Consider the following 115,343-nt stretch of genomic DNA (forward strand, 5'->3'; position numbering starts at 1 on the left):
TTCGCCTCAGCGGCCGGGGTGGCGTGGGCCTCGGTGACCGGGCCGGCGAAGACGCCACCGGCGAAAGCCAGACCAGCAATACCCAGAACGCTCTTACGCAGAATGGTCGTGTTCATCAGAGTGGCTCCATTCGGGGGTTGGCACCCAGACCCGACGGGGGTCGAGCGGGCGCAAGCACCACGACGGCGCTCAAAGATCAAAGGGGAAAGTCTCGTCCCGGCTGGCTTCGCGAGCGGGGGCTCACGGCGCCGGGTCCAGGTGTAACGACCGGCGGCCCACCATCATTCCGGCGGCCCGCATCCCGGGGCCGGCCACGCGTTCGGGCCAGGCCAGCGGGGTGCTGCTGCGATCGTCCAGGTGATGTAACGACCCGGGGCCCGTCGTCATTCCGGGGCCGGGCACCCCGGGCGGCCCACTTGATCGGGCCAGGCCAGCGGGGTGCTGCTGCGATCGTCCAGGTGATGTAACGACACCGGCCCGGCCACCATTCCACCGCCAGGGTGCCCCCGGTCACGGGACGACCCGCCACTCGCCGGCCCAGACCCGGACATCGGACGGCACCCCAGCCGGCACCAGAATCGGACAGTCCATGCATGAGCGCCTGGCCAGCCAGCTGGGCGCGCCCGCACCGAATCGAACAATCCGCGCATAGGCCCTTGGAGTGGTGCAGGCGCCAGTCGTCCCCTCCCGGCCTTCGCCGGGCGCCACGATGAGTGCCGCGTTTTCGGCTGCACCGTTTGCGGTGTGTCGCGGTGACGCGGGCGCGGGAACCCGCGACACGCCGCAAACCGCGCGTCGGATTCCCGCGGGCGCGGGAACTCGCGACACGCCGCAGACCGCGCGTTGGAGTCCGAACCGCGGGCACCGCTCCAGACCGGGCGCGACGGGCGGGCCTTGGCGAGCCGCGGGAACGCCGTCCAGGGCAAGGGGCCGTCGGCTGGGGTCAGGCGTCGGGGCGCCAGGAGGAGGCGCGGTAGACGGTGCCCCGGTGACCGCTCACCTCGCCGACCTGCACCGGCCCGGCTGACGGCGCCGGGTCGAACGGGTCGGGGGACGAAACGGCGGAGCTGCGGGCCTGGCGGGCACGGCGTACGCGGGTGACGACGAACCAGACCGCGGCGGCCACGCAGGCGGCGATGACCAGCTTCTGGAACGAACCGACGTACGACTCGACCACGTGCCAGTTCTCGCCTAGCAGGTAGCCGGCCAGCACGAAGGTGGTGTTCCAGATCAGACTGCCCAAGGTCGTGTACAGCAGGAAGGTGCGGACCGGCATCCGTTCCACCCCGGCCGGCACGGAGATGAGGCTGCGGAAGATGGGGATCATCCGCCCGAAGAACACCGCCTTGACCCCGTGCTTGAGGAACCACGCCTCGGTCCGGTCGACGTCGCTGAGCTTGACCAGCGGCAGCCGGGCCGCGATGGCGCGCATCCGGTCACGGCCCAGGGCGGCGCCGATCAGGTACAGCACCCACGCGCCGACCACCGAGCCGAGCGTGGTCCACAGGATCGCCCCGACGAGGCTGATCTTTCCCTGCGCGGCGGCAAAGCCGGCCAGCGGAAGGATGACCTCGCTCGGGATCGGCGGGAAGAGGTTCTCCAGCGCCACGGCCAGCCCGGCGCCCGGGCCGCCGAGCCGCTCCACCAGTCCGGTGACATAGCCGACCGGCCCTTCCGCGGACGGTTCGGAGGTGGACACGACCGCGCGGGGGTTGAGCGCCAGAGAGCCAGGGATCATGGACCAAAGTTACGAGCCGACGCGCGCATCGACCACGTCCGGCACCCGCGCCGAGCCGATCCAGCAAGGGAGCCCACCCGTGCGTACGCCACTCACCCTCGCGGTGGCCCAGCCCCACTGCGTCCCGTACGACGTCGCCGCCAACGTGGCGGCGCACGCCGCGCTGGTCCGCGCCGCCGACGCCCGGGTGGTGCTCTTCCCCGAGCTCTCCCTGACCGGGTACGAGCTGGACGCTCCCCCGCTCGACCCGGCCGACCCCCGGCTGGCGCCGCTGGTCGCGGCGTGCCTGGCGACGGGCACGCTGGCGTTGGCCGGGGCACCGGTCGCCGACGACGCCGGCGCGGCGTACATCGGTGTGCTGGCCGTGGACGGGGGCGGCGCGCGGGTGGCGTACCGGAAGATGTTTCTGGGTGGGGCGGAGGCCGCGCGGTTCGTGGCGGGCCGGGAGCCGGCGGTGGTCGAGGTGGACGGCTGGCGGCTGGGCCTGGCCGTCTGCAAGGACACCGGGGTGGTGGAGCACGCGGCGCGGACCGTGGCGCTCGGCGTCGACGCGTACCTGGCCGGGGTGCTGGAGGCGCCCGCGGACGCGGCGGTGCCGGACGCGCGGGCCCGGCGGGTCGCCGCCGAGCACGGCGTGTGGGTGGCGACCGCCAGCTTCGCCGGGCCGTCCGGCCGGCACTACCCGCGCAGCGCCGGCGGCTCCGGGGTGTGGCGGCCCGACGGCACGCCGGTGGTCCGCGCCGGCGCCGCGCCCGGCGAGGTCGCCCGCGCCACCCTCCACTGACCACGGTCGGCCGTCGACCCCGCGCCTGCGGCCGGCCGGACCGGTGTGGCCGCGCGGGCGGGCCACGCGGAACGGGGGCCGCCGGTTACCGTGGGCCGGTGCCCGCCGCCACGCCGCTCGCCTCCGGCCGGGACGCCGACGTGTACGCCCTCGGCGCGGACCGGGTGATCCGCCGCAATCGCGACGGTGGCGACGTCCGCGCCGAGGCGGAGCTGATGGCGTACCTGCGCGGGCAGGGCTACCCGGTGCCTGAGGTGTTCCGGGCCGACGGACCCGACCTGGAGATGTCCCGGCTGGCCGGGCCGACGCTGGCCGAGGCGCTCGTCACCGGCGTCGCCGACATCCGCTCCGGCGCCCGGATCCTGGCCACCCTGCACCACCGGCTGCACGCCCTGCGCGCGCGGCGCTCCCCCGATCCGGCCGCCCGGGTCCTGCACCTGGATCTGCATCCGCAGAACGTCATCGTCACCGCTGACGGGCCGGTGGTCATCGACTGGGGCAGCGCCCGCGAGGGCCCACCGGAGCTGGATCTGGCGATGACCGCGCTGATCATCGCGGAGGTGGTCACCGACCCGGCCTCGCCGTTCGCCGCGCCTGCCGGCGAGCTGCTGACGGCGTTCCTGGCGGAGACCGGGCCGGTCCGGCTGCTGGACCCGGCGATCAACCTGCGCGTGCGTACGGGGCCGCTCGACCCGGGGCGGGTCGCGCAGGCCGCGGCCCGGGTGCGGACGGCCCCCGGGTGACCGGCGGGCTCCGGCAGCTCTGGCGCTACCCGGTGAAGTCGATGCTCGGTGAGCCGCTGACCGCCGCGACGGTCGACGAGCGGGGCGTGGCCGGGGACCGCCGGCTCGCCCTCGTGGACCGGACCACCGGGCGGGTGGCCAGCGCCAAGCAGCCACGGCTGTGGCGGGGCCTGCTCACCGTCCGCGCGGCCGGCGGCACCCCCGATCCGGTACGCCTCACCCTCCCCGACGGCACGCTGCTGAGCACGGCGGACGACCGGGCGGCCGACGTCCTCTCCGGGCTGCTCGGCCGGGCGGTACGGCTGACCGCGGCGGTGCCGGACGACGCCGTGCTGGAACGGGCCGACCCGGACGCGGTGCTGTCGGCCGGGGTGACGGCGGTGACGCCGACGACGCAGAGCCGGCTCGGTGGGGCGGCCCCGCCGGGCAGCCTGGTCGACTTCGCGCCGGTGCACCTGGTCGCCACGGCGACCCTGGCCGCGCTCGGGCCGGTCGACCTGGTGCGGTACCGGCCGAACCTGGTTGTCGACGCCGGCCCGGCCTTCGTGGAGAACGGCTGGGTGGGTCGGGAGTTGCGCGTCGGAACCGAGCTGGTGCTGGGGGTGGTGGCGCCCACCCCGCGCTGCGCGGTGCCCACCCTGGCGCACGGACCGCTGCCGCCCGACCCGGACGGGTTGCGCGCTGCCGCCCGACTCAACCGGGTGGTGCCGCTGCCGGGGCTCGGGCCGCAGCCGTGCGTCGGTGCGTACGCGGTGGTGGTGCGGGCGGGTCGGGTCGAGGTCGGCGACCCGGTCGAGGTGGTCTGAGCCGGGTCAGTCGTTGCTCCGCGAGCGCGGCCAGCCGGCCAGCAGGTCGCGCAGCTCGGACGCGGTGTCGTCGTCGATGCGGTCCTGCTCGACCGCCTCGGCGAGCCGGCCGGCCAGCTCGCGCAGCCGCTTGAGCCGGTCCTTGGGCTTGCCCTCCTCCAGTTCACCGAGCTTGTCGCGCAGCTCGTCGGCGGTCTCCGGGTCGATGTCGCCGGCGGCCTCCGCCCGGTCGAGCAGGGCCGCGAACTCGTCGGCGAGCTGCCCCGCCGTGCGTGGCGCGGGCCGTTCGTCCCGCGACGGTGGGGCGGTGGACGGCTCGGCCGACGGGGTCGGCTCGACGGTGGGCTCGTCCTCCACCGCGGTGATCGGCGCGGCCGGGGTGCGGTGGTCGGGCCCGTCGTCGAGGACGAGCACGCCGACCAGGCCGAGCAGCAGCGCGACGCCGGCCGCGACCAGCACGCCCAGCGCCCGGTTCGGGCGGCGCGGCGGAGCGGCGACCGGAGGCGCGGGACGGCCGGCGGGCGGCCGCGGCGCCGCGGCGGACCGGTCGACGAGGGTGGGCTGCGGGGGCGTCGGCACCGTCGGCAGCAGCGCGGTGGGCGGCTCGGCCGGTCGGCCGGCGCCGAGCCGGGCGGCGAGCTGCGCGGCGGTGGGCCGGCGGGCCGGGTCGACGGACAGGCAGGCCATGGTGAGCTCGGCGATGTCGGCGGGCAGCCCGGGGATCCGCAGCGGCGGCACCGGGGTGTGCCGCGCGTGCACCTCCAGGGCGTCCTCCCAGGTCTGCACCGGTAGCGGAGCCCGGCCGGTGAGGGTGCGGTAGAGCAGCGCGCCGAGGGCGTACACGTCGCTGGCCGGGTCCGGCGGGCCGGGCGTGAGCCGTTCCGGCGCGAAGTAGGCGGGGGTGCCCATCATCAGCTCGCCGGTCTGACCGGCGAGCGGGTGCCGGGGCCCGGCAAGGGCGGCGATGCCGAAGTCGAGGACCTTGGCGCCGGTCTCGGTGAGCATGACGTTGGCCGGCTTGACGTCGCGGTGCACCACGCCGATCCGGTGCGCGGCGGCGAGCGCGGCCGCCACCTGACCGGCCACGCGGACCGCGTCCGGCCAGGCCAGCGGGCCGGCGGTGAGCCGGTCGGCGAGGCTGCGCCCCTCGACCAGCTCCATCACCAGGTACGGCACGACCACGCCGCCGGGCAGGGTCGCCTCGCCGTAGTCGTAGACCTGGGTGACGTGCGGGTGGGTGAGCCGGGCGGCGGCCCGCGCCTCCCGCTGGATGGTGGCCCGCAGCTGCGGGTCGGCGGCGAGCTGCGCGGCGAGGGCCTTGACCGCGACGGGGCGGTGCAGCACCTCGTCGTCGGCGCGCCATACCTCGGACATTCCGCCGAGGCCGATGGGCGCGCGCAGGACGTACCGATCGTGCAGGCGCGTGGCGGGCGTGAGCGACGACATGATGCTCCAGTCTGCCCGGCCCGCCCGGCCGGACACCAACCGTGGTGCCCGGTTGGGCGTCGTCTGGCCGGAAAAGCACCCTACCGGGTGCTTACCGGGTGGCCTCGGCCACCCCGGCGGTCAAGGGCGGCAGGTCGGGGCGGGCGCGGGCGCCGGCTCCGTGAGGTCGGCGAGCCGGCGCAGCGCGTGCGCGGCGGCGAGCCGGACGGGCGCGAGGCGGTGGCGGCGGGCCCGCTCGGGGCGTACCGGCGCGTCGGGGCGGGCCGAGTTGACGTGGCGGGTGACCGCGTCGATGGCGAGGGTGAAGCCGGTCGGCTGTTCCATGGTCAACTCCTCGGTACGGGGCGGGTGGAGGTGCGGACGACCAGCTCGGTCGGGAGCAGGATCTGCCCGGCGGCGTCGTCGGCCGGTGGGTCGAGCAGCAGTTCGGCGGCGATCCGGCCCTTTTCCTCGGCCGGTTGCCGGACGGTGGTGAGGCCGGCCGCGGCCGCTTCGGCGACGTCGTCGAAGCCGGTGACCGAGACCGTGGCGGCCCGCTCCCCGAGGGCGTCCAGGGCGCCGAGCGCGAGCACGTCGGAGGCGGCCAGCACGGCCGTCGGCGGATCGTCGCCGGCGAAGCGGCCGGCCACCGCCTCGGCCCCGGCGGCGCGGCTGTTGCCGGTGGCGTTGAGCAGTGTGATGTCGGGCCAGTCGACGCCGACCGCGGCCAGGGCGTCGGCGAAACCGGCCAGGCGACCCCGGGTGGTCGGATGCGGTGCGGCGTCGGCACCGGCGAGCCGCAGCGGCCCCGGTGGCGCCTCGGGCAGCACGGTGTCGGCGAGCAGCGCCACCCGGCGGTGCCCCAGGCCGACGAGGTGGTCGGCGACGGACCGGGCGGCGGCCCGCTCGTCGATGCCGACGTACCGGTCGGCGGGGGGCGCGGTGGTGACGAAGGGCAGCCCGCGACCGCGGATCACGTCCAGGGCCCAGTGCTCGTCGGCGGCGCAGTAGACGCAGAATCCGTCGACCGCCGCGTTCTCCACGGCCGCCCTGGCCTGCGTCGACCCGGTGGGCAGCGGCACGAGCAGCAGGCTGGTGCCGTGCCGTTCGGCTGCGGCGGCGACACCGGCCAGGAACCGGACGGCGAACGGATCGGTGAAGGCGTACGACAGCTGCGAGGTGAACAGGACGCCGATCGCGCCGGCGAAGCCCCGCCGCAGCGAGCGGGCCGTCGGGTTCGGGCCCGGGTAGCCGAGCTGCCGGGCGGTGTCGAGGATCCGGGTGCGCAGCGCCGCCGAGAGCTGGTCGGGGCGGCAGTACGCGTTGGAGACGGTGCTGCGTGACACACCGACCGCCGTGGCCACGTCCTGGAGTGTCGGTCGCACCCGGGCCCCCTTCTGGATCGATTCAGTCTGGATCGATTCAGAGACTAGCCGGACCGACTCGGAACGGTCAAGGAGAACGGACACGACACGACGAACGGCGCCGGCCGCAGCCGACGCCGTTCCTCGGGAAACCGGGCTCAGGGCTTGCGGGCGATCCCGCCGTACATGCTGACCTCCGCCACCGAGGGGCGCGGCTGCGGCTCGGCCTCGGCCCGCCACTCGGCCACCGAGCAGAGGCCGGGCTCGACCAGCTCCAGCCCCTTGAAGAAGCCGGTGAACTCGTCGAGGGTGCGTAGGTTGATCAGGCCGTGCGGACCGCCGCCCCGGGCCGCCGCCCTGGCCTCCGCGGCGACGGCCGGGGGGAGGTATTCGTGGGTGGCGTGCGACGCGGCGAGGTAGCTGCCGGGCGGCAGTGCCTCCAGCAGGCGGCGCACCACCGCGTACGGGTCGTCGGCGTCCGGGACGAAGTGCAGGATCGCCACCAGCATCAACCCCACCGGCTGGGACAGGTCGATGGTGCGCAGCAGGTCCGGGTGGCGCAGGATCTTCTCCGGGTCGCGCAGGTCGGCGTCGATGTAGGCGGTGGCGCCCTCGGGCGAGCTGGTCAGCAGCGCCCGGGCGTGGGCCAGCACGATCGGGTCGTTGTCGACGTAGACCACCCGGGACTCCGGCGCGAGCCGCTGGGCGACCTCGTGGGTGTTGTCGGCGGTCGGAATGCCGGTGCCGATGTCGAGGAACTGCCGGATCCCGGCCTCGCGGGTGAGGTGGCGCACCGCCCGCTGGAGGAAGCGCCGGTTCTCCAGGGCGCTGGTGCGGATGGTCGGGAAGCGGGCCGAGATGGCGTCACCGGATTCCCGGTCGGCCTGGAAGTTGTCCTTGCCGCCGAGCCAGTAGTTGTAGCGCCGGGCGGGGTGCGCCACCGAGGTGTCGATCCGGTCGCTCGGGTGGGCGGAGTCCGTGGTGGTACCCGGGGCCTCGGTGGTCACGTGTCGCCTCCATGACTCTGCGCCATCGCGCGCGATGGCCTCCGTCCACTGTCGCCGGTCGGGATCATGGTAGAGGCAGCCGCGGACACCGCGTCGCCCCGGGCGACGGTCACGCCGGGTAGAGCTCGTCGCGGAGCCGGGCCAGGATCTCCGGCGTCCGCTCGGGCGGCGCCGCCTCGACGCAGAGCCGCTCCATGGCCACCGCGTAGTAGTCGAGATCGTCGCGCTTGTCGAGGTAGATGGCGCTGGTGAGCTGCTCGATGTAGACGATGTCGGGCAGGTCGTCGTCGCCGAACCGCAGGATGGTGAACGCCCCGCCAGCGGCGGCGTGCCCGCCCGCGGCGAACGGGATGACCTGCAGCCGCACGTGCGGCGACCGGGTGGCCTCGATCAGGGCGTCCAGTTGGCCGCGCATCACCGCCGGCCCGCCGATCGGGCGGCGCAGGGCGGCCTCGTCGACCACCGCCCACACCTGTGGCGGGGCGGCGCGGCGCAGCAGCTCCTGTCGGCGCAGCCGCAGCTCCACCCGCCGGTCGACCTCCTCGGCCGGGGCGTTCCGGTGGCCGAGCAGGACGACGGCGCGGGCGTACGCGGCGGTCTGCAACAGGCCGGGGACGAACTGCACCTCGTAGGTGCGGATCAGCGAGGCGGCGGCCTCCAGGCCGAGGTACGCCTGGAACCAGCTCGGCAGCACGTCGCCGTACCGGTGCCACCAGCCCGGGCTGTTGGCGTCGCGGGCGAGCTTGAGCAGCGCGTCCCGCTCGTCGGCGGCGCTGACCCCGTAGAGGGTGAGCAGGTCGGCGACGTCGCGTTCCTTGAAGCCGACCCGGCCCAGCTCCATCCGACTGATCTTGGATTCGGAGGCCCGGATCTCCCAGCCGGCGCCCTCGCGGGTGACGCCGCTGGCCTCGCGCAGGCGTCGTAGCTGGGCGCCGAGCAGCATGCGCAGCACGGTGGGCCCGGTTGCCGGACCCCCTTCCGCGGTCGCCATCGCCACGTCGCCCTCCACCTGCTCGCCTTGCGCCGGCCGGGCGCCCCACCCCCGACCGACGTGTAAGCATGCCATGGACGGTGGGTGATCGAACTCCTCCGCGCGGCCGAGATGGTCCCGCCGGCGGGACCGACTATCGATCGATCAGGTTGTCGAAGTCCCCGTCACGGGCGCCGAGGACGAACGCCGTGATCTCGTCCACTGTGTAGATCAGCGCGGGACCCTCGGGATGGCGGGAGTTGCGGACCGCGATGCCCGTCCGGCCGGGGAGTTCGGCCAGCTCGACGCAGTTGCCGCTGGGGTTGCTCCGCCGACTCTTCTGCCACCGCAGCTCGGGGAGCTGGGTGACGGGTACGCCGTTCTCGGGCTGCTGCATGAGGGGTCTTTCTGTGCGGTGATGAGCCGTCCGATGTCGCAAGTGGAGGGTGTCGCGGCGGGGAGGACGGCGACGCCGGATCATGCCGTGCTGCACGTGCATCTGCTATTGCATCCGCATTGGACAGCGAGCATGATAACCCACGTGTGCGGTACCCGACCGTTCACTTTCGGTTACCCCCAACCCGGGCAGCCCCTGGGAGAACGACGGCTGGGCACCGCACGCCGGCCGGCGTCCCGGGCCGTCCGCCGACGCCGCGAGGGAGGTCTCGTGCCGGATCCGCTGAGCGTCGCGTCCGGCATCTCCGCGGCGGGTGCGCTCGTCTCGGTGTGGCAGCTGCGCCGCCGGGCGCTGCGGGCGGAGGCGGAGATCGAATATTTGCAGGCCGAGCTGGCCGCCGAGCGGCACGCCGCCAGCCACGACCCGCTGACCGGTCTGCCCAACCGGCGCGCCTTCTACCGGATCGCCGCCGCGCTGCTCACCGACGCCGGCGGGCGGCCGCTGATCGCCGTGGTGCTCGACCTCAACGACTTCAAGCAGGTCAACGACCGCTACGGGCACGCCGCCGGGGACCAGGTGCTGGTCAGCGTCGCGCAGCGGCTCACCGCCTTCGCCGGGGACAACCTGGTCGCCCGGCTCGGCGGGGACGAGTTCGCCGGCCTGCTGAGCAGCCCGTCGGTCGACCGCCGCTGGATCGACCACGCCACCCGCCGGCTCTGCGAGGCGATGGCCGCGCCGATCCCGGTGGGCGGGCGCAGCGTACGGGTCACCGCCTCGGTCGGCCTGGCGCCGGTCAGCGGCCCGACCCAGCTCGCCGAGGCGCTCTGCGCCGCCGACGCCGCGATGTACCGGGCGAAGGGCGTGACGGCCCGCCGGTCCCCCCGACAGCTCCTGGACGGCCCGCGCCTGGCCGAATGCTGAGCACCCGGCCGACGTCGTCGGGGCCGCTCAGACCAGCGTGACGAGGTACTCCTCCAGCGCCCGGTACGACTGCCGCGCGCCCTCCTCCATGCCCGAGCCCACCATCGCGTCCCGCTCGGCGGCGGTGTCGAAGCGGGTGGTGCCGGAGACCATCGTGCGGCCGTCCTGCTCGGTGAAGACGAGCGTCTCCACGGCCACGTGACCGGGCGCGCCCTCGAACTCGAAGGTCTGCACGATCCGCTCGGGGGCCGCGATCTCGAGGAACTCGCCGCGGAAGGCGTAGGAGTTGCCGTCCGGGGCGTGCTCGACGAACCGGTACCGGCCGCCCACCCGGAAGTCGATCTCGACGTCGAGGGGGTTGCCCCGACCCCACCACCGCGCCAGGTGCGCGGGGTCGGTGTGCGCCGCCCAGACCATGTCGCGGGGCGCGTCGAGGACCCGGGTGAGCACCACCTCGCGGTCGGTGGGCAGCGCGACGGTCAGGTCACCGGTCGGGTTCATGGTTGTTCTCCTTCAGCTCTCGCAGGTAACCGTCCAACGTGTCGTACCGGTCGTCCCAGAGCCGGCGGTACTGGTCGACCCACTCGGCGAGGAGCCGCAACGCCGCCGGCTCGATCCGGCACCGCCGCCACTGCGCCTCGCGGGTGCGCACGATCAGCCCCGCCGCCTCCAGCACGTTCAGGTGCTTGGAAATCGCCTGCATCGAGATCGGGAACGGCGCGGCCACCTCGTTGACCGTCGCCTCGCCGGCGGCCAGGCGGGCCAGGATGGCCCGGCGGGTCGGATCCGCGAGGGCGGCGAACACGGCGCCGACCTGATCTGGTGAGGTCACTGTAATCAACCACCTGGGTTATAAACCGATAGGTTGAATGTACTCGTCGGGGGTGCCCTGTCAAGGACGAACACGCAAAATCGGCTCGGCCGAGCGGCCTCGTCAGCGCCAGCCGTAGCCGGCGCGCAGGGCCTGGCCGATCCGGTCGAAGCGGCCCCGGTCCAGCACCGCGCCCTCGCGCCGGATGCTGTCCTCGCGCATGGTCAGCACCCGGTCGAGGCGGACCCAGCTCGGGCGCCGGTCACGGTCCCACTCCCCCGGGCCGAGCGCCAGCCAGTGCCGCTGGCCGTCACGCTCGCCCTGGCTGGAGAGCATCAGCCCGAACAGCGTGCGGCTGTGCCGGCCGACCACCAGCACCGGGCGGTCCTTGCCCTGCCGGGGGTCGTCCTCGTACGCCACCCAGGTCCAGACGATCTCACCCGGGTCGGCCCGGCCGTCCAGCTCCGGGGCGTACGTCAGCTCCCGGCGCTGCAGGACGCCGACCTGGCGGCGACGGGCCACCTGGGCCGGAATCCGGCCGGCGGTACCGGCCGGCGCGGCCGCACCTCCGGTCGCCCGATTGAGCCGGGCGACGACGTTCCTCAACAGACCTGCCACGGGCGGCAGCCTAACCCCACCGCCGCCCGGGCGCGCGGCCCGCCGGCGGGGTAATCCGCTCGACCGGTCAGGGGGCGGGTGGCGAGGATCGGAGCGTGCAGGTTCCCCAGCGGCAGATCCGGGCCCGCTTCACCGACACGACGCTGACCGTCTACCAGGCGTACCCGCCGGAGATCGCGGCGGCGGCGCTGTCCGCCGGCCGGTTCTGCCCGCCGTTCCGGCGCGGCCGGATGACCTGGATCAAGCCCTCGTTCCGGTGGATGATGTACCGCTGCGGCTGGGCCACCAAGCCGGGCCAGGAACGGGTGCTGGCGGTCGAGCTGACCCGCGCCGGCTTCGAGTGGGCGCTCGGCCGGGCCTGCCCCAGCACTCCCGACCCGGCCCGGCACGCCGACCGGGCCGCCTGGGCCCGCGAGCTGAAGCGCAGCGACGTGCGGGTGCAGTGGGATCCGGAGCGGTCGCTGCGGCTGGCCCCGCTGTCGTACCGGTCGCTCCAGCTCGGGCTCGCCCGCGCCGCCGCCGACCGGTACGTCGACGAGTGGGTGGTCGGGCTGACCGACGTCACCGCGACGGCACGGGAGATCCGGGCGCTGCTCGACGCCGGCGACGACCGGGCCGCGGCGGCGCTGCTGCCCGACGAGCGCCCCTATCCGCTGCCGGCCGGACCGGCCGCCACGATCGGCGCGACGCCGAGCTGAACAGCCGGGCGAGGCGCGACCGCGGCGGCGGCAGCTCGGTGCGGCGCCGGCCCGGGAGGGTCAGCGCGGACGGCGGGCCAGCACCAGGGTGGTCCGCAGGTCCAGCGTCACCGTGCCGCCGAATCCGTCCACCGCCGCACCGACCGCCGCCAGCACCCGCTCCCGCAGCTCCGGCGGGCGGCGCAGCTGCGGCGAGAAGGTGCGGACCAGGCGCTGGTAGGCGGCCGTGGTCAGCGGCACCGGACGGCGGAACCGCTCGGTGCGGACCTCGACGAAGAGCCCACTGGCGGCGATCTCCGCGCCGAACCAGCCGTCCGGGCGGTCGTGCTGCCGGTCCGGGTCCACCGACTCGAACGCCGCCCGCAGCGCCGCCGCCCGGGCCGGGTCGACGTAGTCGTAGCGGTGGGCGAAGAGGGCCAGGGTGCCGCCCGGGGTGAGCGCGTCGTGCGCCCGCCGGCACCGGGTCGCCGGGTCCAGCCAGTGCCAGGCCATCGCGCAGGCCAGCAGGGGCACCCCGCCGGGCGGCGGCGGCCACTCCTCGAAGGGGGCCACCACGACCTCGACCCCCGGGTGGCGGGCCGCCAGCACCGCGGCCATCCGTCGGTCCGGCTCGACGCAGGTCACCGGCGCGCCCAGCCGGGCCAGCAGCCCGGTGGCCAGGCCGGTACCCGCGCCGACCTCGACCAGCCGGGGCGGCACCCGCCCGTGGTAGGCGAGGATGGCCTCGGCGAGCGCGGGCGGGTAGCCCGGCCGCGCGTCGTCGTAGTCGCCCGCGACCTCGCCGAAGACCTCCGCCACGACCGCCATCCTGCCACCGGTCGACGCGCCCGAAGGAGAGACATGATCGAACTGCCGGGAGACCTGCCGGTCGTCGAACGCACCGCCGTCCGGCTGGTGGTGCGCGACGCGCAGGACCGGGTCCTGCTCTTCCACACCCGCGACCCGGACCATCCCCGCCTCGGCACCTGGTGGGAGCTGCCGGGCGGCGGGATGGATCCCGGCGAGACGTACGCCGAGACCGCGGTGCGGGAGCTGCGGGAGGAGACCGGCTTCGTGGTCACCGCCGCCCGGCTCGGCCCGCCGGCCTGGCGGCGGCGGGCCAGCTTCATCCACCGGCAGCGCCGGCACCTGCAGGACGAGGTGGTGATGACGGTACGGCTCGACGCCGCCGGGCCGGACGTCGACGGCGCCGAGCGGCTGGACTACGAGGTGGAGGACTACTTCGGGTTCCGCTGGTGGACGGTCGACGAGGTGGTCGGCAGCACGGAACGCTTCTACCCGGGGCGGCTGCCCGCGCTGCTTCCCCGGTTCCTCGCCGGCGAGGAGATCGACGAGCCGTTCGAGCTGTGGTCCTGAGCGGGGGTGCCGACCGGGCCGGGGATGGGCACAGTAGGGGCATGACGACGACCCTGCACACCCCGCTGGCCCGCTACGCCGCCCGGCTGCACGCCGGCGCCGGCGACCGGCACCACGTCGCCTCACCGCTCGGCGCCTGGCTGCTGCTGGCGCTGGCCGCGCCGGCCGCGACCGGCGCCGACCGGGACGAGCTGGAGGACGTCCTGGGCGTGAGCGCGCCCGCCGCGGCGGAGCTGGCCGGGGCCCTGGTGGACCGGCCCCACCCGCTGGTGCCGTCCGCCACCGCCGTCTGGCAGCAGGCCGGCCACGACACCGCGCGGCTGGCCGAGTGGCGGGCCACGCTGCCGCGTACCACCGCGACCGGGCCACTGCCCGACCAGCCGGGGCTGGACGCCTGGGCCCGCGAGCACACCCTGGGGCTGATCGACCGGTTCCCGCTGACCCGGTCGCCGGACGTGCTGCTGGCGCTGGCCAGCGCCCTGGCCACCCGGATCTCCTGGGCCGACCCGTTCGACCTCGCCCCGGCCGGGCAGCTCGGCCGCGCCAGCGCCTGGGCGGGGCGGCTCGACCGGGTGCTCCGCACTCCCGCGCGCGGCCACCGGGCCTGGATCGCCGCGACCGGACCGGCCGGCGACGTCGCCGTGCACGCCGCGCCCGCCGTCGAGCGCGACGGCGCGGGCCTGGTGGTGGTGTCGGTCGCCGCCGACCCCTCGGCCCCCGCGGCCGACGTGCTCGCCGCCGCGTACGAGGTGGCCGCCACGGCGGTCGACGAGGCGACGCCGGCCGGCCGCCGGTCGCTGTTCGCGCTGCCGCTCGGCGACGGTCCGGCGTGGACGGTACGGGAGAAGCGGGTGCACACCCGCGCCCCGGACGGCCGGGAGGAGCGGCACACGGCAGTGCTGCCCTGCTGGTCGGCGCGGGACGAGCACGACCTGACCGCCCCGGCGCTGGGCTTCCCCGCGGTGGTCCGCACGCTGGGCGGGCTGCTCGGCGAGCCCACCCCACGGCTCGAGGCGCGCCAGGCGGCGATGGCCCGCTACGGCCGGTACGGCTTCGAGGCGGCCGCCGTGACCGCCGCCTTCGCGCTGGCCAGCCTCGCCCCGGAGGGCGTCGCCCGCACCGCGGAGCTGCGCTTCGGCCACCCGTACGCGGTCGTCGCGGTGGCCACCGACCGCGATGGCGGGCCGTGGCACGGGGTGCCGGTCTTCTCCGCCTGGGTGGCCGAGCCGGAGGAGCCGGCGGCGACGGACCTGGCGGACCCGCCCGAGGAGTTCTGACCCGGCCGGGACGGGCACGCCCGGCGTGGAGCCCTCCTCGGTGGAGGGCCCCACGCCGGGTCACGCCGCGACCGGCTCCCGTTCCTGCGCCGCCGCCCGCTCCGCGAGCCGCCGCTGCCGCTCCTGCGCACCGATCAGGTCGTCGGGCAGCGAGTCGGGCACCTCGACGTCGAAGCGGCGCAGCATCCGGATGGCGAACCCGCCCAGGGTGATCAGGACCAGGGCCAGCCCGAAGCAGACGTACGCGAATCCGATGCCCCGGCCCGGCCCCGTGCCGATCACCGCGCCCACCGATCCGGCCAGCGACCCGCCCGGGGCGAGCATCGGCTCGAAGAGGCTGGTCGCCGCCGGGGCGAGCAGCGCGAACCCGATCGGCAGGGTCGACCAGGCGATGGTCTGGTTGAGGCTGAACACCCGGCCGTGGAAGCGCTGCGGCACCTTGACCTGCACGATGGTCGCGTAGATGGACTGCGCGGTGGTCATCGCCATGGCCAGCCAGAAGGCGCCGACGCAGACCATCGTCACGGAGGCGTCCAGGCCGACCAGCACGCAGCCGACGGCGGTGCCGAGGTTGCCGACCAGCACGCCGACCATCCGCCGGCGCCGGGGCCCGCCCCACAGCGACATCAGCACGCCGCCGGCCACCGCGCCGCAGGCCTCCGCCAGGGCCACCTGCGCGACCTGGGTGGCGGTGCCGAAGGAGAGCACCAGCGGGGTGGTGAGCACCAGCGCCGGGGCGAGGAAGATGTTGCCCAGGGCGAAGTAGCCGAGCATCAGCCGGAAGCCCCGGTGCTGCCAGGAGTAGCGCAGCCCGTTGGCGATCGCCACCAGCAGCCGCTCCCGGGGTCGCCAGCCGAGCAGGTCGGGGAAGCGCACCACGGCCAGGGTCAGCACCGCCACCAGGTAGCTCGCCACGTCGATGAGCAGGATGCCCTTGAGTTCGATGGCGGCGAGCAGGCCGGCGGCGAAGACGGGCATCAGCAGCATCGCGAAGCCGCTGGAGAGCTGGGTGATGCCCATCGCGTGCCCGAGGTAGCGCTTCGGCACCAGCTGCGGCACCGCCGACTGGAACGCGATCCGCTGGAACGAGCCGGCGACCTGGCTCAACGCGACCAGGGCGTAGATGTGCCAGAGGACCAGGTTGTCGGTCCAGAGCAGCGCGGCGAGCACCAACTGGATCGACCCGGCGGTGCAGCTGGCGACCATCATGATCCGGCGGCGGCTGACCCGGTCGGTGACCGCGCCGGCCACCGGCAGCATCAGCACGCCGCAGATCAGCGCCAGCGCCCAGAGCATTCCCAGGTCGGCCACCGACCCGGTGCGGGTGAACAGCCAGATCGGCAGCGCGAACGCGGTCAGCGCGGAGCCGGTGGTGGAGACCAGCTGCCCGGCGGTGACCGCGACGAACCGGGCCATGCTGGGCTTCACCACGGCCGGCTCCGGCCCGTCGGACCCGCCCACCCGCTGGTGGGCGGCGACCACCCAGCCGGCGTCGGCTCCCCTGGCCTGCGGGGTCAGCGTGGAGACGTCCCCGGCGGTGACCGCCGGGTGGACCCGGGTGAGGATCTCCGCCAGCTCCTCGGCGCGGTACTTGAGGAAGAAGTGCCCGGCCTGGTCGAGCACCACCAGGCCGAGGGTGTCGCTGAGGAACTGCCACTCGGCGTACCGCTCGGCGTGGTAGTCGGTCACCGGGTCCTCCGAGCCGACCACCGAGATGATCGGCGCGCGCAGCTTCGTCGCGCCCCGGTCGAGCAGGCCGGTGAAGTACTCCTCGGAGGCCCGCGAGTCGGCCCGCATGTTGCTGATGATCCGGTCGGCCTGTTCCGGGTCCAGCTCGTCGGTGTCCACCCCCATCGACTTGAGCCAGCTGGCGTAGTGCCGGTTGCTGCGCAGCTGTTCGAGCCGGTTGCGCAGGGCGGCGAAGGCGCCCCGGGGGCGGGCGAACGGGAACATCGCGCCGATGTAGACCGCTTCCAGGTCCCGGCCGGCGGCCTCCACCTTGCGGGCCACCTCGGCGACGATCGCGCTGCCCACGCCGCAGTGGCCGTAGAGGGCGATCGGTCCCTCGACGCGTTCCAGGATCTCCTCGGCGACCCGGCTGGTCAGCTCGTCGAACGGCAGGCCGTCCTCGCTGAGCCCGACGTCGTGGCCGGGGATGGCCAGCGACCACAGGGCGTGGCCGGCGGGCAGCGCGTCGGCGAGGGGCTGGTAGACGATGGCGCTGCCGCCGCCGTACGGGACGCAGACGTAGCTGAGCACCCGCTGCGCCGCCGGGATCGGCCTGGTCAGCTCGTAGAGCAGCCGGCGGGGACCGTCCCCGCCGCCGTCGCCGCCGGAGATGAACCGGGCCAGGTCGCGGATCGTCCGCTGCTGGAACAGGTCCATCACCCCGACGGCGCGCCCGCCGTGCTCCGCCTTGCGGATCTTCGCCACCACCTGGGTGGCCAGCATGGAGTGCCCGCCCAGGTCGAAGAAGTCGTCGTCGATGCCGAGCGTGGCCACGCCCAGCACCTCCGACCAGATGCCGGCGAGCAGCCGCTCGGTGTCGTCGCGCGGCTCCACCAGGGCGACCGACGCCTCGCGGGTGAGCACCGGCGCGGGCAGCGCCCGGCGGTCCAGCTTGCCGTTGGGCGTCAGCGGCAGGCCGTCCAGGGTGACGAACGCGGCCGGCACCATGTACTCGGGCAGGGTCTCCTTCAGCGCCGCCTTCAGCGCGGCGTGCTCGGCCGCGCCGACCAGGTAGGCGGTGAGCCGCTTGTCGCCGGGGGTGTCCTCGCGGACGATCACCGCCGCCTCGGTCACCGCCGGCTGCTCGCGCAGCGCGCTCTCGATCTCGCCCAGCTCGATCCGCAGGCCGCGCAGCTTCACCTGGTGGTCGATCCGGCCCAGGAACTCGATCACCCCGCCGGCCGGGGCGGTCACCCAGCGGGCCAGGTCGCCGGTGCGGTAGAGCCGAGCGCCCGGCTCACCGGCGAACGGGTCCGGCACGAACCGCTCGGCGGTGAGCGCGGGCCGGCGGTGGTAGCCGCGGGCCAGGCCCACCCCGCCGATGTGCAGCTCGCCGGCCACCCCGACCGGGCAGGGGTTGCCGTTCGGATCCAGCACGTGCAGTCGCAGGTTGGCGATCGGAGCGCCGATCGGGACGGTGGTCAGGCCCGGCAGCAGCGCCGGGTCGCAGTGCCAGGCGCTGACGTCGATGGCCGCCTCGGTCGGGCCGTACAGGTTGTGCAGCTCGCACCCGGGCAGCCGGACGGTGAAGTCGACCGCCGTGGCCGGCGGCAGCTCCTCACCCGAGCAGATCACCCGGCGCAGCGCCGTCGCCGCCTCGACACCCTCCTCGGCGAGGAAGACGGTCAGCATCGACGGGACGAAGTGCGCGGTGGTGACCCGCTCGGCGACCAGCAGGTCGCGCAGGTAGCCGGCGTCCTTGTGCCCGCCGGGCTTCGCCAGCACCAGCCGGGCGCCCTCGCGCAGCGGCCAGAAGAACTCCCAGACCGAGACGTCGAAGCTGGCCGGGGTCTTCTGCAGCACCGCGTCGTCGGGGCCGATCCGGTAGGTCCGCTGCATCCAGTCCAGCCGGTTGACGATGCCCCGGTGGGTGTTCGGCACGCCCTTGGGCCGGCCGGTCGAGCCGGAGGTGTAGATGACGTACGCCAGGTGCTCCGGGCCCGCCGCCGGCGTCGGGTCGTCGGCGGGCTGGTCGGCCCAGGTCCCGGGGTCGTTCAGAACCAGCACGGTGGCGTCGGTGGTCGGCAGCGCGTCGCGCAGGTGCTCCTGCACCAGCACCACCGGCGCGGCGGCGTCGTCGACCATGAAGGCCAGCCGGTCCGCCGGGTACTCCGGGTCCAGCGGCAGGTACGCGCCGCCGGCCTTGAGCACCCCGAGCAGGCCGGTGACCAGCTCCACCGACCGCTCCGCGCAGACGCCGACCAGGGTCTCCGGGCCGACGCCGGCGGCGCGCAGCCGGTGCGCGACCCGGTTGGCCGCGGCGTTCAGCTCGGCGTACGTGGTCGACCGGCCCTCGATGGTGACCGCGACGGCGTCCGGGGTGCGGGCGGCGCGCTCCTCGATCGGCCCGTGCAGCGTCTGGGTGGCCGGGAAGTCGGCAGCGGTGTCGTTCCAGCTCGCCAGCAGGGCCCGCTCGGCGGGCGGGAGCAGGTCCAGGGCGGCGACCGGGGTGTCCGGGGCGGCGACGATCGCGGCCAGCAGGGTGGTCCACCGTCGCGCCATCCGCTCGACGGTGTCGCGGGTGAACAGGTCGGTGTTGAAGACCAGCTTGCCCCAGATGCCGTCGGGCACCTCGACGGCGTGCAGCTCGAAGTCGAACCGGGTGGCCCGCAGCTCCATCGGGGTCCAGCGGAAGCTCACCTCATCGGCGTCCGAGACGCCGGAGAAGCGGCCCATCTCGTAGTTCTGCAGGACGAACATGGCCTGGAACACCGGCGACCGGCTGACGTCGCGGGACAGCCCCAGCTCGTGCACCACCTTCGCGAACGGCACCTCGGCGTGCTCGAAGCCGTCCAGCACGGCCCGCCGGGTGCGCTCCAGCAGCTCGGTGAAGGTCGGGTCGCCGGCCAGCTCGGCGCGCATCGGCAGCATGTTGATGAACATGCCGACGACGTCCTCCAGCTCCGGGGCGGACCGGCCGGCGACCGAGGCGCCGACGGCGAAGTCGTCCTGCCCGGCGTGCCGGGACAGCAGCACCTGGTACGCCGCGAGCAGGGTCATGAACAGGGTCCCGCCCGACGCGCGGGTGAGCGCGGCGAGCCCGTCGGTGACCGCCCGGTCGACCTGGAACTCGACGAAGTCGCCCCGGTAGGTCTGGGTAGCCGGGCGGGGCCGGTCCAGCGGCAGTTCCAGCGGGGTGATCCCGGCCAGCCGCCCCTTCCACCAGTCCAGGTGCCCCCGGGCCTGCGGCCCGGCCAGCTCCCGGGCCTCCCAGTGGGCGAAGTCGCCGTACTGCACCGGCAGGGCGGGCAGCTCGCCGCCCCGGTAGTGGGTGATCAGGTCCCGCAGCAGCACGTCCACCGACCAGCCGTCGCCGACGATGTGGTGCTGGCCGAGGAAGAGCACGTGGTCGTCGGCGACGTTCATCCGGTCCGGAGTGCCGTCTTGCGGCGCGGAGGCCGGATTATCGTCGTCAGCGAGCCGGATCAGCAGGGCGCGCAGCAGCGGCCCGGCCGCCAGGTCGAACGGCTCGGCCGCGGCGGCGTCCACCAGCGCCTGCGCGGCCCGCTCGTCGGGGGCGTCCACGATGGTCAGCGGCACCTCGACGGAGTCGGCGACGACGACCGTGGGGCGGCCGTCGGCGTCGGCCGGGAAACGGGTACGCAGCGACTCGTGCCGGGCGGTCAGCCCGGCCAGGGCGGCGCGCAGCGCCGTGACGTCCAGCGGGCCGCGCACCCGCAGCGGCACCGCGATGTGGTACGCCGCCTCGCCCGGCGCGAGCTGGTCCATGAACCAGACCCGCTCCTGGGCGTACGACAGCGGCACCTCGACGCCCTCCGGGCGGGGCGTGATCCGGGCGGTGGGCGAGGCCTGCCGCCGGCGCAACCGCTGGGCGATCAGCGCCGCCCGGGCGGCCTCCCGGGCGGGATCCTTCAGGTCCGTCATGTCGGGTTGTCCTTCTCCGCCGCCAGCAACGCGGCGACCTCAGTCTCGGAGAGGTCGTCCAGGTCGGCGGCGATCCGCTGCTCGATCTGGGCGGCCAGGTCGGCGACGACGGGGCTGCTGAACAGCGCCCGCATCGGCAGGTCGACGTCCACCTCGGCGCGGATCCGGGCCATCGCCCGCATGCCGCGCAGCGAGTTGCCGCCGAGGACGAAGAAGTCGTCCAGCGCGCCGACCTTCTCCACCTGGAGGATCTCGGCGTACACCTCGGCCACCAGGGTCTCGGCGTCGGTACGCGGCGGGACGTAGCCGTCGGGCGCCACGGTGGCCGGCGGCGCGGGCAGCGCGGCCCGGTCCAGCTTGCCGTTCGGGGTCAGCGGCAGCGCGTCGAGCCGGACGAACGCGGCCGGCACCAGGTGGGCCGGCAGCTCGCGGGCCAGCTCGGCGGCGAGGGCGGCCTCGTCGGCGGTGCCGACCAGGTAGCCGACCAGGGCCGGCTCCCCCGAGTCGGTGCGCACCGCCACCGCGGCCTCGCGGACCTGCGGGTGGGCCAGCATCGCCGACTCGATCTCGCCCAGCTCGATCCGCATGCCGCGCACCTTGACCTGGTCGTCGCGGCGGCCCAGGTAGTCCAGGGTGCCGTCGGTGCGCCAGCGGGCCAGGTCGCCGGTGCGGTACATCCGCCGGCCGGGCGGGCCGTACGGGCAGGGCAGGAAGCGCTCGGCGGTGCGGCCGGGCCGGCGCAGGTAGCCCCGGGCCACCTGGTCCCCGGCGACGTACAGCTCGCCGACCACGCCGGGTGGCACCGGCTGGAGCGCGGCGTCGAGCAGGTAGACCCGCGCGCCGGCGGTGGGCCGACCGATCGGCACCGGTCCGGCATCCAGCGGCCGGCCGGGCGCGACGCGGGCGGCGACGCAGCCGACGGTCGCCTCGGTCGGGCCGTACTCGTTGACGACCGCCACGTCCGGGTGCGCGGCCCGCCAGCCCGCCAACTGCTCGCCGGTGAGCGCCTCGCCGCCGATCACCAGGTCGGTCGTCGGCGACAGCGCGGCGTCGAGCAGCGGCAGGTGGCTCGGGGTGACCTTGAGGAAGCTCGGCCGGCCGCCGACCCGGGCCTGCGGCGAGTCGATCCCGGCCAGCCGGACGGTGCCGCCGGCGGTGAGCGGGCCGAGCAGGCCGGTCACGGTGAGGTCGAACGAGACCGGCGAGGGCAGCAGCGCGGTGCCGGCCAGCCCCGGGTAGGCGTCCCGGGCCCAGGCCAGGTACGCGGCCACGGCCCGGTGCTCCACCACCACGCCCTTCGGGCGGCCGGTGGAGCCGGAGGTGTAGAGCACGTACGCCGGATGCTCGGGGCGCAGCGGGGCGACCCGGTCGGCGTCGGTCAGGTCGCCGTCGGCCTGGTCGGCGCCGACCTCCCCGTCGAGCACCAGCGCGGCGGCGGGCACCAGCACGGCGGTCTCCGGCAGGGCCAGCACCAGCGTCGGCTCCGCGTCGGCGAGCAGGTACGCGATCCGGCCGGCCGGGTAGCCGGTGTCCACCGGGACGTACGCGGCGCCGGACTTGAGCACGGCGAGGACGGCGACCAGCAGCTCGGGCGAGCGGGGCAGGGCGAGCGCCACCCGGGTCTCCGGGGCGGCGCCCCGGGCCACCAGCACCCGGGCGAGCCGGTTGGCGGCGGCGTTCAGCTCGGCGTAGGTGAGCGAGACGCCCTCGCAGACCAGGGCGACCGCGTCCGGGGTGGCGGCGGCCTGCCGCTGGACCCGCTCGATGACCGAGCGGAACGCCGGGGCGGCGTCCTCGCCGTTCCAGGCCCGCAGGACGAGGTCCCGCTCGGCGTCGTCGAGCAGCGGCAGCGCGGAGACCGGCTGCCCCGGGTCGTCGACGGCGGCGGTGAGCAGCCGCACGTACCGCGCGACCACCGCCTCGGCGGTGCCCCGGTCGAACAGGTCGGTGCGGTAGACCAGGCGACTCTCGCCGGTGGTGACGTCGAAGGCGAGGTCGTCCTTGGTGGTGCCCAGCTCCACCGGGTCCAGCCCGGAGTCGGGGATGAAGTTCAGCGCGGTCTGGAAGATCGGCTGCACGGCCGGGTCGCGCTGCGGGGCGACCGCCTCGACGATCCGCTGGAACGGGGTCTGGCCGTGCTCCATCGCGTCCACCAGGCCGGCCCGGACCCGGCCGAGCAGCTCGGTGAAGCTGGGGTCGCCGCCGACGTCGCAGCGCAGCGCCACCGGGTTGACGAACATGCCGATCAGCGGGGTCAGCTCGGCGGTGTCCCGGCCGGCGGTGGAGACGCCGACCACCACGTCGGTGTCGCCGGAGATCCGCGACAGCAGGGCGGCGAACCCGGCCAGCAGCACCATGTACGGGGTGGCCGCCGACCCGGCGGCGAGCCGGCCGACCCGGTCGAGCAGCCCGTCGGGCAGGGCGAAGCGCACCTCGTCGCCGACGAAGCCGAGCTGGGCCGGGCGGGGGCGGTCCAGCGGCAGGCCGGTGACCGGCGGCGCCCCGGCGAGCTGGCCGGTCCAGAAGGCGAGCTGGCGGTCCAGCTCCGCGCCGGTGAGCTGGTCGCGCTGCCAGACCGCGAAGTCGGCGTACTGGATGGGCAGCTCGGGCACGGCGGCGGGCGCGCCGGTCAGCGCGGCCTCGCTGAACGCGGCCAGTTCGGCCACCAGCAGCACCGCCGAGTGGCTGTCGAAGACGGCGTGGTGCACCACGAAGAGCAGCGTCCAGGCGTCGTCGAGGCGGACCAGCCGGGCCCGCCACAGCGGCGGGGCGTCGAGCGGGATCGGGGTGCGGGCCAGCTCGGTACGCAGGGCGGCGTAGCGGGCGGCCCGCTCGGCCTCAGGCAGGTCGCGCAGGTCGTCGGTGGGCAGCCGGACCGGCTCGTGCTCGCGCACCACCTGCACCAGGGCGCCGTCGTCCATCCGCAGGTGGGTGCGGAGCGCCTCGTGCCGGGCGACGACCCGGCCGACGACCTCGCCGGCGGTGTCGGCGTCGATGCCGGCCGGGAAGCGCCACGGGGTGGAGACGTTGTAGACCGGCGAGGCGGTGTCCAACTGGTTGGCCATCCACACCCGCTCCTGGGCGAAGGAGGCCGGGAAGGTCCACTCCCGCGTCATGACGGCACCTCCCGTACGGAGCGGGGACGCATGTCGGTCCAGACGGTGTCGACGTGGGACAGGCACTCCTCGCGGGTGCCGGCGAAGCCGGCGTCGTGCCACCCGGCGGGCAGCTCCCGGTCGGCCGGCCAGATCGAGTACTGCTCCTCGTCGTTGCGGACGACCAGGAATCGGGAGTCGGCCATCAGTGCTCTCCAGCGCTCTCGGGGGTGTGCGGTTCGGCCATCGCCACGGCGATCCGGCGGGCCCCGGTGAAGGGCTCCCGGCCGTGCGCGGCGGTCATGTTGTCGACCACCAGCACGTCGTCGCGCCGGTAGTCGAAGCGGACGCTGGCGGCCCGGTACGCGGCCCGCAGGTGGTCCATGACGTCGGCGGGGATCTCGCCGCCGTCGCCGTAGTAGGTGTTCGCCGGCAGCCCGTCGGCGCCGAACATGTCCAGCAGCCCCGCCTGGTAGTCCTTCGGGAGGGTGCTCACGTGGAAGAAGGTGGCGTGGTTGAACCAGCGCGGGGTGTCCGAGCCGGGCCGGTGGTGCACCACGTCGCGTACCGCCCGGGTGCGCAGCCCGTCCGCGCCGACCCACTCCAGCCGGATCCGGTTCGCCGCCGCGTACGCCTCGACCTCGGCCCGGTCGTCGGTGCCGAACACGTCCTGCCAGCGGGTGCCGAAGTCGGCGTGGAAGTTGCGCACCAGCATCCAGCGCCGCCGGACGAACTCCTCGCGGACCGCCGGGTCGATCTCGGCGTACACCCGGCGGACGTCGGCGAGCGGGGTGGCGCCGAGGGTGTCCGGCGGGCTGATGCAGTAGAAGAACAACGTCAACGGCCAGCGCGCCTGGTACGAGTTCTCGTTGTGCAGGAAGATCTCCTCGTCCGGTGGGTAGTCGGTCGAGGTGTAGACCCGGCCCTTGATGGCGTGCCGGGGTGAGGACCGCTCGGTGTAGGTCAGCGGCTCGCCGGAGAACGCGCGGACCACCCGGTCGAAGCCGTCCACCCCGCCGACGTCGAAGCCGCGGAACAGCAGCCCGCCGTGGGCGGCGAGCGTGGCGCGCAGCTCCGTCCGCCGCTTGTCGATGAGCTCGGTCAGTGGTGTGCCGTCGTTCTCGACGACCACCGGCAGCGTGGCGATCGTGTCGCTCATTGCTCTGTCACTCCTGTTTCTCGACGCTCAGTCGCGGGGCAGCCGCGGGATGGCGGGAATGGTGGCCGGGGCGGGCTCGTCGGCGGGCGCGGCGCTGGCGCGCAGCTCCTCGATCCGGGCGGCCAGGCCGGCGACGGTGGGGGTCTCGAAGAGGCTGCGCATCGGCAGCCGTACCCCCGTCGCCTTGCGCATCGCGGCGATGAGCTGGACCGCGACCAGGGAGTTGCCGCCGAGGGCGAAGAAGTCGTCGTCCACGCCCACCTCGGCCACCCCCAGCCCGTCCTTCCAGACCTGGGCGATGGTGATCTCCAGCTCGGTACCCGGCGCGGGGGAGGCGGCGCCGCCGCCGGCCGGGGCGGCGAGGGCCGGCTCGTCGGCGGTCTCCAGACCTTCCGTGGTGACCCGGGAGGCGCGGTCGCGGATGTCGTCGACGGTCCGGGTGGCGATCACCACCTGCCGGCCGAGCCCGGCGGTGAGGCTGCGGCGGAACGCCTCGGCCCCGTCGACCGGCCGGATGTCCTCGGTCGGCACACCCGGCTCCGGGGCGGGCGGCTGCGCCGGTGCGCCCACCGTGGTCAGCCCGCCGGTCACCGCGCCCTGGTCGACCCGGCGCAGCACGAAGTCGCTGATCGCGACCAGTTCCCGGCCGTCGGCGTCCCGCAGGGACAGGTCGGCGGTGACGACCTCGTCGGTGGCGCTGTCGCGGTGCCGCAGGTGGCTGTGGAACTGCGCCGGCAGGGCGCCGCGCACCACGATCCGCCCGTACGACAGCGGCAGGTAGGTGCCGCTGCCCTGGCCCCGACCGAACGCGGTGGCCACGTCCAGCAGCGCCGGGTGCAGCCCCCAGGAGGGCAGGTCGCCGACCGCCGCGGCGGGCGCGGTGATCCGGGCCAGCTCCTCCCCCTCGCCCAGGTGGTGCTCGGCCAGCGCGGCCCACCGCGGCCCGAAGGTCAGCATGCTGGTGCGCCCCCGGCCGAACGAGGCGTCGTCGTCCACCCGCCGGCCGGTCACCGCCGGCACCCGCGCCGGCGGGGCCGGCTCGTCGGTCCAGCCGGCCGCGCCGCGGACGTGGGTGCGCAGCTGCCCGGCGGCGAGGCTGCGTACCGCGAAGTCCACGCCGTCCTCGGCGGGGGTCAGCTCGACCCGGTACTGCGCGACCGTGCCGTCGGGCACCGAGAACGGCTCCAGGAAGACCACGTCGCGCAGCTCCACCGCCGCGTCCCCGGCCGGGGCGGGCAGCCCGGCGGCCACCGCCGCCCGTACCGACTCCAGGTGGGCGGTGCCGGGCACCACCGGCACGCCGCCGATGCGGTGCTCGTCCAGCAGCCAGTGCGTGTCGGCGGAGACCAGGCCGTGCAGCACCACGCCGTCCGGGCCGGTCACCGCCGTGGTGAGCACCGGGTGGTCCACCGGATGCGTGACGGTGTCCCGCCCGGCGGCCCGGAAGCCGGCCGGCGCGTCGGTCTCCACGGCCATGCCCACCTCGGCCCAGCCGCCCCAGTTCTGCGACAGCACCGGCGCCCGGAAGCCCGCGCCGGCCCGGGCGTACGCGTCGAGGAAGCTGTTCGCCGCGCAGTAGTCGACCTGGCCGAAGCCGCCGACCACCGCGGTGATCGAGGAGCAGAGCACCACGAAGTCCAGCGGCAGGTCGCCGAAGACCTCGGCGAGGGCGAGCGTGCCGGCGAGCTTCGGCGCGAGCACCCGCTCCGCCTCGGCCCGCTCCTTGACCTCGGCCATGCCGCCGCCGGGCAGGCCGGCGGCGTGCACGATGCCGTCGATCCCACCGAACTCCGCCTCGGCGGCCGCCCGGACCCGGCGCAGGTCGGCCGGGTCGGTGACGTCGGCGGCGAGCACCAGCACCGACGCGCCGGCCGCCTCCATCCGGCGGATCGCCGCGATCGCCCGGCCCGCCCGGTCCGCGCCGCCGTGCACGGCCAGGTGGTCGTCCCACCGCTCGCGCGGCGGCAGGCCGGAACGGGCCAGCAGCACCAGCTTCGCCCGGGCCCGCCGGGCGAAGTCCTCGGCCAGCGTGACGCCGATGCCGCCCAGACCGCCGGTGATCACGTACCGGCCGCCGTCGCGCAGCGCGCCCGGCTCGCCCTCGGCGTCGACGGTGACCTGCTCGTAGCCGGTCACCCAGCGGCGCGGCCCGCGCAGCGCCAGCTCCGGGCGGGTCGGGTCGACCGGCCGGCGCAGCTCGGCGACGAGCGCGTCCACGTCGGACGAGGCCGGGTCGGCGTCCAGCAGCCGGACGGCCAGCCCCGGCAGCTCGGCCGGGAGCACCCGGGCCAGCCCGGCCAGGGTGGCGTGCTCGGGGCGGACCAGGTCGGCGCCGGTCACGTCCCCGATGCCGGCGGTGACCAGGTCGAGGGTGCGGGCGCTCTCGTCGGCGGTCAGCCCGGCCCCGGCGAGCGCCTGCACCAGGTGCAGCGCGCTGAAGAAGCCCCGGTCCTGGGCGGCCCAGGCGGCGGCGACGTCGGTGCCGGCCGGGTCGCCGTCGAGGGCGAAGGCGTGCACCAGCCGCTCCGGCGGGTCGGCGGCGAGCGCCGCCACCAGGGCCTCGTGATCCTCGCGGGCGCCGGGCCGCAGCCGGTACCCGCCGTCGACCGCCGCGAAGCGTTCGCCGGCGCGTACCACGGTGGGCGTGGCGCCCGCGGCTCGCAGCGCCGCGACCAGCGCATCGCCGCGCGGACCGTCGGCCAGCACCAGGCAGCGACCCAGCGGCGCGGTCCGCGGCTCGGCGGCGGCCTGCCGCCAGACCGGCACGGCGAACCACTCCGGCAGCGGGCGCGGCCCGCGCTGCGCCGGCGCGGGCGCCTGGTCCACCGGGTCCGGGTCCACCCAGTAGCGGCGGCGTTCGAATGGGTACGTGGGCAGCGGCACCCGGCGGGCGGCCGGATCGGCGTCGAGCCGCACCTCGACGCCGGCGCACCAGAGCGCGCCGGCGCTGGTGAGCAGGGTGGCCAGGTCGCCGGTGCGCTCGCCGGGGCCGGGCAGGCTGCCCAGCGGGGTCAGCGCCCGCTGCGCCGGGCCGGCCTTGGCGACCTGCATCCGGGCCAGGTTGGCCAGCTGCCGGCCGGGGCCGCACTCCAGCAACGCCCAGGTGCCCTCGGCGAGCAGCGCGGCCACGCAGTCGCCGAAGCGCACCGGCCGGCGCAGGTGTGCGGCCCAGTACGCCGGGTCGGTGGCCTGCTCGGCGGTGATCCAGGTGCCGGTGACGTTGGAGAGGAACGGGATCGCCGGTGGGCGCAGCGGCACCCCCGCCATAAGGGCGGTGAACTCGGCCAGGATCGGTTCCATCATCGGCGAGTGGAAGGCGTGGGAGGTGCGCAGCGCCTTGCTCTTGCCCTTGATCGTCTCGGCGAACGCGGCGACCTTGTCGCTCTCGCCGGCCACCACGCAGGTGCCCGGGCCGTTGACGGTGGCGATGGCCAGCCCCTCGGGCAGGCGCTGCGCGACCACCGACTCGTCCAGCGCCACGGCGAGCATCGAGCCGCCCGGCAGGGACTGCATCAGCCGTCCCCGCGCGGCGACCACCCGCAGCGCGTCCGGCAGGCTCAGCACCCCGGCGACGGTGGCGGCGACGTACTCGCCGATCGAGTGACCGATCATCGCGGCGGGCCGCACCCCGGCCCGCAGCCAGAGGGTGGCGAGGGCGTACTCGACGACGAAGAGGGCCGGCTGGGTGTAGCGGGTCTCGGTGAGCTTCTCCCCCGCCTCCGGGTCGCGGCCGAGGATCAGGTCGCGGACGTCCAGCCCCAGCTCGGGGCGGAGCAGCTCGGCGCACTCGTCCACGGTGGCGGCGAAGGCCGGCTCCTCGGCGTAGAGCTGCGCGCCCATCCCGGCGTACTGGGAGCCCTGCCCGGAGAAGAGCAGGCCCACGCGCGGCGCGGGGCCGTCGACGACGCCGGACTGGCGGCGGCGCGGGGTGCGCAGCGCGGTAACCGCGTCCGGCAGGTCGGCGGCGACCACGGCGACCCGGTGCGGGTACTCCTGCCGGCCCACCCGCAGGGTGTGCGCCACGTCCGCGAGCAGCTGCGGCCCGCCGTCGGTGGCGCCCGCCAGGTGCTCGGCGAGGCGCTGCACGGCGGTGTCCAGGGCGGTGGCGGTCTTCGCCGACACGTGCAGCAGCTGCGCCGGGCGGACCTCCCGGTCGGCCCGGTACGCCGCCGGCGCCTCCTGGAGCACCACGTGGGCGTTCGTGCCGCCGATGCCGAAGGAGCTGACCCCGGCCCGGCGCGGCCCGCCGTCGGTGTCCCACTTGGTCAGCGTGTTCGCCACGTAGAACGGGGTGTCGGCGAAGTCGATCGCCGGGTTCGGCCGCTCGAAGTTGATGCTCGGCGGGATCAGGCCGTGCTCCATCGCGAGCACCGTCTTGATCACACTGACGATGCCGGAGGGCTGGCTGAGGTGGCCGATGTTGGACTTCACCGAGCCGATGCCGCACCAGCCCCGGTCGTCGGTGTCCCGGGTGTAGACGGCGGAGAGGGCGGCGACCTCGATCGGGTCGCCCATCGCGGTGCCGGTGCCGTGCGCCTCGACGTAGCTGATGCTGCGCGGGTCGATCCCGGCCATCCCGACGGCCTGGGCGACCGCCGCCATCTGCCCGTCGATGCTGGGCGCGGTGAAGCCGACCTTGCCGGCGCCGTCGTTGTTGATGGCGTTGCCGAGCACCACGGCCCGGATCGCGTCGCCGTCGGCGATCGCGTCGGAGAGGCGCTTGAGCAGGGTGACGCCGACGCCGCTGCCCCAGACCGTGCCGTTGGCGGCGGCGTCGAACGGCCGGCACCGCCCGTCCGGCGAGGTGAAGCCCTCCATGCCCAGGTAGCCGACGTGCGGCAGCTCGACGTTGACCCCGCCGGCGAGCGCCATGTCGCACTCGCCGTTGCGCAGCGCCTCGCAGGCCAGGTGGAACGCGACCAGCGAGGTGGAGCAGGCGGTGTGCACGGTCAGGCTCGGCCCGCGCAGGTCCAGCCGGTACGACACGTTGGTGGCCACGTAGTTGGGCGAGTTGCCGGTGGCGATGGAGACCACCCCGTGCGGGCCGCCGCCGACGCGCTTGTTGCGCAGGACGTACCGGTGCAGGTAGGTGTTGCCGCCGGTACCCGCGTACACGCCGACCGCGCCGTCGTAGCGGGCCGGGTCGTAGCCGGCGTCCTGCAACGCGGTGTGGCAGCTCTCCAGGAACAGCCGGTGCTGCGGGTCGGTGATCTCCGCCTCCCGGGCGGTCATCCCGAACAGCCCGGCGTCGAACTCGTCGTACCCGTCGACCAGCGGCGCCCGGTTGACCCACCCCGGGTCGTCGACCTCCTCCACGGTGGCGCCCCGCGCCAGCTGCTCCTCCCGGCTCAGCTCGGTGACCGACTCGACGCCGTCGACCAGGTTGCGCCAGAACTGGCGGACGTCGGCCGCGCCGGGCAGCCGGGCGGCGAGCCCGACGATCGCGATCGGCTCGATGCCGTCGTCGGCGGGGAGGTCGGGTGCCATCGGGTTGTCCATCTGCGTGTCCTTCATTGCGCGGTGCCGCCGGGGCGGCGGGGTGGGTTGCGGCGGGTGCGGCTGCGGCGGGCGGCGGCCCGCAGCGCGGCGCGGGCGAGTTCCGGCCGGTCGGCGGCGCCGTCGAGGCTGGCGGCGAGCGCCCGGACGGTGGGGTGGCGGAACAGGTCGAGCATGGTGATCGAGCGGCCGGTGGCGGCGGTGAGCCGGGCGTGCACCGCGGCCAGGGCGAGGGAGTGCCCGCCGATGTCGAAGAAGTTGTCGGTGACCCCGACCCGGTCGGTGTCGAGCACCTCCCGCCAGATGCCGGCGATCAGCTCCTCGGTGTCGGTCAACCCGCCCGGACCGGCCGGCATCGAAATGCGCGGCGCCTCGGCGGCCGCCACGGTCATCGCGCCGAGCTGGGGCGTGCGCACGGTGGGCCGGGGCAGCGCGGCGGCCACCGCGTCGGCCGGCGCGTGCGGGTCGGCGGCGAGCGCGCCGACCAACTCGGCCAGGTCGGCCAGGAGCGCGTCGATCCGGTCCGCGTCGAACAGATCCGGGTTGTGGACCACCTCGACGCCGAAGCGGCCGTCGGACTCCACCACGTAGACGGTGATGTCGAAGGGCGAGCCGGGCTTGGGCACCGGGACCGGCACGGCGGTCAGCCCGGTCAGCGCCAGCCGGGGCGGGGCGAAGTTGAGCACGTTGAACAGCACCTGCACCAGCGGGGCGCGGGAGGTGTCCCGGCCGACGCCGAGGGCCTCGACGAGGCGTTCCAACGGCGCGCCCGGGTGGGCGGTGACCTCGTGCAGCTCGGCGGCGCACCGGTCGACCAGCTCGGCGAAGGTGGCCCCGCCGGTGCGCAGCCGCACCGGCACGGTGTCGATGAAGAAGCCCACCACGTCGTCGAAGGCGGCCAGCCGGCGGTCGGCGACGATCGCCCCGACCACGTGGTCGTCGCCGCCGGTGAGCCGGCGCAGCAGCTCACCGAAGCCGGCGAGCAGCACCGCGGCGACCGTGGTGCCGCGCCGGGCGGCCAGGGCACGGACCGCGCGGTCGGCGGGCTCCGGGAGGCGCACCGCGGCCTCGGCGCCGGCGTAGGTCTGCACCGCCGGGCGGGGCCGGTCGCGGGGCAGCTCCAGCACGGTGGGCACGCCGCGCAGGTGCTCGGCCCACCAGGCCAGGTCCGCCGCGCCCCGGCGGGCGTCGCGCCCGGCCCGCCACACCGCGTAGTCGGCGTACGTGGCGGCCGGCGGCGGCAACGTCGGGGTGGCCCCGGTGACGGCCCGGGCGTACGCGGCGGCGAGGTCATCGTAGAGGACCGCCTCGGACCAGCCGTCGAAGACCGCGTGGTGCATGGTCATCGCCAGCACGTGCGCGTCGGCGCCGAGCCGGTAGACGGTCACCTGCCAGGGCGGCCCGGTGGCCAGGTCGAAGGCGTGCGCCGCGCCGGCAGCGAGCATCCCGGCCAGCTCGGCCTCGGCGTCGGCGCTGCCGGTCAGGTCGACCACCGGCACGGCCACGTCGGTGGGTTCCGCGCAGACCGCGTACGGCACCCCGGCGGCCTGCGGGATCCGCCAGCGCAGCACGTCGTGCCGCTCGGCGACGGCCCGCAGCGCCGCGCCGAGCGCGGCGGTGTCCAGCGGGCCGCGCAGCCGGTGCGCGACGGCGATGTTGTACGGGGCGCTGGAGGGGGCGAGCTGGTCGACGAACCAGAGCCGGCGCTGCGGTGGGGACAGGGTGGGCGGGTTGCCGGTGGTCAGCGGCTCGGTGTCGGCCGGGGCGGCGGCGCGCAGCCGGGCGACCAGGCCGCCGAGGGTGCGTCCGGCGAGCACGTCGGAGATCTCGATGTGCCGGCCCAGCTCGGCGCGGAGCGCGGCGACCAGCCGCATCGCGGCGATGGAGTTGCCTCCGGCGGCGAGGAAGTCGGTGTCCGGGCCGGGGGTCCCGCCGAGCAGCCGGGTCCAGATCCGGGTCACCGTCGCCGTCACCGGGTCGGCCGCACCGGCCGGCTCCCCGGCGGTGGGTCCGGCGGTCAGCGCGGCCACGGCCAGGGCGCGCAACGCCGGCCGGTCCAGCTTGCCGGTGACCGGGCTGACCGGCAGGTCGTCGCGGCGCAGCAGCCGGGCCGGCAGCATCGCCGCGGTCAGCCGCGCCCGGGCGTAGGCCCGGATCGTCTCGTCTCCGGGCGCGCCGGCCGGGGTGAGGACCGCGACCAGCTCGGTACCGGCCGGCCCGGGCACCGCCTCGACCGCGACCCGGTCGACGCCGGGGGCGCCGGCCAGCACCGCCTCGACCTCGCCCAGCTCGATGCGCTGGCCCCGGATCTTCACCTGCCGGTCGGTGCGTCCGAGGTAGACGATCCGCCCGTCGGCCGCCTGGCGGACCAGGTCGCCGGTGCGGTACAGCCGCTCGCCGGGCAGCCCGGAGAACGGGTCGGGGACGAACCGGTCGGCGGTCAGCCCCGGCCGGTCGAGGTAGCCGTCGGCCAGTCCGGGGCCACCGATCAGCAGCTCGCCGCTCTCCCCCGGCGGCACCGCCCGCAGCGCGGCGTCGACGACGTACGCCCGGTGGTTGGGCAGTGGCGAGCCGATCGGCACCGGGTCGCTCTCGGCGCCGCTCAGCTCGCCGGTGACCGCGAGCACGGTGGTCTCGGTGGGGCCGTACCCGTTGAGGAAGCGCCGCCCCGGCGCCCAGCGGGCGGCCAGCTCGGCGGGGACGGCCTCGCCGCCGCAGAGCACGGTACGCCAGCCCGGCACGTCGGCCGGGTCCAGCATGGACAGCACGGTCGGGGTGATGAAGCCCCAGTTCACCTCGTGCGCGGCGATGAACCGGGCGAGCCGGGCCGGGTCGGCCCGGTCGTCGGCGCCGAGCAGTTGCACCGCGCCGCCGAGCAGCAGCGGCAGGAAGAGGTCCATGGTGGCCGCGTCGAATCCGAGCGAGGCGATGCCGAGGCTGCGCACCCCGGCGTCGGCGCCGCTGATCGTGGCGCACCCGGTGACGAACTCGACCACGTTGCGGTGGGTGGTCAGCACCCCCTTGGGGCGGCCGGTGGAGCCGGAGGTGAACAGCACGTACGCCGGGTCGCCGGGCCGGGCCGGGCAGGGCGCCAGCGGGGCCGGGGCGGCCGACTCGACCACCTCGACGCCCGGCAGGTCGGCCAGCTCGGCCGCCGCGTCGCCCACCAGCAGCGACACCCCGGCGTCGGCGACGATTTCGCGCTGCCGCTCGCGGGGGCCGTCCGGCTCCAGCGGCACGTAGCAGCCGCCGGCGAGGAGCACCCCGAGCACGTCCACGACCAGCCGGGGCCGGCGCCGCCCGCAGACCCCGACCCGGGTCTGCCGGCCCACGCCGTGGGCCCGCAGCGCGGCGGCCACCCCGGCCGCCCGGCCGACCAGCTCCCGATAGGTGAGCCGGTCGTCCCACTGGCGGACCGCGACCGCGTCGGGACAGCGCGCGGCCCGGGCGGCGATCAGGTCGGCCAGCGTCCCGTCCGGCCAGGGCAGCTGCGGCCCGGCGACGGCGCTGATGGACAGGATGTCGGTCACCCGTGCTCTCCCCGGTAGGTGGCTGGATCGGTGATCTGCAGGCGCAGCTCGCTGACGTGTCCGCGCCCGGCGGCGTCGGGCACCCAGGCGTCCGCCGGCGTGGGCAGCAGCTCGGTGACCACCACCGCCACGTCCGGGCCGGTCTTCGCGGCGGCGTCGGCCATGGCGCACAGCGACTGGGCGTACAGCGGGCCGGTCAGGTCGACGTAGCAGGGCTTGACCTCGGTGCCGACCTTGACGAAGACGCGCTCCGGCAGGCCGAGGGCCGCCCGGAAACGGCGCGCCGCGAGGTAGCGCGCGGTCTCGTCGCCGTGCCCGGCCAGCCCGCTGCCGGCCACGGTGGTCCGCCAGGTGCGCCGGGCCACCACCAGCCGGTCGATGGTGATCCTGGGCGTGTGCGGGGCCGGGTCCAGCAGCTTGAAGGCGTCCAACAGCAGCGAGCCGAGCAGGTGGGCGAAGATCTCCATCACCGGCCAGCGGGACCCGTCCGGGAATACCGCGATCAGCCCGTCGCCGTCGCGGACCACGGTGACGGCGGTGGCCGGGACCAGCCGGTCGACATCGCCGCCGCGCGCGGTGTCGATGCCGAGCTGGCGGTCCGCCGGGCCGGTGAGGGCGTATGTGGTGCGGGTGGTCAGCCGGGGCCAACTCTCCGGGTAGAGCACCCGGATCCGGGCCGGTCCGAGGTCGGCGTCGAGCGCCGCCCGCAGCGCCGCCGGGTCGGGGTGGAACGGGGTGAGCACCGCGCTGTCGTAGGCGACGGTGGCCGGGTGCAGCTCGCCGAGGACGAGCAGGAACTCACCCCGGTCGATCGCCTCGGCGGAGACGGCGCTGACCTGCAGGTCGGGGTTGTGGATCCGGGCGGACGGCCAGCCGGGCCGTTCGGCGGCGAAGAGCGCGCGGACCGGGCCGGCCAGGTCCTCGGCGCGCAGCCGCAGCTCGACGGTGCCGGCCGGCAGGTGCCGCAGCCCGAACAGCTGAGCCCACCGCTCGGTGAAGTCCACCCCGGCGCGGGCGACGGGTCCGTCCGGGGCGATCAGCATCCCCTGGGCCAGCGACCAGATGTCGGCCAGCCGGACCGGACCGTCGGCGGCGAGCTCGTCGTGCAGGTCGGCGAGGATCGCCTCGCAGCCGGCACCGATCTCGGCGGTGAGCCAGCGGGCCGCCTGGAGGATGACGGCGAGCGGGGCGGCCAGCGCGTCCAGCACCGTGGCGCCGACGGTGACGTCGAGGTCGCGGGCGGTCTCCTCGTAGCAGACGGTGCGCCCGGCGTACATCTGGCCGCTCTGCCGGGTGGCGGGGCGGCCGGTGACCGCGGTGAACCGGGTGTTGAGCGCGGCCAGCGCGGCGCCCAGCCGGTCCGGGTCGCCGGCGGCGGCCGCGACCGCGTCCCGGGCGGCGCGGAGCCGGTCGAAGTCGGCGGCCACCGCCGCCCGCACGGCCTCCTCGCCGATCGCCGCGATCCGCTCGCCGAGCACCCGTTCCGCGTCCGGGCTGTTCGGCAGGTTGGCGTCCCAGGTCAGCTGGCCGCGTTCGACGAACCGGTCCAGCAGCAGGTACGCGTCGTCGACGGTGCGGACGTCGCCGTCGGCGCGGGCCCGCTCGGCCAGCTCGACGGCGGCGGTGCGCCCGTCGCAGGACGCCAGCAGCCGGGCCTCCACCGCCGACAGCGGGATCGGCGGGTGCAGCGGCCAGCGCAGTTGCCGGCCCTGGACGGTCAGGTGCGGTTGCAGCGCCGGGGCCCACCAGCGGCGTACCGCCAGGTCGTCGGCGAGCCGGTCGGCGTACGCGATCAGCGCCCAGGCCTCGAACCCGACGTGCCGGCGGGTGACCAGTCCGGGTCCGGGCGCCAGCCGGGTACGCGGGTCGTCCGGGTCGAAGGTGCCCCAGCAGACCGGGCCGAAGAAGCCGATCGTCTCGGCCTTGCCGCAGTAGCGCTGCCAGTAGCGCAGCAGGCTCAGCTCACGCTTGCGGCGGCGCACGTTGCGGACCGCCGGGTCGGTGCGCAACAGGCCGTCCAGCGCGATCAGCATGTCCGGGTTCTGCCAGGTGACCGCCTCGCGCAGCAGCGGGTCGGCGGCCAGTTCGCCGGCCACCGCCGAGGAGTCGGCGAACGCCTCGCGCAGCGCCTTGTCGACGATCTCCGGGGCGACCTCCCCGGCGAGCAGCCCGTCCGCGGCGGCGGCCGCGTCGGGCGCCGCGAACCGGTCCAACCCGTCGGCGGGGAAACCGGCGCTGCGCAGGACCACGTCCCGCCACACCGACCAGCCGGTGTCGCCCAGCGGCAGCAGATGGCTCATCGACGGTCCTCGCTCTCGGGGGCGTCCACGATCTGCAGCCGCAGCTCGCTGAAGCACCGGCGGCCGGTGCCGTCCGGCACCCACGCCTGGTCGGGGGTGGGCAGCATCTCGCTGACCAGCAGGGAAACCTCGTCGCCACCGTCGATGCGGGCGGCCCGGACCATGGCGCAGAACATGGTCACGAAGGCGGGGCTGCTCAGGTCCACGAAGCAGGGCTTGACCTCGGTCCCGAGCTTGACGTAGACCTGCTCCGGCAGGCCCAGCCGCCGTCGCCAGGCCCGTGCCGCGAGGTAGCGGTCGCGCTCTCCGGTCACCGCGGCGAGCCCGCTCTCCCCGACCGTGGTCCGCCAGGTCTGCCGGGCCACCACCATCTTGTCCAGGGTGATCCGGGGGGTGTAGGGCGCGGCCGCGACCAGCTTGAACCCGTCGACGGCATGCGCGCTGAGCAGCTCGGCGAAGACCTCGGTGAGCGGCCATCGCTGGCCGTCGCGGGCGGTGGCGACCAGCCGGCCGTTCTCGTCGGTCACCGTGAGGTCCACCGTGGGCAGCACCCGGGCCGGGTCCGCGCCCGGGGCCGGCTGGAACGCCAGGTGCCGGTCGGTCGGACCGGTCAGCGACTCGGCGGTACGGCTGGTCCGCCGGGGCCACTCGCTCGGGAAGAGCAGCCGGATCCGCCGCTCGCCCAGGTCCTCGGCGAGCGCCGCGCGCAGCCGCTCCACGTCCGGGTGCGACGGGGTGAACACCGCGCAGTCGAACGACGACCAGGCCGCGTGCAGCTCGCCGAGGACGACGGTGAATTCGCCCCGGCGCAGCGCATCGGCGTCGGAGGCGCAGATCTGCAGGTCGGGGCTGTGTATGACCCCGTTGGACCAGGACGGCCGGGGCCCGGGGAAGACCTGGTCGATTCGCCCGGCGAGGTCGGCGGCCCGCAGTCGGACCTCGTCGGTGCCGGCGGGCAGTGTGTCCAGCGCGAACAGGCCGGCCCAGCGCGCCGCGAACTCGGCGGCCACGGTGTCGACCGGGCGCTCGCCCCCGCCCCAGAACAGGCCCTGGACCAGGAACCAGAGGTCGGACAGGGCGACCGGGTTGTCCCCCGCCTCGGCGCGCAGTTCCTCGTACAGCCCCCGGAACACCGCCCCGTACGCCTCGGTCAGGGCGTTGACCATCCAGCGGGCGGCGCGCAGCAGCACGTCGAGCGGGGCGGCGAGGTCGGCCAGCAGCGGCGCGCCGAAGACGACGTCGAGGTCGCGGCTGGTGTCCTCGTAGCAGATGGTCCGCCCGGCGTACATCTGGCCCTCCCGTCGCCGGGACGCGGCCCCGGTCAGCGCGGTGAAGGTGGCGTCGAGGTCGTCGAGTGCGACCCGGAGCCGGTCCGGGTCGCCGGCCGCGGCGGCGACCTCGTCGCGGGCCGCGCGCAGCCGGTCCCAGCCGGTCCGCGCGGCGGCCCGAGCCGGCTCGTCGCCGATCCCATCGATGCGGGCGGTGAGCACCTGCTCGGCGTCCGGGCTGACCGGCAGGGCGGCGTCCCAGGTGATCAGCTCCCGGGCCACCAGCCGGTCCAGCAGTGCGTAGCCGTCCTCCGGTCGGCGCAGCCCGAGCGCCGGGTCGGCCACCAGGTGGCACGCCGGCCGGCGGCCGTCGACGGCGGCGAGCACCGCCGCCTCCACCGGGGACAGCGGCACCGGCGGCCGGCCGGGGCGCAGCACGCTGCGTCCGCGCACGCTCAGGTGCGGGCAGAGCATCGGCGGCCACCAGCGGCGCACCGCCAGGTCCGTGCCGATCCGGTCGGCGTACGCGGACAGCGCCCAGGACTCGAACCAGACCCAGCGGCTTCGGGTCAGCCCCGGCCCCTGGCTGATCCGGGCCACCTCCGGCTGCTCCGGGTCGAGGGTGACCCAGCAGCTCGGCCCGAAGAAGCCGACCGTCTCGTTCTTGCCCGCGTACCGCTGCCAGTACTTGAGCAGGGCCCGCTCGCGGTCGCGGCGACGCACGTTGCGGGCCGCGTCGCCGCCGCCGCGGGCCAGGCCGTCCAGGGCGACGAGCGCGCCGCGGTTCTGCCAGGTGACCGCCTCGCGCAGCAGCGGCTGGCCGGCCAGCTCGCTGATCCGGTGCGCCGCCGCCCGGACGGCCTCGTCGAACTCCTTGTCGAACCGGTCGGCGCCGGCCCCGGTGGCCAGCAGGTCGTCGGCGGCCGCGGCGGCGTGCGGCGCGGCGAGCAGGGTCAGCCCGTCGGCGGGGAAGCCGGTGCTGCGCAGCACCGCGTCCCGCCACACCGACCAGCCGGTCTCCCCCAGGGGCACCCGGTGCGCGGGGGACGAGCCGGTCGACCCGCCAGGGTCGGACGCGACCACGTCGGACCCGGCGCCGCCGGAGCCGGCATCGGCAGACGCGGCGGGGGCGGCGCGGGGGCGGACGGCCTCGGCCAGGTCGGCGCGGATCGCGGCGAGCAGCTCGGGCAGCCGGTCGGTGAGGAAGAAGTGCCCGCCGTCGATCTCGTGCAGGGTGAACCCGGCGGCGGTGTGCGCGGCCCAGGCGGCGCTCTGTTCCCGGCTGACCGCCCGGTCGTGCCGGCCGCTGAACGCGACGAGCGGCACCGGCAGCGGCTCGCCGGGGACGTACCGGTAGCTGTCCACCCGGCCGAAGTCGGCACGCAGCAGCGGCAGCAGCAGTTGCACCAGCTCGGGATGTTCCAGCAGCTCGGCGGGGAGCCCGCCGCCGGCGCCGAGGCGGCGCAGCAGCTCGTCGTCGTCCACCCGGGACAGCCCGTCGAAGAGGCTCGGGGCGGTGACGTGCGGCGCCCGCGCGCCACCCACGTAGAGCCGCAGCGGCAGCGGGCGGCCGGTGCGGCGCAGCTCGCGGACCACCTCGAAGCCGACCCGGCCGCCCATCGAGTGGCCGTAGATCGCGTACGGGCGGTCGGCCCGACCGGCGATGGCGTCGGCGACCTCGCCGACGTTGAACCGGGGGTCCTCGCTGATCCGGTTCTCCCGTCCGGGCAGCTGCACCGCCAGCACCTCGACGTCCGGGCCGATCCCCTCCGGCCAGCGCCGGAAGGCGCTCGCGCCGGCCCCGGCGTAGGGCAGGCAGAACAGTTGCACCGGCGCCTGGGGTCGGCTTCCGGGCGAGACGAACCAGTTCACCGCGCGCCTTTCTGAGGAGGGTCGATCCAGTACCGCCGGCGCTGGAACGGGTAGCCGGGCAGCCCGGTGCGGCGGACGCCCCCGCCGGGGTGCAGCGCGGCCCAGTCGACGTCGCCACCGGCGACCCAGTCGGCGGCGAGGTCCCGCAGCCGGCCGGCCGGGCCGGCGATCCGGGTGTCGGCGTCGAGCAGCTCGTCCAGCGCGGCGATCGCGCCGGCCGGGTCGGTGGCGACCACCGCCGCCCGGCAGTCGAAGGCCCGCCGGCCCAGCGCCAGGGTGGCGGCCACCGCGGGCAGCGCCGGCGCCGCGCCGGCCAGGTGGGCCCGCAGCCGGGTGAGCGCCGCACGCAACGCCCCGGGGGTACGCGCCGAGACCGGCAGCAGGTACGCGGCACCCTCGGGCGCCTCGACCGGCTCGACCGGCGGGGGCTGCTCGACCACCACGTGCGCGTTGGTGCCGCCGAGGCCGAACGAGCTGACCCCGGCGACCCGGCGCGGGCCCGGCGGCCAGTCGCGCGCCTTGGTCGGCACGTAGAACGGGCCGCCGGCCAGGTCGATCTCCGGGTGCGGCCGGGTGAAGTGCAGGTTCGGCGGGATCACCCCGTGCTGCACGGCGAGCACGGTCTTGATCAGCCCGGCCACGCCGGCGCCGGCGTCGAGGTGGCCGATGTTGGTCTTGACCGAGCCGAGCGCGCAGGACTCGGCGGGCGCGGCGCCGCCGTACACCTCGTGCAGCGCGGCGACCTCGATGGCGTCGCCGAGCGGCGTACCGCTGCCGTGGGCCTCGATGAAGCGGACCTCGCCGGGCGCGACGTCGGCCGCGGCGAGCGCGTTCGCGACGGCGGCGGCCTGCCCGGCGGGGCCGGGGACGGCGAAGCCGGCCCGGTCGGGCCCGTCGTTGGTGACCGCCCAGCCGGGCAGCACCGCGTAGATCCGGTCGCCGTCGGCCTGGGCGTCGGCGAGGCGGCGCAGCGCGACGACCCCGACCCCGGAGCCGAAGCCGGCCCCGTCGGCGGCCTCGTCGAAGGCGCGGCAGCGGCCGTCGGGTGAGGCGAGGCCGCCGGGGGTGTGCCGGTAGCGGGGCCAGGTGACGTTGACGCCGCCGGCGAGGGCGAGGTCGCACTGGTAGTCGGCGAGGCTCTGCGCGGCCAGGCAGACCGCGACCAGCGAGCTGGAGCAGGCGCTCTGCACGGCGACCGCCGGCCCGGTCAGCCCCAGCCGGTACGCGACCTGGCCGGGCAGGTGGTCGGTGAACTGCCGGCCGATCAGCCGGGCCTCCCAGTCGTCCGGGTCCACGTCGCCCACGACGGCCGGGTTGTCCAGCAGGTGGAACAGGAAGTACCGGTTGGCGGAGGTGGCCGAGTAGACCCCGACCAGCCCGGGGAAGCGGGTCGGGTCGTGCCCGGCGTCCTCAAGCGCCTCCCACGCGGTCTCCAGGAAGAGCCGGTGCTGCGGGTCGGTGCGGGCGGCCTCCTGCTCGCCCATGGCGAAGAACTCGGCGTCGAAGTCGGCGACGCCGTCGAGCCGGCCGGCGGCCCGCACGTGCCGGGGGTCGGCTCGTAGGCCGGGCCCGATGCCCAGGGCGGCCAGCTCGGCGTCGCTGTGATCGTGGATCGAGTCGACCCCGGCGCAGAGGTTCCACCAGAAGGTGGCCAGGTCGGGCGCGCCCGGGAACCGCCCGGCGAGCCCGACCACGGCGATCTCGTCGCCGGTGTACTCGCGGGCGGCGACGGTCGGTGCGGCCGGGGCGGGCAGGCTGGGCGCGGGGGCCGGTGCGCCGGGCCGGTCGTCGATGGCCGCCGCGTCGAGCAGCCGGGCCTGCGCCGCCACGGTGGGGTGCGCGAAGAGCCGCACCATCGGCAGCGCCACCCCGAACCGCTCGGCGAGGCGCTGCTGCACCTGGCCGAGGAGCAGGGACTGGCCGCCCGCGTCGAAGAAGCTCTCCTGCCGGCCGACGGCGTCGCGGCCGAGCACCGCGCACCAGATGTCGTGCACCGCCCGCTCGGTCTCGGTGGTCGGCCCGTGCCCGGCCGGGACGTCCCGGGGCGGGTCGGGCAGCGCCCGCTCGTCGACCTTGCCGGTGACGGTGAGCGGGAAGGCGTCGAGCGCGACCACCGCGCGGGGCAGGGCGTACTCGGGCAGCCGCCGGGCGAGGGCGGCGCGCAGGGCCGCCGGGTCGAGGGGCCCGCCGGCGGGCGTCGCGTACGCCAGCAGCTCGCCGTCGCGGGCGATGGCCCGGACGGCGGCGACGCCGGGCTGGGCGGCGAGGACCGCCTCGATCTCGGTCAGCTCGACCCGGAACCCGCGCACCTTCACCTGCCGGTCGAGCCGGCCGAGGCAGACCAGCTCGCCGCCGGGCAGCCGCGCCCCGAGGTCCCCGGTGCGGTACGCCCGGGTGACGCCGTCTTCTCCGAGGCTGAACCGGTCGCTGTCCTGCCCCAGGTAGCCCGGGGCGAGGTACCGGCTGCGCACCACGATCTCGCCGGTGTCCCGGTCCAGCGACAGCTCGTACCCGGGCAACGGGGTGCCGATCGGCAGCGGTCCGGTGGCGGTCGGGTCGGCCTCGGCGAACGGCAGCGTGTGCCGGGCGGCGAAGGTCATCTCGGTGGCGCCGTAGCCGTTGACCAGGACGCAGTCCGACGCGAACCGGTCCCGGCCGCGCGCGGCGTCGGCGTGGGTGGCCTGCTCGCCGCCGAGCAGCACCACCCGCACCGAGTCGAGCCGGCGCGCGCCGAGGGTGTCGAGCAGGAACCGGTAGACGGTCGGGGTGGAGTGGTAGACGGTCACCCGGCGTCGGACCAGCTGGTCGGCGGCGTGGGCCAGGCCGTGCCGGCGCAGGTCCACCGGGACGACGGCGGCGCCGGTGAGCAGGGCCGGGTACAGGTCGGGGATGGCGGCGTCGAAGCTGAACGAGGCGAGCAGGCTGAGCCGGTCGTCCGGGCCGAGGGCGAGGTCGCGGATCTGGTTGTCCACGACGTGCGTCAGGTTGCGGTGGGTCTGCGCGACGGCCTTGGGCGTGCCGGTGGAGCCCGAGGTGAACAGCACGTACGCCGGCGCGTCCGGGTGCACCGGCACGGGACGCAGCGGGGCGCGCCCGACCCCGTCGAGGACGATCACGGGGGTGCCGGGCCGGTCGGCGCACAGCCGCTCGGCCAGTTCCCGGTGCGCGGCGGCGCAGGCGACGGCGCGCACCTCGGCGGCGGCGAGCAGGTGCCGCAGCCGCGCGTCGGGGAACCCCGGGTCCACCGGCACGTACGCGCAGCCGGCGGCGAGGGCGCCGAGGACGGCAGCGACGGTGGGCGCGCCGTGCCCGGTGAGCAGGGCGACCCGGTCGCCGGCGCGCAGGCCCGCGGCGACGAGCGCGGCGGCGTGGCCACCGGCACTGCCGGCCAGCTCGGCGTAGTCGACCTCGTGGGTCTCGCCCAGGATCGCCGGCCGGTCGGGATGGGCGGCAGCGACGTCCACGAAACGCTGGATGATCATTGGTTGTGCCATCTCAGGGAGCTGACTCGACTCCACTGTGGACAGGCACGCAGGTATCGACAATTGTGATCATGATCCCCCCCAGGACTTCACAATGGAGCCAGAATAGGGCTCGATGACTCCTGGAACAGGCCATTGATCGGAGTCAGCCCGAAGGGGCCACGACGCCTCGGTGATCGGGCGTGGAAATTCGGCCGATCATCCACCTAGCGCGAAGAGGAGTTTCAGCTTAAGGGAATTTCAGCGAGCAAATTTCCGGCGAAAGGGGCCGCAGGCCGGGAATCTTCCGCCCGGTCGGCTCCCGTTATGGCAGCTCAGGCGGGGTGCGCAGTGGCGGCGACGTCACTCATCGTACGGCCGCGGTGGCGCTGGATCGACGTCCCTGGTGAAACTTTTCGGCAACTGCGCCACCAGGTCCTGGAACTCGCCGACCGTGACCGCCTCGCGCAGGGTGGCGAAGACCGCCCGGACCCCGACCTGGGCGGTGGCCGGCTCGACGCCGGCCCGATCGGCCACCCGGCGCAGGAACTCGACCGGTCCGAAGGTCTCCGCCGCGCCCGGCGTGGTCTCCGGCGGCGGCCCGGCCAGGTATGCGCTGAGCTCGTCGGGGAGCTGGGCGCTCAGGTCGTCGACCTCGCCGGCCTGGACCCGCTCGGCCACCGTCACCAGCACGGCACGGGCGATCGCGGCGGCCCGCTCCGGCGGCAACTCTGCCCGCCGGGCGACCGCGTCGACGAAGAGGGGAAAGCGCACCGGTCCTCCTCCCGTTCCGCCGATCGGCTGTACCTCCGACCCGGAGTCCCCGGGTCGTCCGTCGGAAATCCGACCCTCGGCGGCCGTCCCGCCGGGTCGGGAATCCGACCGCGGTTACCCGTCCCGGCCGGCCGCAAACGGCCGCCTCACCCGACCGGTTCCGGCGCGGCTCGCGCCCCCCGGGACGAGCGGGAAACCGCCCGCCTCGGGCGCGAACTCGTGGCGCGGCACCCGCAAGGTCGCTCAGGCCAGCAGGGCCCGCCGGCGCAGGTCGTCGAAGATGATCCGGTCGACCGGGGAGACCCGGTCCCGGTCGGCGTACCCGAGCCAGGCGACCTCCTCGATCTCGTGGTCCGGCCGGGGGTCGCCGTGGTGTTCGGCGGTGTAGCAGGTCATCCGCACCAGCGTGCCCGCCGGGTGGCCGTGCGCCTGGGCGGTGAACGTGCCGACGTGCACGGCCGTCTCCGGGTCGATCACCACACCCAGTTCCTCGGCGATCTCGCGGGTGAGCGTCTCCCGGTCGGTCTCGCCGGGCTCGCGCTTGCCGCCGGGCAGGTACCAGACATCCTTTCCCCGGGAGCGGGTGCTGAGGATCCGGCCATGCGCGATCCGGATCCAGGCGATCTTGTCGATGGGTTCCACGGGCGGTCCTCCGGTGCGACGGGAACCCACTGTAGACGGCGTCCCCCGGCATGTCGGGTTTGGCGGCGGAGGCCGGCGGGGCAATCGGAGCGCACGGGGTGCTCCCGGAAGGAGGGGCGCGAGTGGGCTGGTGGCGCGACCGGTGGCGGCGGCGGAAGCCGCCGGAGAACGTGGCGGAACTCCTGACCAGCACGGGACTGTTCCGGGTCGCCGGCGAACAGGTGGAGCTCGGCGACCGGGAGACCGTCCGGCGGTGGTTGCGCGAGCTCGATCCCGACCTGGGGCAGCAGGTCTTCGTGCACCGCCCCTGGGGGACGGTCGCCGCGGTCAGCGACCACCGCGATCCGGTGGCCGTGGTGATGTCGGACGCCGAGGGACGCTCCTGGGCCGCCTACGTCCCCGGCGCGGGCCACCGCGAACACCTCACGCCCGAGCAGGTCGAGTCGGTGATGCTGGCGGCGCTGACCTCGGACGGGCCCCCGGCCGGCCCGGACTGGCGGCGACTGGACTGACGACCGGCTCGCGCCGGGAGGCCGACCGGACGGGCCGGTTCGGATGCCGCTCACCCCTCGGCGAGGGTGTCGAGCAGCAGCGACGCCGTCCAGCTGAACGCCGCCGAGCCGAGCCCCGCCGCGGTGTCCGGGTGGAAGTACTCGTGACAGCCGCCGGTGGCGACCAGCGCCAGCATCGACTCGCGCAGCCCGGCGGCCAGGTCCGGTCGGTGGTGCGCCCGCAGCCCGCGCCAGAGCAGCCAGTTGGTGTTCATCCAACTGGGGCCTCGCCAGTAGCGCAGCGGCTCGAAGTCCGCCGCGGTGCGGTCGTGGGTGGGCAGCGGACGCGGCATGCGCGGGGCCAGGCCGAACCGCGCCGAGCACGCCTCGGTCAGCACCGCCCGCACCTGGCGCCCCGGCAGGTCGGGCAGGATCAGCGGCATCAGCCCCAGCACGGTACGGGCCGGGACCAGCCGGTCGGTGCGCAGGTCGCGTGGGTGGAAGGTGCCGGTGGCCGGGTCGTAGAGCCGGCGGACCACGGCCTCGGTGATCCGGGCCGCGCGGTCGCGGTGCGGGCCGGGATCGGCCCCGACCACGGCGGCGATCCGAGCCAGGGCGTGCTCCGCCGCGCCCAGCGCCGCGTTGAACAGCGGGCACTCCACCAGGAACGGATGCCACCCGGCCAGCGCCTGGTCGGTGTAGCGACGGTCGCGGTAGGAGGCGACGATCGCGACGTACCGCGCGTAGTCCAGGTCCGTGGGGCGGTGCGCGGCGTCGGCGTGCGCGGTGTCGTGCCGACGGTACGCCCGCATGACGGCGGCGTCGGCCGGCACCGCCGCCATCGGCGCGTCCCAGGCCGGGCTGTTGTCCAGGCCGGACTCCCAGGGGTGCACGATGGCCGCCAGCCCGGCCCCGCCGACGTCCCGCCGGCCGGTGAGGTAACGCTGCTGGGCGACCAGCCTCGGGTACAGCCGGCGCAGCGCCTGGGCCGACGCCTCGGACGGGGCGCGGCGGTGCACCAGCCAGGCCGCCTGGGCGTGCACCGGCGGCTGGACGATGCCGGAGGTGGCGGCGGCCGGAGCGCCCTCGGCGGCGGCGGAGCCCCAGAACTCCGGCCCGGGGAAGTACGAGCCGACCCGCAGCGCCGGGTTGAAGACGATGTGCGGCACCCGCCCGTCGGCCCACTGGGCGGCGAACAGCGTGCGCAGCTCCCGCCAGGCCCGGTCGGGGCGGACGTGGGCCAGCCCGATCGCGATGAACGCCGAGTCCCAGCTCCACTGGTGCGGGTAGAGGGTGCGCGAGGGCACCGTGTGGTCGTGCTCCCAGTTGGCGTCGAGGGTGGCGATGGCCAGCCGGCGCAGGTCGGCGAGGTGCCCGGCGGGCGCCGGCCGGGCCGGCGCGCCGGCCCTCGGGGCGGGGCCGCCGTCCGGGTCGTCGGCGGGGGGCGCGCCGAGGCCGGACGGGCCGGCGGCGCCGGTGCTCACGCCGCCGCCTGCCGGGGCTGGGCGTGCCGGAGCACGGTCGCCGCCTGTTGCAGTGCCCGGACCGGGTCGCCGCGCAGCCGGCACTCCAACGCCAGCCAGCCCGGGTAGCCGATGTCGCGCAGCGTGCGCAGCAGCGCCGGCCAGTCCAGGTGCCCGGCGCCGGGCTGGAACCGGTTGGAGTCGCTGACCTGCACGTGCCCCAGGTACGGCGCGGCGGCGCGCAGGGCGGCGTGCACGTCGTCCTCCTCGATGTTCATGTGGAAGGTGTCGGCGACCACCCGCACCGAGGGCAGGCCGACGGCGGCGCAGAGCGCGACCGCCTCGTCCAGCCGGTTGACCATGTGGTCCTCGTACCGGTTGAGCGGTTCGAGGAAGAGGGTGACGCCCTCGGCGCGGGCGTGCTCGCCGAGGTCGCCCAGGGCGTCGACGAGCACCTGCCGGTCGCCGCCGGGCGGGCGGGGCGGTTCGAACGGGGGCAGCCGGCGGGAGAACATCCCCCAGGCGGCGGGGGTCATCGCGCCGATCCCGCCGAGTTCGGCGATCACGGTGAGCTGGGAGCGCAGGTTGGCGACCGCGTCGCGGGAGCGCGCCGGGTCGAAGTCGCCGATGAAGTGGTCCATCTCCACGCAGACGGTGGGCATGACCACCCCCTCGGCGCGGGCCCGGCGCAGCTCCGGCAGCCGGCGGGCGAGGGCGAGGTCGCCCCGGCCGCGCAGCTCGATGCCCTGGTAGCCGAGGGCGGTGGCGAGAGCGAACTTCTGGGGCAGGTTGGTGCCCGGGAGCAGTTGCTCCTGGCAGGCGAGCGGGATGGACATCAGAACTCCAGCACGACTTGTAGGACGTCACCGGCACCGCGGTCGAGCAACGCGAGCGCGTCGGCCACCGCGCGGGCGTCCACGACGTGGCTCACCAGCGGCAGCGGGTCGACGCTGCCCTCGGCCACCAGGTCCATGAAGGTGTGGGCGATGCGGGTACCGGACCACCGGCCGGCCAGGCCGGGCGCCGGGGCGGGCCCGGAGACCTGGGCCGCCACCAGCTGGATCCGGTTGTGGTGGAACTCCTCGCCGAGGCCCAGCCCGTCGGCCTGGCCCTGGTAGAAGCCGCCGGCCACCACGCGGCCGGCGTGGGTGGTGGCGCGGATCGCCTCGTGCAGCGCCGGGTACGCCCCGGACAGCTCCAGGCAGACGTCCGCGCCCCGGCCGGCGGTGGCCTCGCGCAGCACCGCGGCGGCGGAGTCGACACCGGCGTCGACGGTGCGCCGGGCCCCGAGGCGGGCGGCCCGTTCCAGCCGGGCGGGCACCCGGTCGACGGCGACCACCCGGGCCCCGGAAAGGCTGGCCAGCCGGGTGGCGAGCAGCCCGATGACGCCCTGCCCGAAGATCCCGACCCAGTCGCCGAGGTGCAGGTCCCCGGCGAGGACGGCCGTCAGCGCGATGGCGCCGGGGCGGGCGAAGACGGCGGCGAGCGGGTTGAGCCCGGGGGCGAGCGGGTTGACCGCGCCGGCCGGCAGGACGGCCTCGGCCCGGTGCCCCCAGATGCCCCAGACGAGCTGGCCCGGATGTCGGTCGGCCACGTCGTCGGCGACCTCGACGATCTCGCCGACCTCCTCGTAGCCGAAGCCGACCAGCGGGTACGGCACGGGGGTCTGCCGGGGGATGAACATCCGGCTGGCGTCGTCCCAGTCCTTGCTGAGCCGGGGATTGCTCCCCCGGAACAGGGTGAGCTCGGTGCCGGCGGAGATGCCCGAATAGCAGGTGCGGACCCGGACCTGGCCCGGGCCGAGCGGATCGGTGGGGCAGGGCTCGAGGCTCACGCGCCGCGGCCCGGCCAGCGAGACAACCCAGTTGCCCATGGTGCCACTCCCGGGACGTACCGGGCTCAATCTTAACAAAAAATCGCTATATGTCTTGTGATTGATCAATCCAGCACGTTGAATCCCTCATGTACCCTTCGAGAGGAGTGCCACAGATGTCATCCCCTCCGATGCGGATGCTGGCCGCCACCCTGATCCTCGCAGTAACCGGGGCGAGCCTGCTGGCCTGCAGCGACGACGAGTCTAAAAGCGACAGTTCCGAAATAACCGTCTGGAGCCTCGAGGACGTGGCCGACCGGGTCACCGCCACCAAGGCGATCATCGCCGACTACACCGCCAAGACCGGCGTGAAGGTCAATCTGGTCACCGTCAACGAGGACCAGTTCCCCTCTCTCATCGCCTCCAGCGCCGCCGCCGGGGAGCTGCCCGACGTCGTCGGGTCGGTGTCGCTCGCCGGCATCCGCACCCTCGCCGGCAACGAGCTGCTGCATCCCGACGCCAACAAGGAGATCGTCGACAAGCTGGGGCGGGACACCTTCTCGCCACGGGCCCTGGAACTGACCTCCGACGACGGGAAGCAGCTCTCGGTACCCAGCGACGGGTGGGGGCAGTTGCTGGTCTACCGCAAGGACCTCTTCGACGCCGCCGGCCTGCCCGCCCCCGACACGTACGAGAAGATCACCGCCGCGGCGGCGAAGCTGAACACCGGCGGGGTCGCCGGCATCACGGCGGCCACCGCCCCGGGCGACGTCTTCACCCAGCAGACCTTCGAGCACCTGGCCCTGGCCAACAACTGTCAGCTCACCGACGACTCCGGCGCGGTCAAGCTGGACTCCCCCGAATGCGTCGAGGCGTTCCGCTTCTACGGCGACCTGATGCGCAACCACTCCGTGAAGGGCGCGCAGGACGTGGACACCACCCGGGCCACCTACTTCGCCGGCAAGGCCGCCATGCTGATCTGGTCGCCGTTCATCCTCGATGAGCTGGCCGGGCTGCGCAACGACGCCAAGCCGACCTGTCCCCAGTGCGCGAAGGATCCGAGCTGGCTGGCGAAGAACAGCGGCTTCGTCACCGCCATCAAGGGACCGAACGGCGCGGAGCCGGCCCAGTACGGCGAGATCAGCTCCTGGGCGGTGCTGAACGAGGCCGCCGCCGACCCGGCGAAGTCCTTCGTGGAGTACCTGCTCTCCGACGGCTACCCGCGCTGGTTCGGCATGTCCCCGGAGGGGCGCTTCCCGGTCCGCAAGGGCACCGCCGACGACAAGGAGAAATTCCTCACCGCCTGGAACACCAGCCAGGCCGGGGTGGACGCGAAGAAGCCACTCTCCGAGGTGTACGGCGCCGAGGTGCTGACCGGCCTGCGCACGAGCCCGGACACCTTCCAGCGCTGGGGCCTGACCCAGGGCCAGGGCAAGCTGGTCGGCGCGATCCTGGGCGAACTGCCCGTACCCAAGGCCCTCGCGGACGTCGTCGGCGGCAAGAGCGACGCCGGCGCGGCGGCCGCCCGGGCGAAGAAGGACGTGGAGGCGATCAAGGCGGGCGTCAATTGACGACGGCTCCGCCGGAGGCCGGCCGCTCCCCCACCCGGGAGCGGCCCGGCCCCGGCCGCCGACGCCCGCTCACGCTGCGTCGCCGGGAGTCGCGCGCCGGGCTCGCACTGGTTGCGCCGACCCTGCTCGTCGTGGTCGCGGTGATCGGCATCCCGATCGTCTGGACGGTGGTGCTGGCCTTCCAGCGGGTACGCCTGGCCACCCTGCGCAAGACCGGGCTCTTCGGTGAGCTGACGCTGAGCAACTTCGACCGGGTGCTGAATACGCCGGGCTTCGCCGACACGCTGTGGACCACGGTGCTTTACAGCCTCGGCGGCACCGCCGGGTCGATCGCGCTCGGCCTGGTCGCCGCGCTGGTGGTCCGCCGGCCGTTCCGGGGCCGGACGCTGGTCCGGGCCTCGATGCTGCTGCCGTACGTGGCGCCGGTGGTCGCGGTGGCCTTCGTCTGGCAGGTGATGCTCGACCCCCAGCTCGGCATCGTCAACGACTGGGGGCAGCGCTTCCTCGGCTGGGACGCCCCGATCCCCTTCCTGTCCCAGGACTCGACCGCCCTCGCCACGGTGATCGCGTTCGAGGCGTGGCGCTACTTCCCGTTCGCGTTCCTGTTCCTGCTGGCCCGGCTCCAGGCCGTCCCCGGCGAGCTGGAGGAGGCCGCCCGGGTGGACGGCGCCACCCCGACCCAGCGGTTCCGGCACATCCTGCTGCCCCAGCTGATGCCGGTGATCGCCCTGCTGGGCGTGCTGCGGTTCATCATGACGTTCAACAAGTTCGACGACGTCTACCTGCTCACCGGCGGCTCCGCCGGCACCGAGGTGGTCAGCGTCCGGGTCTACCAGTTCCTCACCGCGCGGACCGACATCGGAGCGGCGGCGGCGCAGGCCGTCGTGCTGGCCGTGGTGCTGATCGTCTTCGTCGCGATCTACCTGCGCTTCTTCGCCGGACGCAGGGAGGCGTGATGGACCGCGACCGGATCGAGACCGTCTCGCTGCGCTGGCTGCGCCGGCTGGTGGTCACCGCGTTCCTGCTGGTCACCCTGCTGCCGTTCTGGTACATGCTGGTGCTCTCGGTACGCCCCATCGAACGGCTGCTGCTCGACCCCGGCTCGCTGTGGGTGCCGCTGGGCGAGCTCACCGTGGCGACGTACACCGAGGTGTTGAAGGCCGCCGAGGACGGCGGCCAGGGTTTCCTCACCTTCATCCGCAACAGCGGCCTGGTCGCCCTGGCCGCGACGCTGCTGACGCTGCTGGTGGCGATCCCCGGCGCGTACGCCGTCTCCCGGTTGCGGTTCTTCGGCCGTCGGCAGGTCAATGTCCTGTTCCTGGCCGTCTACCTGTTCCCGTCGATCGTCATCGCCATCCCGCTCTTCGTGGTCTTCACCCGGGCCGGGCTGCGCGGGTCCCTGTTCGGCCTGGTGCTGGTCTACATCTCGCAGACCCTGCCGGTCTCGGTCTACATGTTGAAGAACTACTTCGAGACCATCCCGATCAGCCTGGAGGAGTCCGCGGCGATCGACGGGGCCGGCCGACTCGGCATCATCCGCCGGATCAGCCTGCCCCTGGCCGCCCCGTCGATCATGGCGGTCGCGCTCTACGACTTCATGATCGCCTGGAACGAGTTCCTCTTCGCGCTGCTCTTCCTGGTCGACAAGCCCGACCGGTGGACGGTGTCGCTGGGGCTCTCCCTGCTCGCCGACGGCGTCGAGGTGCCCAAGACCGTGCTGATGGCCGGGTCGGTGATCCTCACCCTGCCCATCGTGATCCTCTTCTTCGCCAGTGAGCGGCTGCTCACCGAGGGTCTCACCGCCGGCGCGGAGAAGGGCTGACCACCCGCCCACGGACGGTGACCGACCTCCGGTCACCGTCCGTGGACGCCGCGATCACGCCTCGAAACACCTGCCAGATCATCGTGCCGAACGGCCACGTCGTCCGTAGCATCGTTCGAAAACCCGCCCCGGCGGGTACGGGGGAGGCCGGTGGAACGCCCTGCGCGTGCCGCCGGTAGGTGCGCGAGCGCCGCATCCGTATCCGCGACAGGCAAAGGGGCCGGCGATGGGTCGAGCACGGCAGGAAGCTCCAACGGGCACCCAGGGTGAGGACTACACCCGTCGGCTGCAACGCCTGGGTGGCGCGCGCTGGAAGCAGCTGCTCGACGTGCAGGCGCCGTACCGGTGGAACCTGCGGCGGCTCGGCCTGGGCCGTACCCTCGACGTGGGCTGCGGGCTCGGCCGCAACCTCGCGAACCTCGGCGACGGCGCCGTCGGGGTCGACCACAACGCCACGTCGATCGCGCACGCCCGGGCCGCCGGGCACGAGGCGTACACGGTCGAGGAGTTCTTCCGCTCCGAGCACGCCCGCCCGGACGCCTTCGACTCGCTGCTCGCCGCCCACCTGCTGGAGCACCTCCCCGCCGGCCAGGCGCTGGAGGTGGTCTCCTCGTACCTGCCGTTCGTCCGCTCCGGCGGCACCGCCGTCTTCATCACCCCGCAGGAGCGCGGGTATGCCAGCGACGCCAGCCACGTCCGGTTCGTCGGGTTCGCCGAGGCGGCCGAGGCCGCGCGCGACCTCGGCATGACCGTGGTGCGGCAGTACTCGTTCCCCTTCCCCCGGGCGCTCGGCAAGCTCTTCACCTACAACGAGTTCGTCACCGTCGCCCGGCTGCCCTGACCGCCGGGCCGCCCCGCCGGGCGCCGGTTACCGTGGCGGCATGACCAACCCGACCCGCTGGGCGACCGAGACCGGTCCCGGGCACTCGCAGTGGTACATCGACCGGTTCCGCAAGCTCGCCGCCGAGGGCGCCGACCTCGCCGGCGAGGCGCGCCTGGTGGACGCCATGGTCGCGCCCGGCTCGCGGATCCTGGACGCCGGCTGCGGCACCGGCCGGGTCGGCGCCGCGCTGGCCGCCCGCGGTCACCGGGTGGTCGGGGTGGACGCCGACCCGGCGCTGGTCGAGGCCGCCCGGGCCGACCATCCCGGCCCGCGCTGGCTGGTCGGCGACCTCGCCGCACTGGACCTGGCCGCGGCCGGCGAGCCGGAGCCCTTCGACGCGGCCGTGGTGGCGGGCAACGTGATGGCGTTCGTCGCTCCGGGCACCGAACGGGACGTGCTGGCCCGGATCGCCGCGCACCTGCGCCCCGACGGCGTGGTGCTGGTCGGCTTCGGCACCGACCGGGGCTACCGGCTGGCGGACTTCGACGGCGACGCGGTCGCCGCCGGGCTGCGCCCCGAGCACCGCTTCGCCACCTGGGACCTGCGTCCGTGGCGCGACGACGCCGACTTCGCGGTCAGCGTGCTCCGCCGCCCCGCGCCCTGACCGCCCGCCGTCCTGCGCCGCCCGCCGTCCTGCGCCCTGACCGCCCGCCGTCCCGCCCCCTGACCCACTCGCGGCGGGCGCCCCGGGCCCGACCATCGCCAGGCCCGGTTCAGGCGGGGGCGGCCACCGCCCGCGCGGCGGCGGGGTCGAGCGGGCTGCCGGCGGGCACCAGGCTGACCAGGCCGGCCGGCAGCCGGACCGGCCGCACGTCGCGGTAGCCGAGCATGCCCAGCACCTCGGTGCCGGCCAGCACGTACCGCCGGCCCAGGTCGGTGACGACGGAGACCGCGCCGCCGGTCGCTCCGGGCGCGGCGACGGACTCCACCACCGCGCCCCGGCCGGGCTCGACCACCACGTGGTCGGCGAGCACCCCACCCCGCCCGGTGGCGGCGCCGGTGCGGGCCACGGCGGTCAGGTCGGGCAGGGTGGCGCCGACGCGGACGTCGCGGACCTCGCCGTCGTCGCCGACCCGCGCGCAGAGCGCGCCACCGTCCACGCCGGCCAGCCGGGGCGGCGACGCGGGTGGGGCCGTGGGGCCGCTGGGCACCAGATCCGGCAGCTTGGGCAGGGCGGCGAACCGGCCGAGGGTGATCGGCTTCGGGTCGCCCTGACCGGTGCGGGCCATCAGCAGGGCCGCCTGCAACTCGGTGATACCGGCGAGGCCGTCGGATTCGGCGACCGCGTACTGCCGGCCGCCGCCGGAATTGCGGACCAGGTAGACGTCACCGACCGCGGCGCCGGCGACCCGGGCGGCGGGCCGGCCCAGCTCGGGCAGGGCCGGCGGGGCCAGGTCGGCGCCCGCGGGCAGCGTGTTGAGCAGGGCGGGCGCCACCGGCACCGCCCGCTCCCGGGTGGCGGCCAGGGCCGCCAGCACCCGGCTGGTGTCGCGCAGCAGGAAGCGTCGCTCCCGCCAGACGAGATGCAGCGTGCCGTCCGGATGCCGGACCAGCACCCCCTCCTCGCCGGTCGGCCGCCCGCCGGTGGCCTCCCGACCGATGAGCAGCGCCGAGCGGGGCGTCGGACGCTCGGTCTCGGCCGGCACGACCGAGCAGACCGTCCACGCGGCGGTCGAGAGCCGCCCGGGGGCGGGCAGCGAGTCCGGCGCGTCGGCGATGCCCAGCGGCAGGCCCCGGGGCACCCCCTCGATGGACCGGCGGGAGACCAGCACCGTGCTGGACCGCTCGGCGCCGATGATCAGCAGCGCGGAGGCGTAGTTGAGCACCGGGTGCAGCTTGCCGTCCCGGTAGACGAACCGGGCGCCGGACTCCTTCTCGACGATCACCGCGCCCGGGTCGCGCCACTTGCTGCCACCGCCGGCGAAGAGGCCGTAGAGGGCGAAGCCGCCGAGCCCGATCGCGGCCACCAGCACGCTCGCCAGACCGGCGCCGGCGAGCCGCCGGAACGGCGACCGCGCCGGGTCGGTCTCCCGCATCACCAGCGCGGCGACCGCCCGCTGCACGGTGAACTGGTACGAGTGGAGCTGGTCCTGCCGCGACGGCATGGCGTCCCTTCCGGCGAGTCGTCGGCGGACAGGATATGCGCTGCGTCGATGTCCCGGCGACCCTGCGTCGTCACGGCTCCAGGGGCGCCGTGCCGGCCAGCCCGCATGTCGCACCCCCGCTTGCCGCGTCGCGTATAACCGGACGGTGGACAGCAGTGAATGGGACGCGCGGTACGCCGCCTCGACGGAGCTGGTGTGGACCGCCGAGCCGAACCGTTTCGTGGTGGAGGCGACCGCCGACCTGCCCCCGGGTGGGGCGCTCGACCTCGCCGCCGGGGAGGGGCGCAACGCGGTCTGGCTGGCCGGGCGGGGCTGGCGGGTGACCGCGGTCGACTTCTCACCGGTGGCGGTGACGCGCGGCCGGGAGCTGGCCGCGCGCCGGGGCGTACCGGTGGACTGGCGGGTCGCGGACGTCACCGCCGACGCGCCCGAGCCCGGCCGGTACGACCTGGTGCTGGTCGCCTACCTGCATCTGCCCCCGGCCGCGCTGGCGACGGTGCTGGCCGGGGCGCGGGACGCGCTGCGGCCCGGCGGCACGGTGGTGGTGGTCGGGCACGACCGGGCCAACCTGGAGGGCGGGGTGGGCGGCCCGCGCGAGCCGACGATCCTGCTCACCCCGGAGGAGGTGACCGCCGGTCTCGACGGGCTGCGGGTACGGCGCGCGGAGACGGCCCGCCGCCCGGTGACCGTCGACGGCGACACCGTGGACGCGCTCGACACGGTGGTGGTGGCGACCCGGGCGGCGTGACCGCCGGGGTGGGGGTCACCGCAGAGCGCGCCGGCCGGTCAGGGTCGCGGGATGGGCCGGACCCGACCGGTAGCATCCCGCACGGACGGTGGCGGCGAGGAGGCCGGGTGGGCGCGCGATTCGAGGAACTGGCCTGGCGGGAGACCCCGATCGGCGAGATCAGCCTGCGTCGGCGCCGTGACCCGGCGCTCGACGTCGACGTGTACGAGGTGAAGCTCGACGACGAGTTCCTGATGTCCAGCCTCTTCCCGGTGGCGGAGATCGAGCTGGCCCGGTTGGGCCTGGCCCCGCTGACCGGGGACGCCCTGGACGTGGTGGTCGGCGGCCTCGGCCTCGGGTACACCGCGCGGACCGCGTTGGAGGACCCCCGGGTGCGCTCGCTGGTGGTGGTCGAGGCGATCGAGGACGTCATCGACTGGCACCGCCGGCAGCTGTTCCCCTTCGCCGCCGGGCTGGCGGCCGACCCGCGTACCCGGTTCGTGCGGGCCGACTTCTTCGCCGCCGTCGCCGGCGGCACCGGCCTCGACCCGGCGGATCCGGACCGCCGGTTCCACGCCGTGCTGCTGGACGTGGACCACTCGCCGCGGCACGTCCTGCACCCCAGCCACGCCCCCTTCTACCGGGCGGACGGGCTGCGCCGGCTGGCCGACCTGCTGCACCCGGACGGGGTGTTCGCCCTCTGGTCGGACGACCCGCCGGACGAGGAGTTCGGCCGGGTGCTGGCCGAGGTGTTCCCGACCTCGCAGGCCCACGTCGTCCGCTTCGCCAATCCGTTGACCGGCGGCGAGAGCGCCAACACCGTCTACGTCGCCCGACGCTGACCGACGTTTCCGCACCCGTCCGGCATGTCCGGCCGCCCAGGGGGAAGGCGCGCGGACAGTCGATCAGGGAGGCGAACATGCGGACCGTGCTCTGGATCGTCGGCATCGTCGGCGGCGCGCTCGTCCTGCTGGGGCTGCTCCTCGAGGCGGTCCGCTGGCTGGTCGTCATCGGGGCGATCGCACTGGTGGTGGTGATCGTGCTGGCCTTCGTGCGGGGCCGGCAACTGATGCGACAGCACTCCCCCGGTCGCCGATAGGCGAACGCCCGGGCCGGCCGCGGGCGCGGGCGGGAACGCGAACGGGTTGTCAGGTATCGGACAGATTGCAACCCGACCTGGTCGTCGAGGGTTCTCCCGTCACACCGTCCGGAGCACCCGGACCGACCACGGGGAGATACCGATGGCCCACCTCGCTCGACGCAGGATGCTGGCGGCCACCGCCGGGCTGCTGTCCGCCGCGCTCGGCGTCGCCACCGCACCGGCGACCGCCGCGCCGCGGACGGCCAGCGCCAGCGCCAGCGCCTGCAAGCTGTCCACCCTGCCGTACCCCGCCGACGTCTACCGCGCCGACGCGCAGGCCATCGACCGGACCGGCCGGTTCATCGCCGGCACCGCCCTGCGGAGGGGTGAGGACAGCAACCAGCTCCTGCTGCTGCTCTGGAAGCGCGGGCGGCTCACCACGATCGAGTCGCCGCTCGCCGACGCCGTGGCGGACGTCAACACCGCCGGCACGGTGGTCGGCAACGGCTGGGCCGATGGCAGGACCCGGCCGTGGATCCTGCGCGACGGCGCTCTCGAACTCCTCCCGTCGCCGCCCGGCGGCGCGGAGCCGACGGCAATCAACGGGACGGGAGACATCGTCGGTGTGGGGGTGGACCCGGACACCTTCGACCCCTTCCCGCTGCGCTGGCCGGCCGCCCGGCCCGGCACGTTCGAGGTGCTCGACCTTCCGGCCAACGCCGTGCCGCAGGGCATCACCGAGGACGGCACCATCGTCGGCACCGCCGGCGACTTCGCGGCGTGGACCGGCTGGGTGCGATACCCGGACGGACGCGTCCGGACCCTCACCGTGCCGGGGGCCCGCACCACCATCGTCTACGCGGCGCAGGGCCACTGGGCGATCGGTCGGGCCAACCTCGGGGACGGCAACCAGGTGAAGGTGCGCTGGGACCTGCGCGACGGCTCCTGGTCGCGACTCGCCGACGAGCTGCCGTTGGTGACCGACGTCAACAAGCGCGGGACGGTGGTCGGCGGCGACCGGATCGCCCGCGGCGGCGGCTCCCGCCTGCTGCCCGGGGGCGGAGCAGGGGTCGGCGTCGGCGCGCGGGCCATCTCGGACACCGGCACGGTGGTCGGCTTCCGCAACGACGGCCGGGTGACGCCGGTGCGCTGGACCGGCTGCTGACCGACCGGCGGGCGCCGGTCGGACCGTCGGCGGCGCGGGTGTCCCGCCCGCGCCGTCGGCGGCGGCCCGACCGGGACCCGCAACCGAGCCGAGCGCCGAGGAACCATACCTACGGGGGCGTAGGTTACTGGTAGGTAGGTTAGGCTGAACACGGATGCGCCCCGTCGTGATCGACCGGGCGGACCGTCGTGCCCAGCGAGGGGAGACCCGATGGACCTGACCACCGAGCGGCCCTGGCTGCGCAGCTACGCCCCGGACGTGCCGGCGACCATCGCCCCGTCGGAGGAGTCCCTGGTCGACCTGCTGCGCGCGGCGGCCGGCCGGTTCGGTTCCCGGGTCGCGCTGGACTTCTTCGGGTCCACCACCACCTACGCCGAACTCGACGCGCAGGTGGCCCGGGCGGCGGAGGCGCTGCGCCGGCTCGGCGTCGGCGCGGGCGACCGGGTGGCCCTGGTGCTGCCGAACTGTCCGCAGCACGTCATCGCCTTCTACGCCGCGCTGCGCCTCGGCGCGGTGGTGGTCGAGCACAACCCGCTCTACACGCCGCAGGAGCTGGCCCACCAGCTCGCCGACCACGGCGCCCGGGTCGCCGTGGTCTGGGACAAGTCGGCGCCGCAGGTGCGGGGCGCGGGCGCGGTGGAGACGGTGGTCGCGGTGGACCTCACCCGCGCGCTGCCCAGGGCGAAGCGCTGGGCACTGCGACTGCCGCTGGCAAAGGCGCGGGCCGCCCGCGCGGCGATGACCGCTGCGGCGCCGGGCACGCTGAGCTGGGACGCGCTGCTGGCCGCCGCGCCGCCGCTGGCCGCCGAGCACCCCGCGCCCGGCCCGGACGACACCGCGCTGCTGCAGTACACCGGCGGCACCACCGGCATCCCGAAGGGCGCCGTGCTGACCCACCGCAACCTGCACGTCAACGCGGCGCAGGGCCGTGCCTGGGTGCCGGGGCTGCGCGACGGCGAGGAGACGGTGTACGCCGTCCTGCCGCTGTTCCACGCGTACGGGCTGACGCTCTGCCTGACCTTCTCGGTGAGCATCGGCGCCACCCTGGTGCTGCTGCCCCGCTTCGACGTCGACCAGGTGCTCGACGCGGTCCGCCGCCGCCCGCCGACGTTCCTGCCCGCCGTCCCGCCGATCTACGAGAAGCTGGCCACCGCCGCCCGCGAGCGGGGCGTCGACCTCACCTCCGTCCGGTACGCCATCTCCGGCGCGATGGCCCTGCCGCCGTCCACGGTCCAGCTCTGGGAGTCGGTCACCGGCGGGCTGCTGGTCGAGGGGTACGGCATGACCGAGACCTCCCCGGTGGCGCTGGGCAACCCGGTCTCACCCGCCCGCCGGCCGGGCACCGTCGGGGTGCCGTTCCCGTCCACCGAGGTCCGCATCGTCGACCCCGAGGACCCGTCGGTCGACCGGGGCCCCGGCGAGGCAGGGGAGCTGCTGATCCGGGGCCCGCAGGTGTTCTCCGGCTACTGGAACCGCCCGGAGGAGACCGCGGCGGTGCTGCTGCCGGGCGGCTGGCTGCGTACCGGGGACGTGGTGGTGATGGACCCGGACGGCTTCGTCACCGTGGTCGACCGGATCAAGGAACTGATCATCACCGGCGGCTTCAACGTCTACCCGTCCGAAGTGGAGGACGCGCTGCGCCGGGTGCCCGGGGTGGCCGACGCCGCCGCGGTGGGGCTGCCCGGCGAGCACGGCGGCGAGGAGGTCGTCGCAGCGGTGGTGCTGCACGAGGACTGGACGGCCGATCCGGAGAGCCTGCGCACGTCCTGCCGGCAGCACCTGACGGCGTACAAGGTGCCGCGCCGGGTGGTTGTCGTCGAGGAGCTGCCCCGTTCGCAGATCGGCAAGATCCTGCGCCGCGAGGTTCGCGAGCGGCTGCTCGCGCAGGACTGAGCCGGGCCAGGGACGCGCCGTCAGCGGACGGGCGGCCCCAGGCGCAGGATGCGGCGGGCCCGTCGCCGGTCCAGCCAGTGTGGCGCCGGCGGGTCGGTCGGGTCCGTGCCGGTGAGCAGTTCGACCACGAGCCGCGTCCAGAAGCCGGCGGCGCTGAGAAGGTTGCGGGCCCGGCCCGGTTCCGGCGCGCCCGGGGGCAGCACCGCCTGCGCCCAGCGCCAGGCGGTCCAGGCGACCTCGTCGTCGGGATGGTGCCGGCGCTCCCGGCTCAGCCGGCGGACCTCGGCCCGCACCGGCCCCGGCAGTCGCCACCACCGTCGTAACGTCTCCAGCCGGGCGTCGCGGTCCACCGGCCCCGACGGGGTCGCCTCGGGAGGGTCCATCGGGGCCACGGACAGCTGCCGCTCAGAACCACTCGTCGCGCATGTCCAGAGTGGTCCGGTCGAGGCCGTCCAGCAGGTCGAACCGGGCGGTGGTGCGGGGCAGCTCGAAGCGGAAGAAGTACCGCGCCGCCTGCCGCTTGCCGGCGTAGAAGGCGGCGTCCGCGTCGCCGCCGCCGGCCGCCGTACCGCCGGCCGCCGCGCCGGTCGCGGTGTCGACGGCGAGCAGCTGCTCCAGCCACATCCAGGCGACCACCACGTGCCCGACGGCCTCCAGGTAGAGGCTGGCGTTGGCCAGGGCGAGCGCGGGGTCACCGGTGGCCCACAGCCGGCGGGTGGTGCCGGCGATCCGGTCGACTGCGGCGCCGAGCTGGGCGGCCAGCTCGGCGGCCTCCCCGTCGGCCTTCCAGGCCCGGCTCACCGTCGCGGAGATCGTCTCCAGCAGCAGGGACAGCCCCGCTCCGCCGTCCATGGTCGCTTTGCGCCCGAGCAGGTCCAGCGCCTGGATGCCGTGCGTACCCTCGTGGATCGGGTTGAGCCGGTTGTCCCGCCAGTGCTGCTCGACGTCGTAGTCGCGGGTGTAGCCGTAGCCGCCGTGCACCTGGATGGCCAGGTCGTTGGCGGTCAGGCACCACTGCGACGGCCAGCTCTTGGCGATCGGGGTGAGCATGTCCAGCAGCAGGTGCGCCCGGGCCCGGTCGGCCGGGTCGGGGGCGGTCTTCTCCTCGTCCAGCAGCCGCCCGCAGTAGAGCACCAGCGCGAGGGCGCCCTCCACGTAGCTCTTCTGGGCCAGCAGCATCCGGCGCACGTCGGGGTGCGCGACGATCGGCACCTGCGGCACCGTCGGATCCTTGTCGGCGAGCGGCCGGCCCTGCGGGCGCTGGCGGGCGTACGCCAGGGACTTCAGGTAGCCGGTGTAGCCGAGCGCGGTCGCGCCGGCCCCGACGCCGATGCGCGCCTCGTTCATCATGTGGAACATCTGGGCCAGGCCCTGGTGGGGCTCCCCCACCAGGTAGCCGACCGCCCCGGGGCGACCGTCCGGCCGGTGCACGCCCTCGCCGAAGTTGAGCAGGGTGTTGGTGGTCCCCCGGTACCCCATCTTGTGGTTGAGGCCGACCAGCACCACGTCGTTGCGGGCGCCGAGCGTGCCGTCGGGGCCGACCAGCACCTTCGGCACGATGAACAGCGAGATGCCCTTCACCCCGGCCGGGCCGCCGGGGATCCGGGCGAGCACCAGGTGGACGATGTTCTCGGCGAGTTCGTGGTCTCCCCCGGAGATCCACATCTTGGTGCCGAAGAGCCGGTGGCTGCCGTCGTCCTGTGGTTCGGCCCGGGTGGTGATGTCGGCCAGCGAGCTGCCGGCCTGCGGCTCCGACAGGCACATGGTGCCGAAGAAGCGGCCCTCGACCATCGGCCGGACGAAGGTGTCGACCTGGGCGGCGCTGCCGTGGGCGAGCAGCAGGTTGGCGTTGCCCAGGGTCAGGAACGGGTACGCCGCGGTGCTCACGTTCGCGGCCTGGAGGAAGCCGAACGCGGCGGCGGAGACGACGTGCGGCAGCTGCAGCCCGCCGACGCTCTCGTCCATGCTCGCGCCGAGCAGTCCGGTGCCGGCGAAGACCTCCAGCGCGGCCTTGACCTGGGGGATCATGCGCACCCGCCCACCGTCGACGACGGGTTCGCTGGTGTCCGCGGCCCGGTTGTGCGGGGCGAAGTGCTCGGCGGCCACCCGTTCGGCCAGGTCGAGCACGTCGTCGAAGGTCTCCCGGGAGTGCTCCGCGTAGCGGGGGCGCTCGGTCAGCCTGGGCGCGTCCAGCCACTCGTAGAGCAGGAAGCGCAGGTCACGACGGGACAGCAGGGTGGACGACACGGATCTCCTTCCGTCGTACGCCTCAACCGAGCCGCAGCCCGGCGATGGCGTCACGCAGGTCATCCTGGCTGATCGGGCCGGCCGGCGCACCTTCCGTGGCCTCGCGCATCGCTTTGGCGAGTTGCACCCGGCGCAGCACCTCGCGGAGGTCCGCGCCGGTGAGTCCCGCGGTGAGCGCGGCCAGCCCGCGCGGGTCGACGTCGTCGGCGAACATCCGGAAGCCGGGGCGCTCGTGCCGGTCGATCAGCTCGCGGACCATCTTGGCGATGATCTCGGCGCGGCCGCTCTCGTCGGGCGCCGGGATGGCCAGCTTGACGTCGAAGCGCCCGGAGCGGGTCAGCGAGGCGTCGACCCGGTGCGGGAAGTTCGTGGTGGCCACCACGATGACGTCCGGGTTCTCCTCGATGAGGGTGTTCATCTCCTGCTTGAAGATGCCGGCGACCGCGTTGACGGCCTGGCTGGCGGCGTCCCCGCCCGCGCCGGCGTAGCTGATGATGCTGTCGAACTCGTCGAAGAGCATCACCGTGGGCTGCCGGTAGCCGCGCGCCTCGCGGAAGATCTGCTTGATGTTGCGCTCGGAGCCGCCGAGGTACTTGTCGAGGATCTCCGGGGTGCGGATCTCCCGAAAGTCCGCGCCGATTTCGTTGGCCAGCGCGCGGGCCAGCATGGTCTTGCCGGTGCCGGGCGGGCCGTACAGCAGGATGCCCTGCGGGCGGCGCGCGCCCCAGCGGGCCATCACCTGAGGGTGCCGGAACGACACGGCGATCTCCCGGAACCGGGCCACCACCTCGTCGAGGCCGCCGACCTGGTCGAGGGTCACCGCCGCGCTGCCCGGCGGCGTCCCGGCCGGCTCCCCCCGGACCCCGAGGGTGTACGCCCGGCCGCGCAGCACCGCCGGTTCGGGGGTGTCGCCGGCCAGTTCGCGGACGGCCTGGAGGACCAGGGCGACCATCGCCGTCAGGTGCGCCGGGGTGACGTCGGCGCTGGGCGTCGCGCCGCGCACGGTGACCAGCCGCCCGCCGGGCTCGGTGTGGTGGCTGATCTCGGGGCGCAGCCCCAGCTCGCGGGCGCGGTCGAGCACGGCCGCCCCGGCGGCGTCGGGTGGCGGCGCGGCGGGCGCGGGCGGGCGGAACCCGAGCCGGCGGGACGCCCCGGCGGCCACCCGGCCGGCGGCGGCGGCCACCCGGTCGGCGCGGGGATCGCCGGCGGCCAGCTTCTGGGCCAGCAGCATCCCCGCCGGGCCGGCCAGGCCGAGCGCGAGCAGACCCACCGCCGTGGCCGGCACGCCGGCCCGTACCGAGGCGTCGAACCGGTGCTCCCCCGCCTCGACGCGCACGGTGAACCGCACCCGGCGCACCGGGTCGGGAAAGGTGGCGTCGGCCAGCAGCGCGACGGGACCGGCGGCGGCCGCCGCGAGCAGGGCGGCCGGGTCGACGAGGGTCACCCGGGCGCCGAGCAGCGTCACGGTCTCGGTGTCCGGCCGGAGTGCGTACCCGTGTCCCGTCATGCGTCCACGTCCCTCGCCGCTGGGGTCCCCCGCCGGCAAGTCTGACACCCGGTCACCTCGGCTGCCACCAGGCGGACGTCGTGGGCAGGGGTGCGGCACCGCGTACCGCACCCCTGCGGCGGCCCGGGCCCGAGCCCGGCCGCCCGCGTCCCGTGGCGATTCCGACGGACCCCCGATGGCGCATGGCTGCGCGCTCCCGTCGAACCTGCCAGGACGCCCCTGGCATTGGGCGGTGCCACGATCACACCAAAGTGTCCACTCCCCGTGCCAGGGGTGGTAATGCTATACATACTCGCGGTAGCGGCGTCAACAGTCGGTGCCACCGTCCCGGCCGGTGTCATCGCGCGTGTGCGGAGGAGTCCCCTTGCCCCAGGTCACCGAGCCGCACGACGACTCCTTCGCCGCCCGCCTGGACTGGCTCTTCCGGACGGTGACCGACCCGCAGGGCCGGCCGTACAGCGTTCGGCACGTGGCCCAGGAGCTGACCCGGCGCGGCTGCCGGATTTCGCACACCCACCTGAGCAACCTGCGGCAGGGGCGCGCGCCGGATCCGCGGCAGTCGGTGGTGGACGCCATCGCCGCCTTCTTCGGCCAGCCGTCGCGCTTCTTCGCCCCCGGTCCGGACGACGTGGACGGTGGGCGCGACCTCGCGCACGCCCTGGCCAACCCGCACATCAAGCAGGTGGCCATGCGGCTGGCCGACGCCCGGCTCTCCCCCGAGGGCCACGCCGCCGTGGTGGCCATGATCGAGCAGGTGGAACGCCTGGAGGCTGCGGCCCGCGCCCGCCGCTCAGGCGAGCGCCCGGCGGAGGCGAGGTGAGGACGGAGCGGGCCACCGGCGGTGGCTGGATCCGGCTGCCGGCACTGCGGGACGGGTCCGCCCAGCACCCGGCGCGGGCCCGATGATCCGGCGACGACGCGCGGCGGGCGAGGACCAGCTCCGGCAGTTGCGCCGCCAGTCCGAGCAGGCCCTGGACGCGCTCGGACTGACCGGCGGCTTCACCTTCGGCGAGCTGCACGAGCGGGTGGAACGGCGCCGCGGCCGGCCGGTGCACCTCATTCCGCGCGAGCTGCCCGCGCTGGCGCCGCACGGGCTCTGGGTGGCCGGCGAGCACGCCGACTACATCTTCTACGCCGCCAACGCCAGCCCGGTGCGCCAGCGCCTGATCATCGGGCACGAGTACGGCCATGCCCTCTTCGACGACGCCTCCCCGGCGTCCGAGCTGGACCGGGCCGCCGCCGCGCCGGCGCCGCTGGCCCGCAGTTCGTACGACGTGCCGCAGGAGCGGCGGGCGGAGATCTTCGGCAGCCTCGCCGTGCAGCGCGCGGAGAGCTGGTCGGAGATGCCGGTCACCGCCCCGGCCGACATCGCCCTCGCCGACCGGCTCGCCGCCGCCCTCGAAGGACGCCGCCACCCGTGATCAGCCTCGTCCGTGACCTGATGATCGGCGTGACGCTGATCTGCTGGGTGATGAGCCTCTACAAGCTGCGCGACGTGGCCCGCAACCCGGGCTACCGGCCGCTGCGGGCGCTCTGCCTGGCCCTGGTCGGCATCACGGTGTCGCTGACCATCCAGCCGTTCATGCCGGCCCTGGACCGGGCGCTCGGCGTGCTCGACCTGGCCCGGCTGCTGTCCAACTGCCTCACCCTGGTCTCGGCCACCGCCGCGCAGGCCTTCCTGCTGCACATGACCGGGGACGACGAGCGCACCCGCCGTCGGGTCCGCCGCCGTACCGTCGCGCTGCTGGTCAGCATCGCCGCGATCGGGGTGCTCTTCGCGCTGACCCCGGCGCGGACGGCCCTGGACGACCCGCGGGTGGCCAGCGGCCGGTACTACGGCGACCCGTTCGACGCCCCCTTCCTCTACGTCTACCTGGCCTACCTGGGTTGGTCGATGACCCAGGTGGTGGCCCTGGCCCACCGGTACGCGCGGCAGGCCGGCCGGCCGCTGCTCCGCCTCGGCCTGCGACTGATCGTGGCGGGCGCGGCCTGGGGCCTGGTCTACGTGCTGGGCAAGCTGACCGCGGTGGCCGCCGGCGCGCTCTGGCCCGGCTCCGCGCTCGTCTCCGACGCGGTGGTGGTGTTCAGCTTCACCGTCTCCATCCTGCTCATCCTGATCGGCTCGACGCTGCCGTCCTGGGGGCCGCTGGTCGGTCTCGACCGGCTCGGCGCGCGGCTGGGGGCCGTCGTCGACCATCACCGGCTGCGTCCGCTCCAGGCGGCGGTGCACCGGGTGCTGCCGGAGATCGCGCTGCTGCCCGAGCCGCGCGGACCTGCCGGGCTGCTGGCGGTGCTGCGCGACCCGTACCTGCGCCGGGTCCGCGCCACCGTGGAGATCCTCGACGGGTACGCCACCCTGCGGCCCTGGATGTCGGCCGCGCTGCTGCGCGCCGCCGAGGCGGCCGGCCGCCGGGCCGGCTGGAGCGGTGCGCGGCTCGCCGCCGCCACCGAGGCGACCGTGCTGGCCGCCGCGCTGGAGGCGCGGGCCGCCGGGGCGCCGCCGGCCGCCGACCACGAGGAGCTGCCCGACCTGCCCGCCGGGGGTGCCGACGGCGGGGAGGCCGCGGAGCAGGTCGCCTGGCTCGTCCGGGTGGCGAGGGCCTACCGTTCCCCGAAGGTCGCCCGGTTACGGGCCGGGCTGGGCCCGGCGACCGGCACCGACGACAGCGAGAGGAAACAGCGTGTCCAGTGAGACCAGGGTCGTCGCGCCCGCCGGCCCCAACGTCGCGCGGATCGTCACCGAGGTGTTCGCCCCGGCCGTGTGGGCGGCGGCGATGCCGGTGGTCGTGGCGCTGCACTCCACCGCGCCGGCCTGGCTGACCGGCCTCGGCTGGGCGCTGCTGGCGATGCTGTTCAGCGCGGTGGTGCCGTACGGGATCATCTGGCTCGGGGTTCGGCGCGGCCGGCTCACCGACCACCACATCGGGGTACGCGAGCAGCGGCGCGCGCCGCTGGTCGGCGGCCTGCTGTCGGTGCTGGCGGGCATCGCGGCGCTGGTGCTGCTCGGGGCGCCCCGGGCGCTGGTGGCGATGGTGGTGGTGATGTTCGCGGTGCTGCTCGTGGTCACCGCGGTCAACCAGGTCTGGAAGCTCAGCGCGCACGCGGCCGTCGCCGCCGGGGCGGTCGGGGTGCTGGTGGTCGTCTTCGGGCCGGCGCTGCTGGTGGCGTTCGGCCTGGTGGCCCTGATCGGCTGGTCCCGGGTGCGGCTGGGTGACCACACCGCCGCTCAGGTGCTCGCCGGCGGCGTGGCCGGCGTGCTGGTCGGGGTGCCGACGTACCTGCTGCTCGGCTAGGCCACCGGTCCCGCCACCGAGATGATCGAGGTGGACGAGGTCAGCTGTTGACGAACTCGTAGACCTCCGCCGGCGCCGGGCCGATCTTTCCGTCGAACGGCGCGCCGAGGTCCGGCTTGAAGCCGTGCCCCGAGTAGCTGATCTCGGACGGCTGCTCCGGTCGGCCCCCGGCGGCCGGCAGGGTGAAACGCAGGCCCAGCAGCCGCCGTTGGGAGTCCACCGTCGCCTCGAACGGCACCGTCCCGGTCTGCTCGGGAGTGAGCGACCGGAGGTGCTCGTCGTCGATGAGGCGGCTGGCGCCCGGTTCGGTCGCCCGGGTCAGGTCCAACGTGCCCCGATAGCCACGCTCGCCGTTGCGCTCGGCGGTGCCGACCCCGGCGAGCAGGTCCTCGGCGTGGGCCGGGTCGCCGAACCGCACCAGCGCGGCCCGCCGTGCCGGATTCACCTTCGTCATGTCCAGCCGGGTCCACCGGTCCTCGGTCAGCGGGTTGCTGCGGACCAGGTGCTGGCCGTCCCGGTGCAGCACCTCGAAGGTCACCCGGGCCTTGGCGACCTCGCCGCCGACCACCCTGATCCGCAGCCAGCCGTCGCGCCCGTCGACCGCGCCGGCGCCGATGGTGGTGGGCGTGCGGAACTGGAAGCTGTAGGGGCCCCGGTCCAACGCCTGCGCCGCCTGGCGCAGCTCGTCGGGCGCGGACGGCCCGGACGGGGTCGCGGCGTCGCCGGTCGCGAGGTCCCGTGCCACGCCGCAGCCGGTCAGGGTGAGCAGGAGGGCGAGCACGCTCGCCGAGGCGCGGACGGTCACCGGACACCTCCCCCGAGGGCGGACCGCCGCCGGCCGTCCGGCGGCGGTCCACAGCGGATACCCAGCTGGCGGCGCCCGCAATCCATCCCGTCGGGTCCGCGCCCGGGTCAGCCCGCCTCGCCGAGCGGCCCGTCGACCAGCTCGCGGGGCAGTCCGTGGGTGTCGTGCAGCCACGCGTAGTCGGTGTCGGTCAGCGGCCCCCGGGACCGGCACCGCTCGACCACCGGCCGCCCCCGCCGCAGCAGGGCGCGGAAGCGCCGTTCCTCGTCGACCAGCACCTGGCGCAGCGGCCCGACGTCGCCGCGCTGGCGGAACCGGCGCAGGGTGTCCACGTACGGCTGATCGGGCAGCTCGGCGAGGGTCCGGGACTCATCGTCGCGCCACAGCGTGGTCAGCGCCCGCCGGACCAGCCGGCGCAGCACGTAGCCCCGGCCGGTGTTGGCGGGCCGGACGCCGTCGCCGAGCACCACGACCGCGGAGCGCAGGTGGTCGCAGGCGATCCGGTGCGCCGTCTCGTCCAGCGGCCACCGGTCGCGGACCGCCTCGACCCAGGGGGTCAGGCCGGCGCACTCGAAGACCGACCGGCCGCCGCGCAGCACCATCTCCAGCCGCTCCAGGCCCATCCCGGTGTCGATGTTGGGCTGTGGCAGCGGCTCCAGCCGGCCGTCGTCGTGCCGGTGGTAGCGCATCCGTACGTGGTTCCAGACCTCCATCCACCGGTCGTCGCCGCCCGGGGTGCCGGTGGGCGGGCCGTCGCCGGTCCAGACGAAGATCTCCGAGTCCGGCCCGCACGGCCCGGTGGGGCCGTTGGACCACCAGTTCTCCGCGCGGGTCAGCTCCACCGGCACGCCGAGCTCGGTCCACGTCGCCAGCGCGGTCTCGTCGGGGCCGACCTGGTCGTCGCCGCCGAAGACGGTGGCGTGCAGCCGGCCCGGGTCGACGCCGAAGCCGTCGGTGAGCAGCTCGTAGCCCCAGCGCAGGCTCGGCCCGATGCCGTAGTCGCCGAGCGACCAGGTGCCGAGCATGTCGAAGACGGTCAGGTGGGTCGGGTCGCCCACCTCGTCCAGGTCGGTGGTGCGCAGGCAGCGCTGCACGTTGACCAGGCGCCGGCCGGACGGGTGGGGACGGCCCGCGAGGTAGGGCGTCAGCGGGTGCATCCCGGAGGTGGTGAAGAGAACCGGATCGCCCGGCGGTGGGATCAGCGGGCTCTCCGGCGCGGACCGGTGGCCCCGCCGGTGGAAGTGGTCGACGAAGGTGCGGACGATCTGCTCGGGTGTCATGGCGCGGGCCTTCCGGTGAGGGTGCGACCGGTACGGCCCGCCGCGCGGACGCGGGGGTGCAGACGCGCGAACGCCGGCGGACCGTTTCCGGTCGCCGGCGTGTCAGGTGATCAGGCGGCGGCAACCGGCGAGCGGGAAGCTCGCGCGGCCGCGGCGGTGGTGCGCCTGATCTGCATGGCCCGACCGTACCGCGACGACGGCGCCGCCGGCCACCGCGATTCCGGGTGGTTCGGCGGCGCCGTCGCGGGTGCTCAGGCCCCCGAAGGGGCGAGGGTACGCGTCGACAGGTCGTCGGCCGGCTTCGGCGCGGCCGGGGTCCGGTTGGGCAGCGACAGCCGGATGACCTTCCACCAGGCCGAGGCGACCTGCTTGGGTAGCGGGCCGGTGGTGTACTTCAGCCCGTACCGGTCGAAGAGCGCCCGGACCTGCGGGGCGATCTCCTGGTAGCGCTTGCTCGGCAGGTCGGGGAAGAGGTGGTGCTCGATCTGGAACGACAGGTTGCCGGTCATGATGTGCATCAGCCGGCTGCCGCTGATGTTGGCCGAACCGAGCATCTGCCGCAGGTACCACTCGCCGCGCGTCTCGCCCTCGATGCTGGTCTTCTCGAAGGTCTCCACGCCGTTCGGGAAGTGCCCGCACATGATCACCGAGTGGCTCCACAGGTTGCGGATCAGGTTCGCGGTGAAGGTGGCGGCCAGGGTGCTGAGGAAGGACGGGCCGGACAGCAGCGGGTGCACGATGTAGTCCTTGAGCACCTGACGGCGGATCTTGCGGCCGACGGCACGGGCCCGGGCCCGGAACTCCGGGGCCTTGCGCCGGTCCTTCTGCAGGTTGCGGCCGAGCTCCAGGTCGTACGCGGCGATGCCGTACTCGAAGAAGCAGGCGTTGACGAAGTTCCACAGCGGCTGGCCGAGGTGCATCGGGTGCCACTTCTGGTCCTCGTCGACGCGCATGATCCCGTACCCGAGGTCGTTGTCCTTGCCGAGCACGTTGGTGTACGTGTGGTGCAGCTGGTTGTGCGAGTGCTTCCACTGGTCGGCCGGGGAGACGTGGTCCCACTCCCAGGTGGTGGAGTGGATCTTCGGATCGCGCATGAAGTCGTACTGGCCGTGCAGGATGTTGTGGCCGATCTCCATGTTCTCCAGTATCTTGGCCACCGCCAGGCCGGCGGTGCCGACCACCCACGCCGGCGGGAAGAGCGAGAAGAGCAGCACCGCGCGGCTGCTGATCTCCAGCGTCCGCTGGGTCTTGATGACCTTGCGGATGTACCGGGCGTCGGACTCGCCGCGCTCGGCGATCACCCGGTCCCGGATGGCGTCGAGCTCCTTGCCCAGGATCTCGATGTCCTCGGCACTGAGGTGGGCGATCGGGTTGTCCGGCTTCTTCTGGATCGCGGTCACGTCCGGCCTCCTGTCTACAGATCGATGTCGCAGGTACCGGCCGCCGCCGACACGCAGGTCTGGATGAGTACGCCGTCGCCGGGGACGGCCGTGGTGATGTCCCCGGTGCGCAGGTCGCGGACCGCCCCCTGGCGCAGCGGGAGGACGCAGCCGTAGCAGATGCCCATCCGGCAGCCCGACGGCATCAGCGCACCGGCGGCCTCCCCGGCATCCAGGATGGGGGTCGCGCCGTCGGCCCGCACGCTGAGACCGGCCCGGGTGAAGGTGACGGTGCCGCCCTCCCCCGGTGAGATCACGGTCGGCCGGAACCGCTCGGTGTGCAGCCGCTGCGCCCCGCCGGCCGCCCGCCAGTGCTCCTCCACCGCGTCGAGCATCCCGACCGGGCCGCAGGCCCAGGTCTCGCGCTCCATGCAGTCGGGGACCAGCCCGGCCAGTTCCTCGACGCCGAGCAGCCCGTCGGTGTCGGTGTGCCGCTCGACCAGCCGGATCGCGCCCTGCGCGGCGAGCGCCCGCAGCTCGGCGCCGAAGACCACGTCGGCCGGGGTGGGCGCGGAGTGCGCGACCACGACGTCCGACCGGCCGAGCGCGCCGGCGCGCAGCATGCCCATGACCGGGGTGACGCCGCTGCCGGCGGTGAGGAAGAGGACCCGGGCCGGCGCGGGGTCGGGCAGGACGAAGTCCCCCTGCGCCTGGTCGAGCTGGACGATGGCGCCCGGGCGGATGCGCCGGACCAGGTGGTTGCTGACCTTCCCGTCGGGGATCGCCTTCACGGTGACGCAGATCCGGCCGTCGGGACGCCCGGGAGCCGAGGTGACCGAGTACGCCCGCCACTGCCGTACCCCGTCGACGTCCACGCCGAGGCGCACGTACTGCCCGGCGGTGTGGCCGCGCCAGGCGCGGCCGGGCTGGATGGTCAGGGTGGCGGCGTCACGGGTCTCGGCGTCGATTGCGACCACGCGACCGCGCAGCGCGGCCCCGGCGCGCAGCGGCGCGACCAGGTCGAGATAGTCCTCGGGGAGCAGCGGGGTGGTGACCGTCTCGGCGAGCCGGAGGAGCCGGTCCCGGACGGAGAGTCTCGTCGGGGGACGCGGGACGGTGGTGGTCATATGTCCAGGGTCGTCGCCCGTTCGCATAACATCTTGGCCAGCTAAGGTGAATTGACCACGGGTTCTTGTTCGGGGAGAACAACATGACCGATCCTTCCGGGGCCACCAGCCGCCGGGCGGCGCACCTGGAGCTGGACGAGCGGGTGGCCGACCGGCTGCGCGGCCAGCTCCCCGCGGTGGCCGAGCGGACGGTCACCGCGATCACCGCCGAGGTCCCCGGCTACTCGGGCACCCTCACCGGGCAGATGCGCGAGAAGATCGAGAACGCGGTCCGCATCGCGCTGGGCACGTTCCTCCAGCTCATCGAGCGGGCCGACGCCGCCGACCCGAGCACCCCGCTGAGCCGGGCGCTGGAAGCGGCGTACGCGCTGGGCAGCGGCGAGGCCCGGTCGGGGCGGAGCATGGACGCGCTGCTGGCCGCGTACCGGGTGGGGGCCCGGGTGGCCTGGCGGGAGGTCTCCGCCACCACCGTACGCGACGGCCTCTCCGCCGAGCGGGTGGCCGAGTTCGCCGAGCTGATGTTCGCCTACATCGACGAGCTCTCCGCCGCCAGCGTGGCCGGGCACACCGATGAGCTGGCAAGCGCCGGCCGGGTGCACCGGCGCTACCTGGAACGGCTGGTCCAGCAGCTGCTCGCCGGCGAGCCCGAGGAGGTGCTGCGCCGCAGCGCCGAGCGGGCGGAGTGGCCGCCCCCGCAGACTCTCACCGTCGCCGTGCTGCCCCGCAGCAACCTGCGCGGGGTGCTCGCGATGCTCAGCCCGCACACCCTGGAGAGCGGCGAGGACCTGCCCGGGGTGGAGCTGGCCGAGGAGTCCGCCGTGCTGCTCGTTCCCGACGTGCACGGCGGGCGCCGGCGGCGGCTCACCGGCGCGGTGCAGGGGCACCGGGCGGTGGTGGGGCCGGCCCGGCCGTGGACCCGGGTCGCCGAGTCGTACCAGCGGGTGCTGCGGGCGCTGGCGCTCGGGTTGGACCGGCCGGCGGACGGCGCGCCACTGGACACCGAGCAGCACCTGGCCCGGCTGGTGCTCAGCACCGACCCGGAAGCTATGGCGGACCTGCGCGCGCAGGTGCTGCAACCGCTGTCGGCGCTGCCCCCGGCCACCGCCCGGCGGCTGGCCGAGACGCTGCGCTCCTGGCTGCTGCACCAGGGCCGGCGCGACGACGTCGCGGGGGACCTCTTCGTCCACCCGCAGACCGTGCGCTACCGGATGGGTCAGCTGCGCGAGCTGTACGGCGAGCGCCTCAACGACCCGGCGACGGTGCTGGAGCTGACCCTGGCGCTGGCCTTCCTGCCGGCGGAGTGAGCCGGCCGGCCGGCCCGGGTGGTTGCGCCCGCCCGGTCTCCGGCAGCTCGCAGCGGCATCGGGTGGCGTCCCCCACGGGCGCCTTTCCGCGCACGGCCGGCAGCCATGCCGAGCTTGTCATCGGTTCGGCGACGCTGCGTCGCCCAGCGTTCACAAAGTTGATCTGGATATCGGCCGCCTTCTCTGTCCATATGTACGGCAGGCGATCCCGCCCACCCTCATTGGACGGAGCACCATGACCCGTACCCTGCGCGCGACGGCCACCATCCTCGCCGCCGCCCTGGCCGCCACCCTCGGCCTCGCCCACCCCGCCTGGGCCGCCAGCTACTCCGCCTCGCTGACCACCGCGGTCGCCGGCCTTCCGGTCGCCACCGAAGTCCGCACCGGCTACAACCGCGACCTCTTCCCCCACTGGGTCGACGCCGACGGCGACGGCTGCCACGCCCGCAACGAGGTGCTGATCGCCGAGGCCGTCTCCGCGCCGACGGTCGGCGGGAGCTGCACGCTGTCCGGCGGGCGCTGGTACTCCTACTACGACAACGCGTACTGGACCCTCACCGGCGACCTCGACATCGACCACATGGTGCCGCTCGCCGAGGCCTGGGACTCCGGCGCGCGCAGCTGGACCACCAGCCGGCGCCAGGCGTACGCCAACGACCTGGGCGACAGCCGCCCGCTGGCCGCCGTCACCGACAACGTCAACCAGGCCAAGGGCGACCAGGACCCGGCCACCTGGCTGCCCCCGTACGCCTCGGCCCGCTGCCGCTACGTCAAGGAGTGGGTCGCCACCAAGATCCGCTGGCGGCTCACCGTGGACAGCGCCGAGAAGAGCGCCCTGACCAGCTGGGCGAACAACTGCCCCGCCACCACCGTCTCGGTCACCTACGCCTGGTGACGCCCCGGCCGGCCCGCCGCCCGGCGGGCCGGCCCGCGGTTCCACCCCGTACCGTCCCGGCATGGACAGCACCGCCACCGCCATCCGCCAATACCGGGACCGCGACCACGACGCGGTCTACGACATCTGCGTCCGCACGGCCGACGCCGGCGGCGACGCCCGCGGCCGGTACGCCAGCGACGACCTGATGCCCGACCTCTTCGCCGGGCCGTACCTGCACCTGGAGCCGGAGTTGGCGTTCGTGCTCACGCACTCCGACGTCGTCGTCGGCTACGTGATCGGCACGGCGGACACGCCCGCCTTCGTGCGGGCCTACCGGCGGGAGTGGATACCCCGGTTGGCCGACCGGTACCCGGTGCCGACCCGCCCGCCGGCCACCTTGGACGACGAGATGATCGCGCTGCACCACCGGCCGGAGCGGATGCTGCTGCCGGAACTCGCCGGCTACCCCGCCCACCTGCACATCGACCTGCTGCCCGAGCACCAGGGCCGGGGTCACGGCCGGCGGCTCGTCGAGACGTTCCTGCGCGCCGCCGCCCGCGCCGGAGCGCCCGGGCTGCACGTCGGCATGGTCACCGCCAACGTGCGGGCGCGCGGCTTCTACGACCGGCTGGGCTTCCACGCGATCCCGGTGCCCGAGCCCGGCCCGGTCACCTACCTCGGCCGGACGACGCGGGTGCCGGCGCCCGTCGAGACCGCCCGGTAGCGGCGGATCCACTCCCGGTTGAGCTGGTCGGCCTGCCGCCGGTGCCGGGGTACGACGGCGGCCCCGGCGGGCAGCGCGAGCCCGAGGAAGTCGAGGACGGCGTGGGTGACGCCGACCAGGTCCGCGTCGAGGTCCTCGTAGGACACGACGTACGGCCGGACGCCGGACGCGGCGAACCACGCCCGCCACGCCGCGTCGTGCCGGCCGATCACCTCGACCAGCCGGCCGATGGCGTCCGCGTCGAAGGTCGGCGCACCGCCACCGTCGCGGCCGCTGATCTCGCCGTCGCCGCCCAGGTACCAGGTGCCGGTCTGTTCGGCGCGCAGCCAGGACACCGCCTGCGCGACGACGTCGTCGCGCCGCAGGTACACGAAACGGGTACGCCCGAAGGCGCGTTCCAGCAGCGCCAGGTCCGCGCCGGCGAGGTCCGGGTACACCGTGGCCAGCCGGTCGACCAGCTCGTCCAGCGTCCCCCACATCAGCTTCGCCCCGAAGACGCCGTTGTCGGTACGCCCGGCCGCCAGCGCCGCCGCCAGGTACGCCCGGTAGTCGACGTTCCCGTCGGGGCGGCGGGTGATCCCCCAGCGCTCGACCCACAGCGGCTCGTCCGGCACCCGGAAGTACGCCTGCGGGCGGCCGGCGACCCCGGTGGAGGCGAGCAGCCCGAGCAGCAGCGAACTGCCGGTGCGGGGAGTGGCGCAGACCAGGTAGGAGTCGACGGGTTCGCGGCCGCGGCGGTTGGTCACGCCGCCGAGGGTAGGCCGGCCGGGTGGGCGCGCTTCAACCACTTTTCCCGGGCGCCGGCCGACCATTCGGCGCACTGGCGCGGGTCCTGTCACGCCAGGTCGGCCAGCATCGCCTCGACCGCCCGCCGGCCCAGGGCGGCCATCACCGGGTTCGTCTCCCGGTAGTAGGTCAGCGCACTGACGAACGGCAGCGCCCAGCCACGTCCCCGGGCCCACGTCCCGTCGTCGAAGCCGGCCGCCGTGCGGAACACCTCCCGGGTCTCGGCGCTGAACAGCACCCAGGCCGGCAGCGCGTCGCACGCCGGGTCGCCGGCGCCGGCCGCGCCGAAGTCGATGACACCGCTCAGGCGCCCGCCCTCGACCAGCAGGTTGCCGGAAAGCAGGTCCCCGTGCGTCCAGACCGGCGGCCCGTCCCACTCGGGCACGGCGAGCGCCTGCTCCCAGGCGGCGAGCACCGCGTCGGTGTCGACGAGGCCACGGGCCGCCGCCGTCCACTGCCGGACGTAGGCATCCCGGGTCCGCAGCGGCCCGCTCCGGTAACCCGGCCGGGCGCCGGTGGCGTCGACCCGGCGCAGGGCCGAGACGAACCCGCCCAGTTCCGCGGCCAGGCCGGCCAGGCCGCCGTCGGCCTCGGTCGCGGTCGCGCCGTCGATCCAGCGGTTGACCGCCCACGGCCAGGGATACCCGTCGCCCGGCTTGCCCAGGGCCACCGGCTTCGGCACCCGCACCGGCACGTGCGGGGCGAGGCGCGGCAACCAGTCGTACTCGAACTCGACCTGCTCCACCGCGTCCGCGATGCGGGGCAGGCGCACGGCCAGGTCGTCGCCGAGCCGGTAGATCGCGTTGTTGGTGCCGGCCGAGGGCACCGCCTCGACGGGCCGGTCCGCCCAGCGCGGGAACTGCGCGGCGAGCAGGCGACAGACCGCCCCGCGTCCGTCGGCACCTCGTCGTCGTGCATCCGGCCACCGGACATGTCGCCCCCGTCAGGTCAAGATCCGCCGGCGCAGCCTAGTCCGACGATCGGCGAATCGACCGCCAGTTTCCGGCCGGGGCCGCGTACCTGATCGGCGTCGGGGCCGGCCATTGCGCGACTGGGACGAGCACCGAGGCGTTCTTTCGCACCCGCGGCGGGTGCCAGCCCTGACGCCGCGGGCGACTAGCTCCGACCTCAGCGGGTACGCGCAGCCCATGGGTAGCCACAAGGAGAACAAACACGACCCCGGCGGCGAATCGGCACGAGGGCGGCGGCACCCGGGCAGCGGCGCTCCCGGCCGACAGGGCTCGGAGGTCGAACGCTCGCCCAAGCGCCGCCACGAACGGACCGCGACCGGTCCGTCCGGCAGCGAACGCGACCACGACCGGTCCAAGGTCGCGCACGAGGGGCGCGTGCACCGGCAGGGTACGGGCTGATCCGGCGCCCGACGGGCGGGTCGGTGGCCGGGTCCCGGCCGCCGGCCCGCTGTCGTGTACGGCCCCGCCTGCGCCCACCTGTATGAGGCTGGGTCGTTCAGGCCGCTTCCCGGTCGTCGGCGCCGGTCCGTCCGGCGGCGGCCGGCAGCAGGTGACGCACCTCGGGTGGGCCGTCGGCGAGTTCCCGGGCCCGCTCCTCCGCCGCCTGGTCGGCACCCGTCAATCGGCCGCCGTGCTGGCGCAGATGCTCGTCCCAGGACGGCACCAGGTAGACCTCGACGAATCGGTCCGAGGCCTCGCCCTCCCGGAACAATCCCCACCGCATCGCCCCGGTACGCTGCCGCGACCCCCGGACCAGCTCCATCGCGTCCAGGAACTGCCGTCCACGTTCGGGCCGGACGGTGTAGGTCACCAGCACCAGCACCGGACCCACCCGGGGATCCGGCTCGTGGGCCAACTCCAGCCGGGGCCAGTAGGTGGCCGGGTCCCCGTCGACGCCCCGCAGCTCCGGCAGCGGCCAGATCTGACTGGTCACCGAGCCGAGCAGCATCAGCGCGCCCGCCGCGACGAAGGCGGTCGACAGGCCCGCCATGTCCGACACCAGGCCCCAGACGAACGCCCCCACCGCCTGGCCGCCGGCGAAGACGACCTGGTACACGGCCAGACCCCGGGCGCGCACCCAGCCGGGCAGGAACAGTTGCATCTCGGCGTTGACGTTGACCAGTACCGTCACCCAGGCCAGCCCGGCCGGCAGCAGGGCGAGGAGCACCACCGGGACGACCCGCACCGAGCCGACCACCAGCAGGGTCCCGGCGAACAGCACGCCGGCCACCAGCAGGAACTGGTTGGCCGACATCCGGGTACGGATCCACGGCAGCAGCAGCCCGCCCAGGACAGCGCCCACCCCCAGGACGGCCAGGAGCAGGCCGTACCCGCTGGAGTCCAGGCCCAGCCGCCGGGTGGCGACCAGCGGCAGCAGCGCCCAGAGGGCGCTGCCCGGCACCAGGAAGACCAGCGCGCGCCGCAGCAGCCGGCGGACGATCGGCGAGTGCCGCACGTACCGGCCGCCGGCGCGCAGCGCGGCCGTGAACCGCTCGGGCACCTCGACGGCGCGCGTGTTGCCGGGCCGCCATCGGGTCAGGGCCAGCGCGAAGATCAGAAACGCCACCGCGTTGACGGCGAAGACCGGCGCGACACCGGTCCGCGCGATCAGCACTCCGGCCACGGCCGGTCCAACGGCCCGGGCCACGTTCACGCTGATGGAGCCGAGCGCGGAGGCCGCCCGGAGCTGCTCCCGCGGCACCAGCTCCGGGATCACCGCCGTCCAGGCCGGCAGGGTGAGCGCCTGTCCCACCCCGAACGCGAAGGTGAGGGTGAGCAGCAGCGCCGGCGGCATCCGGCCGGTCGCGGTGAGCAGGGTGAGCGCCACGGCCACGACGACCAGGAAGAGTTGCACCCAGATCAGCAGGTGCCGGCGGTCGAAGGCGTCGGCCAGCGCGCCGGCCGGCAGGGCCAGCAGCAGCACCGGCAGCAGGCTGGCGGTCTGCACCAGGGCGACCAGCGTCGCGGCGTTCGGCTCGTCGATGAGCAGCCACTGGGCGCCGACGCTCTGCATCCAGGTGCCGACGTTAGCGGCGAGCAGGGCCAGCCACAGATTGCGGTAGACGGCCGTCCGCAACGGCGCCCACGCCGAGACCGGACGCTCGGCGGGGTCGCCTCCCGTCGTCACCACCGCCCGTCCGCGCGCAGCACGCGCTCACCGGGAACGTAGCGGCCGCCGGGATCCAACAGCAGCCGTACGGCCTGCGTGGCGACCTGCTCGGGCAGCGCGTGGACCTCGTCCCGCACGTCGCCGAGGACGGTCACCTGACGGTCGGCGGCCAGCAGGCGGGCCACCGACAGGCCCAGCCCACTGGTGCCAGCGGCCACCACGAACGTCCCGGCGCCCATGTCCCTCCCGCCGTCGTCGCACCCCCGCGCCACGTAACGGCTCGGGCTTCCCCCATTTGCGGGTTCCACACCGCCGGGAAAGTGCGGGCGGCGGACCGGCGATACCGCCGGACGACGGCCCGGCCGGCGGCTTTTTCCGCGACGGCCGGCCCGCCCCCTGGTGAACCCGGCGGCGTCAGTCGGGCTCGGGCGCGCCGGTCTCCCGTAGCTGTCCCCCGGCGAGCCGCAGCCAGCGGTTCACCCCGATCTCGGCGAGGAACCGCTGGTCGTGGCTGACCACCACGAAGGCACCCTGGTACGCGCCGAGCGCGCTCTCCAACTGGGCGACGCTGACCAGGTCAAGGTTGTTGGTCGGCTCGTCGAGCAGCAGCAGCTGGGGTGCCGGCTCGGCGCACAGCACGCAGACCAGGGTGGCGCGCAGCCGCTCCCCGCCGGAGAGCACCCCGACCGGCAGGTGGATGCGGGAGCCCCGGAACAGGAAGCGGGCGAGCAGGTTCATCCGCTCCGCCTCCGGCGTCCCGGGCGCGAACGCGGCCAGGTTCTCTGCCACCGTGCGATCGAGGTCCAGCAGGTCCAGCCGCTGCGACAGGTACGCGATCCGCCCGTCGGCCCGCCGCACCCGGCCGCCGTCGGACTCCAGGTCACCGTGGACCAGGCGCAGCAGGGTGGACTTGCCGGCGCCGTTGGGCCCGGTCAGCGCGATCCGCTCGGGGCCCCGGATCACCAGGTCGGCACCGTCGGCGGCGAAGAGCGCCCGGTCGCCGTAGCGGACCTGCATCCGCTCGCCGTGGAAGACGGTGCGCCCGGCGGGAACGTTGGTGCCGGGCAGGTCCAGCACGATCCGCTGCTCGTCGCGCAGGGCGCGGCCGGCCTCGTCGAGCCGGGCCCGCGCCTGGCTGACCCGGGCCGCGTGGGTCTCGCCGGCCCGGCCGGCCGACTCCTGGGCGCCGCGCTTCATCGTCCCGGCGAAGATCCTCGGCAGGCCGGCGCTCTTGAGGTTGCGGCTGGCGTTGCTGGCCCGCCGCTCGGCCCGCTCGCGGGCCTGCTGCATCTCCCGCTTCTCCCGCTTGACCTCCTGCTCGGCGTTGCGGACGTTGCGCTCGGCGACCTCCTGCTCGGCCCGGACGGCCTCCTGGTAGGCGGTGAAGTTGCCGCCGTAGGAGCGGACCTCACCCCGGTCGAGTTCGAGGATGCGGTCCATCCGGTCGAGCAGCGCGCGGTCGTGGCTGACCAGCAGCAGGCAGCCGGGCCAGTCGTCGAGCAGGTGGTAGAGCATGCGCCGGGCGTCGAGGTCGAGGTTGTTGGTGGGTTCGTCGAGCAGCAGGACGTCGGGCCGCTTCAGCAGCTGCGCGGCGAGGCCGAGCGAGACCACCTGCCCGCCGCTGAGGGTGTCCAGGCGGCGGCTGAGCGCGACGCCGGCGAGCCCCAACCGGTCCAGCTGGGCCTGGGTGCGCTCCTCGACGTCCCAGTCGTTGCCGATCGTGGTGAAGTGCTCCTCGCTGGCGTCGCCGGCCTCGATGGCGTGCAGCGCCCGCAGCACGGGGGCGACCCCCAGCACCTCGGAGACGGTCAGGTCGCCGGCCAGCGGCAGGCTCTGCGGGAGGTAGCCGAGCACTCCCTCGACGGTCACCGACCCGCCGGTGGGCCGGCACTGTCCGGCGATCAGCTTGAGCAGGGTGCTCTTGCCGGCGCCGTTGGGGGCGACCAGACCCGTACGACCACCGCCGACGGTGAACGACAGGTCCTCGAAGACGGGGGTGTCGTCGGGCCAGGAGAAGGAGAGGTTGGAGCAGACGATGTACGCGTCGGACATGCGAGGGACCTCAACGGTGACGCGGGCGTGCCGGAGCCGCCCGGGCGGGCAACAGGGATGGTTGACGAGGGCACGGCCTGCCGGCGGCGGGGCGCTTGCCGCGCGCCTGCCGGTGGCCGAACACGTCCGGTCTCACCCGGAGATGTCGTCGTCACCCGCCATGTCTGGTCTCCCTGATCCGATCACCGGCCGCCCACACTACCAGCAGCGGGCCCGGCGCTGCGCTGGTCGTGACGTTACGTCGACGGCGGCGCGGTCACTGGAACCGGACGTCCTGCAACTCGATCGAGACGATCACCGTGTTCTTGTCGGGGCGGCCCTCGGCGTCGAGCAGGTAGACCAGGCGGCGGGTCGGGACGAGGATTCCGTCGTACCGCCGGGGGTCGAAGCTGTAGTTGGCGGCGACGGGCGCACCCGGGCCGAAGACGTCCGGCACGTAGTCGTGCCGCCGGATGTGCCCCTCCGCGTCGACGTAGTAGGTCTGCTCCCTGCTGTGCGTCGCCACCTCGTCCGGGAACACCACCCGCAGGGCCCGCCATACCTCGCCGTCCTCGTGGTGGGGCGCCAGCTCCTCCAGCTGGAATCCGGGGCCCGCCAGCAGGAACGGCTCCGTCAGGTAGTTCCACATCGCGTACCCGTTGAAGTACGCCAGGTGCAGGCGGTCCCAGCCGGTGGCGATCTCGTGGCCCACGAAGGAGTCCCTCGGGCGGGACCGTTCCTCGGCCACCTCCCCCGCCGCGGTCTCGATCACGACGCGGTCCGGGGTGACGACGCTGCTCAGGTCGGGCCGGCCGAACGGGGTGGTGCGGGCGACCTGGCGGTGCAGCTCGGCCTGCGTCACCACGTCGTCCAGCACGCCCTCCTGGCCCTTGAGGCCCCACAGCGCGCCGCCGCCGAGCACCCGCGCGCTGACCGAGCTCAGCTCGTTCCACCGGTCCATCCCGCCGTGCGCAGCGATGGCCTGCTCCAACAGTTCGTTCACGGCGTTGCTCTTCTCGTAGGCCGGCGCCAGCGCCGGGAACGGCAGGGACATCGGGACGAGCTGCGGGAGCGCCGACAGCGCCGAGCCCGGCGCACAGCAGGGGTGCTCGCCGCTCGCGTCACGCCGACGGCGACGCGCCCGCTCCCGCCGGCCCCGGCGTGGGCGACCCCGGCGTACCAACCATCCACGGTAGTGCCGGTGAGCGGCGGCAATGCCCGGTTCACCGGACCCCCGCGGCACCGGTGGGCACGGGACGAAGCCCTGGTTGACGTCCCGCTGCGCGGGTACTCCTGCGCGCCAGCCGGCGCCGGTGCGGCTCGTCCGTCCGGCAGCCGTCCCGCACTGCTGGCCGCGCCGCCGGGGGTCGCAGGCCGATGACCGACACCGCACCGCCGTCCGGAGAGCAGCACGCGCCGGACGATGTCGTCGAACTGCGGGTGCACGGGGTCTCGGGCGCCCGTGCCGATCAGGTGCTCGACCGGCCGCACGCCCACCAGGTGGCCGGCGACCGCAGCGGTGGCTTCTTCCGGCCGAGGCCGGGCTACCCGGACAGCACCGGACCGGGCGGCGTGGTGCTGGAGGCGTACCGGTGGAGCGACCTGCCCTCCGGCACCGCCGCCCGGACACTGTCCCTGGTCTTCCTGCTCCCGTTCATGCTGAGCAACGTGGCGATCTGGATGCGGCCGGCCCGGCGGGGGCCCGGCTCGGGCGTCAAGGTGCTGTGCCGGCTCGTCGCGCTCAACCTCACCGTGCTGTACGCCCTGTCCGCCGCCGGCGTCGCCCTGGACCTGATCGCCTGGAAGTGCATGGGCTCGTCCCGCTGCCTGATGGGCCGCGCCTGGCTGTCCTGGCTCGGCGGGCACCCGGTCGGGCTGCGGCTGGCGGTGCTGGCCGTGGTGCCGATCGCCGCGGTCGGGCTGGTCTGGCTGCTGGGCGCCCGGCCCGGCCGCTCCTACGAGGGCTTCCGGGTGCCGACCGGCGACCCCGAGGGCGACCGGCTCAGCGCCGTCGGCCAGTGGGACGCCATGCCGATGGTGGGCCGGCTGCGGGCGATCCACATCGCCGTCGCGTTCGCGGTGCTCGACCTGACCCTGCTCGCCGCGCGCGGCGCCGGCCACCCCTCGGTCGTGACGGTCGCCCTGGCCGTCCTCGCCGTGCTGGTGCTGGCGGCCGGCGCGGCGCTGCTCTGCGCGCCCGAGCTGCTGGAACAGCCGGCGACGGCGCACACCACCGACCGGTTGACCGTGGCGCTGCGCACGGTGGCCTGCGGTCTGACCGTGGCGACCCTCGGGGTGGTCGCACTGGACCGGACCCCGTGGCCGCTCGCGGCCGGGCTGCCGGGGTACGGCCGGATCGTCGGTTGGGCCTTCCTCGCGCAGATGGCCCTGCTGGCGGCCCTCGCCGTGCTGGCCCCCTGGCGCGGCCGCCGGGACGGCGGCCGCGCGCTGCTGCACGGCCTCGGCGCACCCGTGATCGCGGCCTTCGCGGTCGGCCTGGCCGGCGCGTTCTCCGCCGAGCTGGTCTACCGGACGGCGTACTTCCTCAACCGGCGGGCGATCACCGGACGTCCGGAGGATCTGGCGGCCCCGCCGCTGGCCTACAAGTGGGCGCTGTTCACCTTCTTCCTGAGCATGATCGTGGCGGTGCTGGTCGCCGCCGGGCTGACCCTGCTCTCCCGCCGGGGTCGCCGACGGGCGGCGGGGGCCATCGTCGCCCGGGACTTCCCGGCAGCCCCGCCGGAGGCCGCCGACCGGATGCGACGCGTGGAGAAGACGATCGCGCGGGCGCGGTTCACCGAGTGGCTCGGCCCGCTGGCCGTCGCGTGCGCCTGCCTGGCCACGCTCGGCCTGGCCACGAGCCTGCTCGCATTGTTCGGCCTGCAGCCGAGCCCGTTGGCGGAACGGCTGCTCGGGGTGCCGTCCGGATTCGTGAACTTCGGGCTGACCGTGGGCAGCTATCTCATCCTCGGGCTGGTGCTCGCCCTGGTGATGGGCGGACTGTTCGCCTACCGGACGGCGGAGTTCCGCCGGTACGTCGGCGTGGTGTGGGACCTGGGCACGTTCTGGCCCCGGGCGGCCCACCCCTTCGCGCCGCCGTGCTACGCCGAACGGGCCGTACCCGAGCTGGCGAAGCGGATCTGCTACCTGGCGGAGCGGCACACCGGCGTGCTGCTCACCGGCCACAGCCACGGCTCGGTGCTGCTGGCGGCCACGGTGCTGCAACTGCCGCCGCAGGTACGCCGGCGGGTCGCGCTGCTGACCTACGGGTCCCCGCTCGACCGCCTGTACGCCCGGCTCTTCCCCGCGTACCTGGGCCGGGACGTGCTGCACGAGGTGGGCGAGCGGGTCGGCTGGCGCTGGCTGAACCTGTGGCGGGAGACCGATCCCATCGGCGGCTGGATGTTCGCCGCACACCGGCCCGGTGACCCACCGACCCGGGCCGGCCCGAGCGACCGGGTCGACCGGCGACTGCGGGACCCAGAGGACGTGGTGGCGCCCCCGAGCGACAGCGTCCCGCCCCCGGTGCAGGGGCACTGGCCGTGCGAATCCGACGAACGCTTCGCCGCCGCGGTCCGTGAGCTGGCCGACCGGCTCCGGGCCGAGGGCCGGACCTGACGCCGCCGGGTGGGGGACGACGCCACCGTGGGTTCTGCTACCTGCCGCGTCGGACGGCCCGCACGCCGAACACCACGGCGCCGAGGACGAGCAGGACGCCCAGGAGTTGGAGGCCCGGGGAGTCATCGGCCTCCCCGTACACGATGCCGGCGACGCCGACCGCGACGGCGAGGAGGGCGACGAGGGCGAGGACGTACTTCATGGGGTTTCCTTTCCGAGCCGGATCCGTCGCGGATCCGGCCGGTGAGCGGGTCGACGTGGCCGAGGTGTTCGGTGGTTGGGAGGCGGTGCGGCGGGTCAGTCCTCGACCCACTCGAGCAGGTCACCGGGCTGGCAGTCGAGCACCCGGCACATGGCTTCCAGGGTGCTGAAGCGGACGGCTTTGGCGCGGCCGTTCTTCAGCACCGCCACGTTCGCCGGCGTGAGCCCGACGCGTTCGGCGAACTCGCCGACGCTCATCTTGCGTTTGGCGAGCTCGACGTCGATGCGGACGACGATGGGCATCAGATCACCGCCTCCATGTCGGTGCGCAGTGTCGTGGCCTGCCGCAGCAGTGCCCGCATCACCACCATCAGGAGCCCCAGCACGGCGACGCCCACCAACATCAGGAAGAGCAGGAGCGGCAGTCCGGGGTCCGAGGCGTTGAAGCCGACGTAGAGGAACACGCCCAGCAGCACCACCCAGGCGGCGACGATCGCCCAGACGATCGCGTCCACCCACGCCAGGGCGGCGTCACTGAAGATGCGGTCGTTCTTGACCAGGGTGAGCAACTTCCAGGTGGACACGATCACCACCTGGATGCACAGCAGCCAGAACACCGAGACGGCAGTCAGCGGCCACCGGAGGTGGGCCTGGTCCGGGGACTCCTGGGCCATGTGCGCGAACTGTCCGGGCAGGGAGAAGGTCTGGAACATGACCAGGATCCCGAACAGCAGCACGAGGAAGACTCGGAGCGGGGTCACCGCTCGATGCTCAGTGAACATGCATCGACTATCGCTCGCAACCTATCGAAAGTCAATCGGTACGGCAGTCTCCTGACCGGTCAGCAGGCCGGCCCGCCTGCGGCCGAGCACGACGGGCCCTCCGCCGCCCCGGCGCAGGACGCCGGACCGCCACCGACCGCCCGCTCCAGCAGCTCGTAGAGCGTCTCGCGCTGCCGCGCGTCCAGCGCGCCGAGCACCTCGTTCTCCACCGCCGCGAGGGCGCACTCAGCCTCCCCGAGGCGCTTCTCTCCGGCGGGGGTGAGCTCGACGACGTGCCGGCGGCGGTCCTCGGGAGACCGGCGCCGTTCGATGAGGCGCTCCGCCTCCAGCTCGTTGAGCAGCCCGACGATGTTCGTGCCGTCCATCTCCAGCGTGCCGGCGAGGGCCTGCTGACTGCTGCCGCCCTGCGCCCGCAGCACCGTGAGCGCGACCAGGTGCCGGGGCCGCAGCCCCAGCGGCGCCAGCACCGTCTCGGCACGCAGCCGCATCCGCCGCGCGAGGTGGTCGAGCAGGGGCGCCGAGCGGCGCTCGGGCTGGTCGACCGGTACGGCAGGCATGTGACCAAGCCTACCGTCGCCGCCCACGACTCACGTGCTACAAATGATTGGCACGACACCAATAGATTATGGAGGGCAAATCAATGGCACACCTGTTGCACATCGACTCCAGCATCCAGGGGGACCGGTCGGTGAGCCGCCGGCTGACCGAGCGCGCGGCCAGGGCCTGGCGCGCCGCGCACCCCGACGGCACGGTCCGCTACCGGGACCTGGGCGCCGATCCGCTGCCGCATCTGGATCAGGCCGGCGGCCTGGCGCGGATGACACCGCCGCAGCAGCACAGCCCGGCCCAGCGGGAGTCCTGGGCGCTGACCGAGCAGCTGGTCGAGGAGGTGAGGCGGGCCGACACGGTCCTGCTGGGGCTGCCGCTGTACAACTTCGCCGCCCCCAGCAGCGTCAAGGCGTGGGTCGACCACCTGATCGCGCCCGGCCTGGCCTACGACCCGGAGAGCCAGGCCGGCCTCCTGGGCGACCGTGAGTTCATCGTGCTGGCCACGCGCGGCGGCGGGTACGCCCCCGGCACGCCACGCGAGGGCTGGGACCACGCCGAGCCGTGGCTGCCGCACGGCCTGGCGATGACCGGCCTCCAGCCGCGCTTCATCACGACGGAGCTGACCCTCGCCGGCGTGAACCCGGCCATGGCCGGCCTGGTGCCGCTGGCCCAGGAGAGCCTCGCGGCGGCCGAGCGCGCCGTCGACGAACTCTGGGTCCCGGCCGCCGCCGCGGCCTAGGCGAGGTCGCCACGGGAGTGGTCCACCCACCGGGCCACTCCCCGACCGCCCCGGCTCCGCTCGGGATGCGCGGACCGGCGACAGGCACTACCTTGCGCGGCATGCATCGCAGCCGCGTCTACGCCGTCCTGATCGACGCCCCGCACGCGGAGGCCGCCCGGGCGGCGGCCTTCTGGTCGGCCGCCCTCGGCGTCCCCGCCGAGGCGGACCCGGAGCACCCGCAGTTCGTCGGCCTGCACGGCGCCCTGCCCGGGCTGGTCACCGCCGTGCAGGCCGTTGACGACGCGCCCCGCTTCCACCTCGACTTCGAGACCGACGACGTCGAGGCCGAGACGGCACGGCTGCTCGCCCTCGGCGCCACCGAGGTGGCCCGGTGGCTGGACTGTCGCATCCTGCGGGTGCCGGGCGGACACCTGGTCTGCGTCCTGCCGGTGGAGAGCCCGCCGGAGGTCTTCGACGCCCAGGCCCGGACCTGGCCCTGACAGCCACCCCACCCGGCGCCGTGCGGATCAGCCGGGTGGGGCCGCGCGTCGGTAGCGTACGGCGGTGCCGCTGACCTTCCCTCGCACGCCGCGCTGCCGCTCTTCGATGACTGCCGTGCTGCACGACGAAGCCTCAATCCGCCAGGTACGGCACCGGGTGGCTCCCGGCCGGTGGTAGCTTCCAGATGCGCAGGCCAACACGCAGACCTCCGTTCGGACGGAAGGTTGAGCCATGGACGAGACCGTCGCGCGGGCGATGATCAAAGCCCACTTCGAAGCCTCCAACGTCAGCGCCCCCGGCGGCGGGCCGGGCGACGACATCGCCCGCGCTTCCGAGATCTACGCCGACGACGCGGTGCTGGAGTGGCCGCAGGGCGGCGAGCGCGTCCGCGGCAAGGCCAACATCACCGCCCTCAGGTCCAGCTACCCCGACCGGCAGGAGTTCCAGCTGCACCGGACCGTCGGCTGCGGGGATCTGTGGGTCAACGAGTACACCATCCGGTACGACGACCGGCCGATGATGGCCGTCGGGATCATGGAGTTCCGCGACGGCAAGGTCGTCCGGGAGCGGATCTACTTCGGAGAGCCCTGGGAGCCGCCGGCCTGGCGGGCACAGTGGGTCGAGCGGATCGAACCGGCGGCCACCCAGGCATCCGCATGATCACCAGCGCCGGGTGGGCGGCTAGCGACTGGTCGCCTCCACCGCGCTCAGGATCAACCGCGTCACGACCTCGGGCTGCGAAACCATGGAGGCGGGGGGGGGCCGCCACCTCCTCGATCCTCGCCTTCGCGCGCTCGGCCATGAAACGTTGCCCCGCAGGCGGGATGGCCCGGTCCTCGGTGCCGAGCAGGCACCACGACGGGATGGACTTCCACGCCGGCGGGCCCGACGGCGTGGCCGCCGCGGCGCCGCTCCACGGCCGCTGCGCCGCTGCCATCACGGTGGCCGTCCCGGGATCGACGTCTGCGGCAAACGCCTCCCGGAACGAGTCGCGATCCAGGTACAGGTCCACGCCGTCGCTCCGAGCGCTTGGCCGGGGAGCAGGAACGGCAGCGCAGCAGGGAGGGCTGAGCCCGGACGCCGGCCCGGAGCCGACGAAACCTGTGTGGACGGCTTGTCGGCTCTCTCGGCCTATGCTCTGGCGCGTGAACAAGAAACGGTGGAGCGGCGTGGACCTGGGCAACGTGCTGCGCGCCGTCGAGGACGCCGCCCCGGTCGACGCGGTGGAGGCGGTGACCCGAGGCATCGGCGTCGACCTCGGGGCGCTGTGGGTGTCGTTCCTCGTCGCGGACATGAGCGGCCGGGCTCTCGTTCGGCTGGCCCACGACGTTCCCTTCGGGAACCGGCCCGGCAGACGCCAGCAGGACGAGGACGTCGCCACCGTGCTGCCTTTCGACGGCGGGCCACAGGAACAGGCGCTGCGCTCCCAACGCGTGCAGGTCCGTCCGAGCGGAGATGATCACGTCGTGATGGCGCCCGTCACGCAACGGGGCGAGGCGATCGGACTGTTGGAGATCTCCTTGCCGGTCAAGCCGGACGACGAGGCCCTGGCCGAGATCTCCCGGGCCGCGCACGCGCTGGCGTTCGTGGTGATCGCCGCCCGGCGGCACACCGACCTTTTCGAATGGGGCCAGCGGACCACTCCGTTCACCCTTGCCGCAGAGATCCAGCGCCGGCTCCTGCCCTCCTCATTCACCTGCGAGGCCGGCTCGTTCACCCTCTCGGCGTGGCTGGAGCCGGCGGCCAGCATCGGCGGAGACACCTTCGACTACAGCCTCGCGCGCAACCTGCTGCACTTGAGCATCACCGACGCCGTGGGCCACGGCGTGCACAGCGCACTGACCGCAACGCTCTGCGTCGGCAGCCTGCGCCACACCCGCCGCCACGGTCACACCCTGCTCGACCAGGCCCGGGCCGCAAACTCGGCGCTGATCGAGAATCCGCCCGGGGGGTTCACCTTCGCCACCGGACTTCTCGGCCGACTCGATCTGCGCACCGGCGTGCTGGCCATGGTCAACGCCGGCCACCCCACCCCACTGCTGGTGCGCGACGGGACCGTCCAGCCCCTCGCGCTACCGGTCGATCCGCCGTTCGGCGTACTGCGCCAGGGGACCTACCGCACAACCGACGTCCCGCTTCGCCCCGACGATCGGCTCATCCTGCTCACCGACGGCATGCTGGAACGCGGCGCCGCCCGCCTCGACCTGCCCGCACGGCTGCCGGGCCTCACCGACCTGCACCCCAGGGAGGTCGTCCGCGTACTCGGCGACGCCGTCCTCGACGTCGCCGGACCCGCCCTGCCCGACGACGCCTGCATGCTCGTCCTCGACTGGCACGGCGACCACGGCGACAACCGCTCCACCACGGCCGGCGCCGATCCCCACCGAGCGAGCGCCCTTCCGTATCCCTGAGACCAGAAAAGAGAGGGCGTGCGCCTGCGTCCGTCTTGCGGCAGGGCATCCTCGTGCTGATCCTCGAGAATGATGATCCGGCGCGGGTGCCCGCCCTGTATGGGCCGGGGCAGACCTGCCGCCTGCCTTAGCGCGCGGCGCCGCCCGGTCGACCTGGGCCGCTCCCGGAGCGCCGGTGACCGACGCGTGGAGCCTTTATCACCGGGGAGTTGCCAGACGCCGGGCGGAAATCTCGCGCCGCGCCGGCCACCATATCGTCGGGATCGCGGCCGAGGGCCTGCCGGATGTGCGGCGGGATGACCTCGGATGTTGCCATTGCCAGTCGGACCTGCACCGAACGGTCGTGAACCAGGCGTTCCAGATCCGCCTCGTCCAGCTGGACCGCGCGGACCAGCGCGGCACGGACGTCGACCACGGGGTCCTGGGCAAGCGCCCTGCGCTGCTCGGCGGTGGTCCGCGGGTTGCGGGCGACCCCCTTGCGTACGCGTACGGTGCGATCGGCCATCAGGGCGGTGATCACGTCGGGGTCGTGGGTGTGGGTGGCGAGTCGTTCCCGTACCTCGGGTGAGACGTCGTCGATCAGCCTGGCGGCCAGTTCGGGCTCCAACTCCCGCATCTCCGCGAGGAGACCACGAAGCTCCTTGTCGGGCGCCTCCGACATCACCCGGCGAACCGATTCGTCGCAAGCCGGGTTGCTGGCGACCGCCCAGCGGACCCACCGGTCGGGGTCCTTGACGAGACGCAAGAGATTGCCGACCGAGGTCGAGGGGTTTCTCGCCACCGCCTCCCGGACCTGACGATCATGGTCCCGGGTCAGCGGTCGCAGTGCCTGCGCGGGTGCGTCGGTCCGGGCCGCGACCGCCTTACGGACCACGGCCGACGGGTCGGACGCCAAGTCGAAGAGGGTCATCTGTGGCGTTGCGGGGTCCTGCGCGAGGGCAAGCCGCGCGTCGGCGCTGCCGCCGCTCGCACGGTGGGCGGTGGTACCTGACCCGCGGTGGCCGTCGTCCTGCTGCTTCCCCATGGGCGCAATCATGTCACGGGCAGACTGAGGCAATGCGGGCCTGACCAGCGCGTTGACGATGGTCGAAGCGTTGGGCTCCGGACCCGCAGGGGTCAAGGGATCCGCGAGCACCAGGTCAGCCACTCACTGACTTCGGTGGCGTCGGCGCTTTGCGGGGTGACCCGCCAGCTGCGGCGGGGCGCCCGCGAGAAGCCGCATCAACCGGCCACGACGCTCGACCAGCGGTGCGTCGAGCACCGACTCTCCGTCGGCGGCAACGAGAAAGGTCGAAGGCGACGTAGTAGGCCGGGTGCTCACGAGCCTCGCGCAGCAGCCCCCGGCCGGCGGTGACCCGCCGCTGCAGCAGGGCGAAGTTCGTCCGCCCGCGCTCCCAGACGACCAGTTCCCCGTTCATCTTGAGCCAGCCGATCAGCTGGATTTGTCGTGCAGCGATGTTGTGTATGGACATGTCCATGACGTTGTGGATCGGGAGCGGCCGAGGGTTCAGCCGAGAACAGTCTCCAGAGACTTTCTGCAGGCATCCGCGGTCAAACCCTGTTTGGCGGCGTCAAAGAGCGGCTGGCGGCGGGTGGGGCAGCGGGTGGGCGCCTTCCGGGCGTAGGCCGTCGAAGATGATGGCAAGGTATCGCTGCCACAGGTCGGGCGAGGCGTCCGGCACGTAGCTGGTGACGTAGTTGGGCGCGCACATCAGCAGGATGACGTCGGCGCCGGTGACGTCGGCCCGCACGGCGCCGTGCTCACGAGCCCGATCGACAAGCTTGTGCACATTGCGGAACATCTGCTCGCGGGCCCTGATCACGTCCGCGTTCAGCTCGCCGGCCTCCTGCAGGAACGACAGGTCACGTTGCCGTTGTTGGTCCGCGGCGACGGTGAGGAACTCCAGCAGCGCGGCGCCCGGATCCGCCGCGTCGAGCAACTGTTCGCCGACTGCGTTGAGCGCGTCGATCCGGTCGAGGACGATCGCGGCGAGCAGGTCATCCTTCGTGGCGAAGTGCCGGAACAGGGTGCCCTTGCCGAGACCGGCCCGGCGGGCGATGTCGGCGACCGAGGCGTCCAGGCCACGCTCCGCGAACTCATCGGCGGCGGCCGCCAGTAGCAGCCGTCGGTTGCGGGCGGCGTCGGCACGCAACGGGCGGGTCGAGGTCACGTTGCCACCCTAACAAGTTGACCGCACGGTCCGTTTATTGCTAGCTTCGCGATCGATAACATGACCGTCCGGTCCGTTTATGGAGGAAGCGCATGAAGGCAGTTGTCGTGACCGGCTACGGGCCGCCCGAGCAATACACCGTGGGGGACGTGCCGGTGCCCCAGCCTGGGCCGGGGCAGATCCAGGTCCGGATCGCCGCCGCCTCGATCAACCCGGCGGACGTCCGGCTGCCCAGCGGGGATTTCCGCGACGTCGTACCGCTGGGGTTTCCGCACGTGCCCGGCAACGACTTCGCCGGCACGGTCAGCGAGGTTGGCGCTGGCGTGACGGCCTATCAGGTGGGCGACGAGATCTTCGGTCAGGCTGTGCCGCGGGCGCTGCGGGCGATGGCCGGTGCGCCCCGGCCGTCGCTGAGCACCGGGTCGCTGGCCGAGTACGCGGTCTTCGAGGCCGATACCCCGTTCCTGGCGCATCGCCCGGCCGGCCTCGACATCGAGCAGGCGGCCGCGCTGCCCACCGTCGGCCTGACCGCACGGGCACTTATGGCCACCGCCGGAGTGCAGCCCGGCGAAACCGTCCTGGTCATCGGCGCTACCGGCGGCGTCGGAACCGCCGTGATCCCGCTGCTGACCGCCGCGAGGGCGCGGGTGATCGCCACGGCGACCGCCACTGACGCCGCCATTCTGCGAGCTTTCGGCGCCGATGAGACCATCGGGTACGCGGAATCCGAGTACCCCTCCGACGTCGATGTCGCGTTCAACCTGACCCTGCCGAGTGACCACCTTGCCGGAGTCGCTGACGCCATCCGCCCAGGCGGACGGCTCCTCACAATCACCTACCCGGTACCGCAGCAGGAGTGGATCGGCCGCGACGACGTCGGTCTGCATTTCGTACTGGACATGGACGGCACCTTCGGCGGGATGCGGGAGGTCGGTGAACTGGCGGTCCGCGGAGAACTACCGGCCACGATCGGCCGCCGCTACGCCCTCGACCAGGGCGCTCAAGCATGCGTCGACTTCGTCCGCCGGCATACGACCGGCAAGCTCGTCGTCACGATGTGAAACACACTGCCATCGGCGCTTCTCGGCAATCTGACCGTCGACGACCCACCCGCGACAGGACCCTCACGTGACAGACATCCGCGAACTCCAGCAGGCATTCGACGACGCCGAATTGCATGCCGACACCGACCGCTTGAACGCCCTGCTGGCGGATGACTTCATGTCCATCGGCGAACGGGGCTACCTGCTGGACAAACGGCAGTGGATCGACCGACACGCCGACTTCGCGTACCTGTCCCTGACGACAACCGAACTCGACGTACGCCGTTACGACCGCGCCGCGATCGTGCGCTGCGTCCAGCGCAGCCGGGCGACCTGGCGTGGTGAAGCGATGACACTGACAGTCCGACTGAGTCAGGTATGGATCGAACTACCCGACGGGTGGCGACTCGCCGGCATCCAGTTCAGTTCGCTCGACCCAGCCTGAACGCCTCATCCGCAATTCCGAGCCGACGCAGCCCTGTGCGCGCGAGTGAAACCGCTGCTCATCACGTAGGTGTGGTGCGTCCGGCACGGCTATCGCATAGTGCCCCATGCGCCGCGGCAAGCAGTTCTCGCAGCGCGATATCTGCACCCCGCTCACCGGTCGATCACGGACGCGGGAACGGCGCTGAGCGCTCACCTGAAGGCTCGCCGGTCCCCAAGTGGTCCCCACCTCCGCGTTGTCTAGTTCGCTCACCACGTCTGGTTCAAGAACCAACAGAGGCCGCTCACCAGGGCATACGCTCCGGTTAGCGGCCTCTACGTGCTGTCGGGACGGCCGGATTCGAACCGACGACCCCTTGACCCCCAGTCAAGTGCGCTACCAAGCTGCGCCACGTCCCGATGCCCCCGCGTGGTCTCCCCCGCGGCAGCCGGTACAGCTTAGCGCAGGATCTTCGCACCACGCGCACAGGCCCCTCCCGCGTCGCGGCGTCCCACGCCACTCCCCCTAGAGCGTCCTAGGAAAGAGAGCGCCGGGTGGAGCAACGAGGCTCCACCCGGCGATCGGGGCGGTACGGGTCAGCCGTGCGCCTTGCCGCGGCCGCCGGGGCCGAGCTTCTTGCGCGGGCGTACCGAGATCTCGATCGGGCTGCCCTCGAAGCCGAACTCCTCGCGCAGCTTGCGCTCGACGAAGCGCTGGTAGCCGGCGTCCAGCGGCGCGGTGGTGAAGAGCACGAAGCGCGGCGGCGCGACCCCCGCCTGGGTGGCGAAGAGGATCTTCGGCGCCCGACCACCGCGCACCGGGTGCGGGGTGGCCTGGACCAGCGCGGTCAGCCACTGGTTGAGCTGCGCGGTCGGCACCCGGGTCTCCCAGCTCGCCAGCGCCTTGCGCAGCGCCGGCGCGAGCTTGTCCACCGCGCGGCCGGTCTGGGCGGACAGGTTCAGCCGGATCGCCCAGGGGATGCGGCGCAGCTCCCGGTCGATCTCCTTGTCCAGGTAGTACCGGCGGTCGGCGTCGACCAGGTCCCACTTGTTGAAGGCGATGACCAGGGCCCGCCCGGCCTCGGTGACCATGGACAGGATCCGCTGGTCCTGCTCGCTGATCGGCTCGCTGGCGTCGAGCAGCACCACCGCCACCTCGGCCGCCTCGATGGCCGCGGCGGTCCGCAGGCTGGCGTAGTACTCGGTGCCGCTGGCCTTGCCGACCCGCTTGCGCAGGCCCGCGGTGTCCACCAACTGCCAGGTCTCGCCGCCGATCTCCACCAGGCTGTCGACCGGGTCGACGGTGGTGCCGGCGACCGCGTCGACCACCGCCCGCTCCTCGCCGGAGAACCGGTTGAGCAGGCTGGACTTGCCGACGTTGGGACGGCCGACGAGCGCCACGCGGCGCGGGCCGCGGGGCCGGTTCTCGATGATCTTCGGTGCCTCGGGCAGGGCCTCCATGATGGCGTCGAGCAGCTCGCCGGAACCCCGACCGTGCAGCGCGGAGACCGGGTACGGCTCACCGAGGCCGAGCGACCAGAGCGAGGTCGCCTCCATCTCGATGGCGGTGTTGTCGGTCTTGTTCGCCACCAGGATGACCGGCTTCGCGCTGCGCCGCAGCATCTTCACCGCGGCCTCGTCCACATCGGTCGAGCCGACCATCGCGTCGACCACGAAGAGCACCACGTCGGCGGTGGCCACGGCCGTCTCGGCCTGCGCGGCGATCGCCGCGGCCCGGTCCTTGGCGTCCGGCTCCCAACCGCCGGTGTCCACCACGGTGAACGCCCGGCCGCTCCACTGCGCGTCGTAGGGCACCCGGTCCCGGGTGACCCCGGGAACGTCCTCGACGACCGCCTGGCGGCGGCCGATGATCCGGTTGACCAGCGTCGACTTACCCACGTTGGGGCGGCCGACCACGGCCACCACCGGCTGCGGACCGGACGGCTCCTCGACGTCGAGGTCCGGCTCCCGCAGCTCCACCCAGCCGCCGTTGTCCTCGCTCATGCCACCCCCCGTTCGGTGAGGAGGTCGCGCAGTCGAGCGACGACCTCGTCGATGCCCAGCTCGGTGGTGTCCAGCACCACCGCGTCCGGGGCCTGCTGCAGGGGGTTGACCTTGCGGGTCGAGTCGAGCTTGTCCCGGCGGGCCAGGTCGGCGGCGGTCGCCACGACGTCGACCGCGTCCTCGGCGCTGCGCCGCTGGGCGCGGGCCGCCTCGGAGGCGGTCAGGTAGACCTTCAGGTCGGCGTCGGGGGCCACCACCGAGCCGATGTCCCGGCCCTCGACCACGATCCGGCCGGCGTTGGTGATCATCTGGCGCTGCCGGGCGACGAGCAGTTCCCGCACCGCCGGCACGGCGGCCACGGCGGAGACCGCAGCGGTCACCTCGGGGCCACGGATCTCCTTGTCGACGTTCACGCCGTCGGCGGTCACGCCGTACCCCTGGGGGTCGGTGCCGATGCGCAGGTCGACCTCGCCGGCGACCTTGGCCACCGACTGGACGTCGGTCAGGTCGACCCCGGAGCGCAGCACGGCCCAGGTGATCGCCCGGTACATGGCCCCCGTGTCGAGGTAGCGGGCACCGAGGCCGGCGGCGAGCCGCCGCGAGACGGTGGACTTACCCGAACCGGACGGCCCGTCCACAGCGACCACGCAGCGCACGGCCCGTACGTTTTCCTCCACCGTTGTCCTCCTATAGCCCGTACCTCGCGGGTCGCCGGTGTCTCCGGCGCCGTTGAGCGGATGTCCATCGTCAATCATGCCCGCGCCTCGCGGGCGGCCGCGCGCACCACCGTCGGGGGCGACCCGCGCCACCCGCCGGCCCATCGGCCGCGACGAAGCCTACCGGCACCGATACCCGGTTCGCCGGGTCAGTCACCCACGGCCTTGAACAGGGCGGCGACCTCGGCGTTGGTCAACCGCCGGATCCGCCCGGTACGCAGGTCACCCAGGCGGATCGGCCCGATCGCGATACGCACCAGCCGGGACACCGGGTGACCCACCTCGGCCAGCAACCGCCGGACGATGTGCTTGCGCCCCTCGTGCAGGGAGAGCTCCACCTGGGCGGTCTTGCCCAGGGTGTCCACCACCTTGAACGAGTCGACCTTGACCGGCCCGTCCTCCAGCTCCACCCCGGCCATCAGCCGCTTGCCCAGGTTGCGCGGGATCGGCCCGGCCACCTCGGCGAGGTAGGTCTTGAGCACCTCGTACGACGGGTGCATGAGCTTGTGGGCGAGGGTGCCGTCGTTGGTGAGCAGCAGCAGCCCCTCGCTGTCCGCGTCGAGCCGCCCGACGTGGTAGACCCGCTGCTCCACCCGGTTGCCGATGAAGTCGGCGAGCTCGTTGCGTCCCTTCTCGTCCGCCATGGTGGTAACCACCCCGCGCGGCTTGTTCATCGCCACGTAGACCAGGCGGTTGTTTGCCTGGAGGCGCTCGCCGTCGACGTGGATCACGGCGGTGGCGGGGTCGACCTTGTCGCCGAGCTGGGCGACCCGGCCGTTCACGGTCACCCGGCGCCGGAAGATCAGGTCCTCGCAGGCCCGTCGGGAGCCCACGCCGGCGGCGGCGAGCACCTTCTGCAGGCGCTCGGTCCCCTCGTACACGGGGGCGTCGGGCTTCGGGGCACGGTCATCGCGTCGCATCGGCAAGCTCTTCTACGTCGTCGGGGAGGAACGGGGCGAGCGGGGGCAGGTCGGCCACCGAGTTCAGCCCCAGCTTCTCCAGGAACATCGTGGTGGTCCGGTAGAGGAACGCCCCGCTGTCCGGTTCGGTGCCGCACTCCTCGACCAGCCCGCGGGAGACCAGCGTACGGATGACCCCGTCGCAGTTCACACCCCGGATGGCCGAAATCCGCGAACGGGTGACCGGCTGCTTGTAGGCGATCACCGCGAGCGTCTCCAGCGCGGCCTGGGTCAGCCGTACCGACTGCCCGTCCAGTACGAACCGTTCCACGTAGGTCGCGTATTCCGGGCGGGTGTAGAGACGCCAGCCACCGGCAGCCCGGCGCAGTTCGAAACCGTGCCCGGCGGCGGTGTAGCCGGCGGCGATCTCGTCCAGCATCGGGCCGACCCGCTCGGCGGGCTGCTCCAGCACCTGGGCCAGGGTCAACTCGCTGACCGGCTCGTCCACCACCAGCAGGATGGCCTCCAGCGCGCCGCGCAGCTCCGCGTCGTCCAGCACCGGAGCCGGCTCCGGCGCGGGCGTCGCCCGCCGCCGGGGCGCCGGCTGTCTCCCGGGTACGCGGGCAGCCGCACCCTCCCCCGCCGGCTCGTCGGCGCCACCCGCCGGCGCGGGGCCGGCGGTCGGCTCGGCATCTTCCGGAGCCGCCGGGACGGCAGGCGGCTCGGCGTCGCCCGGCAGAGCGGAGGCGGCGGTGGGCTCGGCGTCGCCCGCCGGTCCGGAAGCCTCGGTGAGGTCGGCGGCCCGCGCGGACGCCTCGGCGCTGGGCTCATCGGACGCCTCGGCGCTGGGCTCGTCGGACGCCTCGACGGGCTCGTCGGACGCCCCGACGGGCGGCTCGGCGGGCTCGTCGCGGGGCGGGGTGGGGCGTTCCCAGGGTGGGATCCAGGCGGCCGCCTGGTCGGCCAGGGAGTCCCGGCGCTCCTCGTCGCTCATCCCGCTCGCTCCTCCGTCGTACCCGTGGTGTCCCCGTCCGTCGGCTCGACCGGCGCGCCCGCCGCAGCGCCGTCGGGTTCCGCCGCTTCCGCCGAGCCGGCGTACTCGTCGATGTGCAGCTCGGTGTCGCCGTCGGCGGGGCCGGTCCAGCGCACCGTCAACTCCTCCAGCGCCTGATCCTGCACGAAGGAGACCAGCCCCTCCCGGTACAGCTCCAGCAGCGCCAGGAAGCGGGCCACCACCTCCAGGGTGATCTCGCAGTCGGCGCAGAGCAGCGAGAAGGTGGCGGTGCCGGCGCGGCGCAGCCGCTCGGTGAGGATCGCCGCGTGCTCCCGGACGCTGACCCGCACCATGTGCACGTGCGCGATGGAGACCTCGGGGGTCGGCTTCGGGGTCATCGCCCGGATCGCGAGCTTGAGCAGCCGCTCCGGACCGATGCCGAGGACCAGGTCGGGCAGCGCCTCGGCGTACCGGGGCTCCAGGGTGACCGCTCGGGGGTAGCGCCGGCCGCCCACCGCCTCCAGCTCGGCGATGTGCGCCGCCGCCTCCTTGTACGCCTTGTACTGCAACAGCCGGGCGAAGAGCAGGTCCCGCGCCTCAAGCAGGGCCAGGTCCTCCTCGTCCTCGACCTCGGCGGCGGGCAGCAGCCGGGCCGCCTTCAGGTCGAGCAGGGTGGCCGCGATGAGCAGGAACTCGCTCGCCTCGTCCAGGTCCCACTGGTCGCCCATCGCCCGGATGTACGCGATGAACTCGTCGGTGACCTTGTGCAGGGCCACCTCGGTGACGTCGAGCTTGTGCTTGCCGATGAGTTGCAGCAGCAGGTCGAACGGTCCGGTGAAGTTCGCCAGCCGGACGGTGAAGCCGGCGCTCTCCGCGGCCTGCGGCACGCCGGCCGGGACCGTGGCCACCTCGGCGGCGGCCTCGGCGGCCAGCACGGGAGGCTGCTCCGGGGTCGTCGGCGGGTCCAGGGGTGGCGCGGTCACCGGACGACCGTAGTCCACGCCCCGGGTCCACCGGCGGCAAGGTGCACCCCGACCTACCGGTCGGCCTGGGCGGCGATCACCTCACGGGCCAGCTGCCGGTAGTTGCGCGCCCCGGAGGAGGCCGGGTCGAGGGTGGTGATCGGCGCACCGGCCACCGTGGACTCGGGGAACTTCACCGTCTTGGTGATGACCGTCTGGTAGACCTTGTCGCCGAACGCCTCGACCACCCGCTGGAGCACCTGCCGGCAGTGGGTGGTGCGGCTGTCGTACATGGTGGCGAGGATGCCTTCGAGCTCCAGGTCGAAGTTGAGCCGCTCGCGCACCTTGTCGATGGTGTCGAGCAGCAGCGCCACCCCGCGCAGGCTGAAGAACTCGCACTCCAGCGGGATGAGCACGCCGTGCGCCACGGTGAGCGCGTTGATCGCCAGCAGGCCCAGCGAGGGCTGGCAGTCGATCAGGATGTAGTCGTACTCCTTGCGGACGGTCCGCAGCACCCGGGCCAGGGCCATCTCCCGGGCGACCTCGTTGACCAGCTGGATCTCGGCGGCGGAGAGGTCGATGTTGGCGGGCAGCAGGTGCAGCCCGGCGACGTCGGTCTTGATCAGGACGTCCTCGGCGGTGACGTCGTCCTGCATGAGCAGGTTGTAGACCGACAGGTCGAGGTTGTGCGGGTTGACCCCGAGGCCGACCGAGAGCGCGCCCTGCGGGTCGAAGTCGACCAGCAGCACCTTGCGGCCGTACTCGGCGAGCGCGGCGCCCAGGTTGATGGTCGTCGTGGTCTTCCCGACGCCGCCCTTCTGGTTGGCCATCGCGATGATCCGCGCCGGCCCGTGCCGGTCGGTCGGCATCGGCTCGGGGATCGGCTTGCGCATCGTGTAGGCGGCCGGGTCCGCCGGACCCAGGTCCGCGCCGAGCGACGCCTGCTGCTCGCGGAGCTCCGACGTCCAGGCGTCGGCACGGTCACCGTTGCCAGCCATGTCCTCGTTGCCCCCTCCCGACGACCACCCGGCGTCGGAGCCGTCCGACGTCCTGCGCGGCGCCGCTGCGCACCCCGGATGTCGCCCCAGGAGGTCCGCGCCGATGCCGACTGTACGCCACTCACCAGCAGCGCGTTCGGTACCGGTCCGGCGTGTCGGACGTCCCGCCCGACCGACCCGTGACGCCCGGTCAGCCGCGGGCGCGGGGATGCGCGGTGGCGTACACCTCGCGCAGCCGCTCCACAGTGACCAACGTGTACACCTGGGTGGTGGTCACCGAGGCGTGGCCGAGCAGTTCCTGCACCACCCGCACGTCGGCGCCGCCGTCGAGCAGGTGGGTGGCGTACGAGTGGCGCAGGGTGTGCGGGGACACCGCGTTGGGCCCGTCCACCGGCAGCCCGGCGCGCTCGGCCGCGCGGCGCAGGATCGTCCAGGCGCCCTGCCGGGTCAGCGCGCCGCCGCGGGCGTTGACGAAGACCGCCGGGGTGCCCCGCCCGGCCGCGACCAGCGCGGGCCGGGCCCGCACCAGCCAGGCGCGCAGCGCCTCGACGGCGTACCCGCCGATCGGGACCAGCCGGGTGCGCCCGCCCTTGCCGCGCAGCAGCGCGGTGCCCTCGTCGACGTCGAGGTCGTCGACGGCCGCGCCGACCGCCTCGGAGATCCGCGCGCCGGTGCCGTAGAGGAACTCCAGCAGCGCCCGGTCGCGCAGCGCGAGAGCGGCGCCGTCGCCGGCGGCGGTCACCGCCCCGGCGGTCTCCAGCAGCCGGACCACGTCGTCGACCGGCAGCGCCCGGGGTAGCCGGCGGGGCGGCGTGGGCGGCCGGACGTCCCGGCTGGGGTCGGCGCCGGCCAGCCCCTCGCGCAACGCGAAGCGGTGCAGCCCGCGCACGGCGGAGGCCGCCCGGGCCGCCGAGGAGACCGCCAGCGGCGGGTGGTCGTCGTCCCCGGCCCGCAGCCGGGCCAGGTGCGCCTCCACCTGCCCCGGTCCGACGGCGGCCAGGTCCGACACCCCGGCGGCCGCCAGGGTGTCGAGGTACCGATCCAGGTCCCGACGGTACGACGAGAGCGTGTTCGCCGACAGGCCACGCTCGACGGTCAGGTGGTCGAGGTAGCCGCGGACGGCACGGCGCAGGGCCGGCGCGGGCGTGACGCCCGCGCCGGCGGTGTCCGGTGCAGCGGTCAGGCCAGCACCTCGGCCAGCGGCAGGGTCGGCATGCCGTGCGCCTCGGCGACCGGGCCGTAGACGACCTGGCCGTCGTGGGTGTTCAGGCCCAGCGCCAGCGCCGGGTCGCGGCGCAGCGCCTCGCGCCAGCCCTGGTTGGCCAGCTCCAGCGCGTACGGCAGGGTGACGTTGGTCAGCGCGTAGGTGCTGGTGTTCGGCACCGCGCCGGGCATGTTCGCCACGCAGTAGAAGATCGACTCGTGCACCTTGTAGACCGGGTCGGCGTGCGTGGTGGGACGCGAGTCCTCGAAGCAGCCGCCCTGGTCGATGGCGATGTCGACGAGCACGCTGCCCGGCTTCATCCGGGAGACCAGCTCGTTGGAGATCAGCTTCGGGGCCTTCGCGCCCGGGACGAGGACCGCGCCGATGACCAGGTCCGCGTCGACCACGGCCCGCTCGATCTCGTACGCGTTGGAGGCGACGGTCTGCAGGTGGCCCCGGTAGATGGCGTCGGCCTGGCGCAGCCGGGCGACGTTCTTGTCCAGCAGCAGCACCTCGGACTGCAGGCCCAGGGCGATCGCGGCGGCGTTCAGGCCGGAGACACCGGCGCCGATGACCACGGTCTTGGCCGCGTACACGCCGGAGACGCCGCCGGGGAGCACGCCCCGGCCACCGCCGGTGCGCATCATGTAGAAGGCGCCCACCTGCGGGGCGAGCCGGCCGGCCACCTCGGACATCGGGGCGAGCAGCGGCAGCGACCGGTCGGGCATCTCGACGGTCTCGTACGCGATGCCGGTGACCTTCCGGTCGACCAGCGCGTCGGTGCACTCCTTGGAGGCGGCCAGGTGCAGGTAGGTGAAGAGCACCTGCCCCTCGCGCATGCGGTGGTACTCCTCCGCGATCGGCTCCTTGACCTTGAGCACCAGCTCCGCGGCGTCCCACACCTCGTCGGCGGTGCCCAGGATCTTGGCGCCGGCCGCGGCGAACTCGTCGTCGCTGATGGTCGACCCGACACCGGCGCCGGACTCGACGAAGACCTCGTGACCGTGGCGGGTGAACTCGTTGACGCCCGCCGGCGTGATCGCCACGCGGTACTCGTGGTTCTTGACCTCGCGTGGGATTCCGACCTTCACGATGCAGACACCTCTCTTCGGGGCAGTTCACCCCCGACTGCTCGGCCCCGTGCCGGCCCCATTGCCGGCGCGGTCGACCGGTCCCGCCGGCGGCAGTCTAGGCGCGGGAGCACCCTCCGGGGCCCAGCACAGTGACATCCGGTGCCCGATCCGCCTGACGATGTGTCAGGCGTGCGGGCCCGCTCCCCCGCTCGGCGTTCGCCCTCATCGTCGCACCGCGCGGCGGCTACCGCCGGGCGGAACCCGCAGGCGACACGCCGGGTGTCCACGCCGCCGCGCTCGGTGCCCGCCGGTCCGCGCCCCGGCACCCGGCGCACGGGCCACCCCGACGCGGACCCCGCCGATCCGAGGGGCCGACCGAGGGCCACCACCGCCGTCGCGCTTTGCGGCGTGTCGCGGTGTCCCGGCGGTCGGATACCGCGACACGCCGCAAAGCGCGACGCAGGCACCGGTGCGGCAGGCGCCCGGTGCGCGCGACGTGATGGAGAGAGCGGCAGGTGGGGGCGGAGACGCGGAAGGGCCGCGCGGCGAACCGCGCGGCCCTTCCGGGGCGTACCCGTCAGCGGGGCAGCGGGGCGTCGGCCCGGCGCAGCACCGACCAGCCGGCGTCGCGGGCCCGGGCGGCGGCCAGCAGCCCGGCCACGCACGGACCGTTGGTGATCTCCCCGGCCAGCACCATGCCGACCGCCTCGTCCAGGTCGAGCCGGACGATCTGGATGTCGGCCTCCTCGTCACGGCGCTCGTGCCGCGCCTCGGCCGGCACGTCGGCGAGGTCGCGGGCGAGGAAGACCCGGACCACCTCGTCGGAGAAGCCCGGCGAGGTGTGCACGTCGACCAGCAGGTCGAGCGTGCCGGCGGTCAGGTCGGCCTCCTCGGCGAGCTCGCGGGCGGCGGCCGCCGGCAGCGGCTCGCCGTCGACGTCCATCAGCCCGGCGGGCAGCTCCCAGAGGTGCCGCCCCACCGGCTGCCGGTACTGCCGGACGAGCACCACCTGGCCGGCGTCGTCGAGGGCCACCACGGCGACCGCGCCGACGTGCCGGACGTAGTCCCGCTTCGCGGTGCCGCCGCCGGGCATGGTCACCTCGTCGGTGACCACCGAGAAGATCCGGCCCTGGAAGCGCTCCTGCCGGTCGCGCAGCTCGTAGCGGTGCTCGACGGCGCTCACGAGGCGGACGCCGCCTTCGCCGTCGCGCCGTTGCGGGACGCCTTCTTCGCCGTCGGGGCCTCCGCCATCGCGTCCAGGTCCACGGGCAGCTGGTCGGCCTCCGAGTACGCCACGGCCGCCTTCACGAACGCCGCGAAGAGCGGGTGCGGGCGGGTCGGGCGGCTCTTCACCTCCGGGTGCGCCTGGGTGGCCACGAAGAACGGGTGCAGGCTGCGGTCCAGCTCGATGAACTCGACCAGCCGGCCGTCCGGCGAGGTGCCGGAGATGTGCAGGCCGGCCTTGGTGAGCTGGTCGCGGTAGGCGTTGTTCACCTCGTAGCGGTGCCGGTGCCGCTCGCTGACCTCGGTGCTGCCGTACGCCTCGGCGACGAGCGAGCCCTCGGCCAGCGTCGCCGGGTACGCCCCGAGCCGCATGGTGCCGCCCAGGTCGCCCTTGCCGGCGACGATGTCCTCCTGGTCGGCCATGGTGGCGATGACCGGGTGCTTGGCCTCCTCGTCGAACTCCAGCGAGTTGGCGCCGTCCAGGCCGGCCAGGTGACGGGCCACCTCGATGGTCATGCACTGCAGGCCGAGGCAGAGGCCGAGCAGCGGAATGCCGTTCTCGCGGGCGTACCGGGCGGTGCCGATCTTGCCTTCGATGCCGCGCACTCCGAAGCCGCCCGGGATGACGATGCCGTCCGCGCCGGCCAGGGCCGCCGCAGCGCCGGCCGGGGTGACGCAGTCGTCGCTGGGCACCCAGCGCAGCTGCACCCGGGCCCGGTGGCCGAAGCCGGCGGCCCGGATCGCCTCGCTCACCGACAGGTACGCGTCGGGCAGGTCGACGTACTTGCCGACCACCGCGACGGTCACCGTGTGGTGCGGCTGGTGCACCCGGTCCAGCAGGTCGTCCCAGCTGGCCCAGTCGACGTCGCGGAAGGAGAGGCCGAGCCGGCGCACCACGTACGCGTCGAGGCCCTCGCGGTGCAGCACCTTCGGGATGTCGTAGATGCTCGGCGCGTCCGGGGCGGCGACGACCGCCTCCCGGTCCACGTCGCAGTAGAGCGAGAGCTTCTCCTTGAGCTTCTCCGGGATCTCCCGGTCGCAGCGCAACACGATCGCGTCGGGCTGGATGCCGATGTTGCGCAGCTGGGCCACCGAGTGCTGGGTCGGCTTCGTCTTCAGCTCGCCCGAGGGCGCCAGGTACGGCACCAGGGAGACGTGCAGGTAGAAGCAGTTGTCCCGGCCCAGGTCGTGGCGCACCTGGCGGATCGCCTCCAGGAACGGCAGCGACTCGATGTCGCCGACGGTGCCGCCCACCTCGGTGATCACCACGTCCGGGATCTGGCCGTCGCCGTCCGGGTCGGCCATGCCGAGGATCCGGGACTTGATCTCGTTGGTGATGTGCGGGATCACCTGGACGGTGTCGCCCAGGTACTCGCCGCGCCGCTCCTTGGCGATCACGTCCGAGTAGATCTGGCCGGTGGTGACGTTCGCCTTGCCGGACAGGTCCCGGTCGAGGAAGCGCTCGTAGTGCCCGACGTCGAGGTCGGTCTCGGCGCCGTCATCGGTGATGAAGACCTCACCGTGCTGGAACGGGTTCATCGTCCCTGGGTCGACGTTGAGGTACGGGTCGAGCTTCTGCATCACCACACGCAGCCCGCGCGCGGTGAGCAGATTGCCGAGGCTGGAGGCGGTGAGGCCCTTACCCAGCGAGGAGGCGACGCCCCCGGTGACGAAAATGTGCCTGGTCGTCCGTGCTGAAGGGGCCAAGGCCTGCTCCCGTGTCGTCCGTAGCGGTCGTGCGAACCGCCGTGCCGATCAGCAAAGTGATCACGCGATCCACGGGATTCCACGGTAACACCTCTCCGGCCCGGGGCGGGCGTCGCACCCACCCCGGCCCGCGTCGGAGCCCGCAGCGGGTCAACCCGTCGTGACCTCGGTCGATGTCGGGGTGGCCGGCTCCCCGGCCCGCGCGGCGGGCACGCCGGCCCCGCGGGCACCGCTCGCCCCCGCCGCCCGCTCCCCCGCGCTCCGCACACCACCATCGCCGCCGCCGCCGTCGCCGTCACCGGCCTCGCTGTCGGTGTCGGTCTCGTCCCCGGCCTCGCTGTCGGCGGTGCCGGCGGTGTCGCCGGCCGCCGTACTCCGGCCGCCGGAGCCGCCCTCGGCCCCGGCCGGGGCCGCGTCGTCGGCCGGGGCCGCGTCGTCGGTGCCCCCGCCGTCGGGCGGCGGGCGGTCGGCGCGCGGGTGCTCGTCGGCCGTGGTGGTGCTGCCCCCGCCCGGTCCGCCGTCCGGCGCGTCCCCGGCGGGCGGGCCGGCCGGCCCGTCGCCGCGCTGCCGGCCGGCGCCCGGCTGGGTGCGGTCGGTGGAGTGGTCGAGCACCCGCAGCGAGGCCAGCGCCGCCATCGGCACCACCAGCGCGGCGGCCGCCCCGGCCACGTCCAGGGCCGAGCCGCCGAGCAGCCCGCCGATCACCGCCGCCACGGCGGTACCGGCCATCGCCGCCCGGATCGCCGGGTAGATGCCGAACAGCCGCATCAGCCCGCCCCAGGGCTGGAGCAGGGCGAACCACACCAGCAGGGCGCCGACCACGGCGAGCAGGGTCAGCGGGCTGTTCACCAGGGTCTCGAAGTTCGCGGTGCTGGAGCGGTGCACCGTCAACCCGCCGGTGCCGTCGCCCAGGGCGGCGAGGAACCGGCCGAGGCTGCCCCGCTCCTCCGCCGGCCGGCGCAGGTCCACCACGGCGTACCCGATGGTCAGCGCCAGGCCCGCCATGGTGGCCCAGACCAGCCGGCTGACGGTGAGCCAGCCGCCGGTGGAGATCGCCGCGGCGACCGCCACCCCGGCGGTGAGGGCGACCGCGCCGATCGGGTCGGAGCCGAGGTACGGGCTGCCGACCACCACCGCGGCCGTCCCGCCGACCGTCACCACCACCATCGGCCGCCACGCCCGGCGGAACCGCTGGGCGAGCCAACCGGCGCTGAGCAGCGCGCCGGCGAGGAACACCCCGAGGCCCACCGTGCCGAGCCCGGAGAACCGGCCGCCCTCCAGCGCCGAGTAGCCGACCACGCCGTTGAGCTGCAACCGGGCGCCGCTGAGCACGTCCGCGCCGACCACCAGGGTGGCCAGCCCGGCGACCGCGCCGAGCGGGCCGAGGGTGCGGTCGTGGCCGGGTGCGAGGCGCACCAGGGCGGTGGCCGCGACGATCAGGGCCACGGTCACCAGCGCGAACCACCAGCCGGCGTGGTCCACCCGCCACCAGGGCACCGCGTCGGCGAGCAGCGCGGCCGGGACCGCCAGCGCGACGGCGATGAGCAGCAGCTCCACGGTCGCCACCACCCGGCGGGAGACCGGCGGCGGGCTGTGCGGGCCGGCGAGCCGGCGGGCCCGGCGCAGCAGCGGCAGCACGGTCACGAAGAGCGCCACCTGCGCCAGGGCGAGCAGGGCGAAGAACCAGCCGGCCACCCTGCGCTGGGCGCCGGCCTCCCGGTCGGCGTCCGCCGGGGCGGCGATCGCGGCGGCCAGGTCGTCCGGCCGGCCGTCGACGCGGATCGCCGGGCGGCCGAGGAAGAGCCGCTCGGGCATCGGCCGGCCGAGCGCGGCGAGCGCGGTCGGGGCCAGGTCGACCAGTTGCAGGTAGCCCTCCCGGCCGGTGCTGGCGGAGGTGAGCAGGCCACCCTCCCAGCCGGGGCCGTCGGCGACGGCCACGTGCAGCCGGGACGGCGTCTCGGTGTCGGAGACCCCGGCCACCATCACCAGCGAGCGGGGCGGGCGGGCGGCGAGCACCGTGGCCAGCGCCGCGTCGACCCGGCGGGCCTCGGCGGCCCGGGTCGCCGGGTCGTCGCCGGCCACCGTGCCCAGGTCGACGATGCTCAGCACGCAGGAGCCGAGCAGGCCGGCGGGGTCGTCGGGCAGCTTCGGCGCGTACCGGTCGACCCGGCCGAAGGGACGGGCGGCGGCGACGGCGGCGCCGGGGCCGATCGCCACCGAGCAGCGCACCGACTCCGACAGCGAGCCGGGCACCGCCCCCCAGGGCAGCCGTTCCTGGTTGTGCAGGACGACGCTCTCCTGGTCGGGCAGGTTCGCGCCGATCCGGTCCGGCTGCTCGATCGTCACGCCGACCGGCGGGCAGGCGCCCTCCTGCCGGCTGCCGTTCCAGGCCGCGTAGCTGCCCGCGCCGAGGGTGAGCCACCCGTCCACCGGGCAGGTGGGGCGGTGCGCGGAGCGGGTGGACAGCGAGCCGATCGAGCCCTGCTGGGCCATCCGCCACAGGGTCGGGGTGGTCTGCGGGTCGACGTCGTCCCAGCGCAGCCCGGCCACGCCGGCGAGCACCACGAAGTCGGCGGTGCGCCGGGGCGCGCCGGTCTCCGGGCGGGCCGCCAGGGCGGTCACGCCGAGCACCACCACCAGCAGGGTGAGCAGGACCGGGGTGAGTCTGCGCAGCATCAGCGGCGTCCCGTCGATCCGGTGTCCGCACCGGGCGCGGCCGGCCCGGCGGCGTCGGGACCGAACTCGGCGTAGAGGTCCAGCAGCGCGGCGACGGTGTCCTCCTCGGTCGGCCAGGTCGCGGCGCGGGCGGCGCCGCGCCGGGCGAGGTCGGCGCGGAGGCTCTCGTCGTCCAGCAGCGCGCGCACCGCCGCGTCGATCGCGTCGACGTCTCCCGCCGGCACCAGCACCGCGGCGTCGCCGACCAGCTCCGGCAGGCCGCCCACGGCGGTCGCCACCAGCGGTACGCCGGCCCGTAGCGCCTCCTGCGCGAACAACTGCCGGGCCTCCCAGTCGCTGGTGACCACCGCCAGGTCCGCGCCGGCGAGCAGGTCCGCCACGTCGGTGCGGTGGCCGAGCAGGGTCACCGGCGCGCGGGCGGCGGAGATCCGGGCGGCCAGTTGCAGGTACGCCGGACCGCTGCCGGCGATCACGACGGCCGGCGGTGGGGTCCGGGTACGCCAGCGGGCCGCGGCGTCGACCAGCACGTCGTACCGCTTCTGCGGGTGCAGCCGGCCGACGGAGAGCACCAGCGGCTGGCCCGGTACGACGCCGAACTCGGCGCGTACGGCGGCGCGCCGGCGGCGCGGGGCGGGCAGGGTGGGTGCGGCGACCGGGGCGAGCCGGGCGTCGGCGGCGCCCAGCGCGGCGGCCCGCTCGACCAGATCGGCCGAGGCGCCGAGCGCGACCCGGGCGGAGCGGGCCACGACCCGCTCGGCCAGTCGGGAGAGCTGACCGCGCACCCCGCCGGCGAGCACCGCGTTGTGCCAGGTGACCACGACCGGCGCGGCCGGCCGGGCGAGCGTGGCGACCAGACCGGCGCGCAGCCCGTGGGCGTGCACGACCCGTACCGTCTCGGCGGCCAGGGTCCGGCGCAGCGCGGACACGGCCCGCGCGTCGGCCGGGGTGGGGCTGGCCGGGATCTCCACCGGGGCGAAGCGCGCGCCGACGGCGGTGAAGTCCCACTGGTCCTGGGTGGCGGCGGGCCCGCACACCAGCACGGGGACGCCGGCCTCGGTGAGGCCGCGGGCCACCGAGCGGACGTGCTGCCCGACCCCGCCGGTGCTGGAGGCGAGCAGCAGGACGACCGTGCCCTGCGAGCGCGGCGCCGAGGAAGCGTCGGTCATCGGTGCTCACCTTCCGTTCGCGACTGCGGGGCTCGCAGACCCGGCTCACTCCTCGCGCTCACCGCGGCATCTTCCGCTCGCGACTGCGGGGCTCGCAGACCCGGCTCACTCCTCGCGCTCACCGCGACATCTTCCGCTCGCGACTGCGGGGCTCGCAGACCCGGCTCACTCCTCGCGCTCACCGGGACACCGTCTCCTTCCCGTCATCCCGTTCCGGCCGGCCGCCCTCCTGCGCCTGGTCGGGCCCCGGGCCGCGCCGGCGCGGGCGCAGCCGGCGGCCCACGCTGGCGAGCAGCGGCCGGACGTCCGGCCGGTCGGCCAGGTAGGCCACGCCGAGGAACACCACGCCCACCACGGCCCCGGACAGCATGCCCTGAACGAGTGCCTCCGGTGTCGTCGGGGTGCCGTCGGCGACGTCGGCGAGCCACCGGGCGGTGAGCGCGCCGGCGGGCGCGGCGAGCGCGGCGGCGAGCACACCGGCGGTGGCGGCGCGGCCCGCGCCGGACAGGGCCGCCCGGCCGGCCGAGCGGGCCACCGCGGCCAGCAGCAGGCCGCCGAGGAGCAGCATCCCCAGCGAGTTGGCCAGGGTCACCGCCAGCACCCGGTCGCGCAGCGGCAGCGCCGCCCCCAGCGCCAGCGCGGCGGCCGGCACCGACAGCCAGCCGAGCGCGGTGGCCCAGGTCGCCGTCCGGGTCTCGCCCCGGGCGTACAGGGCGCGGGTGAGCACCGCGAAGAGTCCGTAACCGAGCAGTCCGGGGGCGAAACCGGCGATCGCGGCGGCGGCGGCCGGCGCGGTCTGCGCCGGGAAGAAGAAGTACCCGATGGGCGTCGCGACGCCGACCAGGGCGGCGGCGCCGAGGCTGCTGAAGATCAGCACGCCGCGCACGGCGGGGGCGAGGGTCCGCCGGTAGGCGTCCTCGTCGGCGGCGGCCCGGGCCGCGGCCAGCGTCGGGTATGCGGCGACCGCCAGCGGCACCGCGAGCACCGCCCAGGGCAGCAGGTAGACGGTCTGGGCGAGGTTGTACACCCCGGGGTTGGTCGCCGCGCCGTAGGTGACCTGGTTGAGGCTGACGATCAGCGCGATCTGCTGGGTGGTGACGGTCACCGCGCCGGCCACCGCCAGCCCGCCGACCCGGGTCCGGGCGTCGGCCGGGAAGCCGTACCCGGGGCGCAGCCGCAGGTCGAGCCGGCGCAGCGGGACCAGCAGCGACAGCGACAGCACCACCACCCCGGCGGTGGTGCCACCGGCCAGGATCAGCTCCCCCGCGCTACTGACCTCGGCGACCGTGGCCAGCCGCCCCTCGACGGCGGTGAAGGCGAGGTAGACCGTGATCACGGTGGCGCTGCTGAGCAGCGGAGCGATCACCGGCCAGGCGAACCGCCGGTGCGCCTGGAGCACGCCGGTCAGCACGATGCCGATGCCGTAGAGCGGCAGTTGCGGCGCGAACAGCCGCAGCATCCGCTCGCCGCTGTGCTGCTGGGCGACGCTGAGGCCGTCGCCGAGCAGGCCGACGATCGGCCCGGCGGCCAGCACCACCAGCACCGCGAGGGGCACCAGCAGGGTGACCGTCCAGGTCAGCAGCGCGCCGGTGGTGGCGGCCACCGCCCGCCGGTCGCCGGCCGCGACCGCGCCGGCCAGCAGCGGTACGACCAGGCTGGCCAGCGCCCCGCCGGCGACGATCTCGAAGATGAAGTTGGGTACGGCGTTGGCCACCACGTACGCGCCGCCGAGGTCGGTCGGGGCCAGCGTCCAGGTGAACACGGCGGTACGACCGAAGCCGGCCAGGCGGCTGACCACGGTGAGGACGGCGATGAGGGCGGCCGCTCCGGCCACACGGCCGGCGCCGGCGAGGGGTGCCGGTCTGGTCACGTCAGCCGGATCGCCGACCCAGGGCGTCGAGTTCGCGCAGGCCGGGGGTGCGCTGGATGACAGTCGTGAAGCTGACCTTCTCGCTGGCCGCGGTGAGCCCGGCGAGCACGGCCAGGATCCCGGCCCGCCCGACCGGCCCGGTACGGGCGGCCAGCGCCACGCCGAGCACCGCGCCGAGGGCGTTGGCGCCGCTGTCGCCGACCATCACCTGCTCGTCGAGGTCCTCGCCGAGCAACCCGCCGGCCGCGCCGACCGCTCCGGCGGCGATACCGCCGTGCGGGCCCCGGGTCAGCGGGGCGCCGAGCAGCAGGCCGGACTTGAGGGCCCGGCCGGGGCGCAGGTCGAGCAGGTTGAGCAGGTTGGCGGTGCCGGCCACCACCCCGGCGCCGAGGAGCACGTCGACCGCGCGGGCGAGGGGGCGCTGCCCCGCGCGCTGGGCGGCGACCCGGGGGTCGGCGGCGAGCAGGACGGCCGCGCCGAGCCCGGCGGCGCCCACCCCGAGCACCTTGATCGTGCCGGCGGTGACCCGGCCCTCGCGCAGCGCGGCCAGGTGGCCGGTGAAGCCCTTCGCGGTCTTCTGCTCGGGCCGTCCGCCCACCACGTCGTCGTAGAGCCCGACCGCGCCGGCGCCGAGGCCGGCGACCAGCGCCGCCGCGCCGGCGGGGACGCTGGTGGCACCGAACGCGCCGGCGCCCGCGGCGCCGACCGCGAGGGCCGGGCCGGCCGCCAGGGTGACGGTGCGGCCGCGGAAGTTGGTCCGCTCCAGCGCCGGGGCGGGCGGGGCGGTACGGATCTCGCGCAGCGCGTACCGGGCGGTCGCGGCACCGACGGCGGCGGCCAGCAGCCGCCCCAGCCCGTTCACGCGGCCCTGCCGGATGCGACGCTCGGGTGGACTCCGGTCACCGGGGTACGTCGTTCGCTCACTGGGGCAGTCTAGGCAGCAGGGACGCGGCGTTGTCGCCGACGCCGTACTGGCCGGCCTTCTTTTCGGTGAGCTGCTGCACCAGGGCGAGGCTGGTGACCAGCTGGCCCTGCACGGTGTTGGCGTTGTCGACGGTGGTGATGGTCTGGGCGAGCACCGGGTCGCCCCGGACGATCGCGACCAGGTTGCCGCCGGCCGAGCCGTTGCCGCCGACCACGATCGAGCCGGTCCGGTCGAACTGCTCGGCGACCTTGACCACCGACTCGTCCTTCTTGGCGGAGTCCTTGTCCACGTACGGCTGCCCGCTGACCAGCACGACGGCCTCGGCCGACCCGGTGACCTTCTGCTCGGTGGTCAGGTAGCCGTTGTTGGCGTACGAGTTCAGCACCGCGCGGCGGTCGGCGTCGGTGACGGCGGGGGTGCCCTGGGCCCGGTCGAGCAGCACGCTGGCCAGCAGGGCGCTGGAGGTCTCCACCCCGTTGCCGTTGCCGGGCAGCGCGGAGGCGGGCGCGGTGGGCCGCGCGGCGGTCACCGCCAGCTCCATCAGGTTGGTGTTGTTGTCCGGGTTGATGAACTTGTCCTGCAGGTCGACCCGACCGGTCACGTCGGCCCCGCCGAGTTCGAGCATCTTCAGCACGCCCTCGGTGTGGTCGCGGCCGGTGGGCAGGCTCAGCACCAGCACCCGCTTGCCGGTGAGCTTGCCCGGCAGGACGACCTGCGCCAGTTGGGCGGCGAAGTCCTCCTCGAGCTCCAGCTCCTTCTGCATGTTGTTGACCGACTGACGCATCTGCTGGTTGTCCTTGCGCAGCGCGTTGACGTTCTCCTTGAGCGAGTCCGCCACGGGGCCGTTGAGGGCGGCCGTGCCGACCACCAGGCCGATGGCCAACGCCAGGAAGACCGCGGTCAGGGACACCACGTGGTACCGGAAGTTGATCACGCTTGCAGCCTCTTGATCGGTCGGGGAGCTAGAAGAGCTGGCCGAGCTGGAACACGAAATTGTCCCACCACTCCGAGACCACGCCCAAATACGCCTTCCCGACGGTGGAGACCGCCACCGCGGAGGCCATCGCGGCGACCGCCGAGAGGACCAGCAGCAGCAGCGACGAGCCCGAGATGCTCTGCCGGTAGAGCCGGCTCACGCCCTTGGCGTCGACCAGCTTGCCGCCGACCTTGAGCCGGGTGAGGAAGGTCGAGGCCATGCCGCCGCGGCCCTTGTCCAGGAACTCCACCAGCGTGGCGTGGGTGCCGACGGCGACCAGCAGCGAGGCGCCCTTCTCGTCGGCCAGCAGCATCGCGAGGTCCTCGCTGGTGGCGGCGGCGGGGAAGGTGATCGCCGGCACGCCGAGCCCGGTGACCCGGGCCAGGCCGGGCGCCCGCCCGTCCGGGTAGGCGTGCACGATCACCTCGGCGCCGCAGCGCAGCACGTCGTCGGTGACCGAGTCCATGTCGCCGATGATCATGTCGGGGGTGTACCCCGCCTCGACCAGCGCGTCCGCCCCGCCGTCCACGCCGATCAGCACCGGCTTGAACTCCCGGATGTACGGGCGCAGCACGTCCAGGTCGTCCTTGTAGTCGTAGCCACGGACCACGATCAGGCAGTGCCGGCCCTGGACCTGGGTCTGGATGTCCGGTACGCCCACCCCGTCGAGCAGCAGGTCGCGTTCCTGCCGCAGGTAGTCCATGGTGTTGGCGGCGAACGCCTCGAGCTGGACCGACAGCCCCTCCCGGGCGTCGGCCATCGCCTTGGCCACCGTCTCGGCGTCCTGGAGCTCCCCGTGGGCGACCGGCTCGTCGCCGACGTAGACGGTGTTGCCCTCGATCCGGATGGTGTCGCCCTCGCGGATCCGCTCGAACACCCCCTCGCCCAGGTCGTCCAGGAGCGGGATGCCGGCGCCCACCAGCACCTCGGGGCCGAGGTTGGGGTAGCGCCCGGAGACCGACGGCTTGGCGTTGAGCACCGCGGCGACGCCGACGGCGACCAGCGAGTCGGCCGCCACCCGGTCCAGGTCGACGTGGTCGATCACCGCGATGTCACCGGGGCGGAGCCGGCCGACCAGCCGTTTCGTACGACGATCGAGACGTGCGGTGCCGAGGACTGAGCCCGGTTCCGCGTTCCGGGTCCGGCGCAACGTGGGTAGACGCATCGTGACCATCCTGGCATGTGAGGCAGGCTTTTCTGTCGCGACATGCCTGAGCAGGGCCGCCTACCCAGGGAAGCACACCGGAGCGCAGGCCGGTGTGCTTGCGCTCACAATAGCGACGGTCAGGGCCGCCTTTCCTTGGCCGCCACCGCCAGGAGTTCCTCCGCATGCGCGATACCCAGGTCGGAATCGGGCAAACCCGCGAGCATCCGGGCCAGCTCCCGGGCCCGCTCGGTGTCCTCCACCACACGGACCCCACTGGTGGTCACCGCTCCCCCGGTGTCCTTCGCCACCACGAGGTGCCGGTCGGCGAAGGCGGCCACCTGGGGCAGGTGGGTGACCACCAGCACCTGGTGGCTGCGGGCCAGCCGGGCCAGCCGGCGGCCGATCTCCACCGCCGCCTGGCCGCCGACGCCGGCGTCCACCTCGTCGAAGACCAGCGTCGGCGGGCCACCGGAGCCGGCGAAGACCACCTCGATGGCGAGCATCACCCGGGACAGCTCGCCGCCGGAGGCGCCGCGCTGCAGCGGCAGCGAGGGCGCGCCCGGGTGGGCCAGCAGCCGCAACTCGACCTCGTCGGCGCCATCCGGGCCGATGCCGGCCTCGACGCCGTTGACCGTGAGGCTCGGCTCGGCCCGGCCCACCGGCCGGGAGACCACCGCCACGTCGATCCGGGCGTGCGGCATGGCCAGCCCGGCCAGCTCGACGGTGACCTGCTCGGCGAAGCGGGTCGCCGCCTCGTGGCGGGACGTGGACACCCGGCCGGCCAGCTCGGCCACCTCGCCGGCGAGCCGGGTGGCCTCGCGGTCCAGCTCGTCGAGCAGCTCGTCGGAGTTGTCCAGGTCGGACAGTCGGGTGCCGGCCCGCTCGGCCCAGGCGATGACCCCGTCGACGTCGTCGGCGTACTTGCGGGTCAGCGCGCGCAGCGCGGCCCGCCGCTCATAGATGACCTGCAACCGGGCCGGGTCCGCGTCCAGCGCCGCCAGGTACGTCGACAGCTCGGCGGAGACGTCGGCGACCAGGGTGGCCGCCTCCTCCAGCCGGACCGCCAGCTCGCCGAGGGCCGGGTCGGTGCCGGCCTGCGCCTCGAGGGTGCGCCGGGCGGTGCCCAGCAGCGCCGTGGCGTCGGGCGTCTCGTCGGCGGCCTCCGCGCCACCGGCGACGCACTGGTGGGCGAGCTGCGCCGCGGTGCGCAGCCCCTCGGCGTGCTCCAGCCGCTGCGCCTCGGCCTTCAGCTCGTCGTCCTCGCCGGGCTGCGGGTCGACCCGGGTGATCTCGTCGAGGCCCAGCCGCAGCAGGTCGGCCTCCTGGTTGCGGGCGCGGGCGTTGCGCCGGCGGTCGGCCAGGTCGTCCACCACGTGCCGCCACCGGCCGTACGCCTCGCGCAGCGCGTCGAGCAGCTTCTCGTGCTCCGGCCCGGCGAACCGGTCCAGCGCGGCGCGCTGCTCGGCGGGACGCAGCAGGCGCAGCTGGTCGGACTGGCCGTGCACCGCCACCACCTGCTCGCCGACCTCGCCGAGCATCGACACCGGCATGCTCCGCCCGCCCAGGTGGGCCCGGGACCGGCCCTCGACGGTGACCGTGCGGCTCAGCAGCAGCGAGCCGTCCTCGTCGGGCTCGCCGCCGGCGTCGACGATCCGGGCGTGCACCGCGTCGGCGAGCCGGCCACCGAGGCGCAGCCGCCCCTCGATCACCGCCCGGCCCGGCTCGGCCCGGACCCGCCCGGCGTCGGCCCGGCCACCGAAGAGCAGGCCGAGGCCGGTCACCACCATGGTCTTGCCGGCACCGGTCTCGCCGGTGATGACGTTCATCCCGCCGGTCAACGGCAGCGTGGTGTCCTCGATGACGCCCAGTCCGGTGATGCGCAGCTCTTCCAGCACAGCAACCGACAGTAGACGCGGCCCCCGACACTTGACCAGCCGGCGACGCCGGGGGGAGTCGTGCGTACAGTTCAGCCCCGTGTTGGACGTGATCGGCCTGACCCCGGACGAGGAGGAGCTGTACCGCCGCCTGGTGCAGCTCACCGTGGCGCGGGCCGACGAGCTGGCCCGGTGGCTGCGCCGCCCGCGCGCCGAGGTCGTCGCCCAGCTCGAGACCCTGCGCGACAAGGGGCTGGTCCTGCCGACCGGTCCCGACCCGGACGGGCCGCTGCGGCCGCTGGCCCCCGACGTCGCGCTCGGCGAGGCGTTGCTGCGCCGCCAGGAGGCACTGGAGGCGGCCCGCGCGGCGGTCACCCGGCTCACCGAGGAGTACCGGGCCGGCCTGCGCCGGCACGACGCCGACCACCTGGTGGAGGTGATCACCGGCGCCGGGGTGCTCCGGGAACGGCTGCGCGACGTGCAGAACTCGGCGCGCAGCGAGGTGCTCTGGTTCTGCCGGGCGAACCCGCTGACGATGCCCGGATCGGAGAACGTCGAGGAGTTCGACGCCCTGGCCCGCGGGGTGCGCTACCGGGCCATCTACGAGCGGGAGATGCTCCTCGAACCGGGCGGGCTGGCGGACGTGGAGCTGGGCGTACGCGCCGGCGAGCAGGCCCGGGTGCTGGACCGGCTGCCGGTCCGGCTGGCCATCGTGGACGCCCGGACGGCGATCTGCCCGCTGGTGCCCGACCGGGACATCGGCGAGCCGAGCGCCGCGGTGATCGGCCGCAGCCAACTGCTCGACGCGCTGCTCGCCCTCTTCGAGAGCCACTGGCTGGTGGCCACTCCGCTGCGATCCGCCACCACGCCGGCCGGCGACGCGGACGGCTACCTGCCGGACGCCGACGAGGTCCGGCTGCTCTCGCTC

General features: G+C 74.6%; 95 protein-coding genes and 1 tRNA gene (1 of these 96 running past the window's edge). 33 read left to right on the forward strand and 63 right to left on the reverse strand.

Annotated elements, in window-relative coordinates:
- Nucleotides 1-943: 943 nt before the first annotated feature.
- The gene (locus ACTMS9_RS27220; RefSeq protein ID WP_441148269.1) at nt 944-1,738 is read right to left on the reverse strand and encodes a DedA family protein; all 795 of its coding nucleotides are present in this window, start codon (nt 1,736-1,738) and stop codon (nt 944-946) included.
- 79 nt (nt 1,739-1,817) lie between these two features.
- Here ACTMS9_RS27220 and ACTMS9_RS27225 point away from each other — a divergent pair, with 79 nt between their 5' ends.
- From ACTMS9_RS27225 to ACTMS9_RS27235, 3 genes are all read left to right on the forward strand, one after another.
- Nucleotides 1,818-2,522, forward strand: a complete 705-nt coding sequence (locus ACTMS9_RS27225) for a carbon-nitrogen hydrolase family protein (protein WP_441166335.1) — start codon at nt 1,818-1,820, stop codon at nt 2,520-2,522.
- A gap of 98 nt (nt 2,523-2,620) precedes the next feature.
- Nucleotides 2,621-3,265: a phosphotransferase gene (locus tag ACTMS9_RS27230; RefSeq protein ID WP_441148271.1), complete on the forward strand. Its 645-nt coding sequence runs from the start codon at nt 2,621-2,623 to the stop codon at nt 3,263-3,265.
- Complete coding sequence (locus ACTMS9_RS27235) at nt 3,262-4,071, forward strand: MOSC domain-containing protein (RefSeq protein WP_441148272.1); 810 nt, start codon at nt 3,262-3,264, stop codon at nt 4,069-4,071. The genes ACTMS9_RS27230 and ACTMS9_RS27235 overlap by 4 nt, the downstream gene beginning before the upstream one ends.
- A 6-nt stretch (nt 4,072-4,077) precedes the next feature.
- Here the strand turns inward: ACTMS9_RS27235 and ACTMS9_RS27240 are convergent, their stop codons facing one another.
- The 6 genes from ACTMS9_RS27240 to ACTMS9_RS27265 form a co-directional block, all read right to left on the reverse strand.
- Entirely contained in the window at nt 4,078-5,517 is a 1,440-nt protein-coding gene (locus tag ACTMS9_RS27240) for a serine/threonine-protein kinase (RefSeq protein ID WP_441148273.1), read from the reverse strand.
- Nucleotides 5,518-5,637: 120 nt separating this feature from the next.
- Complete coding sequence (locus ACTMS9_RS27245) at nt 5,638-5,841, reverse strand: hypothetical protein (RefSeq protein WP_154937752.1); 204 nt, start codon at nt 5,839-5,841, stop codon at nt 5,638-5,640.
- 2 nt (nt 5,842-5,843) lie between these two features.
- The gene (locus tag ACTMS9_RS27250; protein ID WP_441166336.1) at nt 5,844-6,881 is read right to left on the reverse strand and encodes a LacI family DNA-binding transcriptional regulator; all 1,038 of its coding nucleotides are present in this window, start codon (nt 6,879-6,881) and stop codon (nt 5,844-5,846) included.
- A gap of 137 nt (nt 6,882-7,018) precedes the next feature.
- Complete coding sequence (locus ACTMS9_RS27255; protein ID WP_441148275.1) at nt 7,019-7,867, reverse strand: SAM-dependent methyltransferase; 849 nt, start codon at nt 7,865-7,867, stop codon at nt 7,019-7,021.
- Nucleotides 7,868-7,976: 109 nt separating this feature from the next.
- A complete protein-coding gene (locus ACTMS9_RS27260; RefSeq protein WP_441148276.1) occupies nt 7,977-8,864 on the reverse strand; it encodes a helix-turn-helix domain-containing protein in 888 nt (295 codons plus the stop codon).
- Nucleotides 8,865-8,991: 127 nt separating this feature from the next.
- Nucleotides 8,992-9,234: a DUF397 domain-containing protein gene (locus ACTMS9_RS27265; RefSeq protein ID WP_441148277.1), complete on the reverse strand. Its 243-nt coding sequence runs from the start codon at nt 9,232-9,234 to the stop codon at nt 8,992-8,994.
- 270 nt (nt 9,235-9,504) lie between these two features.
- Here ACTMS9_RS27265 and ACTMS9_RS27270 point away from each other — a divergent pair, with 270 nt between their 5' ends.
- Entirely contained in the window at nt 9,505-10,155 is a 651-nt protein-coding gene (locus ACTMS9_RS27270) for a GGDEF domain-containing protein (protein ID WP_441148278.1), read from the forward strand.
- A gap of 27 nt (nt 10,156-10,182) precedes the next feature.
- Here the strand turns inward: ACTMS9_RS27270 and ACTMS9_RS27275 are convergent, their stop codons facing one another.
- The 3 genes from ACTMS9_RS27275 to ACTMS9_RS27285 form a co-directional block, all read right to left on the reverse strand.
- Nucleotides 10,183-10,656: an SRPBCC family protein gene (locus ACTMS9_RS27275; RefSeq protein WP_441148279.1), complete on the reverse strand. Its 474-nt coding sequence runs from the start codon at nt 10,654-10,656 to the stop codon at nt 10,183-10,185.
- Complete coding sequence (locus tag ACTMS9_RS27280; protein ID WP_280837688.1) at nt 10,640-10,987, reverse strand: ArsR/SmtB family transcription factor; 348 nt, start codon at nt 10,985-10,987, stop codon at nt 10,640-10,642. The genes ACTMS9_RS27275 and ACTMS9_RS27280 overlap by 17 nt, the downstream gene beginning before the upstream one ends.
- 102 nt (nt 10,988-11,089) lie before the next feature.
- Nucleotides 11,090-11,584 carry a type II toxin-antitoxin system PemK/MazF family toxin gene (locus tag ACTMS9_RS27285; RefSeq protein ID WP_441148280.1) on the reverse strand — a complete coding sequence of 165 codons (495 nt, stop codon included), beginning with the start codon at nt 11,582-11,584 and terminating at the stop codon, nt 11,090-11,092.
- Nucleotides 11,585-11,679: 95 nt separating this feature from the next.
- Here ACTMS9_RS27285 and ACTMS9_RS27290 point away from each other — a divergent pair, with 95 nt between their 5' ends.
- Entirely contained in the window at nt 11,680-12,282 is a 603-nt protein-coding gene (locus ACTMS9_RS27290; RefSeq protein WP_441148281.1) for a DUF4291 domain-containing protein, read from the forward strand.
- Nucleotides 12,283-12,342: 60 nt separating this feature from the next.
- On the opposite strand, the gene ACTMS9_RS27295 is transcribed toward ACTMS9_RS27290, so the two are convergent.
- A complete protein-coding gene (locus ACTMS9_RS27295; protein WP_441148282.1) occupies nt 12,343-13,089 on the reverse strand; it encodes a class I SAM-dependent methyltransferase in 747 nt (248 codons plus the stop codon).
- A gap of 33 nt (nt 13,090-13,122) precedes the next feature.
- On the opposite strand from ACTMS9_RS27295, the gene ACTMS9_RS27300 reads away from it, so the two are divergent.
- Complete coding sequence (locus ACTMS9_RS27300) at nt 13,123-13,638, forward strand: NUDIX hydrolase (protein ID WP_441148283.1); 516 nt, start codon at nt 13,123-13,125, stop codon at nt 13,636-13,638.
- A 41-nt stretch (nt 13,639-13,679) separates the two neighbouring features.
- A complete protein-coding gene (locus tag ACTMS9_RS27305) occupies nt 13,680-14,915 on the forward strand; it encodes a hypothetical protein (RefSeq protein WP_441166337.1) in 1,236 nt (411 codons plus the stop codon).
- A gap of 60 nt (nt 14,916-14,975) precedes the next feature.
- Here the strand turns inward: ACTMS9_RS27305 and ACTMS9_RS27310 are convergent, their stop codons facing one another.
- The 11 genes from ACTMS9_RS27310 to ACTMS9_RS27360 form a co-directional block, all read right to left on the reverse strand.
- A complete protein-coding gene (locus tag ACTMS9_RS27310; RefSeq protein WP_441166338.1) occupies nt 14,976-20,528 on the reverse strand; it encodes an amino acid adenylation domain-containing protein in 5,553 nt (1,850 codons plus the stop codon).
- Nucleotides 20,525-23,644: a non-ribosomal peptide synthetase gene (locus tag ACTMS9_RS27315; protein ID WP_441166339.1), complete on the reverse strand. Its 3,120-nt coding sequence runs from the start codon at nt 23,642-23,644 to the stop codon at nt 20,525-20,527. Before ACTMS9_RS27315 ends, ACTMS9_RS27310 begins: the two co-directional genes overlap by 4 nt.
- The gene (locus ACTMS9_RS27320) at nt 23,641-23,829 is read right to left on the reverse strand and encodes an MbtH family protein (RefSeq protein ID WP_154937773.1); all 189 of its coding nucleotides are present in this window, start codon (nt 23,827-23,829) and stop codon (nt 23,641-23,643) included. The genes ACTMS9_RS27315 and ACTMS9_RS27320 overlap by 4 nt, the downstream gene beginning before the upstream one ends.
- Nucleotides 23,829-24,782: a TauD/TfdA family dioxygenase gene (locus ACTMS9_RS27325; RefSeq protein ID WP_441148287.1), complete on the reverse strand. Its 954-nt coding sequence runs from the start codon at nt 24,780-24,782 to the stop codon at nt 23,829-23,831. The genes ACTMS9_RS27320 and ACTMS9_RS27325 overlap by 1 nt, the downstream gene beginning before the upstream one ends.
- A gap of 27 nt (nt 24,783-24,809) precedes the next feature.
- Nucleotides 24,810-30,281, reverse strand: coding sequence for a type I polyketide synthase (locus ACTMS9_RS27330; RefSeq protein WP_441166340.1), 5,472 nt, complete (start codon nt 30,279-30,281; stop codon nt 24,810-24,812).
- Nucleotides 30,282-30,292: 11 nt separating this feature from the next.
- Nucleotides 30,293-33,808, reverse strand: a complete 3,516-nt coding sequence (locus tag ACTMS9_RS27335) for an amino acid adenylation domain-containing protein (RefSeq protein ID WP_441166341.1) — start codon at nt 33,806-33,808, stop codon at nt 30,293-30,295.
- Complete coding sequence (locus ACTMS9_RS27340) at nt 33,805-36,108, reverse strand: lantibiotic dehydratase (RefSeq protein WP_441166342.1); 2,304 nt, start codon at nt 36,106-36,108, stop codon at nt 33,805-33,807. The genes ACTMS9_RS27335 and ACTMS9_RS27340 overlap by 4 nt, the downstream gene beginning before the upstream one ends.
- Nucleotides 36,105-39,248, reverse strand: coding sequence for a thioesterase domain-containing protein (locus tag ACTMS9_RS27345; protein ID WP_441166343.1), 3,144 nt, complete (start codon nt 39,246-39,248; stop codon nt 36,105-36,107). The genes ACTMS9_RS27340 and ACTMS9_RS27345 overlap by 4 nt, the downstream gene beginning before the upstream one ends.
- Nucleotides 39,245-42,742 carry an AMP-binding protein gene (locus ACTMS9_RS27350; RefSeq protein ID WP_441166344.1) on the reverse strand — a complete coding sequence of 1,166 codons (3,498 nt, stop codon included), beginning with the start codon at nt 42,740-42,742 and terminating at the stop codon, nt 39,245-39,247. Before ACTMS9_RS27350 ends, ACTMS9_RS27345 begins: the two co-directional genes overlap by 4 nt.
- A gap of 330 nt (nt 42,743-43,072) precedes the next feature.
- On the reverse strand, nt 43,073-43,483 hold the full coding sequence (locus tag ACTMS9_RS27355; protein WP_088962485.1) for a DUF2267 domain-containing protein: 411 nt from the start codon (nt 43,481-43,483) through the stop codon (nt 43,073-43,075).
- Between the two features lie 243 nt (nt 43,484-43,726).
- Nucleotides 43,727-44,125 (reverse strand): NUDIX hydrolase, encoded by a 399-nt coding sequence (locus ACTMS9_RS27360; protein ID WP_441166345.1) that lies wholly within the window; start codon nt 44,123-44,125, stop codon nt 43,727-43,729.
- A gap of 122 nt (nt 44,126-44,247) precedes the next feature.
- Here ACTMS9_RS27360 and ACTMS9_RS27365 point away from each other — a divergent pair, with 122 nt between their 5' ends.
- Nucleotides 44,248-44,637, forward strand: coding sequence for a hypothetical protein (locus tag ACTMS9_RS27365; RefSeq protein WP_441166346.1), 390 nt, complete (start codon nt 44,248-44,250; stop codon nt 44,635-44,637).
- Nucleotides 44,638-44,687: 50 nt separating this feature from the next.
- Here the strand turns inward: ACTMS9_RS27365 and ACTMS9_RS27370 are convergent, their stop codons facing one another.
- The 3 genes from ACTMS9_RS27370 to ACTMS9_RS27380 all read right to left on the reverse strand — a co-directional run bounded on the left by ACTMS9_RS27370 (nt 44,688) and on the right by ACTMS9_RS27380 (nt 47,952).
- A complete protein-coding gene (locus ACTMS9_RS27370) occupies nt 44,688-45,977 on the reverse strand; it encodes an MGH1-like glycoside hydrolase domain-containing protein (RefSeq protein WP_441148368.1) in 1,290 nt (429 codons plus the stop codon).
- 119 nt (nt 45,978-46,096) lie between these two features.
- A complete protein-coding gene (locus ACTMS9_RS27375; RefSeq protein ID WP_441148295.1) occupies nt 46,097-46,915 on the reverse strand; it encodes a TIM barrel protein in 819 nt (272 codons plus the stop codon).
- Nucleotides 46,915-47,952: a zinc-binding dehydrogenase gene (locus tag ACTMS9_RS27380; protein WP_441166347.1), complete on the reverse strand. Its 1,038-nt coding sequence runs from the start codon at nt 47,950-47,952 to the stop codon at nt 46,915-46,917. The genes ACTMS9_RS27375 and ACTMS9_RS27380 overlap by 1 nt, the downstream gene beginning before the upstream one ends.
- Nucleotides 47,953-48,068: 116 nt before the next feature.
- Here ACTMS9_RS27380 and ACTMS9_RS27385 point away from each other — a divergent pair, with 116 nt between their 5' ends.
- From ACTMS9_RS27385 to ACTMS9_RS27405, 5 genes are all read left to right on the forward strand, one after another.
- The gene (locus ACTMS9_RS27385) at nt 48,069-49,463 is read left to right on the forward strand and encodes an ABC transporter substrate-binding protein (protein ID WP_441148297.1); all 1,395 of its coding nucleotides are present in this window, start codon (nt 48,069-48,071) and stop codon (nt 49,461-49,463) included.
- Nucleotides 49,460-50,419 (forward strand): carbohydrate ABC transporter permease, encoded by a 960-nt coding sequence (locus ACTMS9_RS27390; RefSeq protein ID WP_441148298.1) that lies wholly within the window; start codon nt 49,460-49,462, stop codon nt 50,417-50,419. The genes ACTMS9_RS27385 and ACTMS9_RS27390 overlap by 4 nt, the downstream gene beginning before the upstream one ends.
- Nucleotides 50,419-51,285, forward strand: coding sequence for a carbohydrate ABC transporter permease (locus ACTMS9_RS27395; protein WP_280837708.1), 867 nt, complete (start codon nt 50,419-50,421; stop codon nt 51,283-51,285). Before ACTMS9_RS27390 ends, ACTMS9_RS27395 begins: the two co-directional genes overlap by 1 nt.
- Before the next feature lie 226 nt (nt 51,286-51,511).
- The gene (locus ACTMS9_RS27400; protein ID WP_441148299.1) at nt 51,512-52,126 is read left to right on the forward strand and encodes a methyltransferase domain-containing protein; all 615 of its coding nucleotides are present in this window, start codon (nt 51,512-51,514) and stop codon (nt 52,124-52,126) included.
- Between the two features lie 40 nt (nt 52,127-52,166).
- Nucleotides 52,167-52,772: a class I SAM-dependent methyltransferase gene (locus tag ACTMS9_RS27405; RefSeq protein ID WP_377606854.1), complete on the forward strand. Its 606-nt coding sequence runs from the start codon at nt 52,167-52,169 to the stop codon at nt 52,770-52,772.
- Between the two features lie 109 nt (nt 52,773-52,881).
- On the opposite strand, the gene eccB is transcribed toward ACTMS9_RS27405, so the two are convergent.
- Nucleotides 52,882-54,273 (reverse strand): type VII secretion protein EccB, encoded by a 1,392-nt coding sequence (gene eccB / locus ACTMS9_RS27410; RefSeq protein ID WP_441148300.1) that lies wholly within the window; start codon nt 54,271-54,273, stop codon nt 52,882-52,884.
- Nucleotides 54,274-54,418: 145 nt separating this feature from the next.
- Between eccB and ACTMS9_RS27415 the strand changes: the two genes are divergently transcribed.
- The 5 genes from ACTMS9_RS27415 to ACTMS9_RS27435 all read left to right on the forward strand — a co-directional run bounded on the left by ACTMS9_RS27415 (nt 54,419) and on the right by ACTMS9_RS27435 (nt 59,139).
- Entirely contained in the window at nt 54,419-55,021 is a 603-nt protein-coding gene (locus ACTMS9_RS27415) for a class I SAM-dependent methyltransferase (RefSeq protein ID WP_441148301.1), read from the forward strand.
- Between the two features lie 107 nt (nt 55,022-55,128).
- Nucleotides 55,129-55,842: a spermidine synthase gene (locus ACTMS9_RS27420; RefSeq protein WP_441148302.1), complete on the forward strand. Its 714-nt coding sequence runs from the start codon at nt 55,129-55,131 to the stop codon at nt 55,840-55,842.
- A 77-nt stretch (nt 55,843-55,919) separates the two neighbouring features.
- The gene (locus tag ACTMS9_RS27425) at nt 55,920-56,099 is read left to right on the forward strand and encodes a hypothetical protein (protein ID WP_280837714.1); all 180 of its coding nucleotides are present in this window, start codon (nt 55,920-55,922) and stop codon (nt 56,097-56,099) included.
- A 142-nt stretch (nt 56,100-56,241) separates the two neighbouring features.
- Nucleotides 56,242-57,246 (forward strand): hypothetical protein, encoded by a 1,005-nt coding sequence (locus tag ACTMS9_RS27430; protein ID WP_441148303.1) that lies wholly within the window; start codon nt 56,242-56,244, stop codon nt 57,244-57,246.
- Nucleotides 57,247-57,456: 210 nt separating this feature from the next.
- Nucleotides 57,457-59,139: a long-chain-fatty-acid--CoA ligase gene (locus tag ACTMS9_RS27435; RefSeq protein WP_441166348.1), complete on the forward strand. Its 1,683-nt coding sequence runs from the start codon at nt 57,457-57,459 to the stop codon at nt 59,137-59,139.
- 20 nt (nt 59,140-59,159) lie between these two features.
- On the opposite strand, the gene ACTMS9_RS27440 is transcribed toward ACTMS9_RS27435, so the two are convergent.
- Genes ACTMS9_RS27440 through ACTMS9_RS27450 form a run of 3 tightly spaced genes read right to left on the reverse strand, consistent with a single transcriptional unit; the run spans nt 59,160 to nt 62,893 of the window.
- Nucleotides 59,160-59,522: a hypothetical protein gene (locus ACTMS9_RS27440; protein WP_441166349.1), complete on the reverse strand. Its 363-nt coding sequence runs from the start codon at nt 59,520-59,522 to the stop codon at nt 59,160-59,162.
- A gap of 22 nt (nt 59,523-59,544) precedes the next feature.
- Nucleotides 59,545-61,449: an acyl-CoA dehydrogenase gene (locus ACTMS9_RS27445; protein ID WP_441148306.1), complete on the reverse strand. Its 1,905-nt coding sequence runs from the start codon at nt 61,447-61,449 to the stop codon at nt 59,545-59,547.
- The gene (locus ACTMS9_RS27450) at nt 61,409-62,893 is read right to left on the reverse strand and encodes an ATP-binding protein (RefSeq protein ID WP_441148307.1); all 1,485 of its coding nucleotides are present in this window, start codon (nt 62,891-62,893) and stop codon (nt 61,409-61,411) included. The genes ACTMS9_RS27445 and ACTMS9_RS27450 overlap by 41 nt, the downstream gene beginning before the upstream one ends.
- Nucleotides 62,894-63,257: 364 nt before the next feature.
- Here ACTMS9_RS27450 and ACTMS9_RS27455 point away from each other — a divergent pair, with 364 nt between their 5' ends.
- The 4 genes from ACTMS9_RS27455 to ACTMS9_RS27470 all read left to right on the forward strand — a co-directional run bounded on the left by ACTMS9_RS27455 (nt 63,258) and on the right by ACTMS9_RS27470 (nt 66,186).
- Entirely contained in the window at nt 63,258-63,713 is a 456-nt protein-coding gene (locus ACTMS9_RS27455) for a hypothetical protein (protein ID WP_280837720.1), read from the forward strand.
- An 82-nt stretch (nt 63,714-63,795) separates the two neighbouring features.
- Complete coding sequence (locus ACTMS9_RS27460; protein WP_441148308.1) at nt 63,796-64,314, forward strand: ImmA/IrrE family metallo-endopeptidase; 519 nt, start codon at nt 63,796-63,798, stop codon at nt 64,312-64,314.
- Complete coding sequence (locus ACTMS9_RS27465) at nt 64,311-65,585, forward strand: MAB_1171c family putative transporter (protein ID WP_441166350.1); 1,275 nt, start codon at nt 64,311-64,313, stop codon at nt 65,583-65,585. The genes ACTMS9_RS27460 and ACTMS9_RS27465 overlap by 4 nt, the downstream gene beginning before the upstream one ends.
- An 82-nt stretch (nt 65,586-65,667) precedes the next feature.
- On the forward strand, nt 65,668-66,186 hold the full coding sequence (locus tag ACTMS9_RS27470; RefSeq protein WP_441166378.1) for a hypothetical protein: 519 nt from the start codon (nt 65,668-65,670) through the stop codon (nt 66,184-66,186).
- Between the two features lie 40 nt (nt 66,187-66,226).
- Here ACTMS9_RS27470 and ACTMS9_RS27475 read toward each other — a convergent pair whose 3' ends face one another.
- The 4 genes from ACTMS9_RS27475 to ACTMS9_RS27490 all read right to left on the reverse strand — a co-directional run bounded on the left by ACTMS9_RS27475 (nt 66,227) and on the right by ACTMS9_RS27490 (nt 70,777).
- Nucleotides 66,227-66,991 (reverse strand): hypothetical protein, encoded by a 765-nt coding sequence (locus tag ACTMS9_RS27475; RefSeq protein ID WP_441166351.1) that lies wholly within the window; start codon nt 66,989-66,991, stop codon nt 66,227-66,229.
- Between the two features lie 107 nt (nt 66,992-67,098).
- On the reverse strand, nt 67,099-68,271 hold the full coding sequence (locus tag ACTMS9_RS27480) for an alanine--tRNA ligase-related protein (protein WP_441166352.1): 1,173 nt from the start codon (nt 68,269-68,271) through the stop codon (nt 67,099-67,101).
- Nucleotides 68,272-68,522: 251 nt separating this feature from the next.
- A complete protein-coding gene (locus tag ACTMS9_RS27485; protein ID WP_441148312.1) occupies nt 68,523-69,671 on the reverse strand; it encodes a fatty acid desaturase family protein in 1,149 nt (382 codons plus the stop codon).
- Between the two features lie 14 nt (nt 69,672-69,685).
- Entirely contained in the window at nt 69,686-70,777 is a 1,092-nt protein-coding gene (locus ACTMS9_RS27490; RefSeq protein ID WP_441166353.1) for a ferredoxin reductase, read from the reverse strand.
- 83 nt (nt 70,778-70,860) lie between these two features.
- Between ACTMS9_RS27490 and ACTMS9_RS27495 the strand changes: the two genes are divergently transcribed.
- From ACTMS9_RS27495 to ACTMS9_RS27505, 3 genes are all read left to right on the forward strand, one after another.
- Nucleotides 70,861-72,081 (forward strand): PucR family transcriptional regulator, encoded by a 1,221-nt coding sequence (locus ACTMS9_RS27495; protein ID WP_441166354.1) that lies wholly within the window; start codon nt 70,861-70,863, stop codon nt 72,079-72,081.
- Nucleotides 72,082-72,316: 235 nt separating this feature from the next.
- Complete coding sequence (locus tag ACTMS9_RS27500) at nt 72,317-72,976, forward strand: HNH endonuclease family protein (protein ID WP_441148315.1); 660 nt, start codon at nt 72,317-72,319, stop codon at nt 72,974-72,976.
- Between the two features lie 61 nt (nt 72,977-73,037).
- The gene (locus tag ACTMS9_RS27505) at nt 73,038-73,682 is read left to right on the forward strand and encodes a GNAT family N-acetyltransferase (protein WP_441166355.1); all 645 of its coding nucleotides are present in this window, start codon (nt 73,038-73,040) and stop codon (nt 73,680-73,682) included.
- Here ACTMS9_RS27505 and ACTMS9_RS27510 read toward each other — a convergent pair.
- The 6 genes from ACTMS9_RS27510 to ACTMS9_RS27535 all read right to left on the reverse strand — a co-directional run bounded on the left by ACTMS9_RS27510 (nt 73,631) and on the right by ACTMS9_RS27535 (nt 80,634).
- Entirely contained in the window at nt 73,631-74,428 is a 798-nt protein-coding gene (locus ACTMS9_RS27510) for a Stf0 family sulfotransferase (RefSeq protein WP_441148317.1), read from the reverse strand. The genes ACTMS9_RS27505 and ACTMS9_RS27510 overlap by 52 nt on opposite strands.
- Before the next feature lie 89 nt (nt 74,429-74,517).
- Complete coding sequence (locus ACTMS9_RS27515; protein ID WP_441166356.1) at nt 74,518-75,294, reverse strand: aminoglycoside phosphotransferase family protein; 777 nt, start codon at nt 75,292-75,294, stop codon at nt 74,518-74,520.
- A gap of 641 nt (nt 75,295-75,935) precedes the next feature.
- A complete protein-coding gene (locus ACTMS9_RS27520; RefSeq protein ID WP_441166357.1) occupies nt 75,936-77,570 on the reverse strand; it encodes an MFS transporter in 1,635 nt (544 codons plus the stop codon).
- On the reverse strand, nt 77,564-77,788 hold the full coding sequence (locus tag ACTMS9_RS27525) for a hypothetical protein (protein ID WP_441166358.1): 225 nt from the start codon (nt 77,786-77,788) through the stop codon (nt 77,564-77,566). The genes ACTMS9_RS27520 and ACTMS9_RS27525 overlap by 7 nt, the downstream gene beginning before the upstream one ends.
- A gap of 175 nt (nt 77,789-77,963) precedes the next feature.
- Nucleotides 77,964-79,601 (reverse strand): ribosomal protection-like ABC-F family protein, encoded by a 1,638-nt coding sequence (gene abc-f / locus ACTMS9_RS27530; RefSeq protein ID WP_441148320.1) that lies wholly within the window; start codon nt 79,599-79,601, stop codon nt 77,964-77,966.
- Nucleotides 79,602-79,857: 256 nt separating this feature from the next.
- Nucleotides 79,858-80,634: a hypothetical protein gene (locus tag ACTMS9_RS27535; protein ID WP_441166359.1), complete on the reverse strand. Its 777-nt coding sequence runs from the start codon at nt 80,632-80,634 to the stop codon at nt 79,858-79,860.
- A 323-nt stretch (nt 80,635-80,957) separates the two neighbouring features.
- Here ACTMS9_RS27535 and ACTMS9_RS27540 point away from each other — a divergent pair, with 323 nt between their 5' ends.
- A complete protein-coding gene (locus ACTMS9_RS27540; protein ID WP_441148322.1) occupies nt 80,958-83,198 on the forward strand; it encodes a hypothetical protein in 2,241 nt (746 codons plus the stop codon).
- Between the two features lie 37 nt (nt 83,199-83,235).
- Here ACTMS9_RS27540 and ACTMS9_RS27545 read toward each other — a convergent pair whose 3' ends face one another.
- The 4 genes from ACTMS9_RS27545 to ACTMS9_RS27560 form a co-directional block, all read right to left on the reverse strand.
- Complete coding sequence (locus tag ACTMS9_RS27545; protein WP_441148323.1) at nt 83,236-83,400, reverse strand: hypothetical protein; 165 nt, start codon at nt 83,398-83,400, stop codon at nt 83,236-83,238.
- Nucleotides 83,401-83,495: 95 nt separating this feature from the next.
- The gene (locus tag ACTMS9_RS27550) at nt 83,496-83,702 is read right to left on the reverse strand and encodes a helix-turn-helix domain-containing protein (RefSeq protein WP_088962527.1); all 207 of its coding nucleotides are present in this window, start codon (nt 83,700-83,702) and stop codon (nt 83,496-83,498) included.
- Nucleotides 83,702-84,160 (reverse strand): DUF2975 domain-containing protein, encoded by a 459-nt coding sequence (locus ACTMS9_RS27555; protein WP_441166360.1) that lies wholly within the window; start codon nt 84,158-84,160, stop codon nt 83,702-83,704. Before ACTMS9_RS27555 ends, ACTMS9_RS27550 begins: the two co-directional genes overlap by 1 nt.
- 80 nt (nt 84,161-84,240) lie before the next feature.
- Nucleotides 84,241-84,738 (reverse strand): MarR family winged helix-turn-helix transcriptional regulator, encoded by a 498-nt coding sequence (locus ACTMS9_RS27560; protein ID WP_441166361.1) that lies wholly within the window; start codon nt 84,736-84,738, stop codon nt 84,241-84,243.
- 83 nt (nt 84,739-84,821) lie between these two features.
- Here ACTMS9_RS27560 and ACTMS9_RS27565 point away from each other — a divergent pair, with 83 nt between their 5' ends.
- From ACTMS9_RS27565 to ACTMS9_RS27580, 4 genes are all read left to right on the forward strand, one after another.
- Complete coding sequence (locus ACTMS9_RS27565) at nt 84,822-85,469, forward strand: FMN-dependent NADH-azoreductase (protein WP_441166362.1); 648 nt, start codon at nt 84,822-84,824, stop codon at nt 85,467-85,469.
- A 101-nt stretch (nt 85,470-85,570) separates the two neighbouring features.
- On the forward strand, nt 85,571-85,951 hold the full coding sequence (locus ACTMS9_RS27570; protein ID WP_441166363.1) for a VOC family protein: 381 nt from the start codon (nt 85,571-85,573) through the stop codon (nt 85,949-85,951).
- Nucleotides 85,952-86,183: 232 nt separating this feature from the next.
- On the forward strand, nt 86,184-86,612 hold the full coding sequence (locus ACTMS9_RS27575) for a nuclear transport factor 2 family protein (RefSeq protein ID WP_441166364.1): 429 nt from the start codon (nt 86,184-86,186) through the stop codon (nt 86,610-86,612).
- A gap of 485 nt (nt 86,613-87,097) precedes the next feature.
- Nucleotides 87,098-88,363, forward strand: coding sequence for a PP2C family protein-serine/threonine phosphatase (locus tag ACTMS9_RS27580; RefSeq protein ID WP_441148329.1), 1,266 nt, complete (start codon nt 87,098-87,100; stop codon nt 88,361-88,363).
- A 127-nt stretch (nt 88,364-88,490) separates the two neighbouring features.
- Here the strand turns inward: ACTMS9_RS27580 and ACTMS9_RS27585 are convergent, their stop codons facing one another.
- Both ACTMS9_RS27585 and ACTMS9_RS27590 read right to left on the reverse strand, forming a co-directional pair.
- Nucleotides 88,491-89,387 (reverse strand): hypothetical protein, encoded by an 897-nt coding sequence (locus ACTMS9_RS27585; RefSeq protein ID WP_441148330.1) that lies wholly within the window; start codon nt 89,385-89,387, stop codon nt 88,491-88,493.
- Nucleotides 89,388-89,934: 547 nt separating this feature from the next.
- Entirely contained in the window at nt 89,935-90,534 is a 600-nt protein-coding gene (locus ACTMS9_RS27590) for a TetR/AcrR family transcriptional regulator (RefSeq protein WP_441148331.1), read from the reverse strand.
- 107 nt (nt 90,535-90,641) lie between these two features.
- On the opposite strand from ACTMS9_RS27590, the gene ACTMS9_RS27595 reads away from it, so the two are divergent.
- Nucleotides 90,642-91,595 carry an NADP-dependent oxidoreductase gene (locus ACTMS9_RS27595; RefSeq protein ID WP_441148332.1) on the forward strand — a complete coding sequence of 318 codons (954 nt, stop codon included), beginning with the start codon at nt 90,642-90,644 and terminating at the stop codon, nt 91,593-91,595.
- Between the two features lie 67 nt (nt 91,596-91,662).
- Nucleotides 91,663-92,022: a DUF4440 domain-containing protein gene (locus tag ACTMS9_RS27600; protein ID WP_441148333.1), complete on the forward strand. Its 360-nt coding sequence runs from the start codon at nt 91,663-91,665 to the stop codon at nt 92,020-92,022.
- A gap of 324 nt (nt 92,023-92,346) precedes the next feature.
- Here ACTMS9_RS27600 and ACTMS9_RS27605 read toward each other — a convergent pair.
- The 18 genes from ACTMS9_RS27605 to recN form a co-directional block, all read right to left on the reverse strand.
- Nucleotides 92,347-92,420: transfer RNA gene (locus ACTMS9_RS27605), tRNA-Pro, on the reverse strand.
- Nucleotides 92,421-92,597: 177 nt separating this feature from the next.
- Entirely contained in the window at nt 92,598-94,004 is a 1,407-nt protein-coding gene (gene der / locus ACTMS9_RS27610; protein ID WP_441166365.1) for a ribosome biogenesis GTPase Der, read from the reverse strand.
- Nucleotides 94,001-94,681 (reverse strand): (d)CMP kinase, encoded by a 681-nt coding sequence (gene cmk, locus ACTMS9_RS27615; RefSeq protein ID WP_441166366.1) that lies wholly within the window; start codon nt 94,679-94,681, stop codon nt 94,001-94,003. The genes der and cmk overlap by 4 nt, the downstream gene beginning before the upstream one ends.
- A gap of 188 nt (nt 94,682-94,869) precedes the next feature.
- Complete coding sequence (locus ACTMS9_RS27620) at nt 94,870-95,640, reverse strand: pseudouridine synthase (RefSeq protein ID WP_441166367.1); 771 nt, start codon at nt 95,638-95,640, stop codon at nt 94,870-94,872.
- Nucleotides 95,627-96,613: an SMC-Scp complex subunit ScpB gene (gene scpB / locus ACTMS9_RS27625; protein WP_441166368.1), complete on the reverse strand. Its 987-nt coding sequence runs from the start codon at nt 96,611-96,613 to the stop codon at nt 95,627-95,629. The genes ACTMS9_RS27620 and scpB overlap by 14 nt, the downstream gene beginning before the upstream one ends.
- Nucleotides 96,610-97,596 (reverse strand): segregation and condensation protein A, encoded by a 987-nt coding sequence (locus tag ACTMS9_RS27630; RefSeq protein WP_441166369.1) that lies wholly within the window; start codon nt 97,594-97,596, stop codon nt 96,610-96,612. Before ACTMS9_RS27630 ends, scpB begins: the two co-directional genes overlap by 4 nt.
- A gap of 53 nt (nt 97,597-97,649) precedes the next feature.
- The gene (locus ACTMS9_RS27635) at nt 97,650-98,573 is read right to left on the reverse strand and encodes a ParA family protein (RefSeq protein ID WP_154937924.1); all 924 of its coding nucleotides are present in this window, start codon (nt 98,571-98,573) and stop codon (nt 97,650-97,652) included.
- A gap of 190 nt (nt 98,574-98,763) precedes the next feature.
- Nucleotides 98,764-99,756: a site-specific tyrosine recombinase XerD gene (locus ACTMS9_RS27640; RefSeq protein WP_441148372.1), complete on the reverse strand. Its 993-nt coding sequence runs from the start codon at nt 99,754-99,756 to the stop codon at nt 98,764-98,766.
- Entirely contained in the window at nt 99,753-100,868 is a 1,116-nt protein-coding gene (gene ald, locus ACTMS9_RS27645; RefSeq protein ID WP_441148345.1) for an alanine dehydrogenase, read from the reverse strand. Before ald ends, ACTMS9_RS27640 begins: the two co-directional genes overlap by 4 nt.
- A 559-nt stretch (nt 100,869-101,427) precedes the next feature.
- Nucleotides 101,428-102,033: an NUDIX domain-containing protein gene (locus ACTMS9_RS27650; protein ID WP_088962651.1), complete on the reverse strand. Its 606-nt coding sequence runs from the start codon at nt 102,031-102,033 to the stop codon at nt 101,428-101,430.
- Nucleotides 102,030-103,781 carry a CTP synthase gene (locus tag ACTMS9_RS27655; RefSeq protein WP_441166370.1) on the reverse strand — a complete coding sequence of 584 codons (1,752 nt, stop codon included), beginning with the start codon at nt 103,779-103,781 and terminating at the stop codon, nt 102,030-102,032. The genes ACTMS9_RS27650 and ACTMS9_RS27655 overlap by 4 nt, the downstream gene beginning before the upstream one ends.
- Before the next feature lie 150 nt (nt 103,782-103,931).
- Nucleotides 103,932-106,457, reverse strand: coding sequence for a hypothetical protein (locus ACTMS9_RS27660; protein ID WP_441166371.1), 2,526 nt, complete (start codon nt 106,455-106,457; stop codon nt 103,932-103,934).
- On the reverse strand, nt 106,457-107,623 hold the full coding sequence (locus tag ACTMS9_RS27665) for a glycosyltransferase family 4 protein (protein ID WP_441148349.1): 1,167 nt from the start codon (nt 107,621-107,623) through the stop codon (nt 106,457-106,459). The genes ACTMS9_RS27660 and ACTMS9_RS27665 overlap by 1 nt, the downstream gene beginning before the upstream one ends.
- Before the next feature lie 178 nt (nt 107,624-107,801).
- Nucleotides 107,802-109,493 carry a murein biosynthesis integral membrane protein MurJ gene (gene murJ, locus ACTMS9_RS27670; protein ID WP_441148350.1) on the reverse strand — a complete coding sequence of 564 codons (1,692 nt, stop codon included), beginning with the start codon at nt 109,491-109,493 and terminating at the stop codon, nt 107,802-107,804.
- Nucleotide 109,494: 1 nt separating this feature from the next.
- Nucleotides 109,495-110,355 carry a hypothetical protein gene (locus ACTMS9_RS27675; protein WP_441166372.1) on the reverse strand — a complete coding sequence of 287 codons (861 nt, stop codon included), beginning with the start codon at nt 110,353-110,355 and terminating at the stop codon, nt 109,495-109,497.
- A 58-nt stretch (nt 110,356-110,413) separates the two neighbouring features.
- Nucleotides 110,414-111,352 carry a copper transporter gene (locus ACTMS9_RS27680; protein WP_441148352.1) on the reverse strand — a complete coding sequence of 313 codons (939 nt, stop codon included), beginning with the start codon at nt 111,350-111,352 and terminating at the stop codon, nt 110,414-110,416.
- A 28-nt stretch (nt 111,353-111,380) separates the two neighbouring features.
- Nucleotides 111,381-112,559, reverse strand: a complete 1,179-nt coding sequence (gene steA, locus ACTMS9_RS27685; RefSeq protein ID WP_210779694.1) for a putative cytokinetic ring protein SteA — start codon at nt 112,557-112,559, stop codon at nt 111,381-111,383.
- A gap of 119 nt (nt 112,560-112,678) precedes the next feature.
- Nucleotides 112,679-114,436: a DNA repair protein RecN gene (gene recN, locus ACTMS9_RS27690; RefSeq protein WP_441166373.1), complete on the reverse strand. Its 1,758-nt coding sequence runs from the start codon at nt 114,434-114,436 to the stop codon at nt 112,679-112,681.
- A 79-nt stretch (nt 114,437-114,515) separates the two neighbouring features.
- Here recN and ACTMS9_RS27695 point away from each other — a divergent pair, with 79 nt between their 5' ends.
- Nucleotides 114,516-115,343: the 5' portion of a helix-turn-helix domain-containing protein gene (locus tag ACTMS9_RS27695; protein ID WP_441166374.1), read on the forward strand. The gene runs 153 nt beyond the window's last position; the window shows 828 of its 981 coding nt (coding positions 1-828); it begins with the start codon at nt 114,516-114,518; the stop codon falls past the right edge of the window.

This window comes from Micromonospora sp. L31 (genome assembly GCF_052068075.1).
Lineage (GTDB): Bacteria > Actinomycetota > Actinomycetes > Mycobacteriales > Micromonosporaceae > Micromonospora > Micromonospora purpureochromogenes.

What these genes read in the sequence shown, in the direction of transcription:
- ACTMS9_RS27220 (WP_441148269.1), bottom strand. Translation starts at nt 1,738, where the DNA reads ATGATCCCTGGCTCTCTGGCGCTCAACCCCCGCGCGGTCGTGTCCACC.
- ACTMS9_RS27240 (WP_441148273.1), bottom strand. Translation starts at nt 5,517, where the DNA reads ATGTCGTCGCTCACGCCCGCCACGCGCCTGCACGATCGGTACGTCCTG.
- ACTMS9_RS27245 (WP_154937752.1), bottom strand. Translation starts at nt 5,841, where the DNA reads ATGGAACAGCCGACCGGCTTCACCCTCGCCATCGACGCGGTCACCCGC.
- ACTMS9_RS27265 (WP_441148277.1), bottom strand. Translation starts at nt 9,234, where the DNA reads ATGCAGCAGCCCGAGAACGGCGTACCCGTCACCCAGCTCCCCGAGCTG.
- ACTMS9_RS27275 (WP_441148279.1), bottom strand. Translation starts at nt 10,656, where the DNA reads ATGAACCCGACCGGTGACCTGACCGTCGCGCTGCCCACCGACCGCGAG.
- ACTMS9_RS27295 (WP_441148282.1), bottom strand. Translation starts at nt 13,089, where the DNA reads ATGGCGGTCGTGGCGGAGGTCTTCGGCGAGGTCGCGGGCGACTACGAC.
- ACTMS9_RS27300 (WP_441148283.1), top strand. Translation starts at nt 13,123, where the DNA reads ATGATCGAACTGCCGGGAGACCTGCCGGTCGTCGAACGCACCGCCGTC.
- ACTMS9_RS27305 (WP_441166337.1), top strand. Translation starts at nt 13,680, where the DNA reads ATGACGACGACCCTGCACACCCCGCTGGCCCGCTACGCCGCCCGGCTG.
- ACTMS9_RS27310 (WP_441166338.1), bottom strand. Translation starts at nt 20,528, where the DNA reads ATGACGGACCTGAAGGATCCCGCCCGGGAGGCCGCCCGGGCGGCGCTG.
- ACTMS9_RS27315 (WP_441166339.1), bottom strand. Translation starts at nt 23,644, where the DNA reads ATGACGCGGGAGTGGACCTTCCCGGCCTCCTTCGCCCAGGAGCGGGTG.
- ACTMS9_RS27320 (WP_154937773.1), bottom strand. Translation starts at nt 23,829, where the DNA reads ATGGCCGACTCCCGATTCCTGGTCGTCCGCAACGACGAGGAGCAGTAC.
- ACTMS9_RS27325 (WP_441148287.1), bottom strand. Translation starts at nt 24,782, where the DNA reads ATGAGCGACACGATCGCCACGCTGCCGGTGGTCGTCGAGAACGACGGC.
- ACTMS9_RS27330 (WP_441166340.1), bottom strand. Translation starts at nt 30,281, where the DNA reads ATGGACAACCCGATGGCACCCGACCTCCCCGCCGACGACGGCATCGAG.
- ACTMS9_RS27340 (WP_441166342.1), bottom strand. Translation starts at nt 36,108, where the DNA reads ATGAGCCATCTGCTGCCGCTGGGCGACACCGGCTGGTCGGTGTGGCGG.
- ACTMS9_RS27350 (WP_441166344.1), bottom strand. Translation starts at nt 42,742, where the DNA reads ATGGCACAACCAATGATCATCCAGCGTTTCGTGGACGTCGCTGCCGCC.
- ACTMS9_RS27375 (WP_441148295.1), bottom strand. Translation starts at nt 46,915, where the DNA reads ATGTCCATCCCGCTCGCCTGCCAGGAGCAACTGCTCCCGGGCACCAAC.
- ACTMS9_RS27380 (WP_441166347.1), bottom strand. Translation starts at nt 47,952, where the DNA reads ATGGGCAACTGGGTTGTCTCGCTGGCCGGGCCGCGGCGCGTGAGCCTC.
- ACTMS9_RS27385 (WP_441148297.1), top strand. Translation starts at nt 48,069, where the DNA reads ATGTCATCCCCTCCGATGCGGATGCTGGCCGCCACCCTGATCCTCGCA.
- ACTMS9_RS27395 (WP_280837708.1), top strand. Translation starts at nt 50,419, where the DNA reads ATGGACCGCGACCGGATCGAGACCGTCTCGCTGCGCTGGCTGCGCCGG.
- ACTMS9_RS27400 (WP_441148299.1), top strand. Translation starts at nt 51,512, where the DNA reads ATGGGTCGAGCACGGCAGGAAGCTCCAACGGGCACCCAGGGTGAGGAC.
- ACTMS9_RS27405 (WP_377606854.1), top strand. Translation starts at nt 52,167, where the DNA reads ATGACCAACCCGACCCGCTGGGCGACCGAGACCGGTCCCGGGCACTCG.
- eccB (WP_441148300.1), bottom strand. Translation starts at nt 54,273, where the DNA reads ATGCCGTCGCGGCAGGACCAGCTCCACTCGTACCAGTTCACCGTGCAG.
- ACTMS9_RS27425 (WP_280837714.1), top strand. Translation starts at nt 55,920, where the DNA reads ATGCGGACCGTGCTCTGGATCGTCGGCATCGTCGGCGGCGCGCTCGTC.
- ACTMS9_RS27430 (WP_441148303.1), top strand. Translation starts at nt 56,242, where the DNA reads ATGGCCCACCTCGCTCGACGCAGGATGCTGGCGGCCACCGCCGGGCTG.
- ACTMS9_RS27435 (WP_441166348.1), top strand. Translation starts at nt 57,457, where the DNA reads ATGGACCTGACCACCGAGCGGCCCTGGCTGCGCAGCTACGCCCCGGAC.
- ACTMS9_RS27440 (WP_441166349.1), bottom strand. Translation starts at nt 59,522, where the DNA reads ATGGACCCTCCCGAGGCGACCCCGTCGGGGCCGGTGGACCGCGACGCC.
- ACTMS9_RS27445 (WP_441148306.1), bottom strand. Translation starts at nt 61,449, where the DNA reads ATGACCTGCGTGACGCCATCGCCGGGCTGCGGCTCGGTTGAGGCGTAC.
- ACTMS9_RS27450 (WP_441148307.1), bottom strand. Translation starts at nt 62,893, where the DNA reads ATGACGGGACACGGGTACGCACTCCGGCCGGACACCGAGACCGTGACG.
- ACTMS9_RS27460 (WP_441148308.1), top strand. Translation starts at nt 63,796, where the DNA reads ATGATCCGGCGACGACGCGCGGCGGGCGAGGACCAGCTCCGGCAGTTG.
- ACTMS9_RS27470 (WP_441166378.1), top strand. Translation starts at nt 65,668, where the DNA reads ATGCCGGTGGTCGTGGCGCTGCACTCCACCGCGCCGGCCTGGCTGACC.
- ACTMS9_RS27480 (WP_441166352.1), bottom strand. Translation starts at nt 68,271, where the DNA reads ATGACACCCGAGCAGATCGTCCGCACCTTCGTCGACCACTTCCACCGG.
- ACTMS9_RS27490 (WP_441166353.1), bottom strand. Translation starts at nt 70,777, where the DNA reads ATGACCACCACCGTCCCGCGTCCCCCGACGAGACTCTCCGTCCGGGAC.
- ACTMS9_RS27495 (WP_441166354.1), top strand. Translation starts at nt 70,861, where the DNA reads ATGACCGATCCTTCCGGGGCCACCAGCCGCCGGGCGGCGCACCTGGAG.
- ACTMS9_RS27500 (WP_441148315.1), top strand. Translation starts at nt 72,317, where the DNA reads ATGACCCGTACCCTGCGCGCGACGGCCACCATCCTCGCCGCCGCCCTG.
- ACTMS9_RS27505 (WP_441166355.1), top strand. Translation starts at nt 73,038, where the DNA reads ATGGACAGCACCGCCACCGCCATCCGCCAATACCGGGACCGCGACCAC.
- ACTMS9_RS27525 (WP_441166358.1), bottom strand. Translation starts at nt 77,788, where the DNA reads ATGGGCGCCGGGACGTTCGTGGTGGCCGCTGGCACCAGTGGGCTGGGC.
- abc-f (WP_441148320.1), bottom strand. Translation starts at nt 79,601, where the DNA reads ATGTCCGACGCGTACATCGTCTGCTCCAACCTCTCCTTCTCCTGGCCC.
- ACTMS9_RS27535 (WP_441166359.1), bottom strand. Translation starts at nt 80,634, where the DNA reads ATGTCCCTGCCGTTCCCGGCGCTGGCGCCGGCCTACGAGAAGAGCAAC.
- ACTMS9_RS27540 (WP_441148322.1), top strand. Translation starts at nt 80,958, where the DNA reads ATGACCGACACCGCACCGCCGTCCGGAGAGCAGCACGCGCCGGACGAT.
- ACTMS9_RS27545 (WP_441148323.1), bottom strand. Translation starts at nt 83,400, where the DNA reads ATGAAGTACGTCCTCGCCCTCGTCGCCCTCCTCGCCGTCGCGGTCGGC.
- ACTMS9_RS27550 (WP_088962527.1), bottom strand. Translation starts at nt 83,702, where the DNA reads ATGCCCATCGTCGTCCGCATCGACGTCGAGCTCGCCAAACGCAAGATG.
- ACTMS9_RS27560 (WP_441166361.1), bottom strand. Translation starts at nt 84,738, where the DNA reads ATGCCTGCCGTACCGGTCGACCAGCCCGAGCGCCGCTCGGCGCCCCTG.
- ACTMS9_RS27565 (WP_441166362.1), top strand. Translation starts at nt 84,822, where the DNA reads ATGGCACACCTGTTGCACATCGACTCCAGCATCCAGGGGGACCGGTCG.
- ACTMS9_RS27570 (WP_441166363.1), top strand. Translation starts at nt 85,571, where the DNA reads ATGCATCGCAGCCGCGTCTACGCCGTCCTGATCGACGCCCCGCACGCG.
- ACTMS9_RS27575 (WP_441166364.1), top strand. Translation starts at nt 86,184, where the DNA reads ATGGACGAGACCGTCGCGCGGGCGATGATCAAAGCCCACTTCGAAGCC.
- ACTMS9_RS27585 (WP_441148330.1), bottom strand. Translation starts at nt 89,387, where the DNA reads ATGGGGAAGCAGCAGGACGACGGCCACCGCGGGTCAGGTACCACCGCC.
- der (WP_441166365.1), bottom strand. Translation starts at nt 94,004, where the DNA reads ATGAGCGAGGACAACGGCGGCTGGGTGGAGCTGCGGGAGCCGGACCTC.
- ACTMS9_RS27620 (WP_441166367.1), bottom strand. Translation starts at nt 95,640, where the DNA reads ATGCGACGCGATGACCGTGCCCCGAAGCCCGACGCCCCCGTGTACGAG.
- scpB (WP_441166368.1), bottom strand. Translation starts at nt 96,613, where the DNA reads ATGAGCGACGAGGAGCGCCGGGACTCCCTGGCCGACCAGGCGGCCGCC.
- ACTMS9_RS27635 (WP_154937924.1), bottom strand. Translation starts at nt 98,573, where the DNA reads ATGGCTGGCAACGGTGACCGTGCCGACGCCTGGACGTCGGAGCTCCGC.
- ACTMS9_RS27660 (WP_441166371.1), bottom strand. Translation starts at nt 106,457, where the DNA reads ATGCTGCGCAGACTCACCCCGGTCCTGCTCACCCTGCTGGTGGTGGTG.
- ACTMS9_RS27665 (WP_441148349.1), bottom strand. Translation starts at nt 107,623, where the DNA reads ATGACCGACGCTTCCTCGGCGCCGCGCTCGCAGGGCACGGTCGTCCTG.
- steA (WP_210779694.1), bottom strand. Translation starts at nt 112,559, where the DNA reads ATGCGTCTACCCACGTTGCGCCGGACCCGGAACGCGGAACCGGGCTCA.